This is a genomic window from Streptococcus sp. zg-86, from assembly GCF_017639855.1.
Taxonomy (GTDB): Bacteria; Bacillota; Bacilli; order Lactobacillales; family Streptococcaceae; genus Streptococcus; species Streptococcus zhangguiae.
In genome coordinates this window covers 1,742,501-1,857,843 of the sequence record NZ_CP072115.1, presented here as the reverse complement: position 1 = coordinate 1,857,843, position 115,343 = coordinate 1,742,501, and the positions used below count along the sequence as shown (strand labels likewise).

Sequence of the window (115,343 nt, the reverse complement as noted above, 5' to 3'; positions counted from 1 at the left end):
TGCTCTTGACAATATAAAAAATAGAAGTTCATTTTTAAATGGACTTCTATTTTTCGTTATTCTTCTGTTTAAATCCCGTATTGATAAGGCACGCCGAGATGCTCCCGTAAGGTGGAGCCTTCGTAGTCTTTATGGAAAAGGCCTCGTTCTTGAAGAATTGGTACGACTTGTTCGACAAAGGCACGCACGCCATCGTGGGCAAGGTCTGGCACAATGGAAAATCCGTCTGTTGCTCCTGCTTCAAACCATTCTTGCAAGAAATCAGCCACATCTTTGGCAGTTCCCACAACGACTGGGTGGTAGTTAATGACTCCGTGTGCCAGTGTATCGACTGGTGAATACCCCTCTTTTAGAACCTCCAAGGCATGTGGAGAACGAGGATCGTGTGGATTAGTCCGAGCGAGCTTTAACCAACTGTCAGGAAGAGGTTGATAGGGATCGATACCTTGAAAATTCAAGCCGACCATGGCTCCGAGATAGGATAGACGATGTGCTAATTCTTCCTTGTCAAACTCTAATACTGCTCTGCGACGAGCAAGTGCTTCTTCCTTACTGTCTGCAATGGTAAACATAAAGCCTGTAAAGACGTTGATGTCGTCTGCAGAACGCCCATGAGCGATGGCACTTTCTCTCAGTATATTCCGGTATTCACGAGCTTCTTCAATAGTGAAAGGATTGGCATAAACACCAGAAGCAAATCGTCCTGCTAGCCGAATGCCTTCTGGACTAGGTCCTGCTTGGAAAATGGGTGGCTGCCCCTGTTCAGATGGCGGAATAGGAAGGGGCCCCTTGGTCTGAATGTAGTCACCTTGGTAGTTAAGAGGTTTAATCTGGCTCATATCAGCAAATTGCCCAGCTTGTTTATCGTGGATGTAGGCTCCTTTTTCCCAAGAACCCCAAAGTCCTTGAACAGCTTCAATCATCTCGTGAGCTCTGCCATAACGCTCCTGTGTAGATTTTAGCTGTGTTCCAAAATTCGCAGCTGTTGCTGGTGTAGAAGTGGTGACCGCATTCCAACCAACTCGTCCATGACTGATTACATCTAATGCTTTGAGGTGACGGGCAAGGTTATAGGGTTCATTAAAGGTTGTTGAAAAGGTTCCAACTAGGCCAATATGCTTGGTTGCTCGAGCAACAGAGGTCATGGCAATTAGTGGATCCATGGAATGCATGGGCGTATCATGTGTCAAATCATTAACGAGAGCAGGAGTGTCTGCCATAAAGAGGGCATGGAGTTTGCCTTTTTCTGCTAACTGTGCCATTTCAACATAGAAATCCATGTCTGTATAGACGTCTTCTTTGGCTTTTGGCAGACGCCATGTCTTAAATTCCCCACCATAGCCAGATACCATTTGCAGGACAATTTTCATTTGTTTTTTCATATTTCTTATACCAACTCCTCAATTCCAGACATGAGCTTATCCATGATGACAGCAACAGGCTCAATCGTATCAATCATAGAAATTCCGAGTCCAAAGGAAGCAAATCCCTTGGTTAAATCCCCAAATAACATACCATCGCGCATCCCATTATAGGCACCTTGCATCTCAAAAATTTCTTCCTCACTAGCACCAGCTTGACTCATTTCAAGCAGTTTATTTGGAATAGTACCTGGTAAGGAACGGTAAAATGCTGGTACGGTACGATAGAGTAGGAGATCAGAAGCATTTGCAGCCAAGGCTTGTTCTTTGATGTTTTGTGCGAGAATAGATTCTTCAGACATCATAAAGGCGGTTCCGACAAAGAGTCCTTCTGCTCCTAAAGCAAAGGCCGCTTTGGCAGTTCGTGCATCCGCAATACCACCGGCTGCCATGACTGGAACACGCCCTTTTGCGGCATCCACAATCATAGGAACAATTGAAAATGTGCCAATTGCCTTTTCAGGTACGGTTCCACCTTCATCAAAACCGGTCGCAACGATAATATCTGCGCCACCTTGAATGGCTTCTTCCGTATTTTCAACTGTTGGAGTGGCCGCTCGAAAGATAACCTTAATCCCCTTGTCATGGAATCTCTTGGTCCATTCGGCTGAAAATTCTCCCACCATAACAGCTACCTTAACACCTTCTTCTGCCATTAAATCCAGCATGGGTTGTGTAAAGATATCTGTATTTGGATGACCTGGTGCAACATTCAAACCAAGGGGATTATTGGTAATTTGACGGGCAATGCGAATTTCGCGACGCATATTTTCAACAGTTTCTTCCACAGTTGTCGCAGCTACGGTTTGGCCTGCGCTAATCCCCAGAACACCTAGTCCTCCTGCTGCACTCACTGCGCCAGCATAGGCTCCATTTGTCAGCCACGCTAAGGGTCCTTGAATAATCGGTTTTTCAATTCCTAATATTTCAGTAACACGATTTGCCATTTGTTTTCTCGCTTTCTTTCTGTTATAGTTTATATAGTACACGTGTCATTTAAAAGAGTCAATTGACAATTTTTGCCAATTTGTCACTTAACAGACACAAAAGAAAGGACTGTCCTATTGAAACAAGATTTACGGTTCCAAAAAACGGAATTAGCTCTCCAAAAAGCCTTTTTAGACTTGCTCCAAACGAAAGACATCGCTAAAATCTCTGTGAAGGAAATCTGTACAGTAGCTCAGGTATCGCGTAATGCCTTTTATCAGCATTATGAAACCAAAGAACACCTCTATGATAGTATGCTAAAAGAGATTTTACTATCAATTGAGGAGGCATGTAAACCGCTTGCCAAAGATTTAGCCAGCATTTCAACAGCTGAGCGTCGCTTGTTTTTGGATAATATTCTTCGGGCAGTTGAAGATCATCGCTTTGTGATCTATCAATTGTTGACCAGTGAGCCAGCTGCTTTTTCTGCCGCCTTTCAAGAGATGCTCCTTTCTGCCAATCTCCAAGGCAGTAAAGAGGTTATTGCACCGCCTCATAATTCCTATATCCATGTGTTCTCAGGAGGGGTTTCTGCCTTTGTCAGCTATTGGCTCTTGGAAACGAGCTTTAGTTTGGAAGAAGCCCAAGAAAGATTATTCGCTATTTTAGGACAAATGATGCTTGTTTCAGATTAAATGGCTATCGTCTGAGTAGGAAAATGTTGTTCGCTAGTTTTAAAAATGCTGGAAGTATTTCAGCTTTATTTAAGTTTTCTGCACTATACTACAATCATCAAGTAAGATCCTCTTAACTTTATCTGATAAGAACTTACCTTTTTCATATTCATCTCCATATAGAAGTCATCGAATCCGGTGGCTTTTCTTTTATGGAATCTTTTGGTATAATGAGATATATTTGAAAAGGAGTGATACTATGGGTCAATTATTATTTCCACTATTGATGGTGGCTATGCTAGGATTCATGATTTTTTCTCAACGAAAACAACAAAAAAATCGCTTGGAAGCCTTGAGCCAAATTAAAAAAGGCGACGAGATTGTGACTATTGGTGGTTTGTATGGAATCGTAGATGAGATTAACGAGCAGAAAGTGGTGTTGGATGTGGATGGTGTCTATTTGACATTTGAACGTTCAGCTATTCGTGGTCGTGTCAGCCAAGCAGCTACTGTTGAAACAGTGGTTGAAGAAGCAGTTATAGAAGAAACAGCTGTGACAGAGGAATAATCGAACAAAAAGGCATCTGAGGATGCTTTTTCTGTTTTGTCAGGGGTAACTCTAGTGTCTAAACCCTAGCACTTTCGCATTTTTATTAAAATATGGTATAATGAAATGATTATACTGTGAGGATGAAATATGTTCCGCTTTCCATTTAAGAAAAAAGAAACGATTGAAACAGCTATTCAAGTCCCTAAGCATATTGCCATTATCATGGATGGAAATGGTCGCTGGGCGAAAAAGCGAATGCAGCCACGTGTCATGGGGCACAAGGCAGGGATGGATGCGCTGCAAAGAGTGACCAAATCAGCCTCTGATATGGGGGTCAAGGTCTTAACGGTCTATGCCTTTTCAACAGAGAATTGGACACGACCAGAAAAAGAAGTTAAGTTCATCATGAACTTGCCCGTTGAATTTTATGATAAATATGTGCCTGATTTGCATGCTAATAACGTAAAAATCCAGATGATTGGCGATCATGCACGCCTACCTGAAGCAACAAAATCAGCTCTTGAAAAAGCCATTCAAAAAACCAAGCACAATACGGGTTTGATTTTGAATTTTGCCTTAAACTATGGTGGTCGTGATGAATTGACCCATGCGGTAAAAGAAATTGCTCAAGCCGTGCTTGATACGAAATTTAACCCAGGAGATATTGATGAACGCTTGATTTCTGGTTACCTCTATACCAATACCCTACCCTATACCTTACGTGATCCAGATTTAGTCATTCGGACGAGTGGCGAGTTGCGTTTGAGTAATTTTTTACCCTGGCAAACAGCCTATAGTGAATTGTACTTTACAGATATAGCTTGGCCAGATTTTGATGAACAGGCGCTTCATGAAGCAATTAAAGAATACAACAGACGCCACAGACGTTTCGGTGGTATCTAAGAGGAGAAGATATGTCAAAGGATTTACAGAAACGAGTCATTTTTGGCGGAATTGCGTTAGCTATTTTTATTCCGTTTTTACTAAAAGGCGGAGTTCCTTTTCAACTTTTCACAGGCCTTTTAGCGATGATTGCAACCGCTGAGCTAATCAAGATGCATGGATTGTTGCCAAATTCAGTTGAAGGCATGCTGGCTATGTTGGGCAGTCTTGTCTTGACCTTGCCTTTAGAAAACTATGTTCCCTTTCTACCGACAGACGGGAACTATACAGCCTATGCTATTGTGGTCTTCTGCCTATTAGGATCAACGGTCTTGAATATTAATCACTATTCTTACGCAGAAGTTGCCTTTCCAATCGCATCTAGTTTTTATGTCGGAATTGGGTTTCATCATCTGATATTGGCTCGCATGGATAGTCTGGAAAAGGTCTTGTTTGCTTTATTCATCGTCTGGGCGACAGATATTGGAGCTTATCTGATTGGTAGTCAGATTGGGCGACGCAAGCTAATGCCAAAAGTCTCGCCAAATAAAACTGTGGAAGGCAGTCTTGGTGGTATTGTTTCTGCGGTGGTGGTAGCCATGATTTTCCTTTTGGTGAATAAGACAGTAACAGCGGGTTATTCATTTGTAGTGATGCTATTCTTAGTTGCTTTATTTTCTATCGCTGCCCAATTTGGAGATTTAGTAGAAAGTGCCATTAAACGTCGATTTGGTGTCAAAGACTCTGGCAAAGTCATTCCAGGTCATGGTGGCATTTTAGATCGGTTTGATAGTTTGATTTTTGTCTTTCCTATCATGCACTTTTTTGGTTTATTCTAAGGAGAAATGATGAAGGGAATTATAGCATTTATTTTTATCTTTGGTGTGATTGTCGTTGTCCATGAGTTTGGACACTTCTATTTTGCAAAGAAATCAGGGATTCTCGTACGGGAATTTGCAATTGGAATGGGACCGAAAATCTTTTCCCATATCGGAGCAGATGGAACGGCTTATACCATTCGTATCTTGCCTTTGGGTGGCTATGTTCGTATGGCCGGCTGGGGTGAAGATAAGACAGAAATAAAGACGGGAACACCTGTTTCGCTCACTGTCAACGCAGAAGGAGTGGTGACCCGTATTAACTTGTCTAACAAGCTCTTAGACGATACTAGTCTTCCCATGAACGTGACGTCCTACGATTTTGAAGAAAAACTAGACATCACAGGCTTAGTCCTAGAAGAAAGCAAGACATTTTCAGTAGACCATGATGCAACCATTATTGAGGAAGACGGTACAGAAGTGCGCATTGCACCAGTAGATGTTCAGTATCAAAATGCTTCGATCTGGGGGCGTTTAATCACTAATTTTGCAGGTCCGATGAATAATTTCATCTTAGGCTTTGTCGCCTTTGTCCTCTTTTTCTTCCTACAAGGGGGAGTGCCAGATAGTACGAGTAATCAGGTGACGGTGACAGAAGGTGGTGCCATTCAGCAGGCTGGTGTTGTTACAGGCGATCAGATTCTTGCTATCAATGGTGAAAAGGTCAGTGATTATGATGAAATTGCTCGTGCTATTGCTAAGGCTAGTGAAGATGCCAAATCAGCTCCAACTCTAACAGTAGAACTCAGTCATGAGGGAGAGAAAAAAACGCTTGATGTCACGACGAAAGAGCAAGATGGTCGGTATTATCTTGGTATTTCACCGATTTTAAAGACGGGCTTTGTTGATAAAGTAGTCGGTGGATTTAAGGAAACACTTTCAACTAGTTTATTGATTGTGAAGGCTCTGAAAAATATTATTGCTCAATTTGATTTAAATAAACTAGGTGGACCAGTTGCCATCTACCAAATCAGCTCACAAGCAGCAGCTAGTGGCTGGAGTGATGTTTTACGCTTGCTGGCCATGCTATCCATTAACTTAGGAATCTTTAACTTGATTCCGATTCCTGCCCTTGACGGTGGAAAAATTGTCATCAATATCATTGAAGCGATTCGTAGAAAGCCTCTCAAACAAGAAACAGAGTCCTATATTACTCTGGCTGGTGTTGCAGTGATGGTGATTCTCATGATTGCAGTGACTTGGAATGATATTTTACGTGTCTTTTTCTAAAAGATGAAATGTAAGGAGAGAAAAAATAGTATGAAACAATCAAAAATGATCATCCCAACCTTGAGGGAAATGCCTTCTGATGCGCAGGTGATTAGCCATGCTTTAATGGTACGTGCAGGCTATGTTCGTCAGATATCTGCAGGGATTTACAGCTATTTGCCACTGGCTAACCGTGTAATTGAAAAGGCTAAAAACATCATGCGTCAAGAGTTTGACAAGATTGGTGCGGTCGAATTTTTAGCCCCAGCACTTTTATCAGCTGACATCTGGCGTGAATCAGGCCGTTATGATACGTATGGTGATGACCTTTACAAGTTAAAAAATCGCGAGGGTTCAGATTTTATTCTGGGTCCTACTCATGAAGAAACGGTAACCTTGTTGGCCCGCGATGCGGTGCAATCTTATAAGCAGTTGCCTTTGAATATCTATCAAATTCAACCTAAGTACCGTGATGAAAAACGCCCACGTAATGGTCTGCTTCGTGGCCGTGAATTTATCATGAAAGATGGGTACAGCTTCCATGCGAGCTATGATAGTTTGGATCAGACTTATGATGATTATAAGTCTGCTTATGAAGCTATTTTTACTCGTGCAGGGTTAGAATTTAAGGCAATCATTGGTGATGGTGGTGCCATGGGTGGTAAGGATAGCCAAGAATTTATGGCTATTACTCCAGACCGTACAGATTTTGACCGCTGGGTGGTATTGGATAAGTCTGTGGCTTCTTTTGATGAGATTCCTGAAGAAGTTCTAGTAGCAATCAAGGAAGAATTGGCAGCTTGGTTGGTATCAGGAGAAGATACGATTGTCTATTCGAGCGACTCAAGCTATGCAGCCAATCTTGAAATGGCAACGAGTGAATATAAGCCGCGTAATGTGGTTGTAGCCGAAGAAGAATTGGTCAAGGTTGCAACACCTGACAGTAAAACCATTGATGAAGTGGCTACCTTCTTAAACATTCCAGAAGAACAAACCATTAAAACCATGCTCTTTATGGCAGATGGAGAACCTGTGGTCGCTTTACTTGTTGGAAATGACCAAGTCAATGATGTCAAATTAAAAAATCACTTGGGAGCGGATTTCTTTGATGTCGCAACGCCAGAACAAGCTGTTGAGGTCTTTGGAGCCTCATTTGGTTCATTGGGACCAGTAGGTCTTCCTGAAACGGTAAAAATTATTGCTGACCGTAAGGTCGAAGGCTTGAAAAATGCGGTGGTTGGTGCCAATGAAGATGGCTTCCATTATACAGGTGCCAATGCGGGTCGTGACTATCAAGTTAGTGAATATGTAGATATTCGTGAGGTGAAAGAAGGCGAGCCGTCACCAGATGGAAAAGGAACCTTACAATTTGCTCGTGGAATTGAAATTGGCCACATCTTTAAATTGGGGACACGCTATTCAGACAGCATGAACGCAACAATTTTAGATGAAAATGGTCGTGCCGTGCCAATCATTATGGGTTGCTATGGTATCGGAGTCAGTCGTCTATTGTCAGCTGTCTTAGAACAGCATGCTCGTTTGTTTGTCAATAAAACACCAAAAGGAGAATACCGCTTTGCTTGGGGCATTAACTTCCCGAAAGAATTAGCGCCGTTTGATGTACACTTGATTCCGGTAAATGTCAAAGATGAAGCAGCTATGAGCTTGACACAATCAATTGAGGACAGTTTGGTAGCAGCTGGTTATGAAGTTTTAACGGACGACCGCAATGAGCGTGTCGGTGTGAAATTCTCAGATAGTGACTTGATTGGTTTGCCAATTCGTGTAACAGTTGGTAAAAAAGCAGCAGAGGGCATTGTTGAAGTGAAAATCAAGGGAACAGGTGATACGGTCGAAGTTCATGTGAATCAATTACTGGAAACCCTCCAAATCTTAGCAAATAAATAAGAAGCTACTGAGATAGAAAGGCTAGGATCAAGTAGATTATTACATGTAGTATGTAAAAAGTGTTTGGGATAAAAAGATTTCGATTTTTGAAATTCTTTATCATTGATTCTTTAAATTGATATATTAGACATAAAAAGCGAACAAGATAGAATTCTGAGTGTCAGAAAACTATCTTGTTCGCTTTTTATATTTAGGGTTGAACCTCTTTTAAGATGTTTGGAGACTAGATATTTTTGAAAATCAAAATCTGATACGTTTTCGCAATGAGAATTGTGAAAGCTGGGATATTCGCTTAGCGAAGCTATCTCCTCTATACTGTAGAACCTTGTAATGGTTACAGATTATAAGCTCAATGAACGATATTAGAGTTTGATTGCTGTCGAGTGTTATTTGTTGATTTGTAGTTCTGCTAGCTGTTCCAGAATAGTGTCAAGGGGAGCGCCTGCTTGCAAGAGGGCTGCTGCGGTGTAGCTTCCTTCGACAATAGGAACAGACTGGATCCGGATATCTTTATCAGAGAAATCTGCAACCATTTCCATGTTCATGCGGGCACTGCCTAGGTCAAAGAAGGCAAGAATGGTGTCTGCTGGATTATTTGCGACAGTCTCTTCTACTCGGGAAAATTCCGTTCCGATACTGCCGTCTTCTAATCCACCACAATAGGTAAGAGGGACATCTTTTGCGACTTCGGAGATTAAATCAACAACTCCTTGGGCGAGATGACGAGAGTGAGAGACAAGGACGATACCAATTTGTGTCATACGAGTCCAGCCTCCACCAATGCTTCAAAAAGAAGACCAGAAGAGTAGGAACCAGGATCGATATGTCCCACAGAACGCTCCCCAACGTAAGAAGCCCGTCCCTTTGTAGCCTGTAAGTCCTTGGTGTTGTCAACGGCTGTGCGAATGGAATCAAGGCTGAGTGTCCCAGCTCTTATATCGGAAATGACTGAAGTCCATACATCAACCATGGTTTTTTCTCCGACTACTGCCTTGCCTCGCTTCTGAATCATATCAAGTCCAGCTTGAAGGCTATCCAGGAGAGAAGCATTCGCTTGTACGCTCTTGGTTAATCCCATGAAAGCTGAGCCATAGAGTGGTCCAGAAGCTCCACCGACTTTACTAAGCAGTTGCATGGACACGACTTTAAAGATTTGATCGGAACTAGCAAATTCCTTTCCCTCTAACTCTTCCATGACCGCTGCCATGCCTCGTGCCATATTACCACCGTGGTCACCATCTCCAATCGGTGTATCTAACTCGCTCAACAAGTCTTTATTTTCTTGGATTTTTTGAGCAAATAATTGCATCCATTTGAATACTGCTTGTGTCTCCATTCTTTCCTCCTTTACCAAGCTGGGGTTTCAACTGCTGCCTCTAAAGCCTCCAACCAGCTGCTATCTTCTAATTGAATGAGGGTGAGGGATAGTCCTGCCATATCGATTGATGTCATATAGTTTCCAATCTTATGGTAGACCACTTCAATTTGCTTACTCTCTAAGAGTTGTGCGACGTCGTTAGCAAAAACATACTGTTCCATGAGTGGTGTAGCCCCGAGACCGTTGATAAGAAGACCATATTTCTCGCCTGCTGTGGCTTCAAAATCTTGGAGTAATTTAGCAACTAACTCTTCAGCCAAGTCTTTAGACGGTTGGAGTTTTTCTTTCTTATAGCCCGGTTCACCGTGGATACCAACACCGTATTCAAATTCATCTTCTTCTAGGACAAAACCTGGTTTTCCAACTTCAGGGACAGTAGCTCCTGAAAGGGCTAGTCCAATAGTTTTAATCTGCGGAACAAGTTTATCTGCTAATTCTTTGATTTCAGCGAGGGATTTTCCTGTTTCAGCAGCATGGCCAAGAATCTTATGGACTAAAATCGTACCAGCAACACCGCGACGACCTTGTGTATAGAGGCTGTTTTCGACTGCAATATCATCATCCACGACGACACTTGCAACTTCAATGCCTTCCATTTCAGCCAATTCCTGTGCCATTTCGAAGTTCATAATGTCACCAGAATAGTTTTTGATGACCATAAAGACGCCTGCCCCTTCGTCAGCTGCCTTGATAGCTTCTAAGATCTGATCTGGTGTTGGCGAAGTAAAGACAGCTCCACAGACAGCAGCTGATAGCATACCACGTCCAACAAAACCTGCGTGAGACGGCTCGTGACCAGAACCTCCACCTGAGATGAGTCCAACTTTTCCACGTTTTTCAGCTTTCCGAACGATGACGTCATAGCCGTCTAAGCGCTCAACCAATTGCCCATGCATAAAGACAAGACCTTGGAGCATTTCATCGACAACGTGCTCTGGCTGATTGATAATTTTTTTCATGAGTATTCCTCCTAATGAATATGAGTCATAAGAAGAGATTTGCCCTAGGAAGGTGGATGTTCGAAAGAGGCAATCTATTTCTATGATGACAGTGATGATTACGCTTACAGTATACTGGATTTTAAGGAAAAAAGAAAGGGACAAAATAGGCTGTCTGTCCCTTTGGATTTTTGGAAAAATATGGTAAGGTAGAGATAGAATGACTGGAGGATGTTGATAGAGTATCAATCTGTTTTTCGGTTGAATGGAAGGGTAAGAAAAGAGTAAGGCATGGGAACATCTCTGATTACAAAAAAGCGGATTGCAAAGGCCTTTAAACAGCAACTGGCCCAAAAGAGCTTTGATAAACTATCGGTTGTGGATATTATGCAGGAAGCCAACATGCGGCGCCAGACATTTTATAATTATTTTTTGGATAAGTATGAACTGCTGGACTGGATTTTTGAAACGGAGTTACAGGAGCAGGTCACCGATAATCTCAACTATATCAGTGGTTTGACCCTGCTCGATGAATTGCTTTACTATATTGAACAAAATCAGTCCTTCTATGTTCAGCTGTTTGAAATCAAAGGCCAAAATGCTTTTGTTGCTTACTTGGACGGCTATTGTCAGATTTTACTAGAGAAGATTCTTCGAGAGGTGCAAAGTCAGGAGCGTGTGAACCTAGAGGACAACTATGTGCAATTCTTAGTCTCATATCATGCGGGGGCCCTGCTCTCCTTGATTGAGCAGGGAATTCGACAGTGTCCATGTAGACTTTGTGAGCACTATCCTTATTTGGTGCAAGTGGTCACAAGGTCAGTTAGAGAAGGAAAGGGGAAGTAAATGGTTGCCATTATCAATCAAGCTCATCACGTTATTTCTCAATATATAGATGGTTTCTTGCTAACTCATCCCGAACTTGAGCGGCTAGATCAAGAGCCTATTATTGCTTTGAGGGAGCAAGAAAAGACTTGTGTTCCTTTGATTTCGGGTGGTGGTGCTGGTCATGAACCCATGCATCTAGGCTTTGTAGGACAAGGGATGCTGACAGCGGCAGTTTATGGCGAAGTTTTTATTCCACCAACTGCTAATCAAATCTTACGTGCGATTCGGCATGTGAATAAAGGAAGCGGCGTTTTTGTTATCGTTAAAAATTTTGAAGCAGATCTACTAGCTTTTCAAACGGCTATTCATCAAGCTCGTCAAGAAGGTATTCCAATTAAGTATATTGTGTCCCATGATGACATTTCTGTTGACACCAAAAAGAATTTTCAAAAGCGACATAGAGGACTAGCAGGAACCATTTTACTGCATAAGATTGTAGGGGCAGCGGCCCAGTCAGGCCTGTCCTTGGATGATTTAGAACAGCTGGCTTTAGCCTTGTCAACAGAGATTGCGACGATTGGTTTTGCAAGGAAATCAGCACGTTTTCCTCAAGCAGCACACCCTTTATTTGAGCTAGAAGAAGGGCAAATTTCGTATGGTATCGGTATTCATGGTGAAGAAGGCTATCGGACGGTTCCCTTTGAATCATCAGAGCAATTAGCTAATGAAATTGTCAACAAGTTAAAACTGCGTTTCCGTTGGCAGGAGGGGGAAGAGTTTATCCTCTTGGTGAATAATTTAGGGACGATTTCCGAGTTAGAACAAGGTGTTTTTCTGAATGATATTTGCCAATTATTGGATTTGGAAGGTTTGCGACTTTCCTTTATCAAGGCAGGACGATTTGCGACCAGTTTAGACATGGCAGGGCTGTCTGTCACCCTTTGCCGTGTCAAAGACCCTGTCTGGCTTGCGTATTTACAGGAAAAAACCACCGCACCAGCTTGGTAGAGTGGTTAGAAAGGTTGAGTGTGAGGTGTAGCGTGGGATTTTAAGTAAAGGAATTGTGTCTGCAATAGGGAATCAGCTTCATGTTACAGTTGTAAAGTATGATAGTTTTGGTAGCTTCTCCCAAAAATGTATCGGTGACAGAGTTTCTGTCGTCCTTAATCCTGATAATAAGAATATTGTTTTCAGTTCATGCGACAAGTTCCAAGAAGCGCAAAAAATACGGAGCTTTACCATGCTGAACAGCATTTTAGAGGAGAAATTGATACAAATAACCGCAAAAGTATCCTAGAAGCTGAAATTGCAGCTCAGAAATACCTATTATCCGTTACAGATAAATATCACATTCCAAAATCCGAAGTGAGACAAACTCAAAAGGCTTTAAAGACCTATCTAAAAGAATTGGAGGAACTAGAAAATGAAAAATAAGGTCATTTCAACTTTTCCGCTGAAAGCAGTCGGCTTACTTTCTGTTACTGTGGAAAATCCAGATTTTAGTCAATCCAAACCGAATGAACCTGTCACAATTGGAGGAAAGAATTATATTTTCCACAACATTGTAATGGGGCGAGGTATTCAAAAGTTAGATACGTTTACTGTGGAATATACAGAAGATAATTTGTTAGAAAAGCAAGTTGTATTTTAAGAACTTTAAGCACTTAGTCGTCTAGGTGCTTTTCTTGTAGTCAAAAGGAGAAAACATGGAACAAGAGCAATATGGATTAACGCTGTTTTTATCGGATGGCAAAACGCTCCACTTTGAGCAGGTGGAGGACTTGGTGTTTTACACTGATTTAGAAATAATGACTTTTACCTACTTCGGTAAGTCATTCGGAAAACGTCGAGAAGCTCAATTTAGCTACGCTAAACTTCTTGGTTTTAGTATGGATGATGGAATGGATTATGGAAAAGTCGTTCTGAAATGAGAGGATTTAGATTATGAATAAACGTATGAAAAAGGAGTATCTATGCCAGCTCTTGAAAAGAGAGTGGCAGAACTAGAACGCAAAAACGCAGAGTTACTAGCTCGGCAGATCTTGCTTGAAGCGGTGCAGAAGCTGATTGTTAGTCGTGTCGATAGTCTATTTGTTGCATCGTTCTTGCCTATGTTCTAAGTCTTTCATTTTTGGTAAAAATTTCTTGCCTGTGTTTCCAGTTTTGCATTTTTTCGTCGAAAAATACTTCCCTCTGTTCCAAGTTTAGCTGTCTTTTATGAAAAATTGTTTTCTATGCTTCCAGTTTCGCTTTTTTTGTTGCAACCTTCTTGCCTGTGTTCTAAGTCTTTCATTTTTGATAAAAATTTCTTCCCTGTGTTTCCAGTTTTGCATTTTTTTGTCGAAAAATACTTCCCTCTGTTCCAAGTTTAGCTGTCTTTTATGAAAAATAGTTTTTTTATGCTTCCAGTTTCGCTTTTTTTGTTGTAACTTTCTTGCCTGTGTTCTAAGTCTTGCATTTTTTTGTTGTAACTTTCTTGCCTCTGCTCCCAGTTTAGCTGTCTTTTATAAAAAATTGTTTTCGGTCTTGGATTTTTTATCGAATTGAGTTGATTGACTGCTAATCCGTGTGATTATTGGTAAAAAAGCAGCGGAAGTCATTTCCGATGTTCACTTCAATTAATTGCTTGAAAATTTTGATGTAGATGAAATAACTGCTCAATTCCAAATACAAGAAATAGGAGTAGTTGTTCTTGAGATAGTAAATAATAAGAAAAGGCTGATAACTATGACAGAAAAAAAAGGTTATCAGCCTTTTTTGAATGCATACTTATAAAAAATGGCGAAACTTTTTAATAATAGATACCAAACCAAGAAATAAGGACAGATAGCGTCCACGAGGCCTGATATACTAAGCATATCAGGTATTGTATTATCATACAATACCTGATATACTAAGCATATCAGGTATTGTATTATCATACAATACCATAAACTAATAGAAAGGAGAGAGTCTCATGACAGAGTGGTATGTTGTAGATCAGTTTGGTAATACGATTGCAGGTCCATTTTTTGATAAGCAAGCTGCGGAAATGTATGCCAAAGGTCATCCACATTTTTCTGTAGTTGCAAAGTAGACTTCTGAAATAAATCGGCTTAGCACCAACTGTTCAGTATATTGCAAAAGCTGGAATAAGGCTATGTAAGGAGAAGTGATGGAAAAGGAAGTTATTATTTATTGCTACCGTATGACGCATGATTATGGTATCAACCCTTGTGTCTTTACGCAACATTATCAAGCTACCCCTGATTTGCTGACGGAAGGTGGCTGTATGAAAGCCATTCGTCTGAATGTCAATAAGCATTGGGTTCATAAGATTCGAAACGGCGAGGTAGATGCTTATATGATGGCAGTTGCTGGTTATTCAGATGATTGCGGAAGGAAGTGTGATGAGGAAGGAAAAGGTTTTATTACCCCTCATCGGAATCGTTTAGTATTTGTAGCTAAGATTTGTGATGTCATTTCCAGAGGAGAGTATCTGGCATCAGATTTATCTAAAAATAGACGAGATGCTTATACTTATCATTGGGAAATGGATCGATATGACCTATGGGATTCTAAGGTTTTACAGGAGCCGATGATACTTTCTAAACAGTTTCGCTATTTCGGTCGCTCTGCTGTTGAATTACCCCAAGAGATTGTTGAATTGTTTCCTTCAGGAAGCCGAGCAATGTTAAGTGGAAAACGTTTTCCAAGATGGAATGCTAAGAACGGATTTTACCATTCAACAGAACGTCCGCAAGAAACGGCAGAATTAGTGCAAGTGATTCAGCAGTTATTTAGTTCAATGGAAAGTGTTAAGGATTTACCTTATTATACTATAGAAATAAAGGAGAGTAGAGGATGAAAGTGATTTTATCAAGAAAAGGATTTGATAGCTCCAATGGTAAATTACCGAGTCCTATCTTACCAGATGGAACGCTCTTATCTTTTCCTATTCCAGCCAAAATGGATATCCTAACCTTTGATGATTTACAGTATGAAGGTGTGAGTTATGCAGATATTTTAAAACAGTTGAGTGGTGGGGATCGAAAAGAACATCATTTTAACTGTCACTTAGATCCAGATATTCGGGCAAATGTGCGGTGTAAGCCTGTTGCGAATTGGCAAGCTGGTTTTGGTCAGATAAATGCTGCTCAAGGCTTATTACGAAATCAAGGAGTGGGAGTAGGAGATTTATTTCTATTCTTTGGTTGGTTTAGACAGACTGAAGGGAATCTTTTTGCAGGTACTCTCCGCTATAAAACGGGTTCGCCTGATCTTAATATCATCTATGGCTATTTACAAGTAGGTGAGGTTGTTAATCAAAAAGAAAGAATTCAAGAGCAATATAGTTTTCATCCCCATGCTCTTGAGGAACGAGCTAGTCAGTCTACAAATGTTTTATATCTACCTAAAGAAAAACTTGATTTTCATACTGAACGCAAAGGATATGGGGTGTTTGATTATGCTGAAAATCGAGTTTTAACAAAAGATGGAGCAACTAGAAGTATTTGGAAAGAGATTCCAGCCTTATTTCCAGAGAATATGTGTGGAAATCATAAAAATTCCGCTAAGGATGGAGGGATTTCTTACACAGGTATATGGCAAGAAAAAGTATTAAAGGAAACTCTCTTATCCGAATCGTGGGCCAAATCTTTATTTCAATGATAGAGGAATAATGAGATGAATGATGTTGAACGACTTTTTGATATTTTTTTCCGTCTACAAGCTGGCGAGTATCTCAGCAAAAAGCAACTAGCTTTCGACTATCACGTTAGTGAAAAGACTGCTCAGAGAGATTTTTCGCTTTTGACGTATATTCTCGAATGTCATTCAAATCAGGGGATATCCTTAGCGTATCATCAAGCAACTCATCAGCGTTATTTACAAAAGGCCAATCGTTTTGGGAAACCAGATATATTGGTTTTAATCAAAATTCTTCTTGAGAGTCGCTCCTTAAATCGTAATGAAACGCAGAAACTGGTAGAGAGTCTACTCAATTTATTGGACAAAGAGGGGCAAAAAGAAGTAAGGCAAATTGTCAACAGTGAGTGGCTAAACTATAGTGGTCCATATTGTCAGGTAGATAAAATTGAAACAATTTGGTTGCTGTCAACAGCTATTCGTGAACAGAAAGTTCTTACGATTCGTTATCGATTGCCTGAGGCTACAAAAGTGAAAAACTATGACGTCTTGCCTATCTCTATCTTTTTTGACTTATTTTATTTCTATGTTGTTGTATATCATTCGAAGTATGAAGAATATATAACCTTGCGAGTTGACCGTATTCAACAACTGTCTTATTCTTCTGTAAAAGTTCCCAAGTTAGAGTATAGTAACCGTTATCGAGATGGGGATGTTCGTTCTTTTAAGGTAGATGCTTCTGAAGGGGAGATGATCCGTATGCGGCTAGAGTTTTCTTCTTACCTAGATGTGGTGTTTGATCAATTTCCTAAAGCAAAACTGATACAAAAAGAAGGGAATAGAGCAATTTTTGAGATTGAGTGCCAGTGGACCTGGGGACTGGAAAAATGGCTGAGGGGGCAGGGAGCTCATCTAAAAATTCTAGCTCCTCAAAAGTTACGAGATTCGTTTGCATGCGAATTGGAAAAAATGAGAAGTTATTATCAATAAGCAAATGAATGGACGCTATCTGTCCATTCATTTTTATATACTAGGATTAAGTTAAATGGTTAAAGGAGGATGCGATCAATGACTAATAGAACGATTTCATATAGGGATGAGGCTGGGAATCTTATTTCGGCTGCGGATATTTGGACGGTTGAAAAGTTAGAGGAGCTTTTTACTCAGCTTAATCCTAAGCGATTAGAACGAAGGAAGGACTTGACGAAGACAAAAGATGGCCAGGAACTTTTCGAAAAATCAGGGAACTTGTGGTAAAATAGAGGGAATAGAAAGACAAGGGATAAGAGAATGACAGATACCTTTCAATTGCTATTAAATCAAATTGGTCTACCGCTTGAGTTGAAAGAATCAAGCGCCTTTTCAGGTGCCAAGATTGAGCAGGTCTTGGTGCATAAAAAGAGCAAGGTCTGGGACTTTACCTTTCGATTTGCCCAACCCCTGCCCTTGCCTCATTATCAATTGTTTAAGGCCAAGCTTCTCAATGAGTTTCAAAAAACAGGCAATCAGGCTCGTTTTCGCTTGGTCACCGATCAAGAAAGTTTGGAACCAGCCTTAGTGCAGGATTACTACCAAGAAGCCTTTACTGAGGAGTTGTGTCAAAGTGCGGGATTTCGCTCGATTTTTCAATCCTTGCCTGTCGAGTTTCGTGACGGTGTTTTGTGGATAAAAGGTCCAGCTTCTGTAGATACCCCGCATTTCAGAAAGAATCATTTGCCGAATTTGGTAGAGCAATTCGCTCGATTTGGCTTTGGGAAAGTGGCGGTTGACATTCAAGTATGTGAGGAAATGACCAAGGCCCAAGTTGAGGAATTTCATGCTCAGAATGAAGAACTCCTTCAAAAAGCGAGTCAGGAAACCCTAGAAGCCATGGAGCAACTAGCTAAAATGGCACCTCCACCAGAAGCCAGTCCCCAACCGAGTTTTCAAGATTTTAAAAAGCAGGCACCGCGTAAGGTCAGTCTTGACAAATCAGAGATTACACCGATGATTGAGATTGATACGGAGGAAAACCGTATCGTCTTTGAAGGTCTAGTCTTTGATGTGGAACAGCGAACAACGCGGACAGGGCGTGTTATCATCAATTTCAAGATGACAGACTATACTTCTTCTTTTTCTATGCAAAAATGGGTCAAAAATGAAGAAGAAGCACAGAAATTTGATATGGTGAAAAAGGGTAATTGGCTTCGTGTACGAGGCAATATCGAAACCAATAATTTCACGCGTGACCTGACCATGAATGTCCAAGAAGTTCAGGAAGTCAAGCACGAAATTCGTAAGGATCTGATGCCAGATGATCAAAAGCGAATTGAGTTTCATGCCCATACCAATATGTCAACCATGGATGCCCTTCCTCCAGTTGAGGACTTGATTGCGCGTGCTGCTAAGTGGGGGCATAAGGCCATTGCGATTACCGATCATGGGAATGTTCAGTCCTTCCCTCATGGGTATCATGCAGCTCGTAAGGCGGGAATCAAGGCTCTCTTTGGTATGGAAGCCAATATTGTAGAAGATCGTGTTCCTATCGTCTACAATGAAGCAGAGCTGTCCTTGTCTGATGCAACCTACGTGGTCTTTGACGTGGAAACAACAGGTCTTTCTGCGGTCTACAATAGCCTGATTCAGATAGCGGCTTCTAAGATGCACAAGGGAAATGTCATCGCTGAATTTGATGAATTTATCAATCCCGGTCATCCACTGAGCCAGTTTACGACGGATCTAACAGGAATTACTGATGAACATGTCAGAAACAGTAAGCCGCTGGAACAGGTCTTGCAGGAATTTCAAGCCTTTTGTGAGGGTTCTGTACTGGTTGCCCACAATGCGACCTTTGACGTTGGCTTTATGGATGTCAATTACGAGCGATCAGGCTTGCCCACTATTAGCCAGCCTGTCATCGATACCTTGGAATTTGCCCGCAATCTCTATCCAGAATACAAACGGCATGGTCTAGGTCCCTTGACCAAGCGTTTTGGTGTGGCACTCGAACACCACCACATGGCCAATTACGATGCGGAAGCAACGGGTCGCCTGCTCTTTATCTTCTTAAAAGATGCTCTTGAAAAACATGGTATTAGCCAATTAAGTCAGTTAAATACGGAATTGATTGCGGAAGATTCCTATAAAAAAGCCCGTGTCAAACATGCGACAATTTATGTGACCAATCAAGTTGGCTTAAAAAACATCTTCAAGCTCGTATCCCTCTCCAACACCAAGTATTTTGAAGGTGTACCACGGATTCCGCGGACAGTCTTAAATGAACACCGTGAGGGATTGCTACTGGGAACTGCCTGTCAAGAGGGTGAGGTTTTTGATGAATTACTATCAAAAGGAATCGATGAAGCCGTTAAGGTAGCTAAGTATTATGATTTCATTGAGGTGATGCCCCCTGCCCTTTATGCCCCTATGATTGCCAAGGAGCAATTCAAGAATATGGCAGAAATAGAAGCTGTCATTCAAAAACTCATTGAAGTTGGTCGTAGGGCAAATCTGCCTGTTCTTGCAACAGGAAATGTTCACTATATTGACCCAGAAGAAGAGATTTACCGTGAGATTATCGTGCGCTCCTTGGGACAAGGAGCCATGATTAACCGGACCATTGGTCATGGAGAAAATGCCCAGCCAGCTCCTCTACCAAAAGCCCATTTCCGCACGACAAATGAAATGTTGGATGAATTTGCCTTTTTAGGTGAAGAATTGGCACGTGAAATCGTCATTACCAATCCCAATGCTATGTTAGAGCGTTTTGAAGAAGTTGAAGTGGTCAAAAAAGATCTCTATACTCCTTATTTGGAAAAGGCTGAGGAACGAGTAGCGGAATTGACCTATCAAAAAGCCTTTGAATTATACGGTAATCCCTTACCGGATATTATTGACTTGCGGATTGAAAAAGAATTAACGTCTATCTTGGGAAATGGTTTTGCCGTGATTTACCTAGCTTCTCAGATGTTGGTAAGACGGTCGAATGACCGAGGTTATTTGGTCGGTTCACGGGGGTCTGTTGGTTCTAGCTTTGTAGCAACCATGATTGGCATTACCGAGGTCAATCCTATGCCCCCTCACTATGTCTGTCCAAACTGTCAGCACAGCGAATTTATCACAGATGGTTCTTATGGTTCTGGTTTTGATATGCCAGACAAGGACTGTCCAGAGTGTGGTCACAAATACGCCAAAGACGGGCAGGATATTCCCTTTGAAACCTTCCTGGGCTTTGATGGGGATAAGGTACCTGATATTGACTTGAACTTCTCAGGAGACGATCAGCCAGATGCCCATTTGGATGTTCGAGATATTTTCGGTGACCAATACGCCTTTCGGGCTGGAACGGTTGGTACCGTTGCTGCTAAAACAGCCTACGGTTATGTGCGGGGGTATGAGCGAGACTATGGCAAATTCTACCGCGATGTAGAAGTGGAACGCTTGGCTGCGGGTGCTGCTGGGGTGAAACGAACGACAGGTCAGCACCCAGGAGGGATCGTTGTTATTCCAAATTATATGGATGTCTATGATTTTACGCCTGTCCAATATCCTGCGGATGACTTGACCGCAAGCTGGCAGACAACCCACTTTAACTTCCATGATATTGATGAAAACGTCTTGAAGCTCGATGTACTGGGACACGATGACCCAACCATGATTCGGAAACTTCAAGACCTGTCAGGAATTGATCCGCAAACTATTCCGGCAGATGATAAGGGAGTGATGGCCCTCTTTTCCGGCACCGAAGTGATAGGAGTAACACCAGAACAAATTGGCACGCCGACTGGTATGCTAGGGATTCCTGAATTTGGAACTAACTTTGTTCGTGGTATGGTGGAAGAAACGCATCCGACAACCTTTTCAGAACTCTTGCAATTATCTGGTCTATCACATGGAACAGACGTATGGCTAGGGAATGCTCAAGATTTGATTAAGTCTGGTATTGCAGATCTATCAACCGTTATCGGTTGTCGGGACGACATCATGGTCTACCTTATGCACGCAGGACTTCCTCCGAAAATGGCCTTTAACATTATGGAGCGGGTGCGTAAGGGAGCCTGGCTCAAAATTTCCGAGGAGGAGCGCAATGGCTATATCCAAGCCATGAAAGATAACAATGTTCCAGATTGGTACATTGAATCTTGTGGAAAAATCAAGTACATGTTCCCTAAAGCCCATGCGGCAGCCTATGTTATGATGGCGCTTCGTGTCGCCTACTTTAAGGTGCATCATCCGATTTATTATTACTGTGCTTATTTTTCGATTCGGGCCAAGGCCTTTGATCTTGCTACCATGTCTGGTGGTTTAGACCGTGTCAAGGCAAAAATGGACGAAATCGCAGCGAAGAAGAAAAACAATGAAGCAAGTAACGTAGAACAAGACCTCTTTACCACACTGGAAATTGTCAATGAAATGTTGGAGCGTGGCTTCAAATTTGGGAAATTAGACCTGTATCGATCGGATGCGGTCGAATTCCAAATCGAAGGCGATACTTTGATTCCGCCCTTTGTTGCCATGGATGGTCTCGGAGAAAGTGTTGCTCGCCAAGTCGTTAAGGCGCGTGAGGAGGGAGAATTTCTATCCAAGACTGAATTACGCAAACGTGGAGGACTGTCTGCGACCCTTGTTGACAAACTGGATGAAATGGGAATCTTAGGCAATATGCCAGAAGATAACCAGTTGAGTTTATTTGATGAATTATTTTAAGTAGTGAAAAACCATTTTGGGAAAGGCCCAAAATGGTTTTTGTATGCTTGTTTTGTAATGGAAAATGCTGAATAGTTGGGGTAGCTGTTGTTTGACAAGCATTAGTTTCCAATCAGTTGATGTTCTTTGAGATAATCCTTTGCGACCTGGCTAGGGGATTTGCCTTCGACATTGACTTGGTAGTTCATGTCTTGCATTTCTTCTTCTGTGATGGTACCAGCCAGCTGATTGAGAATTCCTTCTAGTTGTGGATATTTTTTTAGTGTTTCTTGGCGGATGAGAGGCGCTCCCTGATAAGGAGGGAAGAGCTGCTGGTCATCCTTGAGCGTCTTGAGATGATATTCTTGCAGTTCACTATCTGTCGAATAGGCATCAATCAGTTGAACATTGCCGTTGTCAATGGCCTTATAGCGCAGGGCGGGTTCGAGTGTCTTCACTTGGAGATGGAGCTTGTAACGGTCTTTCAAGCCATTTCCTCCGTCTTCACGATCGTTAAATTCCAAGCTAAAGCCGGCAGTAGCAGTCGATTGAACTTTTGCGAGGTCGGAAATCGTTTCAAGTCCATGTTCTTTAGCATATTCTTCTTTGACGGCAAGAGCATAGGTGTTTTGATAGCGCATAGGCTTGAGATAGACTAGCTTGTCTTGTTCAAAAATACCTTTTCGTGCTGCTTGGTAGACTTCTTCTGGATTGTTGGAGATGCTCGGTGGCTGTTTCAGTAAGGTGGAAGTAACAGTTCCTGTAAATTCTGGATAAAGATCAATCTGTCCAGTCTTCAAGGCTTCATAGACAAAGGTAGTTTTACCAAAATTGGGTTTCACTTCGACGGTAATATCTGTCTGGTCTTCAATCAATTCCTTGTACATATTGAGCAAAATTTCAGGTTCAGATCCTAATTTCCCAGCAATGACAATCTTATCCTGCATCATCATAGACATCGGAAGAAGAGAAAGGGAGCTAATGCCTAGTAGGGCTACAAAGGAGATGAAAATGGTCTTGAGACTGCGTTTTTCAACTAAGCCAATCAAGAAATGAAAGAGGAGAGCAAGCAGGGCTGAGCTAATGGCTCCGATGAGAATGAGGGAACTATTGTTGCGATCAATCCCCAATAAGATGAAAGAGCCTAATCCCCCTGCTCCAATCAGAGCAGCCAGAGTCGCTGTTCCGATAATGAGAACGGTCGCTGTTCGAATACCAGATAGAATGACAGGAGCTGCTAAGGCGATTTCGAATTTTTTTAATTTTTCCCAACGATTCATCCCAAAGGCTGTAGCAGCTTCTTGGAGAGATGGATCAATCTCATGGAGTCCTGTGATGGTATTTTGCAGAATAGGAAAAATAGCATAGACAATCAGGGTCAAAATGGCAGGAACTTTGCCAATCCCAAAGATGGGGATGAGTAGGCCTAAAATGGCTAGTGAGGGAATGGTCTGCAAGACGCCTGTAAATTGTAGGAGAAGATTGGCCATATGTTCACGTTTTGAAACGAGAATAGCCAGTGGAATAGCGATTAAAATTGCAGATGCTACTGCCACAAAGGAGATTTGCAAATGCTCCCCAAGAGCCAACAACCAGTCTTCTTTTCGGTCTAAAAATGTTTGAATCAAATCGTTCATCATCGTCTCCTATACCTGAAAGAAATCAGCCACAAACTGAGTAGCAGGAGCTGCTTGAATTCGCTCCGGTGTGTCGAGCTGTAGAATGCTTCCCTGATCCATAATGGCAATTCGATCGCCTAATTTAATCGCTTCTGTCATATCATGGGTCACAAAAATCATGGTCATTTGAAATTCATGCTGAATTTTTTTGACTAAGTCTTGCAATTGCTCCCGTGAAATCGGATCAAGGGCGCTAAATGGCTCATCGAGAAGCAAAACTTTAGGGCGAGCAATAATGGCTCGTAAAATACCAATTCGCTGCTGTTCTCCACCAGAGAGTTCGCTGGGCATACGGTGGAGATACTCTGCAGGAGGAAGTCCGACTAAGTCGAGTAATTCCTTGGTTCGAATGTCAATGTCTTTTTTAGACCATTTTTTCATCTCAGGGATAAGGGCAATGTTTTCAGCCACTGAAAGATTGGGGAAAAGAGCGATTTGCTGTAAGACATAGCCAGTTGATAGGCGTAATTCTCGTAAATCATACTCTTTGAGGCGCTTGCCGTCCAAGTAAATATCGCCTTCGTCTGGCTCAATCAAGCGGTTGAGCATTTTCAGTGTTGTTGTTTTTCCACTACCACTTGCGCCGACCAAGACAAAGAATTCTCCATCGAAAATGGTGAAGGCCTGGTCTTTTAAGACATACTTGCCCTTAAATTGTTTGCTGACCTGTCTAAATTCAATCATGAGATACCTGACTTTCTTGCTAGAATAGGAATGCTGTTCACATAAATGGTTGCTATTATCACAGAATCTTAGTAGAGGTAGAGTAAGATGAAATGCCTGCCTATAATAGCTAAGTTTTTCTTAACTAGTATAGCGCAGGGCGGAAAGATATTCAAAAATCCTGTTTGAAACATAGAAAAAACATAGATGGTAGTCGAAAATATCGCCAGATAATAAAATATGATACAATAGAAAGTAGCTTATTAAAAGGAGAATCGTATGGTATTACCAAATTTTAAAGAAAACTTGGCCAAATATGCTAAGTTACTTGTTTCAACTGGAATCAACGTGCAACCTGGTCATACAGTTGCCTTGACTATTAGTGTCGATCAAGCTGAATTAGCGCGGTTGATTGTCAAAGAAGCCTATGCCAAAGGAGCTGTTGAAGTCCTTGTCAATTGGCAAGATGATGTGATTTTGCGTGAGCGCTATGTGAATGTACCAATTGAGCGCTTAGAAACAATTTCTGAGCAACGGATTGCGGAGATGAACTACATTTTGGATCATAAGGCTAGCCGTTTGGTCGTCTTATCTGACGATCCAGGTGCTTTAGATGGTGTTGATCCAGAGAAGCTATCTCGTGCGACACGCGCAGCAAGTATTGCCTTAAATCCAATGCGTCAAGCAACTCAGGCTAACAAAATTAGCTGGACCTTGGGGGCGGCAGCAGGTCTAGAATGGGCGAAAAAAGTCTTTCCAGATGCTACAAGTGATGAGGAAGCTGTGGACTTGTTGTGGGATCAAATCTTTAAAACCTGTCGTGTTTATGCCGATGATCCGGTAGCTGCATGGAAAGAGCATGAAGAACGTCTTGTTGCCAAAGCAGCGATTTTGAACAAAGAACAATTTGTCAAACTCCACTATACTGCACCAGGAACAGATTTGACACTTGGTATGCCAAAAAATCATTTGTGGGAAGCGGCAGGCTCTATCAATGCTCAGGGCGAACACTTTATTGCCAATATGCCGACAGAAGAAGTCTTTACAGCTCCTGACTACCGTGTAGCAGATGGCTATGTGACCTCAACCAAACCACTCAGCTATAATGGAAATATCATTGAAGGCATCAAAGTAACCTTTAAAGATGGTGAAATTGTCGATATTACAGCTGAAAAAGGTGACGAAGTCATGAAGAAATTAGTCTTTGACAATGCGGGTGCTCGTGGTCTCGGTGAAGTGGCCCTTGTACCAGATCAAAGTCCAATCTCTCAATCAGGTGTAACCTTCTTTAATACCCTCTTTGATGAAAATGCTTCAAACCATTTGGCCATTGGGTCAGCCTATGCTTTTAGTATCGAAGGTGGTGTGGATATGACCAATGATGAATTAAAAGCCGCAGGTCTTAACCGTTCAGATGTCCATGTGGACTTCATGATTGGTTCAAACAAGATGAACATTGACGGGATTCGTGAAGATGGTACAGTTGTTCCAATCTTCCGTGATGGTGAATGGGCGATTTAATTCTCCTTGAAAATCAATATAGGAATAGGGGGTGAACAGACATGATTGGCAGTTTATTCGTTGGCTTTATCGTAGCGATGATTGCTGCAGCGATTACCAACCGTGGTGAAAAAATGGGCTGTATTGGAAAGATTCTTTTGGGGCTTGCCGGTGCCTGGGTTGGTCAACTCCTCTTTGGAGATTGGGGGCCTCAAATCGCAGATACAGCTATCATTCCCTCCGTTTTAGGAGCCGTTATTCTCCTAGCTATTTTTTGGGAGCGAGGAAGTTAAGCAAAAGAAGCTGGGCAAAAACTAGCTGCTCATATACAAAAAACGAGCAATTCCAATTAGGAGTTGCTCGTTTTCCATTTCATGCTTTATAATTATAATAACCACAAAACAACTAGAAAGGCATGAAAATGTATAAACAGTATAACACAAATCAGCTTAGTTTGGAATTAAATATTGCTTGGGACTTACCTGCTACACATGAGGCACGTCTGATTAGTCAGTTTGTGGATACTATTCCTCAATCCGTTCTCCTAGAAGAAACTTCCCACACAGGTCGTCCTGCCTTTCATCCAGCTATGTTGCTCAAAATGACCCTGTTCGCCTATGCTCGCCAAGTTTTCTCTGGTAGAAAAATCGTCCAAATGAATGAGGAAGTCATTCCTATGAAATGGCTGAGTCAGGATACCTACGTCTGTTATCGAACCATAAATAGTTTTCGGGCCTCTACACACGCCAACCAGCTTATCAAAACTGCTTTCATCTACTTCACTCTCCTCCTCAGAGAGAATGGATTGATTGAAGATAAAGCTCTCTTCATTGACGGGACTAAGGTAGAAGCTGATGCCAACAAGTATTCCTTCACGTGGAAAAAGGCCGTTGAGCGCTATGAAGATGCCTTGAATGGAAACATTTCTGCTCTCTATGACAAGCTAGTCCAAGAAGGGGTGAATACTGCCTTGTCCAAGGAAGAATGTCTCACTAGCGAAGGACTAAACCAACTCCTACAAGAGACCGAACAAGTACTAGATGAGTTGGAAAATGCTATCTCACAAGAGCCTAAAGTCATTAAAGGTGGATCGGCCAACAGACAGAAACGAAGAAGAATTAAGAAACTCAAGAGAAAATTGAAAGAGGATTTTCTTGTTCGGAAACAAAAGTACGAACGAGATAAACAGATTTTACAAGAGCGAAATTCCTATTCTAAAACAGATCCTGATGCGACGTTTATGAGGATGAAAGAGGATCATATGAGGAATGGTCAGCTCAAACCTGCTTACAACCTTCAACTTGGTACAAATAGCCAGTTTGCCTTAGCTTACGGATTGTATCCGAATCCAACTGACACTCGTACACTCAAACCTTTTCTTCAATCCATCCAAACCTTAGAACTCTTTCAACACATTGTCGCGGATGCAGGTTATGGTAGTGAAGAAAATTACAGCTTTATCGTTGATAATCTGGAGAAAACGCCCCTAATTCCCTACGGAACATATCAGAAAGAGCAGAAGAAAAGCTACAAGAAGAGTGATGCCAATCCTGAAAACTGGACTTACCTAGAAGATTCTGACCAGTGGATAAAACCAGATGGAGTTGTCTACTCGTTTAAGAATTATTCACGAAGAACGGAAAAGTATGGATTTGAGAAAGATAGTAAGATTTACGAAGCTGATCCTGTACAAGCTAGTGAAGAGTTAGACCAATTAGCACGGACAGAGAAAGGAAACCTCAAACAAATTCAGTATAATCCTACGTGGAACTATTTCAAGAACTTAGTCAAAGAGGAATTGACAAGTAAAGAGGGAGCCCGCATTTATGCCAAACGCAAGGTGGATGTCGAACCTGTATTTGGTAGGATGAAGGGTGTTTTTGGCGTACGCAGAGTGCATGTCAGAGGTCAAAAAGTGGTTGAAACTGAGATAGGATTCCTCCTAATGAGCATGAATCTCACGAAATTGGCTAAGAAATTAGTCCAATATAATAGAGACAAAAATAAAAACACAAATAGTTCGACTGGATTTCATCAAAATCAACTTGAATCTATCTGTGTTTTTTATTTACTGGCTAGTTTTTGCCCAGCCTCTTTCTTATCTTCTTATTGCTTGGTCAAGACAATTTTATCATTAAAGTCATCTTCACTGATGTCTTCAATGGTTAATTGATTTCCTTCTAAGAAGTAGCGTTCTGTATCATCACCAATGATAATGCGTTGGTTGGTTGGGTCGATCGTAACGTTTTTGATTTCTTGTTCTCCATCAGGTTCTACCTGTGTCCAAGTTCCAGTCGTTCCTGTGATGACAAGAGTTACTTGATCTTCTTCGTCATTTCCCTTGTAGGTACCGTCCAAATTGCTTGTTTGAGCAGGAGTAGTTGGGGCAGCAGGAGTAGTAGGAGAAGCATTGGTAGAACTGCTATCTGTTGCAGATGATGGAGAAGTCATGACTTCTGAGCTAGGAGTCGTTGAACTAGCTGGAGTAGCTTGATTGGTTGGAGTTGAGCAAGCTACAAGGACAAGTCCAAGAGCTGTCACAGTTGCAAATGAAAATAATTTTGTAAATTTCATGGGTATCTTCCTTTCAATTTATCGTTCTATTATACTGATTCTTCCTATAATCGGCAAGATTTTTGCTTATAAGAAATCAGATACACAATGAGTTGAGCATAGAAAAAAGACAGATTTTCCGCCTTTTTTCAGATTACTCGATGACCAACATGCCTTCTTTGATGGCAAACGGATGTTCTGGATTAATCCGATCATAGAACATGATACCGTTGATATGGTCAATTTCATGTTGGACAACAATGGCGTTAAAGCCTTTGAGTTTAATACGGTGTTTTTCGCCATTTTTATCCATATATTCTACAGTCACTCGTGCATGACGGACGACATAGCCAGGGACCTCGCGGTCAACAGACAGACAGCCTTCACCACCTTCCATAGCAGCTTCCTGAATCGAATGCGAAACGATTTTAGGATTATACATGATTTCTGCTAGGGCATAGGCCTCAGCTGGTGGATTTCCTTCTTCATCTTCTGGATTTGGGACAAGGACTGCAATGATTCGTTTTGAAATATCAATCTGTGGTGCTGCGAGTCCAACTCCGCCACGGAGTTTCAATTTTTCTGCCATAACAGGATCCTGTGAATGCTTGAGGAATTGGAGCATTTTTTCACCCAAAATCACTTCTTGATCAGACAAGGGGAATTGGACTTCTTCAGCAACTTTGCGTAAGGTTGGGTGCCCCTCGCGGATAATATCATCCATATCAATTAAATGGCTAGCCTTCGTTAATCGTTCAAGTACAGACATAGATTTCTCCTTCTAGTTTCTAAAGACTAGTATAGCATGAATTGAAAGAGAAATAAAGACGGTGCAGGATGGACAAGAATTTGCTATACTGGTTGAAAGAGAAAATGAGGAAAAATAGTGAAAGTATTTCTTGAAAAAATCAGTGTTCTAGCCTTATCATCCATGCTCGTTTCCGCCTTTTCGGTCTCGTCTGCTTTGCCCTCCATGCTTGACTATTTTCACAGCTATCCAGCTGAACAAGTCGAGTTGCTCATTTCAACGCCGTCCTTTTTTGTTTTGCTGGTATTGGTCTTGAATCGGCAACTTAATTGGTTGTTAAATGAAAGACAGATGATTGTCACTGGACTTCTTATGATGAGTATGGCTGGCATGTTGCCACAGGTGCTTCAAGGCTATGGTTTCGTGTTCCTATCGCGGATATTTTTGGGGATGGGAATCGGTCTCATCAATGCTAAGGCGATTTCGATGATTAGCGAGAGGTACGAAGGAACGGAGCGCATTCAAATGCTGGGGTTTCGCGGCTCATCAGAGGTGGTTGGCTCTGCCTTTTTAACTATGCTAGTGGGGCAGTTGATTAAGTTTAAGTGGACCTACGCCTTTACTATTTATAGTTTTGCCTTGTTGGTGCTCCTTTTCTATCTTTTCTTTGTGCCAAATCAGATAAAATCAAGGCAGGATCAAGTACAGTTAGGAGAAAGACTCCCCGTCAGATTTCGGTATGAATCGGCTCGTCTAGCTCTGTTTGCAGGTTGGAATGTTTGTATTAGTTCTTGTATCAGCTTACGCGTGCCCCTAATGGTCACTCAAGGCAGTCTAGGAACAGCTTCGGCTGCGAGTGTTATTTTAGGACTTTATCAAATAGTAGGAATCGTTTCAGGCTTGGTTTTTGCGCCACTTTTGAGGCGATTTGGCTCTCGTCTATTAGGTCTTTCCTATCTTGCCTTGGGCTTGTCCAGTTTGGGAATTGCCTTTTCTTCTGATTTATCTGTTCTTGCTATTGCTGTTTTAGGAGCTGGTTTTGTCAATAGTGTTCTTATGACTGCTATTTTTCATCAATTGGCAGAGGAAATGCCAGCACCATTATTAAACAGTGCAACAGCCGTTGTTTTGATTGGTTGCAATTTAGGTGGTGCCCTATCTCCTTATGTTTTAAAAGGAATTGGTTTGATAGGTGAGAGCTATAGCCTTATTTTCAGTTTGTTTGCCATTAGCTGTCTTGTTTTTGCAATTTTTGCTATTAGGATGAAGAATAGGAGAAAATTTGATGCGGTTGGATAAATTTTTAGTAGAATGTGGTCTTGGTTCGCGGACAGAGGTTAAAAAACTCCTCAAGTCAGGCAAGGTCATGGTCAATCAAGTCGTCGAAAAATCAGCGAAAACCCATATTGATGAAGTGCAGGATGAAATCAGCTATCAAGGACACGTGTTGACCTATGAAAAATTTGTTTACTATATCTTAAATAAGCCAAAAGGTGTTATTTCAGCAACCGAAGATCCGAAACACAGGACAGTTCTGGATTTGCTAGATGAGACTGCCCGGCAAAAAGAAGTCTTTCCAGTCGGAAGACTGGACATTGACACTCATGGTCTCCTGCTTTTGACCAATAATGGTGCTTTGGCGCATGAGATGTTGTCTCCGAAAAAACATGTGGACAAGGTCTATCGGGCTGAGGTCGCAGGAATTATGACAGAAGAAGATCGTCACCGTTTTGCCCAGGGGATAGAATTAAAAGAATTTATTTGCCAACCAGCTGACTTAGAAATAGTAGCGATTGATGAAAACAGGCAAACTTCACTGGTCCACATTCGTATCGCAGAAGGCAAGTTCCACCAAGTCAAACGGATGGTTGCAGCCTGTGGGAAAGAAGTGACAGACCTAGAGCGCATCAGCATGGGGCCTTTGGTTTTAGGAGATGAGCTAGATTTAGGAGCCCATCGCAGATTGACCGCCGCTGAAGAGGAAGCCTTGGCTGTATTTGGGGTGGAAGTATGACCTAGGGGATGTAAAAATCCTCTATTTTTTTGCAATTGCATTTTAACAGTATATAAATGTATGAATCAATATCTAGTTGTTAAATGAGATTAAAATACTTTCTACAACAGCATATATTGTAGGAATAGAAAAAATACAGAGCAATTTGTCAAAAACAGCTTTTCTGCTATAGCTTTTTAAAACTGGCAAGCTTTAAACTCCTTGGTTTAAAGGAGTTTAGCTCTTGTAAAAAATAAAATGTGTATGAAACAATGCAATAGAATCAGAAAATTTAGATTATTTTAAGAATATAAAAATATGCACAAAAATACTTGACAAAATCTTCGGGGGGGGGGGGTATTATATAAGGGTCTTCATATTTGATAAAAAGAAAAAGGAGATTTAACGTGAAGAAACAAAAACAACTTATCCATTTAGGTGTGTTGGCTGTGCTATTAGGTGGTGTTGTTGCCCCCTTGGCACAACCATTCTCACCTGTAACTTCAGTAGCAGCTGAAGGACCGATTACTACAAAAGAGATTCCTGCGACAACTAAGATTAATATCTACAAGTTGCGTGCGGATTCGTATAGCAAATTGATTGAAAATAGGGACGGCCAAAAATTATCAGCTGAGGCACTGAAAGAATTGGGGACAAATGTTACACCATTAAAAGGTGTTACATTTAAGTGGTACAAGATTACTGATGGTGCTACAGATGATATGCTTCGCAAGATGACGAAGGAAGAGTTGGATGTTAAATATACGAAAAATGGTTCAACTGGAGTAACTGACAGTGAAGGTCTTACCTCTTTCTCTGTTAGCAAAGAAGATAATGGTACCTATTGGGTAATTGAGGAATCGGCACCTGCTACAGTGTCAAGTGCTTATGCAGTACCGTTTAGAATTAGTTTTCCAATGGGGACTTCAGATGGTTCAGGTTATCTGAGTGAAGTGAACGTTTATCCAAAGAACGTTGAATCTAGTTTCCCAGTACCAGATAAGGATGTTGAGTCTGTTGGTCAAAATGAAGGAAGTTACAACATTGGAGATGCCATCAATTTCCACCTAAAAGGAACGATTCCTAAAAATATTCATAACTACTCTAAATATCAATTTGATGACACTCTTGATCCACAATTAGACTATGAAGGTATTGGAGATGTTAAAGTTGGAACAAAAATATTAACTGTAAATGAACATTACACAGTTGATTGGAGTGCAGATACACGTACAGTAAAAGTTTCTTTGACAGAAGCTGGTTTGAAGTGGGTATCTGATAATGTTCCAGTAGCTAATCGTGGACAACAGCAAGACAATGCCGCTTTAGACAAAGCAGAGAATACAGATGCAGCGCCATACATTGATGTAACCTTGAAGGCAAAAATCAACGACAAGGCTGTACTTGGTAAGCCAATTGCCAATAAGACACAAATTGAATTCAATAATAGGGGTGGTAATCATGGTGAGGAATTGACTCCACCACCAGGAGAAGATACTCCACCACCAGGAACTCCAGGAGTGCCGCCAACAACACCTCCAGCACCTCCGGGAGAAGATACTCCACCACCAACACCGCCAACTCCACCGGTTTATGTTTACACGGGTGGTAAGAAATTTGTCAAAGTCGGTGAAAAAGAGACTGATAAACTAGCAGGTGCTGAATTTAAGTTGTATGATAACAAAGAAGCAGTTGAAGCGATGAAGTGGACAGCTGGCTTACTTGCTGCTAATAAAGACGCTATTGCTACTGGTAAATTTGTTAATGCTACAGAAGGCAAAGAAATTATCTTGAAATCTGCAACAGATGGTAGCTTTGAAATCAAAGGATTAAAATATGATCCTATAGGAACAACTGGTGAACTTGCAACAGCAGGTAATGGTTCTAAGAAATACTACTTGCAAGAAATAAAAGCTCCTGCTGGTTACGTTGTCCTAGCAGATAGAATTGAATTTGAAGTCAACCAAACTTCATACAACAAAACACCAACGACAATTGAATCTAATACAGGTGATGCAGATCCTCAAAATGTTAAAAATAACAAACGTCCAAACATCCCACATACAGGTGGCATCGGTACGATTATCTTCGTAGTAAGCGGTCTTGCATTGATGGGTCTTGCGTTGTTCGGATTGAAAAAAGATAAAAAACATAGCTAATTTCTCGTAAAGAATGAAGATATGGAGATAAGAAGAGCAGGTGCTTGGCACCTGTTTTCTTAAGTAGGATTTATCCGAATCCTACTTGAAAAGACATGTTTGCTCTTAGGAAAGTAAAGGAGAATGAAAGAAATGAAAATCAGGAAGTTGCTCAGTCTGTTGGTGACGAGTCTGGCATTGGGGTTGGTCAGCTTTGTACAGCAGGTTCATGCTGGAGATCAGCAAGTAGCTGTAACGATTATCAGTCCCGATAGTCAGCAAGATGTTCATTATCAGTTATTTAAAGTAGAAGATAAAGAACAAGCAGAGACAATAAAAACTCTCTCGAAGGAGGCTTTGGAGAAGAATTATCCTTTTGTTGAGACACAGGCTTCGGGAGAATCTGGTAGGAATGTTGCGAAGCTAGGAATTGGGACTTACTATGTGGTTGCAGTCTCAACAAGTACAAAGCAATTGGTCACAACCATTGCGCCGTTTTTGTTAGAAGTAAATGATGTGAGAAAAGATTATGTCATTTATGCGAAACCATATCATACCACAGGAGATGTTCAGTTATTTAAGTACGAATGGAAGGATGGAACAAAATCCTCACTTGCTGGAGTAAGTTTTACCTTGTACGATGAAAAACATCAGCCTGTGCGGGTTAAGAATGGTCAAGCAACACTTGATGCTGATGGCACTTATGAATTAGAGACGGATCGAAATGGTCGTATTGCAATTTCAGGTTTAGCAGAAGGAAAGTATTATTTCAAGGAAGTCAAAGCCCTTCCTGGTTACCTATTGCCTAATCAAGAGTATGCCGTTACTGTAAAACAAGGAAGTATTGCTCGTATCGAGGTAGAAAATAGACCAACAGATAAGGGTGGTAAACGTTTTAGAAAAGTCGATGAAAGGAAAAAAGTCTTACCAGGAGCTGTCTTTACGGTTCTAGACAGTGAGAGAAATCCTCTTTTTCAGGTAATGTCAGATGAACAAGGCTATTTCGAGGTCACGAATCTGCCTTATGGCGATTACTTCTTAAAGGAAGAGAAAGCTCCAGTAGTAGATGGTGTAGAATATGCACGCTTATCGCAAGAAATTCGATTTACAATTACGAATACTTCTTATATGGACGGTACGATTCTAGAAATTGTTAACAGGCCGATTGTACCAACTCCACCAGTTCCTCATATTCCTAAAATTATTCAGCGAATCTTACCTCATACAGGTGAGGCGATGAGTGTCTTAGGGGTTCTTGGACTACTAGCTATTGGTTTGGTATGGATTTTGAAAAAGAAGAGTAAAGCGGATGGTCAGAACTAAAAAGCAACGAAAATGGTCGCTGCGACGAATCCTCTCACTATTCATCTTTTTAGTTGGATTTGGAGTGGTAGCATTCCCTTTGGTTAGTCAATATCTTTATTATCAAGCATCGATTGTTGAAGTAGCTAGTTTTGACGATGGTGTGAAAAAGATTGATAAATCAGAAATTGAGAGGCGTATTCATTTAGCAGAGGCCTATAATGACAGTGTTGCTTCTGGTAATGATATTGAGATTGCAGATCCTTATTCAGAAGAAGAACGCAAAGAAGGGTTAAAAGAATATGCCAAGATGTTAGAAGTTAATGAGCAGATAGGGCATATTCGTATTCCGAAAATTGTAGAAGATTTGCCAATTTATGCTGGGAGTTCAGAAATGGTCCTTCAACGTGGGGTGGGACACTTGGAAGGAACTTCCTTGCCAGTAGGTGGAAATAATACTCATGCTGTCTTGACTGCACATAGGGGGTTGCCGACAGCAAAGTTATTTACAAATTTAGATAAACTTGAAAAAGGAGATAAATTTTATATCCATTATCTTGGAGGGACCTTAGCTTATGAGGTGGATCAAATTACCGTCATTGAGCCGACAGATATTGAGCAGTTAGCGGTGGTGCAAGGTCATGATTATGTAACCCTCTTAACTTGTACTCCCTATATGGTCAATACTCATCGATTATTGGTCAGGGGGCACCGTATTGATTATGTTGAAGCCATTGAGGAGAAGGAAGTAAGTAGCTTTAAAGAAAATGAGGTCTATAAAGTTCTCTTTTATGTTACTTTAGCATTGTTCATTATTTTATTGATATTGTTCATCAGGATGTATCGTAAGCATAAGAAAGTGAAAGAGGATGCGTAAACGAAATCGGCAGAAAAAAAGCAGAAAGTTTCTGATTGCGATATTTTTACTTGGTTTTGGGATTATGCTTTTTCCAATTGTTAGTCAGATTATGTATTATCACGCTTCTCGAGTAACAGTTAGAGAGTTTAACAAACAGGCTTCTACTATTGATACATCTGAGATTGAGAGAAGAATGAGTTTGGCTCAAGCATATAATGAGACGCACTTAATACAAAATGGAATTCAGGATGTATTTACGCGACGCCAAAAAGAGGGTTTAAAAGAATACGCTCGCATGTTAGAAGTTAATGAGCAGATTGGTTATGTATCAATACCCAAAATTTCTCAGGAGCTTCCAATTTATGCTGGGACAACTGAAACGGTCTTACAAAAGGGCGTGGGACACTTGGAAGCAACATCGCTTCCAATCGGTGGCGCCAGCACCCATTCTGTCTTAACAGCTCATCGTGGCCTACCAACTGCCCGTCTCTTCACAGACCTTGATAAGGTGAAAAAAGGGGACCTCTTTTATGTACGCAATATCAAGGAAACCTTGGCATATCGAGTAATTTCTATCAAAGTGGTAGAACCGAGTGACTTGAAATCTATTGCGATTGAGGAAGGAAAAGATTATGTAACGCTCTTGACTTGCACACCCTATATGATTAACAGCCACCGTCTTTTAGTAACGGGAGAGCGAACCGAATATGTGATAGAAGAACAGTCCGAGCAAAAAAAAGCTAATCAAGTAGATTTCTACAAATATTTATTCTATTTCAATAGTACACTGGTCTTGATAGTAGTGATCATCATCATACGATATAGACAACAAGTTACGAAGAAGAGAAAAAGAATCTATCGTAAGTAGATAGAGGGAGATATGAATGTTCTATAGGAAAAAAATATTAATCATTAGTACAATTTTTATATTACTATTGTCCATTATTCCATATAACTTGGTAAAGGCAGTGGATGATATCACAGGAAAGAAAGTGGATGCTTTTTATACTTCCCTAAATAATAATCAAACGATTCGTTCGGGAGAAACAGCGATTTACCGTCTTGATTTCTATGCTAGTGGTATTGATGAAACAAGTAATGAGCCCATTGGTCTTGAAATTAAATTGCCAAGTAATGAAAATGGGAAGACAAGTCTTGCTTCTGATTTGGAAGACTTAAAGCTAGCTGATCAAGTACCGGTATATGATGAAACAACGAACAGTCTGAAATATACCTTTGATAATCTGACCACTGGTCAGGCTTATAATGTGACCTTGCGGGTGAACACGCAAAACGGAACTATTCCAAATGGGACTGCCCTAAAGACAGAAGCGATTTTTACCCAAGGTGCTCGTGAAATTACGCGAAAACCAGCTCAGGTAACTGTGACTTCGGATACGCAGGTAGCTTTATCTAAAACCTATGCCTATACCGTCGGACATGAGAATGAGTCCAACTATACCCCAAAAGTGGGAGATACGGTTGTTTGGAAAGGAAAAGTAGAAGTTCCAAAAAGTGAATTTGGTCAAGCTTTCATTAAAGAAGGAAGTCAGATCGTTGTCTCAGATATTATTCAAGGTGGACAAACGTATATAAGTGCAAATGCTAATGGGGCAACGATTAATCGTAATGGTTCAACGGTATCGTTGAGATTTAATGCACCGTCACTAATGGAGCAGCTTGCAGCACAAAACGACTCAAATCGGACGAATATTTTTGAAAGAGAGGTTGAAGTTCGGACAAGGGTCAATGATTTTAATGGTCAATTAACCAGTTTGAAAAATAAACTGTCTGCTAGCTTTACAAATATTTCAGATCAAACGATTCGCACAGAGTCTAATGAAGCCCAAGTGTCATCAGGAAAGCCAGATAATCCCTCAGCAGTTTCTCCAAATGGAACCGTGTTGGTAGGGACCAATCTTGGCCCTTTAGATGCTTCTGGACGTCTTGCAGGAACTACGATCAGTAATGGAAGGATTAGTGGCTATAATCCTAATCCGACTGTTCCTGATACAGCGACTCTTTCGTTCAAGATGATTTGGCGGCCAGGATATAGAAGTACCGATGACCGTATTAATGGTCGCAAACCATCAGATTATTATATTAAAACGGATCAAGATTTTTTTGGTAATCCTATTTTTACTAAATATCCTGATAATAATATAGGGTTTGAATTGCCGAGAAGAGTCTTTATTGACTATGAATGGATTGATATGTACCGCAAGGTTGATGACGCTTTAATTCTGCAAGAAATCTATATTTACGAACCAGTTCGAATGATGTATATAGACCAACCATCTCGTCCAATGGCTTCTCTGCCTAAAACGGTTGTTCGCATGACCGTGACAGATTTAAATGGTAACGTCCTTCGCACGCAAAATGTAGATGTGGATTGGAAGAAACTTCAAAGTAAGGATGTCCTTAATTCATTTACAGCACCTGATTATGACCAAGGTGGAGTAGTAGTGCTAAATCGTGATGATTTGAAATTGAACCCTGGGGAACGTGTTTCTCAGTATGATGTGCTGTTTCAAAATAATGGTAGTCGTCCAAGACTTCCGAGAGAATTTTGGACGAATGTCGCAGATAAATATACAATCAAACCTGGTACAAATAGAGTAGTCAAAAATGAAAGCTGGGCAACCTTTGATACAGAAGGTGCTTCCCTTTATTTACGAACAGGAAATAATCGATATACTGGAGTAGGTGGTTACTTTACACGTGATGCCGCAGGTGGAACAGGGGATACCACTTCTACATTTGGAGCAAGAACAGCAAATGTATATGCGACTACCCAACCAAATCCCATCATTGATGTAGCTGTTGGCTTGAAAACGGCGGATGGGAATGTGGTGACAGCTGGAATTCCTCAAGCTGATGGAAGTGTCAGTGAGAAAGGAAAAAATCGTCTATCATTGACCTTGACCAATCGTCATCCATCCTTGGTAGAAGCAACAGGCCCAATTTCTATGACGGCGTCTTTACCACCAGGAGTCACATTAGATAGAAGCAATCCTAATTGGAAAGTTACTCTTTATCAAAAAGGTGGTAAGGAAAAGAAAGTCATCAACATAGATGGAACGAACGCTCAATTTGCAACAGGAAAAAATGCCCAAGGAGGAGAGACTCTCATCTTCACTTGGAAGGATTCAAATGCTAAGCTCCAAGTAAATGATCGTATTGAAGTTGAAATCAATGCGAATGTTGCGAGTACTGTTGATCCAAATTTTACAATTGAAGGGTATGGAAATGTGGGGAATCCAGATTTTTCAGTTCCAACAGGAGCCTTGGATCCGATTATCGATACGATGGATATTGATGGTGATGGCAATACTTCTGAAAAACTAGCGATTGCCAAAGCGAATTATAAATTGGCAGATAGTCGTGATTTACAGATTAAAAAATTAGTCAAAGGTGAGCTTGATAAGGATTACTCTACTTTTGGTCATACACGTGTTGGTGGTATGATTGACTATCGTTTAAATATTACCAATACAACAGGTGATGTGATTCGCCGCATGGGCTTCATGGATGTCTTACCAAATATCAATGATACAGCTGTGACAAATACAAGACAGCGAGGTTCCAAGTTCCGTCCTAGTTTGACAGGTCCAATTACTGTGCCTGCTGAATGGCAGGATAAGGTGACGGTTTACTACACGACGGTAGCAACACCAAGTCGCGGGGATTTATATGCCAAGGTTGACTATCCAGAAGGTGCGAGCCAACCAGACGCGGTTAATGCTGAGGAACCAAACTGGCAAACAGGTGATGCGATTACCGATTGGTCGGCAGTAACAGCCTTTAAAGTTGAGCTGAACGACGGAGTTGCTTGGATCCCAGGTCAAGGTATCCACATGGATTTCAAGATGAAAGCACCAGAAAATCCAGATGCAAGTGTTACGGATCCTTCTATTAATGAAAAAGAACGTGCAGCTTGGAATTCTTTCTCTGTGACAACGAATGGTCTGTTTGCAGTTGAACCGGAAAAAGTTGGGGTGGCGCTTGAGCCTGTCGTTCAAAAACATCGATTGAAAATTATCAAAGTTAACGAGCAAGGTGAGAAGATTCCCGATTCTAAAACTCGTTTTAGCATCAAAAAGAGTAAGGATTCAGATGCACCTGTTTATAATGGTCAGGAAGCGAGATTAGGACAAAATGATGGTGGAGAATTCTTATTTGATAATAAGAAAAATAAGTTTGAGGCAGGAACCTACTACATCGTCGAAGAAATTGCTCCAGTTGGTTATGTCAAATTAAAAGAGCCAATTGAGCTAACGATTTCAGAAAGAGGCGAAGTGACCGTTCAAAAAGAGTATCAGGATATGGTGACAATTCAAAGGGATGGCAATTCTGATATTATTGAACTTAGAGTCAAAAATGAAAGGCGCAAGCTCACACTTAAAAAAGTTTCTGAAGCAGATAATAATCAAGTATTAAGCGGAGCTGCCTATACTTTATATGAAAGAAATGGCAGAACAGAAATCGCGACTCAAACAACAGGTGAAGATGGGCTGTTAGTTTTCGAGGGACTAGAGCTTGGTAAAATATATAAGTTAAAAGAAAAGATAGCCCCAGCAGGTTACTTATTGAATGAGACTGTATATGAGATTAAAGTAGCGCAAGATGGAACGATAACAGTAACGAATCCAGATGACTTACTTTCCACAGAGTCTTCATTAGAGGGACATTTAAAAATAGTCGCTAAAGATAAACCTGTTCCAAAATATAATCTAAAAATCGTGAAAGTAGATGAGAGAGATGAAAAAATCAAAGATTCTACGACACGCTTTGCCATTCGCCAGACGAAAGATCCAAAAGGTCCAGTTTACAATGGTCAGCAAGGGAACCTAAGACAAAATGGTGGTGGAGAAGGCTTATTTGATAATAAAGGTCAAAAATTTGAGCCTGGAGTCTATTATATCCATGAAGATAATGCTCCAAGTGGGTATATGCCTCTGCCAGAGCCAATTGAGTTTACTATTTCTGAAACAGGAGAATTTTCTGTTCAGAAAGCTTATAAGGATATTGTTCGATTGACAAAAGAAGAAGGAACAGATGTTATAGAAGTTCGAGTGAAGAACTTTAAGCCTGGAGAATTTCCACATACAGGAGGGATTGGTATGTCTTTCTTTATCGGAACAGGCTTAACTTTGATGTTGTTATCTAGTTTATTCTTGATGAAATGGAAACCTCGCGGACGCCGTTATGCACGTTAATTTTTAGATTACGTAATGACTCTGGTGAGGCGAAAAAAGAACTAAAAGATCTTAAAATCAATGGGTTGCGAAACATGGTTTTAAGGTCTTTTGCAATGTTAGAAATGTATTTCTATCATAGAAATAAAAACGTTAATCTGAGATGAAAACTAGCCAAATCAATCATTTTGTGGTAAACTGATACAAGCATAGGTTTTTAAACTCATCCTGTGAGGTGAGAAAGACACATACGGATTTCCCAAAGGCCTATGACTATTAGATGAGTTAGTGGGCCTTTTTTGTGTGCCCAGAAGGAGGATTATGAAAGATTCTGTTCGTTTATTGCTTGATGTGGATGAAAAGCCGTCGTTTGGGCAAGGTATTTTACTGAGTTTCCAACATGTATTTGCCATGTTTGGTGCAACCATTTTGGTGCCTTTGATTTTGGGGATGCCGGTGTCTGTGGCTCTCTTTGCCTCTGGTGTGGGAACCTTGATTTATCAGTTGGCTACTCAATGCAAGGTACCTGTCTATCTTGGCTCATCCTTTGCCTACATTTCTGCGATGGCACTTGCGATTAAGGAATTAAATGGGGATGTGTCTGCTGCTCAGACAGGAGTTCTCTTTGTCGGGTTGATCTATGTATTGATTGCAGCTTTGGTCAAGGTTATTGGAACCAAGTGGATTGATAGTCTTTTGCCACCGATTGTGATCGGTCCAATGATTATCGTCATCGGTCTTGGTTTAGCAAACTCTGCGGTTACCAATGCAGGATTTGTCGCAGACGGTGACTGGCGCAAGGTTCTGGCATCCATTGCGACCTTCTTGATTGCAGCTTTTGTTAATACTAAAGGAAAAGGCTTTATGAAGATTGTGCCATTTCTGATTGCGATTATCGGAGGGTACGTAGTGGCCTTGGCGCTTGGCTTGGTTGACTTTACACCTGTTCTTGAAGCTCCTTGGCTTGAATTGCCACGTTTCTACTTGCCCTTTAAGACAGGAGTCTTTGAGCAATATAAACTCTACTTCGGCCCAGAAATGCTTGCGATTTTACCGATTGCAGTGGTGACGGTAGCAGAGCATATTGGTGACCATACGGTTTTAAGTCAGATTTGTGGTCGTCCATTTTTGAAAAATCCAGGGCTTAGTCGGACCTTGATTGGAGACGGGGTAGCGACTGCGGTATCTGCCTTTATCGGAGGTCCTGCCAATACGACCTACGGAGAAAATACAGGAGTTATCGGCATGACGCGTATCGCTTCTGTATCGGTGATTCGCAACGCCGCCCTCATCGCCATTGCCTTTAGTTTTCTTGGGAAATTCACGGCGCTAATCTCGACCATTCCAAGTGCAGTTCTAGGTGGGATGTCTATCCTACTCTACGGTGTTATTGCAAGTAACGGCTTGAAAGTCTTGATTGAAAGCCGAGTCGATTTTGGACAAGTTCGCAACCTCATCATCGCAAGTTCAATGCTCGTCTTGGGACTTGGTGGTGCTGTCTTAAATATCGGAGCAATCACCCTTTCAGGAACAGCATTGAGTGCGATTGTGGGAATCATCCTCAACTTGATTTTGCCACGTGAAGCGCAGAAATAGTTGACAAAGACAGAAAAGATTGATAGAATAATGAGGTCCTAAGGACAAGAATTAGCCTTTCTTGGTCACGGGTTGCCAACCTGTTACTCGGATGTGGCTCAAAACAAAGGAGAAAATACTCATGGCAATCTCAAAAGAGAAAAAAAATGAAATCATGGCGCAATATGCTCGTCATGAAGGTGATACTGGTTCAGTTGAAGTACAAGTAGCAGTGCTTACTTGGGAAATCAACCACTTGAACGACCACATCAAACAACACAAAAAAGACCACGCAACTTACCGTGGATTGATGAAAAAAATCGGTCGCCGTCGTAACTTGTTGGCTTACTTGCGTAAGACAGACGTTAACCGTTACCGCGAATTGATTCATTCATTAGGTCTTCGTCGTTAATTTGATGAAAGCAAGCTCTCCCAGTCAGGGAGGGCTTTTTCTGTATTTCTCTCAAGTATAGTCTAGTAAATTTATAATACTTGAGTATAAAATAAGGAAAAAAGGTTCTTAATAAAATGTCCTACTGAATTTTTCACGACTTTTAGAATCTGTATTCATAAGCAAAGTAATTCTAATCGGTCGCTTATTTTACGATAATCTAGGCGTTTTTTTGAAGGAATACTGACTGTATTTCGAAAAAAAGCAATGATGAATAGCGAAAAATGATCCCTGAATAGAGTTGCTGAGCTGTGAATACAGGTTCTTAGCATGTATTCCGTAGAAATTCGCTTTTCCTTCGTTTGTTTTTCGGCTAAAATATGATAAAATAAACAAGATACGTGGTTTTGTGCAAAGTTGAGTCTGGGAGCTTCCTGGGTTGACCTTTGTAGAAAACACGTCATCCTCTTTGGAATGAAGAACGGGTATGTTTTGCCGACAGTTGGTGTTCTAAAGAAAATTGGAATAATTAGATAATCAGGAGATACCAAATGGTTAAACAAACATTTGAAATGACCTTTGCAGGCCGTCCGCTCGTTGTTGAGGTCGGTCAGGTTGCAAAACAAGCAAACGGTAGCGTCGTTGTCCGCTACGGAGAAAGTACAGTGCTGACTGCGGCTGTCATGTCGAAAAAAATGGCAACAGGAGACTTTTTCCCTCTTCAAGTCAACTATGAGGAAAAAATGTATGCGGCTGGGAAATTCCCAGGCGGCTTTAACAAGCGTGAGGGTCGTCCGTCAACGGATGCAACCTTGACCGCTCGTTTGATTGACCGTCCGATTCGTCCCATGTTCGCTGAAGGCTTCCGCAACGAAGTGCAGGTCATTAACACCGTCTTGTCTTATGATGAAAATGCAAGTGCCCCAATGGCAGCGATGTTCGGTAGCTCTCTTGCCTTGTCTATTTCAGATATTCCCTTTAACGGCCCAATCGCTGGTGTTCAAGTCGGCTATGTGGATGGGGAGTTGGTCATCAACCCAAGTCAAGAACAGGCAGAACGTTCCCTACTTGAATTGACCGTGGCTGGAACCAAAGATGCTATTAACATGGTCGAGTCTGGTGCGAAAGAACTTTCAGAAGACATTATGCTTGAAGCCCTTCTCAAGGGTCACGAAGCGGTGAAAGAATTGATTGCTTTCCAAGAAGAAATCGTAGCCCAAGTCGGCAAAGAAAAAGCAGAAGTTGAGCTTCTTCATGTAGATGAAGAATTACAAGCAGAGATTGTCGCAGCCTACAATAGCGATTTGCAAAAAGCGGTTCAAGTAGAAGAAAAATTAGCTCGTGAAGCTGCTACCAATGCGGTAAAAGAGCAAGTGACTGCAGCTTACGAAGAAAGATACGCAGACCATGAAGAACATGACCGCATTATGCGAGATGTGGCAGAGATTCTAGAACAAATGGAACATGCAGAAGTGCGCCGTTTGATTACAGAAGACAAGGTTCGACCGGATGGTCGTCGTGTTGATGAAATTCGTCCGCTTGAAGCTGCGGTAGACTTCTTGCCACGTGTGCATGGTTCAGGTCTCTTCACTCGTGGACAAACCCAAGCCTTGTCTGTCTTGACCTTGGCACCGATGGGAGAAACACAAATTGTGGATGGCTTGGACCCTGAGTATAAAAAACGTTTCTTACACCATTACAATTTCCCTCAATATTCCGTAGGGGAAACTGGACGTTACGGTGCGCCAGGTCGTCGTGAAATTGGTCACGGTGCTCTTGGGGAACGTGCTCTTGAGCAAGTATTGCCAAGTCTTGAAGAATTCCCATATGCCATTCGTCTAGTGGCAGAAGTGCTTGAATCGAACGGTTCGTCTTCACAAGCCTCTATCTGTGCAGGAACGCTTGCCCTTATGGCTGGTGGTGTGCCCATTAAGGCTCCTGTCGCAGGGATTGCCATGGGCTTGATTTCAGATGGGACCAACTATACTGTTTTGACGGATATCCAAGGTCTTGAAGACCACTTTGGCGACATGGACTTTAAGGTGGCTGGTACACGTGACGGAATTACTGCTCTTCAAATGGATATCAAAATTGAAGGAATTACAGCTGAAATTTTACAAGAAGCCCTTGCACAAGCTAAGAAAGCTCGTTTTGAAATTTTGGATGTGATTGAAGAAGCTATTCCAGCTGTGCGTCCAGATTTAGCACCAACTGCACCGAAGATTGATACCATTAAGATTGATGTGGATAAAATCAAGATTGTTATCGGTAAGGGTGGCGAAACAATTGATAAGATTATTGCAGAAACAGGTGTTAAGATTGACATTGATGAGGATGGAAATGTTGCCATTTACTCAAGTGATCGCGATGCAATTAACCGTGCCAAAGAAATCATCGCAGGCCTGGTGCGTGAAGCTAAAGTTGATGAAGTCTACCGTGCTAAGGTTGTTCGCATTGAAAAATTCGGTGCCTTTGTCAATCTCTTTGACAAGACAGATGCCCTTGTCCATGTATCTGAAATGGCTTGGACTCGTGTGAACAGAGTTGAAGACCTGGTTCAAATTGGCGATGAAGTGGATGTCAAAGTCATCAAGATTGACGAAAAAGGCCGCGTGGATGCGTCCATGAAAGTTCTCCTTCCTCGACCAGAGAAGGTTGAGCAAGAAGAACCAAGAGAAAAAACAGACCGCCCACGTCGTCCAAGAGAAAAGAAAGAAAATAGCAACTTTGGGGAATTCAAGTTCCACAAGGTTGAAAAGTAGAAAGTAGAGTAAGACAAGTTCTAAAGAACTTGTCTTATCCACAATAAAGGAGAAAAAATGGGTTGGTGGAAAGACACCATTGAGATTGTAAAAGAAAAAGATCCAGCAGCACGTACGACTTTAGAAGTGCTACTAACCTATCCAGGAGTCAAAGCTCTTGCTGCCCACCGTGTATCGCATTTTCTATGGCGGCACAATTTGAAGTTGCTGGCACGGATGCACAGCCAATTTTGGCGTTTTTGGACGCAGATAGAGATTCATCCAGGCGCGCAAATTGCAAGTGGGGTCTTTATTGACCATGGGGCAGGATTGGTCATTGGGGAAACAGCTGAGATTGAATCAGGTGTTATGCTCTACCACGGAGTGACTCTTGGAGGGACTGGAAAAGATTGTGGAAAGCGGCATCCGACTGTGCGCAGAGGTGCCCTTATCTCAGCCCATTCTCAAGTGATTGGCCCCATTGAAATTGGTGAAAATGCCAAGGTCGGAGCAGCAGCGGTGGTTCTGTCAGATGTACCAGCAGATGTGACGGTTGTCGGCATGCCGGCAAAAATTGTTCGGATTCATGGCAAAAAAGATGAAGAAGCAATCCGTCCCTTACAGGAAGCACGAGAAGCAAGTTATTATTCTGCCAAGTTGTAAGGATGAAGAGCAGAGCACGCCATGCTCTTAGAAGAATTTGAACCGGTCAAAGCTGTCATTGAGCCAGAAATGGCGCACCATGAAGAACGAAACCTCAATACTCTAATCTTTTTTGATAACCAAGGAGTTACATGATGAAGAATAAAGATTTTTTCAAGCGTTATTGGCATTATTTCGTTACGATGATTGGTGCTATCATCTTGATGATTGTTCGTCTCTTACAGGACCAGATAGATTCTGCTCTTATTTGGGGAGCTCTTGCGCTCTTTTGGCTCGTTCGGCTTTACAGAGCTTATAAGAGACGCTAAAGTTCTTGTTTTACCCTCTTATTTATAGAGATGGTTCGCAGAGATGCGGACAGATGATTTCCGATAGAAAGGAAAGAGCGGGGAAGAATTCCAACGCTCAAGAATAAAACGATGATTACGATTTATGATACCATGACACGAAGTCTCCGAGAGTTCGTGCCTTTAGAGGCAGGCAAGGTCAAGATGTATGTCTGTGGACCAACTGTATATAACTATATTCATGTTGGGAATGCCCGTTCGACCGTTGCTTTTGATACCATTCGGCGTTATTTTGAGTACCGTGGTTTTGAGGTGACCTATATTTCGAATTTTACCGATGTCGATGATAAGATTATTAATCGTGCCAAGGAAGAAGGAATTACGCCACAAGAAATCGCTGAAAAATACATTGCAGCCTTTTCCGCAGATGTGGAAAAATTAGGGGTTAAACCTGCTACGAAACACCCTCGCGTTATGCACTTTATGGGTGAAATTGTAGCCTTTATCGAGGAATTGATTGCAAAAGGCTATGCCTATGAGGCTGCAGGTGATGTCTATTTCCGTGTTGAAAAGTCAAAAAACTATGCTGCTTTGGCCAATAAAACGCTGGAAGATTTAGTGTTAGGAGCTAGTGGTCGGACAGATGAAGAAACGGCTCGTAAGGAAAATCCAGTAGACTTTGCCCTCTGGAAATCGGCTAAATCAGGTGAGATTTCATGGGATAGCCCTTGGGGAGCAGGCCGTCCGGGTTGGCATATTGAATGTTCTGTTATGGCGACAGAAATTTTGGGAGACACGATTGATATTCATGGTGGAGGTGCAGATTTGGAATTCCCTCACCATACCAATGAAATCGCCCAGTCAGAAGCCAAAACAGGGCAGACCTTTGCCAATTATTGGATGCACAATGGCTTTGTCAATATTGATAATGTCAAAATGTCCAAATCTTTGGGTAACTTTATTACCGTTCACGATGCTCTTGAAACGGTTGACGGACAGGTCTTGCGCTTCTTTTTTGCTACTCAACATTACAGAAAACCCATTAATTTTATCGAAAAAGGGGTGCTAGACGCAGAAATCAATCTCAAGTATTTGAAAAATACTTATGAGCAATCCTTTACTGACAATGTGGATATGGAACGCTTAGCGACATTTGAAAGTAAATTTTGCCAAGCGATGGATGAAGACTTTAACACGGCAAATGGGATTACCGTCGTCTTTGAAATGGCCAAGTGGATCAATTCTGGAAATTATAATGCAGACATAAAAACGGCATTTGAGAAAATGGTAGCAGTCTTTGGGATTGTTTTTGAGGAAGAGGTGTTAGATAGTGCGATTGAAGCCTTGATTGAACAACGTCAAGCAGCACGGGCAGTCAAGGACTTTGCAAAGGCAGATGAGATTCGTGACCAACTAGCTGCACAAGGAATCAAGCTTCTTGATACCAAGGACGGAGTGAGGTGGACACGTGATTGATGTGACACTCATCAATGGGATTGCTCTTGCGTTTGAGGGTGATGCTGTCTATTCCATGTATATTCGTAGGCACTTGATTTTTAAAGGTTTAACCAAGCCTAATCACTTGCACAGAGAAGCGAACCGCTATGTTTCTGCCAAGGCGCAAGCTGCGCTCATCTCTAAAATGTTGGACGAGGAATTTCTCAGCGAAAGGGAAGTTGACATCTACAAACGTGGTCGCAATACTAACAGTCATACCAAGGCTAAAAATGCGGATGTCGTAACCTATCGCATGTCTACTGGTTTTGAAGCGGTGCTTGGTTACCTCCATATGACGAATCAAATGGAACGACTTGAGGAAGTGATTGACTGGTGCATTGAAAATGGATAGGAGGTCCCCTGACAATGGAACGATTCTCTAAAAGGAATGGGAATGAAAGAAATAAAGGGCAACATACTCCGTTACGAGATAGCCAATCTGCCTTGGAGCTCTTTCCTACAGCAAAAGTCACAGATACAGCTACTCATCTATCAGGCCAGCTTGTCCTTCCTTTGGCAAATGGGCAATGGCTACAGATTGCTACAGACGAGTTAACAGAGCGGGAGCGCTATTTACTGTCCTTGTCTGTTGAGAATGAGGCAAGTTATGTGGCTCAACCATGGTATCGATTTTTGGTCAATGGTGTAGGAGCAATGCCTCAGCAGATGAGTTCCGTGCAATGGATTCATGTGCGTCATTCCCTATCTGCCGATGAAGAAAAAGAGGCAGTTGAATCATGGTGTGAGGTCATGCGTTCCCTATTGCCAAACCGTGTTGCTGATTTTCACATAACAGCCCATGATACGGTTTTTATCTTAGATCAAAGCACCTTCATTCCAATTCAGGAAGTGTTGGCTGATACCCTGTCTGCCATGGAATTTGATTTTGGTTTGAAGTTGACTGTTCTAGTCGGGCAAATGTGGTCGCAGGTAGCAGATGAGGACTGGACAAGGATTTTTCAAGCAGAACACCAGCTCTTTATCGCTTGGCAGGAGCGTTTTCAATCCTCACGTGTCCTAACTTTTGGACAGGCCTTTCTGTGGGGACAGGGACAGGAATTTTCGCTTGCTTCCTTGCGGCATCAACTATCTCACATGATTAGCCAACAAGACCAGTTGGCAGACAGTATTCTTGCCTTGTGGGAAGAAGCAGCGGTGGTCACAAAAGCGGCGCAGCGCCTCTATGTGCACCGCAATACGCTCCAATACCGTCTTGAAAAATGGCTTGATGTCAGTGGTCTACAACTCCGCAATTTGACGGATTTAGCAGTCTGTTACCAAATTGTATTAGAAGAAAGGTAGTCTAGTGGCGGAATACGAAAAGGCTTTTGTGCAACTTGTACAAAAGCTATTTTTCTTTTTGTTCACATTGACAGGGAAAAATAAAGCGTTTTCATATATACTAAAAGAGTAAGAACATGTATTCACGGTTCAGCAACTTTCTTCGGGAGCTTATGAATACAGGTTCTAAAAGAAAGCGAGGTTTGAACATGGTTCAATTAAATCTAAAAAATATCTACAAAAAATATCCAAACAGCGAACACTATTCTGTTGAGGATTTCAACCTAGACATTAAGGACAAGGAATTTATCGTATTTGTAGGTCCTTCAGGATGTGGGAAATCAACAACTCTTCGTATGATTGCAGGTCTGGAAGATATTACAGAAGGTGAAGCATACATTGATGATGTCTTGATGAATGATGTGGCACCAAAAGATCGTGATATTGCCATGGTATTCCAAAACTATGCCCTCTACCCACACATGACTGTATTTGACAACATGGCCTTTGGTTTGAAATTGCGCAAATACAGCAAAGATGAAATCAAAAAACGGGTAGAAGAAGCTGCTGCAATCCTTGGTTTGACTGAATTCTTGCAACGGAAACCAGCAGACCTTTCAGGTGGACAACGTCAACGTGTTGCCATGGGTCGTGCAATTGTCCGTGATGCAAAAGTGTTCTTGATGGATGAGCCATTATCAAACTTGGATGCAAAACTTCGTGTATCCATGCGTACAGAAATTGCGAAAATCCACCGTCGTATCGGTGCGACAACCATCTACGTAACGCATGACCAAACAGAAGCGATGACACTTGCTGACCGTATCGTTATCATGAGTGCAACCAAGAATGAAGCTGGTACAGGTACAATCGGACGTATCGAACAAATCGGTACACCGGAAGAATTGTACAACTCTCCTGTTAACAAATTTGTCGCAAGCTTTATCGGAAGCCCAGCGATGAACTTCTTCAATGTAACCTTGAAAGATGGTGTTCTAACAGATGGAGATAATTTGTCAGTCCGCTTGCCAGAAGGGCGCAGAAAACATTTGGAAGAAAAAGGATATGAAGGAAAATCTTTGACACTTGGTATTCGTCCAGAAGACATTAAAGCTTCACAATTGGAACTAGAAGCTTATCCAGATAGCATTGTCACATCAGAAGTAGTGGTATCTGAATTGCTCGGTGCAGAGTCCATGCTCTATAGCCGTGTAGGTGCAACTGAGTTTGTATCTCGTGTGGATGCCCGTGATTTCCACAAACCAGGTGAAAAAGTGCGTCTTGCCTTCAACCTCAATAAAGCACACTTCTTCGACAACACTACAAATAAAGCAATCGTCTAACATTTGTACATATAACAAAGCACAAACTCCCTACCATTGGTGGGGAGTTTGTGCCTTATTTACTTGCGTTTTCTTCTGGATACTGCTCGTAAAAATCTACCTTCAACTGAATAAAGGCTTCCATATCATGGAGGAGTTGGAAGAGAGTGGCCCGTGCTTCAAATTCTTCCCGTGTTTGTGGAAGTGGGCGCTCACGGAAGGTCTGATGAAAGAGTTCAATGTCTTCTAACAGTTCGTGACCAGGATTTTGTCTACTTAATTGGGAGGCTGTTCGTTCAAAAAGACTGGCTAGAATAACAGCCTCTCGACTTTCAAGAGAGAATGTATTGATGTTATTGGCCATGGTCCGTAAAATTTTATTTTGTGCCAATCGCATTTCAAAATAATGGACTTGATAGTTTGTTTGGTAAAAAACTTGGTTGTGACGATCGAGGTAAACAACATCAAGTACCTCTTGTAAGGTTTGATCAAGCTGGGTAATCAGCTGGGCTTCGTTTCGGCCGTCACCAGTTAATAAAAAATCTTGAAAGCGAAGGAGAATGGCCTTGAGTTCTTGCTCGACCTGGTCATGATAGAGTTGAATTTTTTTATCTTGCGAAGGCATGTAGAGATTGGCAAGAAGAGCAATGCCGGCACCGATGAGAAAGAGCGCAAGTTCGTTTCCTAAGAGAGCGAGTGATGTGGACTGTTCTAAGAAAAGGTGGGTTACAAGGACTGTACAAGGGGCAATGCCAGCTGTCAGATTCGCCTTATAAGCAAGCGGCACATATAAACAGAGGTAGAGTCCCAGCGTTAAGAGGTGAAAGCCAAAAAGGGAGAAGGCAAGAGCAGCAATTGCCAGAGCTAAAACCGTTGACCAAAGCCTAGCCCAAGCAGTTTTTAGGGAGGCACGTCTTGTATCTAAAACGCTTAAAATAGCGATGATTCCTGCTGAAGTAGCATAAGATAGGTGTAAAAAATCGGCTAAGATAATGGCCATACAAGTTGCGAGAACCAGCTTAATCGTCCGATGAAGTAAGGGCATGAGAATCTCCTTATCAAGTGTGAGAATGAAAACAAGATAGCATTATTATAGCACAAATTGAATAGATATTCAGAGAATGAGTGCCAGGAAGGCAGATATACTCATTTACCCGTAGAAATTTCGCGTGTGGTTGTCGTTTTATCAGAATGTTCTAAGTAGAATGTTTCCTAAAAAACAGACGAAAAGCAGATGAAGCATAGGGAAGTATGAGATGGATTTGATATGATAGGATAAATAAAAATCATAAAAGGAGGAATCCAGACATGAAACGAAAACTAATTGCCTTAGTCAGCCTATGTGCTCTTGCCTTGGTTGGTTGCCATGCAGCCCCAAAGACGGAGATGAAAAAAGAAACCACACCTAGTTACCGCTACCACAATCTTGTCAGCTCCAAAAACACAGAAGAGCTTCAAAAAGATTTACAAGAACAAGGCGTTGCAAAGGAAAATTTGCAAGCTCTATCTGCCTTTATAGACAGTTATCATCAGGATAACAAATCTTATGAAAAGGAGGCCGAGGACTGGACCAGCATGGAGCTTGGGCAAGATGCGAATCAGTTTACTACGATGTTGGATGAAGCAGAATACAAAGAAAAAATCAGCCATTTTCCAAAAGATTTGAACTGCCGTCAAACAGCTTTTCTGCTTCTACGCTCTCTCTTGCGCTATGATACAGAGAAGGTGAAACATCTTGCAGAACATCCAGAGTTTCAGACCTTGAAGCAATACCATCCTGAATTGACAGATGCAGACAGCCAGCTGTATAGCCTCTTGTTTCTTGACAATCCAGCTTACAAGTCTGCAACTGATTTGACCAAGGCTTGGAAAGATGCAGGTGTTACCTTTTCTAACAAACTACGACTCTTGTCAGCGGTGCAAAATGTAGAAGGTTCTGTGATTAGTATGCATGTTGGCTTAGTGTATGAAAAAGATGGGAAAGTCTATTTCCTTGAAAAGATGGATCCATCCCTTCCATACCGACTCAGCGAATTCCAATCTTGGAAAGATTTCCAAGAGCATATGTTATCAGGTCGTTTCCAATTCTTTAGAGATAAAATTGCGTTATTGGTGAATGATCAAGACTTGTCTGAGCTAGCAAACATGAAGAAATGAGTTATCTCGTTTAAAGCCAAAAATCCACAAAAGCTGTGATAGGATTATCCTGCTTTTGTGGATTTTTTGATGTGTAGAGTGAATTGAATAAAGGTTAGGACATCGTTCAGTCGCCTTGATGAACGCCCGTTCTATCTGCAGCTTCTTGCCTTTCTCAATCCACTATAGTTGGCACTCAATGAATGGCAAAACAGAAGTTGCTCAGTCGTAACTGTTGCTCGATTCAAACATAAGCCACCTTTCAGGCACAATTTTTCATGGAAGAACTGCAGCCTAGAAGCATAGTGTACATTTTTTCAAGAAAACACAGCAGCCTAGAAATGTAGAGTGCATTTTTTTAATTGAGAATTGCAGACTAGAATCCTAGTGAGCATTTTTTCAAATGAGAGCTGCAGACTAGAAGTATAGATTGCGATTTTTTCAAGAAAGTTCCGCAGCCTAGAGTTGTAGTGCACCATTTTCATCAAAGAATGCTGGGCTGATACGCATTAAACTGCAAAATGAGCAAGATTATCAACTATTGTTGCCTTCCTTTAGAAAGGATTGAAAACATGAACCAATGCTTCTAGTGGACTCAAATCCGTAAAAGAAGGTGAAATTGAGCGAATCGAGTATCCATTGACTAGCAAATGCTAGTTGAAACTGTTATAATAAAGCTATGAAACAAGTAGAAGAAAATGATATTGTATATGGCGTACATGCAGTGGTAGAAAGTTTGGAAGCCAATCTTGGCAATAAACTCTATATGCAGGATGATTTGCGGGGAAAAAATGTTGAAAAAATCAAGGCTCTAGCTGCTGAAAAAAAAGTCTCGATTTCTTGGACTTCTAAGAAGAGTTTGACAGATATGACTTCAGGGGCTGTTCATCAAGGATTTGTTTTGCGAGTGTCCGCATTTGCCTACGCAGAGTTAGGAGATATTTTAGCCAAAGCAGAGCAGGAAGCTAATCCCCTAATTCTGATTTTGGATGGTCTGACAGATCCGCATAATTTTGGGTCTATCTTACGGACGGCAGATGCAACGCAGGTGGCTGGAATTATCATTCCCAAACACCGTGCGGTTGGTGTGACCCCAGCAGTTGCAAAAACCTCGACAGGTGCGGTCGCCCATGTTCCAATTGCCCGTGTGACCAATCTAAGCCAGACCTTGGATGCATTAAAAGAAGCTGGGTTTTGGATTTTTGGAACAGATATGAATGGGACTCCTAGTCACAAATGGAATACACAAGGAAAGCTCGCTCTCATTATTGGCAATGAAGGCAAGGGGATTTCTGCCAATATTAAAAAGCAGGTCGATGAGATGATTACTATTCCAATGAAAGGGCATGTCCAAAGTTTAAATGCCAGCGTGGCAGCAGCTGTCTTGATGTATGAAGTATTTCGCAACAAAGTATAAGGCTGTAAGAGAAAGCAGAAAAGGGGATTTATGGTCGCATTTAAAATTATGACGGATTCGACGGCAGATGTGCCGCTAGAGTGGATAGAACAATATGGGCTCACCATTATGGGATTGACAGTTGAGCTAGACGGTGTCGTTTATGAAACAGTTGGTGAGAATCGCTTAACGAGTGATGTGTTATTGGAAAAAATGCTAGCAGGTGGCCAACCGACAACTAGTCAGGTCAATGTGGGGCAGTTTGAAGCGGTTTTTGCAGAAGCAGCTAAGGCAGGCGAAGCAGTATTGTACCTCGCATTTTCAGCTGCTTTATCAGGAACTTACCAAAGTGCAGTCATGGCGCGTGACATGGTTCTAGAAGCGTATCCAACAGCTGTCATTGAAATCATCAATACCAAGGCAGCAACCATTGGAGAAGGCTACTTGGTCCTCAAAGCAGCACAAGCACGGGAAGCAGGTAGCTCACTTGCTGAGACAGTAGCGCTGATTGAAGACTTAGCACCACGCTTACGGACCTATCTGTTGGTAGATGACTTGCAGCATTTGGTACGTGGTGGTAGGCTCTCTAAAGCAGCGGCTTTGATTGGCGGATTGGTCAACATTAAACCCTTGCTTTCGATTGATGCAGAAGGTAGCTTGGTTCCCATTGCCAAATTAAGAGGCAAGAAGAAGGGGATTAAGGAAATGCTCTCTCTAACCTTGCAACAGTTAGATGATCCTTGTGTCATGGTAGCTTATACTGGCGATGTCGAAACAGCCGAGCAATTGAAAACTACCTTACTAGCAGAATCACAGGTAGAGCAGGTTATCTTAGAGCCATTAGGACCGATTATTGCCAGCCATACAGGAACTGGTGCAATTGCGATTTTATCTATTAGCAAAGACAAGCGGTAATCCGCTTTTCTTTGGAATAAAAAAGAAAACGCTTATACTCTATAAAAATCAAAATCTGACTAGCTTCCACAATTGAGAATTGTGGAAGGCTGGAAATAGAATGAGCTAAGCTCGTCCCTTGCAATTGAGAATTGTGGAAGGCTGGAAATAGAACGAGCTAAGCTCGTCTCCACTGAACAACTAGTTAATGTTAGCTGAGGGAGTGGGACAAAAATCGTGATTTCGAAGAAATCGATTTTGTCGTCCCACCCCCGTAAGGTTGACTAGGTTTGTAGAATGTTGATTTGTCAACGTTTTACAAACCAGGCAACTACTGCGTCAAACTGCTCAAACTATAAAAATAAGAAGGCCAGGGACTTTTTATACGTAATCTTCCTAGATTACATTCTTTTGTGGGTGAGGACGAAGTCATTATGGATGTCTGTCCCAGCCTATTATTTCCAACCTTCAACAGTCCCCCGGACTGTTGAAGCAAGGTGAGTTAACAACGCCAGAATTTGATTTTTGACGAGTATTACTAAGGAGAAAGAAATGAAACGACTATTATCTGCCTATGCAAGTGACGTCATGGCCATGACTAAGTCGGATTTAAAACAAAGTATCAAGGCCAGCGAAGGTCGCATTTTACTAGGGGAAACAGTGGTGACAGCAGCCCCCTTAATTGCGGGTGTGTCAAATGCAGAAATGATGTCTGCTTTTGGTTGCGATTTGCTCGTACTCAATGAGTTTGATGTTTTCACGTGTTTTATTCAGGATTTTTACGCCTGTGATAATCCTATTGCAGAGCTGAAGCGGCTAACAGGTCGCCCTATCGGGATCAATTTAGAGCCGGTTGATGACACAAAAGAGGTCTTGGATGAACAAGTCCACCTTTCTCTAGGACGCAAGATCAGTCCTGCTAGTTTACAAAGGGCTAACGAACTTGGGATTGACTTCATTATGCTGACAGGAAATCCGTCAACAGGTGTGTCTTTAGCAGCCATTGAGTCTGCTATTCGTCTTGCAGTAGAGCATTTTGATGGACTAATCTTTGCAGGAAAGATGCACGGAGCAGGATTAGGTGAAGCGGTGGTCAATGAAGCGGCTTTGTTGGCTTTTGTTGCAGCAGGAGCAGATGGCGTCTTGATTCCAGCAGTAGGAACAGTTCCAGGTGTACGAGAAGACATAGTAGCACCAATCATTGAGCGCATTAAACAAGCTGGGGCTTTGGTGATGTCGACGATCGGAACCAGTCAAGAAAGTGCAGATAGTCAGACAGTACGGGAGTTTGGTCTTAGCAATAAGCGTGTGGGTACAGACATTCATCATATTGGAGATGGCGGATATGGTCGTATGCCAGACCCTGAAAACATTATGGCATTGAGCCTAGCTGTCAGAGGGAAACGCCACACCTATTTCCGAATGGGGCAGTCTATTCTTCGGTAACAATAGCTGTTATGAAAATAATCATTAAAGAAAAAGATGAGCTAACATGGCTTATTGGAAGATAGTGACTTCGTTTTGAACGGCCAATTCCTTGCAGAAAAAAATCAAGAAAAAGAGAGTAGTAAGGCTTGACTTTCTCTCTTTTCTTTTGATATAATGGTAGACGGTATTGTTTACCCCATTTGAAAGGCCCCGGAACCCTTCAAATAACTTGCGGACCGGAACATCCGCCCTGTAAACAAAAACGACATTCATATAGGAGAAATCATGAACAAAACAACATACATGGCTAAGCCAGGTGAAGTTGAACGCAAATGGTATGTAGTAGACGCTACTGATGTGCCTCTTGGACGCCTTTCAGCAGTTGTAGCAAGCGTTCTTCGTGGAAAAAATAAACCAACATTTACACCACATACTGATACAGGTGACTTCGTAATCGTTATCAATGCTGAAAAAGTAAAATTAACTGGTAAAAAAGCAACTGATAAAGTTTACTACACTCACTCAATGTACCCAGGTGGATTGAAATCAATTACTGCTGGCGAACTTCGTTCAAAAAATGCAGTTCGTTTGATTGAAAAATCAGTTAAAGGAATGCTTCCACACAACACTCTTGGTCGCGCTCAAGGGATGAAATTGAAAGTATTCGTTGGTTCTGAGCACAACCACGCTGCACAACAACCAGAAGTTCTTGATATTTCAGGACTTATCTAAGGAAAGGAACAAATAAAGTATGTCACAAGCACAATATGCAGGTACTGGACGTCGTAAAAACGCTGTTGCACGCGTTCGCCTTGTTCCAGGAACTGGTAAAATCACTGTTAACAAAAAAGATGTAGAAGAGTACATCCCACATGCTGACCTTCGTTTGGTTATCAACCAACCATTTGCTGTTACATCAACAGTAGGAAGCTACGATGTTTTCGTAAACGTTGTAGGTGGTGGTTATGCAGGTCAATCAGGAGCTATCCGTCATGGTATCGCTCGTGCCCTTCTTCAAGTAGACCCAGACTTCCGCGACTCTCTTAAACGCGCTGGCCTTCTCACACGTGACGCTCGTATGGTAGAACGTAAGAAACCAGGTCTTAAGAAAGCACGTAAGGCAAGTCAGTTCTCAAAACGTTAAGAAACGGCTTTATATCAGCTTTTATCAACACTTCATGGTTCACACCATGGGGTGTTTTTTGGTGCATTTCTGAGAAAATTGCCACCAAAATTGCCACCAAATTCCCACCATTTAATATTTAAGGTTTCGATAGGCAATCTCACCAACAGCCATTGGTACAACGTTTGAAGTATTGATGTAAGTTTTTGTTGTGATAGTATCGCTATGTGTTAGAGCTTCTGAAATGGCTTCTAGTGATGTTCCTGCTTGCTTAGCAAGAGTTGCTCCAGTATGGCGTAATTTATGAGGTGTGGCATGTTTAAGTTCTGGGTGACGACGCTTAACGGATTTCATCTTGTTATTAAGATAATCAGCGTGTAAGGGACTGTTGACATTTCCTTTCGTATCAACATAAGTAAAGACGTATTGTTCATCAGATTGGATAATGCCAAATTTTGCCAGTTCAATTTTTTGTTGTTTTTTCCAAGATTGGAGCAACTCGGCTAGTTCATTGGGGATTTGAAAAGTAGTTTTCTTATTCCCTTTTGTAGATTTTGGATTTTTGTATTTATCCAAGGCTTGAACTAATTGAATTTCCTGTCTCTTGATGTTGATGTGTTTCCATTGCAAAGCGTAGCTTTCAGATTTTCTATCTCCTAAGAAAAAGGTTGTATAGAATAAAACATAATCCTTGAACAAGAGTTTATCGTTCGCTAAATCTTCTTCAAAAGCTGTGAACCATGCTTGAAGCTCTACTTGTGATAGATATAAATCTTCGTCATTTTTAGCCTCTTGTAGCTTGATTTTCTTAGTTGCTTTGATTCGCTTGATTGTTTTTGAAATACGATTTGTTTCGATGTATTCCAATTCCTCCGCCCAATCAAAGATAGAATTGACATAGCTTCTGATGACTTTGAAATTTGCATACTTTTCAGCCTTTTGTGTCAATAGATTCAAAACAACTTGTTTATTTTCGTTGAGAAAGTCGATAGAATAATTTCCAAGCAATGGAAGGATGTGTTTTCTGAAGACAATTTCTGTTCCGTCAATAGTAGTTTGTGTGGGTGGTTTAGTAGTAGATGTTGTTTGACCTGCTTTGTAGGATTCCCACCAAATATCATGATAAAAATCAGAGAAAAGAATATCTCCATTGATTTCAAATGGCTTCTTGACCTCTCCTCTTAGAATATTATCAATCATTGTTAATATTTCTAATTCAGCTTGTTTAGCCTCCTTTCTTGTCTTAAATGTCTTTTCATACATCTTACTTGAGATACCAAGTGCCGACTTGGTTTCGTCAGGAATATATAATCTTAGACGGAAAGTATTGTTTTTAGTTTTTGTAATTGTCATAGTATTCTCCTTGTCAGAAATCAATGGACTTGAAAATTACTATGAAAAAAGTATGTGCTTCTATTCAACTTACTTTCTTCTTTTAAAAGCCTTTAATATCTTAATTCATCTTTTTCCAGTTGTTATCCTTTCATTTTTTGTCATAAAAAACAGTAGGAACTTTCACCTACTGAGAATTAGTTATTGATTAAATTACTATATTACTTTTATAACAAATCTAATTGATATTCTTTTATTTTTTGCTTTATTACTTTCGGATAGAATTTTTCGCTATTTTCCTTATTTGACACCTGTCCGCTGTTGGCAGAAGAATAGTGAGGAAATTCATGTGGGCAATAATTAAATTTTAAATTTTTATTTTCTACTAGTAATTTATTTGCCCAATTAAAAACATCTTTACCTATACATATTAGACGGATTTCTTTTTCATTAGGTAATAAACAATTCATCTCTTCATCAAATTCTTTTATTAAATTATCTACTAATGTTTTATTTTTTTTATCGTTTATAAATTTTTTAATATGATCACTTTTACTTCCAACTATAGGAAACAAATCAGTCATATAAGAACCTTTTAATTTTGTTTCCATAATAGCTCTTCCCAATAAAAAGTCACGACTTCTACCTATGTTATGAAAATTAGACCATTTTCTATTATCTGTCCTAATTTTTCTAGTAGAATTTAATGCTATTTCCTCATTATATGCTCCACCTGGGTTCATTGCTAAAATAACATAATTTGACTGTTGAAGAGTACCTACATACTTATTAAAATCCATGTCTTCTATTAAATCTTTTTCTTTTTCTAATAAACCATTTGGATTACTACTCTCCCATATTGCCCAAGAACTAAGCCCAGAATAAGGCTCCATTTTTTCTAGAATATTCATTTTATCCCTTTTCCATATTTTATTTTTATAATTATACCATTTTAAAAAACTTTTTTCTATTCTAGATCCCACAACCCATATCATTTAACAGAAGCGGAAAGCCATGAAGCAGGGAGTGGTTTAAGGAGGTTGCATCGGCGGAAGCTCAAAAAATCGATATAAAGCAAATGCTGAAGATGTGAAGAGGATATTTGACATTCCAACGATCGCTAAAGTACAATCAACAGAGTTATCACTGTTTACAGCTGATTTGATTGACCAAGCTCGTCAGTAAATTGGGATTGTTCTTGTAAAGGTCAGCAAAAGAGGCATAGCCACAAGCACAATGTTATGCGGATAGTGAGGTAACAATGTGGACATTCAGACATAATACTGGATCTTCCTTCATTAAGTTCTTTTATCATATCTACATACCTACACCTCACAAACTCTGCTATAATGGTATAAAGTAGTATAAGAAGTGCGTGACTAGCTAGTGAGGTAATGAGATGAAAATAGTGAGTGCAATCGATTCGTTTAAGGGTTCAGCGACTTCTGTGGAGTTAAACCAGGCGGTTAAGGAAGTGGTGGAGGAAGATCTTCCGGAAACGGAGGTGGCGACTTTTGCAATCGGAGACGGTGGCGAGGGGACATTAGAGGCATTGGCTGGAGCTCTTGACGGAAAGTGGATTAGGGTTGCGACAGTTGATTTGTTGGAACGTCCGATTGAGGCTTGTTATTTCTTATCTGGACAGACAGCCTTTATCGAAGCAGCATCAGTCGTGGGAGTTGATAAGGTAAAGCCGACTTCTACGACTGTGGAGGTAGCAACTAGCTTTGGTTTGGGGGCTGTAATCCGGGATGCTTTGAATCGTGTTTGTAAGGAAATTGTTCTCACATTAGGTGGAACAGGAACATCAGATGGTGGCAGAGGTTTACTTGCTAGTCTGACGGAAGAAGAGAGAGAACAGTTGCAGTCTGTCAACCTTATTGGCCTAACAGATGTGAGGAATGTTTATGCTGGACCAGAAGGCTATGCACACATTTTTGGTCCACAAAAAGGAGCAAATCAAACGCAGGTAGAATCGATGGATAAGGCTGCTCTTGCTTTTGTGCAGAGGATGAAAGAAGAGTTGGGAATTGATTTGCAGGCTATTTCAGGAACAGGTGCAGCTGGTGGTTTAGGTGGTGCACTGGTTGTTTTGGGTGGAGAGCTGAAGGCAGGATTTCCATTTGTTGCAGAAAAAATTGGCCTCAATGAGGCTATCCTAGATGCGGATTTAATCATTACGGGAGAGGGACGCTTGGATAGTCAAAGTCTCAATGGCAAAGTACCTGTAGGTGTAGCTGATTTAGCTCGTTCTGCTGGTGTGCCGACAATTGCCATTTGCGGTAGCGTAGCCACAGATGTGTCGGAATTTGACGATTGTTTTTTAGCGATCTTTTCGATTCAGACAGGAGTTTATTCTCTGGACAAGGCGATGAGAAAAGAAGTCACTTTAGAAAATGTCCGCTTTGTGGTGAAAAACATCCTTCGAAGTCGGTTTCTGTAAACGAAGGTCGAAAATGGTATCATCGGTTAATTATTGAAAAGTAGAGATTAAAAAAAGGCTTCAGACCAGTCTTTTTATGAGAATGGTTTTGAGACTTTTTAATTTTATCGAGTATTTCTAATACTCGATAAAAATCAACATCTGACTAGCTTCCACAATTGAGAATTGTGGAAGGCAGGAAATAGAACGAGTGCAGCTCGCCCCTTGCAATTGAGAATTGTGGAAGGCAGGAAATAGAACGAGTGCAGCTCGCCCCTTGCAATTGAGAATTGTAGAAGGTGAGAAATAGAGCGAGCATAGCTCGTCTCCACTGAACCACTAGTTCGGACTAATGTTAGCTGAGGATTATGACATAATCCTTATTTCCAACCTTCAACAGTCCACTGGACTGTTGAAGCAAGGTGAGTTACGACGTCAGACTTTGATTTTTGACGAGTATAACTTCTGGCTATTATTCCTCTACCCGATAGAAGACTTCCTGAGCGAGAATGTCTGCGGGCATGAGGTATTGGGTGGAGAAGAGCCTGTCTTTGGTTTGGTCTGTCGGGTCACTTGCGTTTTCTGCGATTGGTGTGATAGCAACCCCTTTAGGAATAAAGACAGTTGGAACAATTGCAGATGCCATGGCATCTGGATTTCGGATACCAGCTGTAAGTTGACCGTTCTCAATGTTAGCGTAGTTCAAATTGATGTGATAATTTCTATCTGGCACGTCTTGGTAGTTGACGGTTCCGTCTGTTTGAATGGTAAGAACTCTTCCTTTGCCATTTTTCCAAGTGCCTGCAAGACTTGAGAAATCACCAGCTGATACGGCATTGATGTCCATGTTTTTTGCGGTAGTATCTATAGCAGAAGCAGGTTTTTGTGGTGTTTCAAAAGATGCCCAGTTGAGAGCTGTTAGGTCAAGCTCTTCTGCTTTTGATTTGCCAAATAGCTGATCTAGTTTATCCTGGCCAAGCTGAAATTCAGTTTGGTTGCCTTGTTTTGGTTGGGGGCTATTTGTTGAGAATTGGTAAAGCGTTGCGGTACCTGCTCCGGTTCCAGAGCTCCAACTCGCGGTGACCACATCACCATTTTGATAAATCGTAAAAGCATTTCTAGCTCCGCCATGCCCTGCGACAAAACCTTCTGCTAGGAGATTAGGTGTCTTATTTTCTAAATAATAAAGCGCAACTGGAAAAATTTGTTGGTTTTCTCCGCTAGAGCCAACTAATAATTCATTCTGTCCATCTTGATTGACATCAAGAAAAGTGTAGCGCAATCGATCTGGAGAGTATAGGGCACTCTCGATTACCCAAGAATTGAGTTCGATATTTAGGCTACCTAGTAATTCTTGGATATGCGCGAGGTTGGTGTGATAGGTAGCATTGTATTCGAGTATTTTTTGATAGTCCTCAAAGATACTTGCATAAGACTTCTTATCGTTTTTTGGAGTTGATTTTTTGACTTCTCCAGAAGTAGCTGTTGATTGGCTTGTTTGCTCTGATGTGCTAGTCTGACTTACTTTGTTCGTCGTACAAGCAGTTAGTAGTGCACTGGTCAATAAGCTGATTAGAGCAAGGTGTGATAATTTGGCAATCTGTTTCATAGGCTCTCCTTTTGCATGAATAGGTAAATAACTAGCTTTATTATAGCATAAAGAATGCAGATAATCTGCTCAGTTTCCTATATTAAAATTTACAGATAATTTAAAGCGTGTTATAATAGTCACAAACGATGCCTGTTTGATATTAGATAGAATTTGTTCTTTTTGGTAGGGTGCTATCTGTTGAAGATATGTATCAAAGGCAATAATGAAGAGGATTTGCTAGGAATTCTCAATGGTGACGGAGAAGATGATGAAACAATTAAAGGTGAAAGATATTATGGTGACAGGAGCTTTTGCAGCTCTGTATTTCTTATGTGTCGGGCTTGGAACATTAATCGCAGCCGTATTTGACCGTTCAGGGAATATGATGTATGCACCAGCTTTTTCAGCTGTGATAGGCGGTCCAGTCTATATGGTACTGCTCTCTAAAGTGGGAAAATTTGGCTCGATTAGTCTGGTGAGTGGTGTTATGGCTTGTTTCTTTTTTTTGTCAGGCTACATGACCTCAGCCTTTCTACCTAGTTTAGTCTTTGGGATTGCAGGAGATTTTGTAGCTAAGCAAGGTCAATACCAACAAAAATGGCTTAATATTGTGAGTTTTACCATTTTTTCTTTTGGAAATTTAGGGCCGATCATTCTCATGTGGTTGATGAAGGATGCCTATGAGGCAAATCTTTTAGCGCGTGGAAAGTCTGCAGAATACATTGCTCGAGTCATGGTTGATTTCACGGTTGGAAATGTTTTGTGGCTTTCTGCCACTATTATCATTGGAGCTGTGATTGGAGCTGTTATAGGACAAAAAATGGTCGATAAATCCTTCAAAAAATCGGGGTTGTTGCAATGAGATTTGATGCCAGAAGCAAGGTCCTGCTAAGTATTTTTGCAGGAGTTACCTATGGTCTGCATGTGACGGATTGGGAGCGTGCTTATCTACTAGTAGGAATTGCAGTTTGTTGTCTGCTTGTCGGTCGCTTCAAAATGGCACTTGTGACGATACTAGGTTATCTTTTGGTCTATCAGATGAGTCAAGTGGCTATTCTTCCCATGTGGCTCTTTCGCTTTACCTTTATGCTTAGCCATATCTGGGTTCCCTTAATGGCTGGGCATTTTCTTCTGTTGACGACCTCGGCCTATGAATTGATCCATGGTCTGAGAAAATGGCATGTGCCAGAGAGTTTTTTGCTGACCTTGGGTGTCATGTTTCGCTTCTTACCGCTGATAAAAAAAGAGGTGCGAGTGGTGCATGTTTCCTTGAAGACAAGGGGGATTTTTCTGAGAAAGCGAGATGTTCTCTTACAGCCACATCGCTATTTGGAATGTGTCCTAGTTCCCTTGATGATGTCACTATTGCGCTCGGCTCAGGATTTGACCATTGCAACCTTGACCAAGGGGATTGCGATGACCAATAGACCAAGTGAATTTGTCCAGTCCCGTTGGACCTGGCTAGATTGGAGTATCTGTGTATGGTGTCTCAGCTTTCTTATCCTAAAATTCAACTAGAAGCTCGTAATGTACAGCTTCGATATGCGTCTAGTCAGACCATAGCTTGTCAGGTCGGGGCCTTACAAGTGAAGAAGGGTGAGTGTCTTGTCTTATGTGGTCCGAGTGGTTCGGGAAAATCTTCCTTTCTTCATCTCATCAATGGCTTGGTTCCTGAGTATTATCAAGGAGAGATTGAGGGAAGTTTGCGAATTGGTCCCCTATCCTATCAAGAAAGTAGCGTGGAAGAATCAGCTTATCAAGTGGCGTCTGTTTTTCAAAATCCAGCGACACAATTTTTTCATCAAGAAGTGTTACAAGAATTAGTTTTCCCCTGTGAAAATCAAGGGATGCCACGAGAGGCTATTTCAAACCGATTGGCAGAGGTAGTAGAACAATGTCAACTAACTTCCTTATTGCATGAAGACATGGAAAAGTTGTCTGGTGGGCAAAAGCAGGTCGTAGCGATTAGCACAGCAGCCATGCAGGGAACAGACATTATGGTTTTTGATGAACCGACTGCCAATCTTGATGCACGAGGTGTCGAGCGAGTACAGGAATTATTGAGGGTATTAAAAAAACAGGGTAAGACCCTGATTATTGCAGAACATCGTCTGGCCTATTTGAAAGAGATAGCAGATTCCTACGCCTATTTCCGTGAAGGGACATTGATAGAGGCAACCTCAGCAAGTGGCTTTCTTGCCTATTCTGAGGAAAAAAGACAGGAATTAGGTTTACGAACATCTGATACAGCTCCTTTTCAAGCACAGGTCAAGGAAATGGCACGAGCCTTTACCAATGACCCGACAGGTCTTATCTTACGACAGTTTCGTGTCCATCATCAAGCTAAGTATCTTTATCAAGTGAATGAGCTAGTGCTTGCTGCTGGTCAGGTTGTAGGCTTGATTGGGGCAAATGGCTCTGGTAAGACGAGTTTTGCTCGTTCTCTTGTCGGCTTAGAAGGGGATAAGACAGGTGTTGTCAGCTGGCAGGGAGAATCCTTACCTGCACGAAAACGCCTCGCAAGAATCGCCTATGTTATGCAAGATGTCCGCCAGCAATTGATTACAGAGCGAGTAGAGAAAGAATTGCGCTTGGGGTTGGGCATAGATCAGTTGGATGAGGACGTATTACGTGCTTTTCGGCTTTCACATCTCTTAGATCGTCATCCGATGAGTTTATCCATGGGAGAGCAACAGCGCTTGATAATAGCAGCTAGCCTATTTAGCAACAAAGAAATTTTTATCTTTGATGAGCCTTCCAGTGGTCTTGATAGAGAGCAAATGGAGCAACTAGCAGCTCAACTTGAGCTTTTAAAATCAAAAGGAAAACTTGTCCTCCTCATCTCTCACGATGATGAATTGCTCGCTAGGATTTGTGATAAAGTGGTTGATGTTGAGAAATTAGCAATGGGAAAAGAAGCTGAGGGCTAGTCAGTCTATAAATGATTGAAATGCATTGATGTGAGCCTTTTGTATCACTAGTTGAATGATGATAGCCTGATCAATGCTTGTTTGATAATACCTGAACAAAGTTATACTCGTCAAAAATTACATTCTAATCTTGTTAACTTGCCTGGATGAGTGACAGTTCAATCGGTGGTCTCGTTACCTAGTCAGATGAGAGCATAAGATAGGAATGATGGCAGATACTCTAAATGCTTGATGTTTTGCTTCTTGGAAATGATAAAGAGAAAAACGCTGATGTTCAGCGTTTTTTGAGTGGTTTTTCCATATTGGGGAGGTTGAGGTGGTATTTGATAACGAGCAAGCGGATGAGTAGGAAGATGAAAAAGAGGCTGATAAAAGTAGGGATTCGTGCTAATTTCCAGTCAAGGACAAGGATATGGTAGCTAATCCCTGTAAAAAGAGCCAGCACAGCATAGACATCTTCTTTCAAGACAAGGGGAGTCTCATTGACCAATAAATCTCGTACAATTCCTCCCCCAACCCCAGTCAAGGCCGCTAAAATCCCTGATGTCAAACCATTCAATCCTAATTCAACACCGGTGCTAGCTCCAATTAAGGCAAAGATAACCAGGCCAATTGCATCAAAGACAAGGTTGGTCTTACTAAGAAAATGATAGAGAGTCTTGTCGCGTGGGGATTCATTCTTCTTCATGATAACAAACAGGTACATGATAATGGATACAACGATTGAGAGATAGATAGAAGAAGGCTCAACAAGAGCAGCGGGAATCTGATTGACCATGGTATCCCGAATCACTCCACCACCAATAGCCGTAATCGTGGCTAGTAGTGTAATACCAAAAATATCGAGTTTCTTCTTGAAGCCCTTAATCGTTCCAGATACAGCAAAGGAAATAGTACCAATATAGTTGCAAATCAGTAGAAATAAATCGAAATCCATAGCGACCTCCACGGCTATCTTACCATAAAATGGTTGACGATTCAATGGGAAAAATAAGTTTGTGAAAAAAAGAACATATGATAAGAAATAATCCTGAAAAATTGTGAAAAAACGCACGAAGATAAGGTTTTTTCCAAATTGTGAGAAGAATGGGAAAACGGTTAAATTATTTGCAATTTGTGAATTTTTGCATTATGATAGAAGGGAAACAGAAATACTTTGGAGGAAATTATGGTATCTATTTCTAAAGAAAAACATTTAGATATGTTTTTGAAAATGCAACAAATCCGTGATGTGGATATGAAACTGAACAAATTGGTTCGTCGTGGATTTGTACAGGGGATGACTCACTTCTCAGTCGGAGAAGAGGCAGCTTCTGTTGGTGCAATTGCGGATTTGACAGATCAAGACATTATCTTCTCAAATCACCGTGGTCATGGTCAAACCATTGCCAAAGGAATTGACATCAATGCAATGATGGCGGAGCTTGCTGGAAAAGCAACAGGTTCTTCAAAAGGACGTGGTGGTTCTATGCACTTGGCCAACCTCGAAAAAGGAAATTATGGAACAAATGGTATCGTTGGTGGTGGTTATGCCCTTGCAGTCGGTGCAGCTTTAACTCAACAATATCTTGGAACAGATAACATTGTCATTGCTTTTTCAGGAGATTCAGCAACCAATGAAGGTAGCTTCCATGAGTCAATGAACTTGGCTGCTGTTTGGAATTTGCCAGTTATCTTCTTCATTATTAACAACCGTTATGGTATTTCAACAGATATTACGTATTCAACAAAAATCCCTCATCTCTACCTTCGTGCAGATGCCTATGGTATGCCAGGTCATTATGTGGAAGATGGAAATGATGTTGTAGCGGTCTACGAAAAAATGCACGAAGTCATTGAATACGTGCGTGCTGGAAATGGTCCTGCTCTTGTAGAGGTTGAATCGTATCGTTGGTTTGGACATTCAACAGCTGATGCTGGTGTCTACCGCACCAAAGAAGAAGTAGACGCTTGGAAGGCAAAAGATCCACTTAAAAAATACCGTGCTTACTTGACAGAAAACAAGATTGCAACAGACGAAGAATTGGATGCTATTGAAGCACAAGTTGCAGAAGAAGTAGAAGCGTCTGTGAAGTTTGCCCAAGAAAGTCCAGATCCAGACATTTCTATCGCTTATGAAGATGTTTTTGTGGACTAATAGATAGGTAAAGCATAAGCATAGTTATCGAAAACGATTGAAAGAGTTCCATTTAAAGGAACCAAGATTTGATATTTTCTAGGAGAAAAACATGACTGAAACAAAAGTAATGGCCTTGCGTGAAGCGATTAACTTAGCTCAAAGCGAGGAAATGCGTAAAGATGAGCGCGTATTCTTAATGGGAGAAGACGTAGGAATCTATGGTGGAGATTTTGGAACATCTGTGGGGATGTTGGAAGAATTTGGTGAAAAACGTGTTCGCGACACACCTATCTCAGAAGCAGCGATTGCTGGTTCAGCAGTAGGAGCGGCTCAGACAGGTCTTCGTCCAATTGTTGACTTGACCTTCATGGACTTTATTACCATTGCCCTTGATGCCATTGTCAACCAAGCAGCTAAAACCAACTATATGTTTGGTGGTGGTTTGAAAACCCCAGTCACTTTCCGTGTAGCTTCAGGATCAGGGATTGGATCAGCAGCTCAACACTCTCAATCACTTGAAGCATGGTTGACGCATATTCCAGGAATCAAGGTAGTGGCACCAGGTACAGCTAACGATGCCAAAGGGCTCTTGAAATCTTCTATTTTGGACAACAACCCAGTTATCTTCTTAGAGCCAAAAGCACTTTATGGTAAAAAGGAAGAAGTTAACCTTGATCCAGACTTCTATATCCCACTTGGAAAAGGGGAAATCAAACGTGAGGGAACAGACGTAACAATCGTGTCTTATGGTCGTATGTTGGAACGTGTGCTTCAAGCAGCTGATGAAGTAGCAGCAGAAGGAATTAGTGTAGAAGTGGTTGACCCACGTACGCTTATTCCACTTGATAAAGAATTGATTATCAATTCTGTGAAGAAAACTGGAAAAGTTATTTTAGTGAATGATGCTTACAAAACAGGTGGTTTCATCGGTGAAATTGCTTCTATTATTACAGAAAGCGAAGCATTTGACTACCTAGATGCGCCAGTTGTTCGTATCGCTTCTGATGACGTTCCTGTTCCTTACGCTAACATTCTTGAAAATGCAGTCTTACCAAGTGTTGAAAAAATTAAAGCTGCAATTTACAAACAAGTGAATAAAGGGTAAAAGAAAGGAAGACGGTTTTGTGATGATTCACAGCCGTCGCTCCCTTGTTTTCTAACTGAAAAGCAGGGAAAAACAGAAAGGAAGATTAGATGGCAATAGAAATTATCATGCCTAAACTCGGTGTAGACATGCAAGAAGGTGAAATCATCGAGTGGAAGAAGCAAGAAGGTGATGTTGTCAATGAAGGCGATGTCCTCTTGGAAATGATGTCTGATAAGACCAGCATGGAATTAGAAGCAGAAGATTCCGGTGTTCTTCTTAAAATTGTTCATGGGAATGGCGCAACTGTTCCTGTTACAGAAGTCATTGCCTATCTCGGAGCAGAAGGTGAAAGTGTGGATGTAGTTGCAAGTTCAGCGCCTGCACCAGAAGTAACAGAAACTGCTTCTGTTGAATCAGCTCCAGTTGCTGTAGTAGCTGCTCCGACACCAGCTGCCAAGCCACAAGGTGGTGGAAAAGTACGCGCAACCCCAGCGGCACGTAAATTAGCCCGTGACTTGGATATTGACCTTGGACTTGTTCCAGGAACAGGTGCGAATGGTCGTGTGCATAAGTCAGATGTGGAAGACTTCAAGGGTGCTGCTCCTAAAGCGACACCACTTGCTCGACGAATGGCAGCTGACAAAGGAATCAATCTTGAAGAGCTTGTTGGAACAGGTGTCAATGGTAAGATTGTCAAAGAAGATATTCTTGCAGCTCTAGCAGCGAAACAACCAGCAGCTGTAGAGCCAACTGCAGCAAAAGCAGCAGAAAAACCAGCCAAAGAATTGCCAGAAGGTGTTGAAATCATCAAGATGAGTCCAATGCGTAAGGCTATTTCAAAAGGAATGGTCAACTCTTACTTGACGGCACCAACCTTTACGCTCAACTATGATATTGACATGACCAACTTGATGGCACTTCGTAAGCAAGTCCTTGAGCCAATCATGAATAAGACAGGTTTGAAAGTTACCTTTACCGACTTGATTGGTTTAGCGGTTACTCGTACTCTTATGAAGGAAGAACACCGCTATATGAACGCATCTCTCATCAACGATGCCCAAGAAATTGAGTTGCATAAATTTGTTAACCTTGGAATTGCCGTTGGTTTGGATGATGGCTTGGTCGTGCCAGTAGTACATGGTGCAGATAAGATGAGCCTTTCGGACTTTGTTGTCGCATCAAAAGATGTCATCAAAAAAGCGCAATCAGGTAAGTTGAAAGGGGCAGAAATGTCTGGTTCAACCTTCTCTATTACCAACCTTGGTATGTTTGGTACCAAGACCTTTAACCCAATTATTAACCAACCAAACTCAGCAATTCTCGGAGTTGCTTCAACTGTTCAAACACCAGTCGTAATCGACGGCGAAATCAAAATCCGTCCAATTATGGCTCTCTGCTTGACCATTGACCACCGTATTATTGACGGTATGAATGGTGCTAAGTTTATGGTGGATCTCAAGAATTTACTTGAGAATCCATTGGAATTGTTGATTTGAGTACGAAATAACGGTATACGTTATCAGTAGAAGAGCTTTTAAACAAAATAAAGAAAGGATGTAGAACGAGTTCGTTTGATTTGAACACGAACTAAATGCTCGGAATTTAGATAGTCCTTCTTGGATGCAAACCATCCTGTGTTGGAGTGCTAAAATTCGGTCGCATTTTGACGTTCTTTGTATCATAATTATGGCAGTTGAAATTATTATGCCGAAACTTGGCGTTGACATGCAAGAAGGTGAAATCATTGAATGGAAAAAACAAGAAGGTGATGTCGTCAACGAAGGTGACGTTATCTTAGAAATGATGTCTGATAAGACTAGTATGGAATTGGAAGCAGAAGATTCAGGAATCTTGCTAAAAATCGTTCGTGGCAACGGTGAAACAGTACCTGTAACAGAAGTAATCGGCTATATCGGTGCAGAAGGAGAAGTCGTTGAAGTAGGCGCAGCTCCTAAAGCAGATGTTGCTCAAGCAACAGCAGATTTGAAAGCAGCAGGTCTTGAAGTACCAGCGGCTCCAGCTGTAGCTCCTGTAGCTCCTAAAGCAGAACTTGCAGCAGATGAATACGATGTGGTCGTTGTTGGTGGAGGTCCTGCAGGTTACTACGCTGCGATTCGTGGTGCACAATTAGGTGGAAAAATTGCTATTGTTGAGAAATCAGAATTTGGTGGAACATGCTTGAACAAAGGATGTATCCCAACCAAAACGTACCTCAAAAATGCTGAAATCCTTGACGGTTTGAAGATTGCAGCAGGTCGTGGTATCAACCTTGCTTCAACCAACTATACAATCGATATGGATAAGACAGTTGACTTTAAAAACTCAGTTGTTAAGACATTGACAGGTGGGGTACAAGGTCTCTTGAAAGCCAACAAAGTAACAATTTTCAATGGTCTTGGTCAAGTAAATCCTGATAAGACCGTGACAATTGGCGACCAAACCATCAAAGGACGTAGTGTTATTCTTGCGACAGGTTCAAAAGTATCCCGTATCAATATCCCAGGAATTGACTCTAAGCTCGTCTTGACTTCAGATGATATTCTTGATCTTCGTGAAATTCCAAAATCCCTCACTGTTATGGGGGGTGGAGTTGTCGGAGTGGAACTTGGACTTGTCTATGCTTCATACGGTACAGAAGTAACCGTTGTAGAAATGGCAGACCGCATCATCCCAGGTATGGACCGTGAAGTGTCTGTTGAATTACAAAAAGTGCTTTCTAAGAAAGGCATGAAATTCTTGACATCTGTTGGTGTATCAGAAATCATCGAGGCCAACAACCAATTGACCATCAAGTTGAACGATGGTTCAGAAATTGTTTCTGAAAAAGCCCTTCTTTCAATTGGACGTGTGCCACAATTGGCAGGTCTTGAAAATCTCAATCTTGAAATGGATCGTGGTCGCATTAAAGTGAATGCCTACCAAGAAACATCTATCCCAGGTATCTATGCACCAGGTGATGTAAATGGTACGAAGATGTTGGCGCATGCTGCCTACCGTATGGGTGAAGTAGCAGCTGAAAATGCGATTTTGGGTAACCACCACAAGGCGAAATTGGATTTCACACCAGCAGCCGTTTATACACATCCAGAAATTGCCATGGTTGGTTTGACAGAGGATCAAGCGCGTGAGCAATACGGAGATGATATCTTAATCGGTAGATGTAGCTTTACTGGAAATGGCCGTGCCATTGCTTCAAATGAAGCACACGGATTTGTCAAAGTCATTGCAGATAAGAAATACCATGAAATCCTCGGTGTTCACATTATTGGTCCGGTAGCAGCTGAAATGATTAACGAAGCAGCAACCATCATGGAAGCAGAATTGACAGTGGACGATGTAGCAGCATCTATCCACGGACACCCAACCTTCTCAGAAGTGATGTACGAAGCCTTCTTAGATGTCTTGGGAGTAGCGATTCACAACCCACCAAAACGGAAATAAGAATGGAAAGAAGTTGAGTAAGGCTCAGCTTCTTTTTCAACTACTATCAGACATTGGATGTAGATTTGACAAAAAGAATGAATAGGAGTACGCTATATCTAATAGTCGAAAATATGGAGGATTTCTTTATGAAAAAATATTTAGCTAAAGTCCTTATATTCATTTCCTTATTGTCCTTTGTAGCTGTTCCCATGAATGCTCTAGTAGCTGGTGAGGAGGCTGTTTATGTTAGTCAAGGTGGGTCAGAGTTCGAAACGGGAACATTTCGGCTAGAATTACAAGTTGGTGACAAAGGACAGATTCGTCGTCCAAATGATTCTCCTTTCAAAGATACAGTCTACTCCTTTAGTGCTATTGTAGAGGATCCTTCTATTCTCTCTTTTGATGAGCAAGGAAATTGGGTTGCCTTAAAACCAGGTAAGACACGGGTATTATTGACCTTTCCTACTTCTGATAGTGAGCAAGGAAAGAAATTTGAAGAAGAGCTGAAAGGCTCTACTGTTCCATATCAGGTTCAAGAAGTTGCTGTGTACTATGAGGTAACAGTTTCGGCAACTAATATTGCTGTAGATCAGGTGGTGTATCGTCTATATAATCCGAATAATCGCGAGCATTTCTATACGGTTAGCCAAAATGAGCGGGATACGCTAGTTCGCATTGGTTGGGGACAATATGAGGGGATAGCTTTCACATCTCCTGCAACAGGTACAGAAATTTATAGACTATACAATCCAATTTTAAAAGACCACCACTATACTAGTGACCTCAATGAAATCAAGATTTTAATCAGCCAGTACAACTGGATTAACGAAGGCATTCAGTGGCATTCTGGAGGAGAAAAAGCAGTACATCGCCTTTTTCATTCAGGACTGGTAACTGGCTCGCACCATTATACAGCAGATGAGAATGAGGTGGATACTTTACAATCGCGTGGTTGGAAGTATGAAGGTATCGCTTGGTACAGTCGGAAATAGTTTAGGTTAGTTGTATGCCATTGTTAGAGGTAATAATTGTTTCTTTTGCATGTATTTTCAAGCTGTTTTTTTAGGTAAGTTATCTAGAAGGAAAGTGTCAATCACTTGTATTTTGACAGCGTTTGCCTTATACTAGATTGAGAGCATACTCAGTAAAAATGAAAAACTGATTAGGTAACGAACCGTAGGTAGAATGAGAGTTCGGCAAGGTCAGAATTCCATTTTTAACGAGTATAAAAAAGAGGAGTACGCTATGAAATACATTGTCAATAACAGTAATGACCCTGCTTACAATATTGCCTTAGAAGCTTATGCTTTCAAGGAATTAACCGATGTTGATGAGATTTTTATTTTATGGATTAACGAGCCTGCCATTATCATCGGAAAACACCAAAATGCCATTCAGGAAATCAACAAGGAATATACAGATGCTAATGGCATCCATGTTGTCCGTCGTTTGTCAGGTGGTGGTGCGGTTTACCATGATTTGAACAACTTGAACTACACGATTATTTCGAACAAGGCAGACGAAGGAGCCTTTGATTTTAAAACCTTCTCAAAACCAGTTATTGATACGCTGGCAACTCTTGGGGTTAAGGCTGATTTTACGGGTCGTAATGACCTTGAAATTGACGGGAAAAAGATTTGTGGCAATGCTCAAGCCTATGCCAAGGGACGTATGATGCACCATGGCTGTCTCTTATTTGATGTCGATATGACGGTCTTGGGGGATGCTTTAAAAGTCAGCAAGGATAAGATTGAGTCCAAAGGTGTGAAATCCGTTCGTGCGCGTGTGACCAATATCAACAACGAATTGCCAGAAAAAATGACCGTTTTGGAATTTAAAGATGCCATTTTAAATCAGATGAAGCAAGAATACCCAGATATGGATGAATATGTGTTATCTGAAGATGAATTGGCACGTATCCAAGAAATTCGTGATACCCAATTTGGAACATGGGATTGGACATTTGGTCAGACACCCGAGTATACTGTTGAGCGTAGCGTTCGTTATCCAGCTGGAAAAATCACTACCTACGTTAAGGCAGAAAAATCCCTTATCGAATCAATTAAAATTTATGGAGATTTCTTTGGAATTGGAGATGTCTCGGATATTGAAGAATTGCTAGTCGGAACACGCTATGAGTATGCTGATGTACTAGCCAAACTCCAAACTATTGATACAACTCATTACTTCTCACGCATGACAACAGAAGAAGTCGCAAAAGCGATTGTCGCTTAATAAAAAAGGGAGCAGGACTCTGATTTCAAAGAAATCAACTGTCCTTACTCCTTTTTTTTCCTTGATTTTTTGGTGTCGCAACCTTCGATAATCTCTTTGTTAGACTAGAATTCCGAACGGGCTTATTTTCCATTTCTTCCTTTCTAACTTAGAGTTCTGTAAACACTTTTGTTATACCATTTTTTATTAGGTTCGTCTAGTTTTTTTGTGTTTTCGTCATTTGCAAGTCTTTTTGGAAAAGTTATCCTTATGACGGTAGAGATAGAGAAGGAAAGGTTCAAGTCTAAGATTGATTGCCATAGTTACTGCCTATGGCGGTTCATAAGGGTTTGGTATTAGTCAAGTAGGGGAGTTTTTGGTATGATAGAAGAGTAATTTTACCGATAGGAGAAACTATGTCAAATAATTTACTTGTTTTACAATCCGACTTTGGATTGGTCGATGGTGCAGTATCTGCTATGATTGGAGTTGCACTACAAGAATCACGGGATTTGGTTGTTCATAACTTAACACATGATATTACACCCTACAATATTTTTGAAGGGTCTTACCGACTCTTTCAAACAGTAGAATATTGGCCAGAAGGGACGACTTTTGTATCGGTGGTTGATCCAGGTGTGGGTTCTAAACGCAAGAGCGTGGTTGCTCTTACAGAGCAAAACCACTATATTGTCACCCCAGATAATGGCACTCTGTCATTCATCAAACAACACGTAGGCATTAAGGCGGTACGTGAGATTTCAGAAGTGGCGAATCGCCGTGCCAATACAGAACATTCCTATACCTTCCATGGTCGAGATGTCTATGCTTATACAGGAGCAAAATTGGCTTCAGGTCATATTACCTTTGAAGAAGTAGGACCAGAATTAAGTGTTGCAGACATCGTTGAAATCCCAACCGTTCCAACAGAAGTGGGTTCAGACTTTGTCAAAGGTGCGATTGACATCTTAGATGTGCGTTTTGGTTCTCTATGGACATCGATTACACGTGAAGAGTTTTATAGTTTAAATCCTGCCTTCGATGACCGCTTTGAGGTAACGATTTACAACAATGACATGCTGGTCTACCAAAACCAAGTAACCTATGGGAAATCTTTTGCGGATGTCCGTATCGGTCAGCCCTTGCTTTATATCAATTCCCTCTATCGTGTGGGACTTGCTATCAATCAAGGCTCATTTGCTAAGGCCTATAATGTCGGTGTTGGACAAAACTGGCATATTGAAATCAAGAAAATGAGTGTTTAGGAAAAAAGGGGAACGTTTATGAAAAATAATTCGATTAAAACAGTTGTAGCAACGGGTATTGGGGCAGCATTGTTTGTGGTGATTAGTTTAGTCATCAATATCCCTACTTTTGTACCCAATACGAGTATCCAGCTCCAGTATGCAGTACAGTCTCTTTTATCAGTCATTTTTGGTCCATTAGTTGGCTTTTTAGTTGGTTTTATCGGCCATGCACTGAAAGATTCCCTCACCTATGGTCCATGGTGGTCATGGATTCTTGCATCAGGCATTTTCGGCTTGATTGTTGGAACCGTGAAAAATCGCTTGCGTATCAGTGAAGGTGTCTTTACGACCAAGGATATTGTCTTGTTCAACGGAGTGCAAATCGTGGCGAACCTTCTTGTTTGGGGTGTCATCGCACCTGTTTTGGACATCTTAGTCTACCATGAACCAGCTAATAAAGTCTTTGTTCAAGGGTTGGTTGCTGGTGCTGCTAATGCCGTTACAGTTGCGATTGCAGGGACGATTTTGCTAGTAGTCTATGCTAAGACACAAGTGCAAAGCAATAGTTTATCAAAAGATTAGAACTTACTTGTTCATAACCTGTTCAGTGATTGCTGGGCAGGTTTTTTGTGGACATTTTCAGGCAAATAAATTGCCTTGTATCCCTCTGGCAAAGTATAATAGAAGAGTTGAATGATAAAATTCAGACAATTTTTAGAAAGAAAAGAGAGAAGAAATCTTATGGCAAAAGATATTCGTGTCTTACTGTATTACAAATACGTTCCGATTGAAAATGCGCAAGAATTTGTGGCGGAACACTTAGCATTTTGTAAATCAATCGGCTTAAAGGGTCGTATCCTTGTAGCGGACGAAGGAATCAATGGAACCGTTTCGGGTGATTATGAAACAACTCAAAAATATATGGACTATGTCCACTCGCTTCCTGGTATGGAAGACCTTTGGTTCAAGATTGATGAAGAAGAAGAGCAAGCCTTCAAGAAAATGTTTGTTCGCTACAAGAAAGAAATCGTTCACTTGGGCTTAGAAGACAATGATTTTGATAACGACATCAACCCGCTTGAAACAACAGGTGCCTACCTATCACCAAAAGAGTTTAAAGAAGCCCTCTTAGATGAAAATACAGTGGTTCTTGATACACGTAACGACTACGAATATGACCTCGGTCACTTCCGTGGTGCCATTCGCCCAGACATTCGTAATTTCCGCGAGTTGCCGCAATGGGTTCGTGATAACAAGGAAAAATTCATGGACAAACGAGTGGTGGTTTACTGTACAGGTGGTGTCCGCTGTGAGAAATTCTCTGGTTGGATGGTGCGTGAAGGCTACAAAGATGTTGGTCAGTTGCATGGTGGAATTGCAACCTATGGAAAAGATCCAGAAGTTCGTGGGGAGCTTTGGGATGGTAAAATGTATGTCTTTGACGAGCGCATCGCTGTTGATGTCAACCATGTAGATCCTGTTGTTGTCGGTAAAGATTGGTTTGATGGAACACCATGTGAGCGCTATGTCAACTGTGGCAATCCATTCTGTAACCTTCGTCTCTTAGCATCAGAAGAAAATGAGCATAAATACCTCCGTGGTTGCTCACACGAATGCCGTGTTCACCCACGCAATCGCTATGTAGCAGAACATCAGTTGACACAGGCAGAAGTAGCCGAACGCTTGGCTGCTATTGGTGAGACGCTTGATGAAGTAGTAGCACAATAAAATAGAATCATTCAGTTTTAACATCTACCAGGTCGTTAACTTATCCTGTGCTTCGTATGAAATTAAAATGAAAAGATTCTATCAGATGTGGAAAAGAGGAGGCTGGGACAAAAGTGTCCAGCCTTGCTTCTTTTGTAGCTTTAACAGTTTGACTTATATCAATCGTCAGGGGAGTGATGATTGATATCTGAGCTTGGAAATCAAAAAGCGAGAATTGTCTGGTTTGTAAAACGTTGATAAAGAGGCTAGCGAACTATTCTTCGCTAGCCTTATTTCCAACCTTTCACAATTCTCAATTGTGAAAGCTAATCAACCTTGCGGATGGGGGTAAACTAATCCAGAGGATTATTTCAGAATGTAGACAAACCTCACAATTCAGAAAAACAGTACAATGATATTTCATTTTCTGTGGTTTTAAGGTTAGAAAATTTGCGAGCGTAGCGAGCACAATACCGCCACCTCTGCCGTGCTAAAAGTAACAGAAAACGTTCATTTAATAACGTTTTCTGTCACTCGGCATCTTCGAGACCTTAGACTCGAAGATGAATCATGGAATTCCGAAGGAAGTCGCTGATGTCCGAAAGCACATGAGGATGGTGGCAATAAAAAGACTTTTTCTTCAAGCTGAACTAATCCAGAGGATTATTTTAGCCCGAACCTAGAAATAAAGGAGTGAGGATAATCGATTTCTACGAAATCACGATTGAGTCCCACTCCCTGTTTCCTTTTGTAAAATCTATAACTCTTTATATCCAAAAACTATGCGGAAATAACTAGAATCTATGGTAAAATAAAAGGATAGGAAACGGTTTACACGAATGAGTAAAATCAGCTGTGCAGAAGAAATGAGATAAAAGTAGTTATGAAGAAAGCGATCATTGAGTTTGAAAAATTTAGTTTTAAATATCATGCGCAACAAGAGGCGACCTTGCATGATATCGATTTGACCATTTACCAGGGCGAAAAGGTCTTAATAGTGGGACCGTCAGGGTCTGGAAAATCAACGCTCGGTCAATGTTTGAATGGGATTATTCCGAATATCTATAAGGGGACAAAAACAGGAGCACTCCGCATTTATGGCAAGGATGCCTTTGACTTGTCTATTTATGATAAATCATTACTGGTTAGTACGGTCTTGCAAGATACAGATGGCCAATTTATTGGCCTTAGTGTGGCTGAGGATTTGGCATTTGCACTTGAAAATGATGTGACTCCAATCAATACCATGCGCGACCGCATTCAACTATGGGCTAGCCGTTTGGAGTTGCATAAGCTCCTCAGTCATCGGCCACAGGATTTGTCGGGCGGGCAGAAACAACGAGTGAGTATAGCCGGTGTCTTGATTGACGAAAGTCCGATTTTACTTTTTGATGAACCTTTGGCTAACCTTGATCCAAAATCTGGTCAAGATACGGTGGATTTGATTGATCGTCTGCATCAAGAACAAGGCACGACAACCATTATCATTGAACATCGTTTGGAAGATGTCTTGTATCGTTCGGTGGATCGAATTATTTTGGTGAATGACGGCCGTATTGTCTACAACGGAGATCCAGACACTCTTCTTCGGACTTCTTTATTGTTTGAAAATGGTATCCGTGAGCCGCTTTATCTTACAACCCTTCGTCAGTTAGGCTATGATGTGACAAGAGAAGATTCGCTTACATCTGTAGATAACTTGAGTTTAACGGATGTAGCTGTCGGAAATCTACCTGAAATGGTCCTTTCTCAGGCTCAACCAGCTCCACTTCTTGAAGCCAAACATCTCAGAGTTGCCTATGGCAAAAAAGAGATTTTAAAAGATCTAACTCTTACGATTCGTCAGGGAGAACGGCTTGCAATTATTGGAAAAAATGGGGCAGGAAAATCGACTCTTGCCAAAGCCTTATGTCAATTTGTGGCGGTTTCTGGTGAAGTTCTCTGGAGGGGTCAGTCTATTCAGGGAGATTCGATTAAGGAGCGTGCAGAACGTATTGGTTATGTCTTGCAAAATCCCAATCAAATGATTAGTCAGACCATGATTTTTGATGAGGTGGCTCTAGGGCTTCGCTTGCGCGGGGTTGCCGAAGAAGAAATTACACAGCGAGTAGGGAAGGTACTACAGACATGCGGTTTATATGCCTTTCGTAAATGGCCAATCTCAGCCCTCTCATTTGGGCAGAAAAAGCGGGTTACCATTGCGTCAATCTTGGTGCTCAATCCAGAGATTATTTTACTAGATGAGCCAACTGCTGGGCAAGATGAACGCCATTATACAGAAATGATGGACTTCTTAGACGAATTGAATCAACAGGGTCATACGATTATCATGATTACACATGATATGCAGCTCATGTTGGACTATTCGGATCGTGCGGTAGTCTTGGTAGATGGTCAGATTGTGGCAGATGCCCCCCCAGCTTCTATTTTGAGCAACCCAGAACTGATTCAGCTTGCAAATTTAAAAGAAACCAGTATTTTCCACTTAGCGAAACGTTTAGGGGTGGATGCGCTTGCTTTGACCCAATTTTATATGGAAAGAGAAAGGGGATAGTAGATGAAAGGAACAAATATTATCGGCTATCGAGCTGGTGAAGGGGTCATTTATGAGATCTCAGCCGTTAGTAAACTGGTCTTTTTCCTTATCGTATCAGTAGCAGCAATGGTAACCTATGATACTCGGTTGATACTTGCTATTGCCGTCTTTTCGCTCTCTCTCTTTAAATGGTCAGGAATCCGTATAAAAGATGTTTCCTTCGTTTTTATTGTGACTACTATTTTTGCAATTATGAACGCCCTAATGGTCTATCTATTTGCACCACAGTATGGGGTTGAACTGTATGGGGCGGAGACAATCTTGTGGTCAGGAATTGGGGCTTATACGTTGACCAGTCAAGAATTATTTTATCTCTTAAATCTTCTCTTGAAGTATTTTTGTACCATTCCGTTAGCGGTTATCTTTTTAATGACAACTCATCCTAGTCAATTTGCTTCGAGCCTAAATCAACTCGGTATTTCCTATAAGGTAGCTTATTCAGTCAGTTTGACCATGCGCTATATTCCAGATATTCAAGAGGAATTTTATACCATTCGAATGTCCCAAGAAGCACGAGGTGTTGAGTTATCTCAGAAAGGAAAACTTCTGGACCGAATTAAGGGAAATCTGTCCTTGGTGATTCCGTTAATCTTCAGTTCCTTGCAGCGGATTGATACCATTTCAACTGCTATGGAACTCCGCAGGTTCGGTAAAAATAAAAAAAGAACGTGGTATACCTACCAAGCTCTTGGAAAAAGAGATTATATCGTCTTATTGATTGCGGTGAGCATTTTACTCTTGACAGTAGCATTATTTGTTATCAATGGCGGACGTTTTTACAATCCGTGGAAGTTATAAATCGGTATAGACTAAGCTTTTAATTAGCTTATAGTTGATTTGGTGTTTGTCATACTCGCCAAAAATCATATTAGACTAGCATGAAAAAGAGTGAAGGGCATCAATATGATGTTTCTTCACTCTTTTGGTTTTATAATGGTCGTTTGTTGGGTATTCCTGCTTTTCGTGGGTATTTATTTGGGGTTTCTTTTTTCTTTTCTACAATAGTTAGAGTCCGTGAATCGCCATTTGGCAATGCATAATCTACGTTTTCAATGACCTTAGCAAAGAGAAGATTCAAGGCATTTTTTGCTTCAAGCAATTCGTCTTCTGCATGTGAAGCCTTTAGAGCAAGCAATTTACCATTTATCTTGAGAAAAGGAATCGTTAGTTCTGCCAAAATTTGCATACGGGCAACTGCTCGAGCCGTAACGATGTCGTATTGCGCACGGAAATTCTTGTCTTGAGCAAAGTCCTCAGCCCGCCCATGGTAGAAATGAACTCCTGTTAATCCTAGTTCTTGAGCAAGGGTGGTTAGGAATTGAATCCGTTTATTAAGAGAGTCAATAATGGTGACCTCTAGGTTTGGAAATAAAATTTTCATCGGAAGGCTTGGGAACCCTGCACCAGCTCCTATATCTAAGAGACGAAGCGGTTCATTTGGAAGATGACCTTGTAGGATAGGGGCCAGCGAATCATAGAAATGCTTGAGATAGACTCCTTCTTGATCGACGATGGCCGTTAAGTTAATCTTTTCATTCCATTCCACAAGGCGGCTAAAATAAAGGGCAAATTGCTCTTTTTGCTGGTCAGTTAAGGCAAATCCTTGTGCCTCTAAAGTTGTGTAAAATTCTTCTGGTTTCATTGTTTTATCTGTTTCTAACTAAGTGGGATAGGTGTTGGGTAGGATAAAGAAAGGAGTGAGGAAAGTCGCTCTTCAGGAAATTACGACCTTGTCCTACTCCAATTGTTTTACATGTGATTATTGAGATGAACTTTGCTCAGCTGTAGGAGTTGTTGTTCCTGGTTGCACCTGTTCGGAACTTTGGCTAGGTGTTATCTCTGTTGAACTACTGGTCGTTGTACTAGTTGTCTCGGTAGTACTGGAACTAGTTGAGCTAGCAGGGGTATAGGTGTATTGCGGATAGTTTCCTTCTAAGTATAGATAAGCACCATACTGATAAAGACCATTAGGCATTTCCCAATCTTCAGCTGTATCAAGAGGATTTAGATAGGCCATCATGCTGCGGTAAACATTGGCAGCAATAGGGATACTATCATCAAGAACAGGCGTTTGTCGATTTGTATAGCCTGTCCAAACAGCCATGGCGTATTTTGTTGTATAGCCGACAAAGTTTTCGTCTGGAACGACTAATGAACTGTAGTTGGCTGCTTCATTAGTCGCTAAAATTGTTTCCATTTCGGCATTCGGATAGTTAGATGTTCCTGTCTTTCCTGCTTGGGGCAGACCCGGAATTGCAGCGTTTAAGCCGGCTCCATAATTTAAGACACTCTTCATCATATCCGTCATCATATAAGCTGTTTCAGCTGTCATGACACGTTTGCCTTCTGCAGCAAAATCCTTAGTAGTACCATCGCTAAAGACAACTTTATTCACATATTGAGGTTTATAGTAAGTACCACCATTTGCAAATGCAGCATAGGCTGCAGCCATCTTTTCGCTACTTGCTCCGTATTTGGAACTAGCATCAGTTGTGTTACTTGAGATAGCATTGGAGTACAACATTTGTGGGTAGGAGATTCCTAGACTATTTAAAAATTTATGGGATTCTTCTAGTCCGACCAATTCCAATGTTTTCACAGCAGGGACATTTCGTGAGTATTGAATAGCAGCTTTTAAGGTCATTGAACCAAAGTAGCTACGGTCCCAGTTATAAACAGGAGTGGTAGAAGCAGGGTAATTATAAGGGGCATCCACTAGTATCTCAGCGGTCGATTTAAAAATACCATTTTCTAAAGCAGGAGCATAATCTGTGATTGGTTTCATAGTTGAGCCAAAGTCACGATTTGTTTCAACGGCTTGGTTGGTCCCAAAGGATACGTTGGCTGCTTGATTTCGAGAGCCAAGTTGGGCAATGACGTGTCCGTTTGTGACATCAACTACCGTAGAAGCTACTTGAAATTCATCATCTGGATACTGGACGTAGGCATTGGAATTATAAATGTCCCAGAGCTGTCTTTGAGCATCAACATCCACATTTGTGTAGACATCCATTCCTGTTGTCAGGAGATTATAGCCAGTAGTTGCTTCAACTTCTTCAATAACTTGCTTGAGGTAATTATCCATGTAGGGAGGATAAGCAGCTGTATTGGTTAGTTCTTGAAGTCCGTCTGTGATAGGTGTTAGAATAGCAGCTTCGTACTGTTCTTCTGAGATGTATTTTTGTTCCAACATTTGGTGTAAGACTAAATCACGACGGTATTTAGCCGCATCAGGTTGCGTATAGGGATCATATTGGTTGGGCGCTTGTGGCATTCCTGCCAAAAGAGCTAGTTGCGGAAGAGAAAGATCCTTTAATTCTTTTCCGTAGTAGGCTTTCGCAGCCGTCTTCATGCCATAATTTCCGTTCGCCATAAAGACCTTGTTGATATAATAGGTCAAAATTTCTTGTTTGGTATTTCGCCGTTCCAATTGAAGGGAAAGCCAAGCTTCCTGAATTTTACGCTTAATGGTTTGGTCGTGGGTAGAGGTTGAAAAGTAGGTTAATTTAATAAACTGTTGATCTAGGGTAGACCCTCCTTGGAGACGTCCACCTTTTAAGTTATTGACAAATGACCCTGCAATTCGAATCACATCAATTCCACGATGATTGAAAAAGCGTTGGTCTTCAATCGCAACAATGGCATTAACCAATTCTTGGGGAATTTCAGAGGTTTTTGCATTGGAACGCTTCTCTGAACCAAGATCTGCAATGAGATGATTGTCTTTATCGTAGATTTTGCTTGAAACAGTAGCTGTCAAAGCTTCTTCTGATAATGTTGGGGCAGATTTCACGTAGTAGAGTACTAAAGCTGCAACTGCCAAAAATACACAAATGAAACTAGCGAGAGCAATATTGGCCAGTATGACCGATATTCTTTTAAGGTTTGGTTTTTTCACGATTTTCACCACCTAATAAATTTTTTTCAACGATTTCTAAATAGGGGAGGCTTGGATAACCGCCCATTTCTATCTTATAGCCATGTTGTCGAATATAGGTAATCGGCATGGATTTTTTTCCATTTTCCACCCTGTAAAAATCAATGAGGGCAGCAGCAGGAAGAAGATAGGTTTCTTTTAGAGTTGAAAAGTGAAGGAGTACAAAACAAATTCCTTTTTGCTGAAGGACTTGAGTCATATGCTCAATCTGATGCGAATGGAAATTTTTCATTGGCATCGCAGTTTTTTGTCGTGTTTCTTTGGCCTCAAAGTCGATATAGTGACCTTGGTACACTCCTGAATAGTCAGTCGTAGATGCTTGTCTAAAATAAGCCTCGACGATTTTAGCCCGACTTCGTTTTGGATAATCCACTTTCACGATTTGGACAGGGGTAGGCTTTTTATGAATGACGGCATGACCATGGGCAAGATAGTATTGATTGCTATCGTTGATGGCAGCTTCAAAGGACATACCACGATTGGCAAAATCTACTTGTTGATGCAAAGAAAGGGAATTGGTTCTACTGACCTTTTTTCTAACCTGATGAGGATAATTGACCATAGAACTCCTTCTTGATAAAATAAAATCATTATATTATACCATAACATAGGAAAAGAGTTCAAGTAATGCACATTAACAGTATCTTGGTTATTGGCTATCGCCATACAGATTTAGGAATCTTTTCAGATAAGGATCCAAAACTAGCAATTATCAAAAAGGCTATCCGAGAAGATTTGATTCGCTTGTTAGAAGAAGGGGTAACATGGTTTATCTTTACGGGGAATCTAGGTTTTGAATACTGGTGTTTAGAGGTGCTGAGGGACTTGCAAGAAGAAGGCTATGAGTGCCAATTAGCGACCCTGTTTTTGTTTGAAAATCATGGAGAAACATGGAATGAAGCCAATCAGATCAAACTGGCTCAATTTAAGTCCGTTGATTTTATCAAAATGATTTATCCACGCTATGAAAATCCGAGTCAATTTCGGCAATACAATCAATTTTTAGTGGATAATACAGACGGAGTGTATCTCTTTTATGATACTGAAAATGAAACCAACTTGAAGCATCTCTATCAGGAAATCTTGCGAAAAGAGGGGTATAGTCGAAAAACGCTTACTTTTGAACGCTTGAATGAAGTGGCTGAAAATTTTGAAGAATTTGAGTGATATGACTTGATTTTTCCCTATATTTTTTCATATAATAGTCTTAATGACGTTTTAGAAGATAGAGGTGTGGCAAATGGCAAGTATTAAATTTACGACGAAAGATATTTTTGAGCAAGATTTTAAGATTGGGTTTCGTGGGTATGAACCAGATGAAGTAAATGATTTTCTAGATGATATCATGAAAGATTATGATGCTTACGAGGCGATTATCAAGGAGTTAAAAGGAGAAATTGCGCGTCTGAAAGCGCAGTTGGCAAACGCCCCGAAAGCTACTACATTGCCAGTAGAAGATTCTGAAACGTTACGGACAGAACGAACAACTTCTGCGACGAATTTTGATATTTTACGTCGTTTGAATCGTCTTGAGAAAGAAGTGTTTGGCAAGCAAATTGCTCAGGAAGATTAAGGTAGTGTATTTTTGCAATTTTTGGATAATCGCATGGTAGTTGGCTATCATGAGGAAAGTCCATGCTAGCACCGGCTGTGATGCCGGTAGTGATTGTGCTAGGCGAATCCATAAGCCTAGGGACGTAGTGATACGTTACGGCGACTCAAACAGCTAAGTCGTAAGATATGCTCGAGTAGGTCTGAAAGTGCCACAGTGACGGAGTTTTTATGGAAACATAGAAAGTGGAACGCGGTAAACCCCTCAAGCTAGCAACCCAAATTTTGGTCGGGGCATGGGAAAGTCGGAAACAGAACGAACTTTCCTGACTGTGCAAACAGTAGACAGATGATTATCGAAGGTGGTAGTGCCTAGTACCACTGGAACAAAACATGGCTTATAGAAAATTGCATATATAGGTAGGCTAGCTTTGCTAGCTTTTATTATCGGAGAATCATGAAAAAAAGTTTTACATTTATTGCAACAGCTGCTGCGGGACTAGAAGCTGTAGTTGGAAAAGAAGTCCGTGAATTGGGCTATGATTGTCAGGTTGAAAATGGTCGCGTTCGCTTTGAAGCGGATATTGAGGCTATGATTAAAACCAATCTATGGCTCAGATCGGCAGATCGAATTAAAATTGTAGTCGGTAGTTTCAAAGCCAAGACATTTGAAGAACTCTTTCAAGGAGTATTTGCCCTTGATTGGGAAGAGTATTTGCCTTTGGGATGTAAATTTCCTATTTCAAAAGCCAAGTGTGTCAAATCAACCTTACACAATGAGCCAAGTGTTCAGGCGATTTCTAAAAAAGCAGTTGTCAAGAAGTTACAAAAGCATTTCTCACGACCAGAGGGTGTTCCATTACAGGAAGTAGGAGCAGAGTTTAAGATTGAGGTATCGATTTTAAAAGATGTTGCGACTATTTTAATTGATACGACAGGTTCTAGTTTGTTCAAGCGTGGTTACCGTGCGGACAAAGGTGGTGCGCCAATTAAGGAAAATATGGCGGCTGCGATTTTACAATTGTCTAACTGGTATCCAGATAAACCCTTGGTCGATCCAACTTGCGGTTCAGGAACTTTCTGTATCGAGGCAGCGATGATAGCACGAAATATTGCGCCAGGTCTATACCGTTCTTTTGCCTTTGAAGAATGGAATTGGGTAGATGCTTCTTTGGTAGAACAAGAAAGAAAAGCAGCACGTGAGGCTATTCGTTCGGATGTAGAATTGGATATTTCAGGTTTTGACATTGATGGCAGAATGGTTGAAATTGCTCAGAAGAATGCCCTAGCTGCGGGTGTTGAAGGCGATATTATCTTTAAGCAAATGCGTTTGCAGGATTTTCGTACCGATAAGATAAATGGTGTCATTGTCTCAAACCCGCCCTATGGAGAGCGGCTGTTAAATGACGATGCGATTCGTACACTCTATCGTGAAATGGGCGAAACATTTGCACCTCTAGCAACCTGGTCTAAATTCATTTTGACCAGTGATGAACAATTTGAACAGCGTTATGGTAATCAAGCAGACAAAAAACGCAAATTATACAATGGAACATTGAAGGTTGACCTTTATCAATTCTTTGGTCAGCGTGTTAAGCGAGCGGTGAAAGAGTAGGAAGAAACATGGCAGAAAAGATGGAAAAGCATACGGAACACCCAGATGATGAAGAAAAAATCTTGGAATTTGAAAAAGCAAAACAGTTGACGGTTGGCCAAGCCCTTCGGAAACAAGAAGAAATTAAGGCGGGTGTTACCGAAGAAGATAGTCTGTTAGATCGGTACATCAAGCAGCATCGTGAAGAAATTGAATCGAAAAAGTTTGAGACCCAGCAGTATCTTCCGCTTGATGCAGATGAGAATTTTCAAGTAGAAGAAAATCTTGAGGAGACCTTTGAATTTCAACCAAATCAATCGATTGAAGGAGCTGTAGATGCCTTGGCTTTTCATAAGGTAGTTTCAGAGGAAGAACCTGAAGTAGCTTCTCTTCCAGATCCCGAGACAGCTGAGTTTAATCAGTTTGAGGAGGAAAAAACTTCTCGTAAACCAATTATCGTTTGGAGTGCCTTAGGTGTACTGTTTGTTGGAGCATTAACAATGGCCTTTCTTTGGGCGAAACATGCTGAGCAAACGAACTCTGAATCTTCTACTTCTTCTACTTCAGCGAGTCAAAGTAGTAGCTCTCCTGCAAAAGATACAAATCTGGTGGCATTTGATGCCCTATATGCGAGCTTTTTTGCAGATAAGGGACAGACAAAGTTAAAAAATAGCGAATTTGGAAAGTTAGCAGAACTTAAAAAAGTCTTGGATAAACTGGATACCAAGTCTTCTGCTTACCAAGCAGCTAAGAAAAAGTATGACCAGTTGGAAGCGGCTATCAAGGCTGTTCAAGGGATCAATGGCCAATTTGATAAGCCAGTGCTTGTAGATGGGGAACTGGATACTAGTGCAACAGTGAAAGAAGGAGAGAGCCTGTCACCTATCGCTACGGGACTAGATGCTGTAGATGCCAAATTGACAGCAGCTATCAATCTAGGGCGGTCACAACAAACGGCAACCTCTGTGTCTGGATCCCCAGTGGCTCCAGTAGCCCCTGCTCCTTCAGCTGAGACAAGCAATGAGAGTCCAGTAGAGACTTCAGCTGCCATTAGTGGGACAGTTGGTCAGGTTGTTGTGGGAAGTCATCCTCTTTATGGGATGGCGATTCCGGCAGGAGTGACTCTTCAACGCAATCTAAGTCGTGTACCCTATGATCAAGTGAAGATTGCAGATGCAACTAATTCTGCTTGGAGCTTTAATCCTGGCATTCTTGAACACATTATTGCGGTATCGCAAGAACGGGGATACATTTCAGGATACAACTATATTTTAGAGCCGGTCAATATTATCAATGGTAATGGATATTATAATCTATTCCGACCAGATGGAACCTATCTCTTCTCAATGAATGCGAAGACAGGATATTTTGTTGGAAATGGTGCCGGTTATGCGGATGATTTGGATTATTAAAAAGCGGAATAACTTTCAAGTTTGCTATGAAAATCTTGATTGTTCTTGCCATTATAGTGAATTGAATAAAGCTTAAGACATCGTTCAGTCGCTTTGATGAACGTCAGTTCTATCTGCAGCTCCTTGTCTTGTTCTATTCCTTTCTCAATCCACTATACAATCCTATTCGTGTTATCTGTCAGGTATAAGAAAAAGAGATTGGAGCGAACTACTCCTCTGTCGTTAGATGTTCTGTCTAACGACAGAGGAGTGGCATATTGCCCAATCTCTTTGATTTAGAAATATTAAACCGGATTTCGTTCGAAGGGGTCATCGGAAATGCCTTGTGATAGGATTAATTTGGCCCATTCTTTGGCGGAAAAGAGGCTGTGGTCCTTATAGTTACCACAGGATTCGATGGTTGTACCAGGAACATCTTCCCATTTTGTTACTTCTGCAATTTCTTCCAAGCAAGATTTGATGACCTGTGCAATCTCAGTAGTAGAATGAGTCCCCCACATAATCATGTGAAAACCTGTTCGGCAGCCAAATGGTGAGCAATCAATCAGGCCGTCCATTCGTTTTCTGATGAGAAGAGCCAGTAAATGCTCAATGGTATGGAGTCCAGCAGTAGGAATAGCGTCTTCATTTGGTTGGACAAGACGGATATCATAATTTGAAATGACATCACCCTTAGGCCCTTTTTCTTCTGAAATCATGCGGATATAAGGTGCTTTAACGATGGTATGGTCCAATTCAAAGCTTTCAACTAGAACTTCTTTTGTCATAATATTCCTCCTTTTGTTTCAAAATGATTATAACATATTTTTGATTTGGAGATTGTGAAATGGATGAAAATATGATAAAATGAAAGAAGATTTTTAATCTAAAAAATAAATAAAAAAAGAGGTGGAAAAATGACTGCACTATCTATTGGTGTTGCTCTTGTTTCCGCTCTCATTGGTTTAGTTATTGGTTATCTAGCGATTTCTTTAAAAATGAAAACTGCAAAAGAAGCTGCAGAATTAACACTTTTAAACGCTGAACAAGAAGCAAGTAATATTCGAGGCAAAGCTGAGCAAGAGGCAGATCAGTTGATGATTGTTGCGGAACGTGACCGTCAAACCTTGAAAAAAGAATTGCTTTTAGAGGCGAAAGAAGACGCTCGAAAATATCGTGAAGAAATTGCGGCAGAATTTAAGTCAGAGCGACAAGAATTGAAACAAACGGAAGCGCGCTTGACAGAACGTGCAAGCAGCTTAGACCGTAAAGACGATAATTTAACAAATAAAGAAAAAGCTTTGGAGCAAAAGGAGCAATCCCTTACAGATAAGTCTAAACACATTGAAGAGCGCGAAGAAGAGGTCGCAAAATTAGAAGAGCAAAAGGCTCTCGAATTAGAACGGGTAGCATCGCTCACTCAGGAAGAAGCACGTGATTTAATTCTAACGGATACACGTGATAAGATGACCCATGAAATTGCCACTCGCATAAAAGAAGCAGAGCGAGAAGTCAAAGAACGGGCTGATAAGACAGCCAAAGACTTGTTGGCTCAAGCAATGCAACGGATTTCTGGTGAATATGTGGCAGAGCAAACGATTACCTCCGTTCATTTACCAGATGATACCATGAAAGGTCGGATTATCGGACGTGAGGGTCGAAATATTCGGACTTTTGAAAGTCTGACAGGGATTGATGTGATTATTGATGATACGCCAGAAGTGGTTGTCTTATCTGGATTTGATCCAATTCGCCGTGAAATTGCCCGCATGACCATGGAAGCTCTATTGCAAGATGGTCGGATTCATCCAGCTCGTATCGAAGAATTGGTTGAGAAACACCGTGTTGAGATGGACAATCGCATCCGGGAATATGGTGAGGCAGCAGCTTATGAAATTGGTGCACCAAATCTTCACCCAGATTTGATTAAGACTATGGGACGCTTGCATTTCCGCACATCTTATGGTCAGAATGTACTGCGTCATTCGATTGAAGTAGCAAAATTAGCTGGTGTGCTTGCGGCAGAACTCGGTGAGAATGTCAATATGGCTCGCCGCGCAGGTTTCTTGCATGATATCGGGAAAGCTATTGACCGTGAGGTGGATGGAAGCCATGTTGAGATTGGAACAGAATTAGCTCGTAAATATAAGGAGCATCCAATAGTGGTCAATGCAATTGCGAGTCACCACGGTGATGTTGAAGCGACAAGTACAATTGCGGTGATTGTTGCAGCAGCAGATGCCCTCAGTGCAGCTCGTCCAGGCTCACGTCGTGAATCGATGGAAGCCTATGTGAAACGTCTCCAAGATTTAGAAGAAATTGCCAATAGTTTTGATGGCATCAAGCAAGCCTATGCGATTCAGGCTGGTCGTGAGGTACGTATTATTGTTCATCCAAATATTGTCAATGATGATAAGATTACCATTTTGGCCCATGATATTCGTGAGAAGATTGAAAACAATCTCGATTACCCGGGTAATATCAAGGTAACAGTTATCCGTGAAACACGTGCAACGGAAGTTGCTAAATAAGAATTAGAAAGATTAGTTTTTAGGAGCTAGTCTTTTTATTTTCACTAAAACATCCAAAATAGGATTTTATACTCCCCAATTTGTAAAATTAAGTTAGACAAAAACATACTAAGATTAGTAGTGAGGAAATCTCCGACGGGAGAGAGTACTCACTACTTTTTCGTTATGTTTATGTTAAAGTAGAGGTGTCTTGTTAAGTCGTAGGGCTTTTTGACGCTAGACGTCGAGTATTGAAATAAAACAAGGAATCAAACAAGATAAAGAGGTAGTATCATGCGTACAGTGTGAGTAAAACAAGTTCAGAAGTGGTAATTCTAGTCAACGGTGAGAAGGTTCATGGCTATACCATGCCTAGTGATGCCATCGACTTCACTAGGTTGTTGGACGATTTGAAAACTGTCCACACCCCTGAGATTGTCTTTGAAGCGACAGGCGTCTATTTTCGTCGTCTTCAGGCTTTTCTTGAGGAAAATGGCTACGCCTATACGCGTCTCAATCCGCTGGAAGCTAAAAAGCAACTGGACAGCCTACGTGTCCGTAAAACCGACAAAATTGACGCTGAAAAGTTAGCACAGTCTCAATTTGTACTGAATCGAAAACCAACTTACATCCAAGAGGAAACCTATCAAGAGTTGCGTTCCCTAAGTCGCTTTTACAAGAATCTGACAGAAGATATTGTCCGTACAAAGAACCGTCTCCACAAGGTCTTGCAGGTCACTTTTCCAGAGTTAGAAAGCCTCTTATCAACACCAACTGGCGAACAGTACTGGAACTTGGTCATGGCTTTTCCGTGTAAAGAATTTGTGTTAAGTTTAACTCAAAGTCAGTTAATCGATAGCATTCGTCAATCTACGACTAAACGTATTTCCGAAAAGCGTGTCGCTTCCCTTGGCAAACTAACTGACTGAACTTGCCAAACAGTCCTATTGTGCTGTCAAGAAAACCTCTCCAATGATGGAAGAGGTCCGTTACTATGCACAAGAATTGCTCAGGCTATCTAATCGGAGACAAACTGTTTTGGATGAAATGGTCACATTCGCTCGGCCATTACCAGAATATGAGATCCTTCTCTCTATTCATGGAATAGCGGAAACCACAACAACATCTATCATTGGCGAGCTTGGGGACATTCGTCGTTTTAGGTCTGCCAATCAAATCAACGCTTTTAGCGGTGTGTTCAAGAAAGAAAATCTTCCATGGAAGGGGAAACGAAAACCGAATAGGAATAAGGAAATGTGGGGAAAACAAGCATTTCGTAGAGGAATTCGGGAACGGGCTGAACTTTATCTAACATTTGATAGGGAATTTGGCCACAGCAAAATGATTGCTAAGAAGGGGATTTTTGAGACCGTGGGCTCAGAATGAATGGTGAACCTTTAGTGAAATTTGCTTGTGTTTGAATTACTTGAGAAACGATTAAAAATAGTAACTATGTCATGCAGATCAAGTATAGCAACTTTTATTGAATAAGATAATGAAAAGCAGTTGAAAAAGAAGCGTTTTTTTGATACACTAAAGAGAAAGATTATGAAGGAGATATGATGGCAGATCGTGGCTTGTTAATCGTTTTCTCAGGACCTTCTGGGGTTGGGAAGGGAACGGTTCGACGTGAGATTTTTGAAAGCTCAGAAAACAAATTTCAGTATTCTGTTTCAATGACAACTCGTCCTCAGCGTCCAGGTGAGGTAGACGGAGTGGATTATTTCTTTAGAACACGTGAAGAGTTTGAAGATTTGATTCGTCAAGGACAAATGCTAGAATATGCAGAATATGTGGGAAATTACTACGGTACGCCATTGACCTATGTCAATGAAACGCTTGACAAGGGGATTGATGTCTTTCTTGAAATTGAAGTCCAAGGGGCTTTGCAGGTGAAAAAGAAGGTGCCTGATGCAGTCTTTATCTTCTTGACTCCACCTGATTTGGATGAATTGCAAGATCGTCTAGTTGGTCGTGGTACAGATAGTGCAGAGGTCATTGCCCAGCGGATTGAAAAAGCTAAAGAAGAAATTGCTCTAATGCGTGAATACGACTATGCGATTGTCAATGATGAAGTGCCACTAGCAGCAGAGCGTGTCAAACGTGTGATTGAGGCAGAGCATTTTCGCGTAGATCGTGTGATTGGCCACTACCAAGACATGCTTAAAGAGATAAAAAATTAGAAATTAGGTAAGAGATATGATGTTAAAACCGTCAATTGATACATTGTTGGACAAGGTGCCGTCAAAGTATTCATTGGTCATCTTAGAGGCAAAACGTGCTCATGAATTAGAAGCAGGTGCAAAAGCAACACAAGAATTTACTTCTGTCAAATCAACGCTTCGTGCCCTAGAAGAAATTGAATCTGGGAATGTGGTCATTCATCCAGATCCGGAAGCAAAACGAGAAGCAGTTCGCCGTCGTGCAGAAGAAGAACGCCTTCGCCAAGAGGAAGAAGAACGTAAGATTAAAGCGCAAATCGCCAAAGAAAAAGAAGACGGCGATAAGATTTAAGAAGCAAGGCTCAGTTGGCAATCCAACTGAGTTTATTTATGTGGCTTTAAGCCCGTCTCGCTCCGATAGGTGCGAGACAAATAAACCACCCGTTATGCGGGTGCGCAACGACTGTTATACAAAAAAATCTCCAAACGCGATACAATAAAGGTGTTCAATCCTACTGTAAAGCGAAAGGAGATAATGCTATGGCACTCAGGCACATAGTTTATCACACACAAAATGGATGTGTAAATATCACATTGTGTTTACCCCTAAGTATAGACGAAAAGTCATTTATAATCAATATAGAAGCAGTTTAGGCGAGATATTTCGCCGATTATGCAGTTACAAAGGGGTAGAAATTATAGAAGGACATCTGATGCCAGACCATGTTCATATGTTGGTTAGTATCCCTCCACGAATTAGTGTATCTAGTTTCATGGGATATTTGAAAGGCAAAAGTGCTCTCATGATGTTTGACAAACACGCCAATCTCAAATATAAGTTTGGGAATCGTCATTTTTGGGCAGAGGGATATTACGTTAGCACAGTCGGTCTTAATGAAGCCACAATAAAGAAATATATTCAAGAGTAAACAAATAATCTGGGAGATTATTTGTTCCATGACATTGCACTTGATAAACTGAGTGTGAAAGAATATGAAGATCCCTTTAGGGATAATGGTAAGTAGTACAACTGCCTCTTTGAGAGGCCAGTGACGAGTCAAGAGCAGTGAGGCTTGAACAACGTGAAAGAGAGCAGCATAGGCGCTGGCTGGTGATGTGGGCTTATAGCCCTTGTTCAAACCACCCGTTTGACGGGTGGTCATGATTTGATGCTTAAATCGTTGAATACAAGAGTAGTAGAAAGGAGTAAGGATGTTTGCAGAGATTATTGTCGATGTGCCCTTGATGCAGACAGATCGTCCCTATACTTATCGTATTCCAGAAGAATTTGAAACGATGCTACAGGTAGGAATGCGGGTTCATGTCCCTTTTGGAAAAGGAGATCGCCTGATTCAAGGCATTGTAATTGGTTTTTCAGAAAGCGCAGGTATTGAAACTAAGGATATTGTAGAAGTGCTGGATTTTTCGCCGGTACTACATACGGAGCAATTGTGGCTAGCAGATGAGTTGCGAAAAACAGTTTTTTCCTATAAAATTTCTCTCCTAAAGGCCATGCTACCCAATCTGCTCAATTCTTCCTACGACAAGATTATCTCACAAGGAGTGGGACTTTCTGATACAGATAGGCAAGCGATTTTTGGAACCAAGACGAGTGTGCATTTCTCGGATTTGGATATAAAGAAACAAGCCCGAGTTATGCGTTTAGTCCAGTCTGGAAAAATTCAAGTAGACTATCTAGCTAGAGATAAAAAGCAGATTAAGACAGAAAAATGGTATCGAGTGTTTCAGGACAAGTTGCGGGAGGTTGGGATTAGCAATCGTGCTAAAAAACGTCAGGCGTTAAAAGAATACTTACTGCAACAAGACAAGCCCGCTAGACTTTCTACCTTGCGTCAGGATTTTTCAGCAGAAAATATCCGATATTTTCAAGAACAAGGTGTAATGGAAGTGTGGGAAGAAGAAGTCAGTCGTACCCAAGCTTATTTTGAGGGGGTAAAATCTGTCTCAGCTTTGCAGTTAAATAGTGAGCAGGCGATTGCTGTACGAGAAATTATTTCAGAAATTGGCCAAGCGAGTAGGACCTATCTGTTAGAAGGAGTGACTGGAAGTGGGAAGACCGAGGTCTATCTACAGGTGATTGACCATGTCCTCAAGCAAGGAAAAACAGCCATTATGCTAGTGCCTGAGATTTCCCTAACACCACAGGTGACCAATCGTTTTATTGCTCGATTTGGTCAAAAAGTTGCCATTCTCCATTCAGGCTTATCAGATGGTGAAAAATATGATGAGTGGCGAAAGATTGAGCGTGGTGAAGCACAAGTCGTTGTAGGGGCACGGTCAGCTATTTTTGCTCCGTTGAAAAATATTGGTGCTATTATCATTGATGAAGAGCATGAGGCAACCTATAAGCAAGATTCCAATCCTCGCTACCATGCACGTGATGTTGCCAAATTGCGAGCGGATTATCATCGTGCAGTCTTGGTGCTTGGTTCTGCTACGCCTAGCTTGGAGAGTCGGGCACGGGCTAGTAAGGGGGTCTATGGCCTGTTAAGGCTGACCAAACGTGCCAATCCGCAAGCGCACATTCCGCCTGTAGAAATTGTTGATTTTAGGGAATATATTGGTCAGCAAGAAGCTAGCAATGTAACGCCAGTCTTGCTAGAGAAAATCAAGGAAAAATTGGTCAAAAAAGAGCAGGTTGTACTCATGCTTAATCGCCGTGGTTATTCGTCTTTTGTGATGTGCCGAGACTGTGGTACGGTAGATGAATGTCCGAACTGTGATATTTCTCTGACGCTTCATATGGATACCAAAACGATGAATTGTCATTATTGTGGCTATCAAAAAGAGATTCCACGTCTTTGTCCAAATTGCCAAAGTCGTTCCATTCGCTATTATGGAACAGGCACCCAAAAGGCTTACGATGAATTAGCAGAGCTTCTGCCGGAAGCAAGAATCTTGCGAATGGATGTCGATACGACACGAAAAAAAGGGAGTCACGAGAAAATTTTAACCGCATTTGGTCGTGGAGAGGCAGATATTTTGTTAGGGACACAGATGATTGCCAAGGGGTTGGATTTTCCAAATGTGACCTTAGTGGGCGTTTTGAATGCCGATACAGCCTTGAACTTACCAGACTTTCGTTCGTCTGAGCGAACCTTTCAGCTGCTCACTCAGGTAGCAGGACGGGCTGGTCGGGCTGACAAGGCAGGCGAGGTTGTCATTCAGACTTACAATCCGCAGCATTATGCGATTGCTTTTGCGAAAGAGCAGGATTATGAAGGCTTTTATCGGTATGAAATGGGGGTTCGCAGATCTTTGGGCTACCCGCCTTATTACTATACGGTTGGCTTGACCCTCTCGCATCGTTCGGAAGAATTGGTTGTCAAAAAATCTTTTGAAGTCCTAAAATTACTGAAGGAAAATTTGACCGATCAGATTCAGTTGCTTGGTCCGACTCCTAAGCCTATTGCACGAACCCATAACTTGTATCACTATCAGATGATTGTAAAATATCGCCAAGAGCCACAGCTATCACAAGTTTTAAATCGTGTACTAGACTGGAGTCAGGAAAAGGAGAACCAAGAACTTCGTGTAATGATTGATCATGAGCCGCAAAATATGATGTGAAGCTGGGCAGAAAGTCTAGCTTCTATTTTAAAGTTAGTAAACATATAGTGAATTGAATAAAGGTTAGGACATCGTTAAGTCGCTTTGATGAACGCCAGCTCTATCTGCAGCTCCTTGCTTTGTCCTATTCCTTTCTCGATCCACTATAGATTGACGCAGTGGTCTGTTGATACCCGAGCTTGAAAATATAAAATAGAGGTTTCTTTTTAATAGTTTTGAGTTCTTTCTCATTCTTTTCATTGGTGCGTTTTTCCAAGTATATCAAGGAGTACTAGTCAAGGGCTTTCTGCTACTTTACAAGGTATTCGAAGGCTTTAACACAGAGAATTGGATTAAAAAATGGTATAATAAAATGGATTCTATCGATGGTTAAGAAAATTCTTCAAAGAAAGGAAGTATGTAATGACAAAATTGATTTTTATGGGGACACCTGAATTTTCATCAATAGTGTTAAAAGGCCTGTTAGCAGATAGTCAGTATGAGATTCTAGCGGTGGTGACCCAGCCAGATCGTGCGGTCGGCAGAAAAAAAGAAATTCGAGTGACACCTGTCAAAGAAGTAGCTTTAGCACATAACCTACCAGTTTACCAACCAGAAAAATTATCTGGTAGTCCAGAATTAGACGCATTGATGTCGCTAGGTGCAGATGGCATTGTTACCGCTGCATTTGGGCAATTTTTACCGACTAAACTACTAAATAGTGTCCATTTTGCAGTCAATGTCCACGCTTCTCTACTTCCAAAATACCGTGGTGGAGCACCGATTCATTATGCCCTTATCAATGGAGATAGCGAGGCAGGTGTGACCCTTATTGAGATGGTCAAGGAAATGGACGCTGGGGATATGATTGCTAAGCATGCCATTCCGATTACAGACGAAGATAATGTAGGAACCTTGTTTGAGAAGTTGGCAGTTGTGGGTCGCGATTTATTACTAGAAAATCTTCCTGCTTATGTGGCTGGAGAGTTAAAACCAAAAGCACAGGACCCCAGCCAAGTGACATTTTCGCCCAATATTAGTCCAGAAGAAGAGCGACTCGATTGGACCAAGACCAATCGGCAAGTCTTTAATCACATTCGTGGAATGTACCCATGGCCGGTGACCCATACCTTATTAAAGGGTGAACGGTTCAAGATTTATGAGGCTACTCTTGCAGAAGGTTCTGGGAAACCGGGTGAAATCATTGCACTTAGTAAAAAGGAATTATTAGTGGCAACAGGCCAGGGAGCCATTGCTCTAAAAACAGTTCAGCCAGCAGGCAAGCCTAGAATGGGAATTGCAGATTTTCTAAATGGATTTGGCCGTCAATTAGCAGTAGGAGATCGATTTGGTGAATAAAAAAGATACAGCGCGAGCGCTTGCTTTAAAGGTTTTAGGACAGATTTTTGATGAAGGGGCCTATTCCAATCTTGCTCTCCAACATGCCCTATCCTCATCGAACTTATCAGAAAAAGATAAGGGACTTGTGACAGAGTTGGTTTATGGGACGGTGATGCGGAAAATCACCTTGGAATGGTATCTGGCACATGTGATTGAGGATCGGGATAAACTTGATTCTTGGGTCTATTATCTGCTTATGCTGAGTCTGTATCAGATGCTCTACTTGGACAAAATTCCCAACCACGCTATTGTTAATGAAGCGGTCGAGCTGGCCAAAAAAAGTCGTGGGACTGATCGATTTGTTAATGCCATTTTAAGGAAAATAATCGATACTGAATTACCAGACCCTGCGACCATCAAACGGAAAAATAAACGCTTGTCCATTCAATATTCCTTGCCTATTTGGCTCGTGAAAAAGCTGATAGAAGAATACGGCGAAGAACGGGCTGTCAAGATTTTCGAGAGTTTATTAGTGCGAAATAAAGCAAGTGTTCGTGTCACAAATCCGGATGATTTAGAAGTCCTAAAACAAGAAACAGGAGCAGAAACATCTCTCTTATCAGCGGTTGGTTTGGTCAAATCAAGTGGTCATTTTGCAGGGGCAGTTGCCTTTCAAGAAGGACGGATTACGATTCAAGATGAAAGTAGTCAACTCGTTGCGCCTACTCTTGCTCTTCAAGGAGAAGAAGAGGTGCTAGATGCCTGTGCAGCTCCTGGTGGTAAGACAGCACATATTGCTAGCTATTTGACAACGGGCAAAGTGACAGCTCTTGATTTATATGACCATAAATTAGCCTTGATTAAGCAAAATGCCAAGCGACTTGGTGTGGCAAGTAAAGTCATGACGAAAAAGCTAGATGCCAGGCACGTCTTTGAAGAATTTGGCGCAGATGCCTTTGATAAAATTTTAGTGGATGCTCCGTGCTCTGGTATTGGACTTCTGCGTCGCAAGCCAGACATCAAATATAATAAGGCAACAGCGGATTTTGCGGCGCTGCAAAGCATACAACTAGAGATACTAGACAATGTTTGTCAAAGTCTTAGAAAAGGTGGTATAATAACCTATAGCACCTGCACGATTGTGGCAGAGGAAAATAGGGAAGTGGTGGAAGCCTTCTTAGCGGCACATCCTAACTTTAAACAAGTAACATTAGAACATAAAAGAGGGGATATTATACAGGATGGTTGTATTCTCATCACTCCAGAGTTATACGGTAGTGATGGATTCTTTATCAGCCAATTCCAGCGAATATCTTAAGAGGAGGAAATGGACCGTATGGAAATTTCATTATTAACGGATGTAGGTCAGAAACGGACCAATAATCAAGACTATGTTAATCGCTATAAAAACCGAGCAGGAATTGATTTGATTGTCTTAGCTGATGGGATGGGTGGTCACCGAGCTGGTCATATCGCTAGCGAAATGGCGGCAACGGATTTAGGAATTTCATGGGTAGACACTCAAATTCATACTCTAAATGATGTTAGAGAGTGGTTTGCGACGATTTTAGAAGCAGAAAATCAAAAGATTCATGAACTGGGAAAAACGGAAGAATATCGTGGTATGGGGACAACCTTAGAAGCGGTTGTTATCATTGAACATCAGATGATTTATGCCCACATTGGAGATTCGAGAATTGGCTTAGTCCGAGATGGTGAGTACCAACAATTGACGAATGACCATTCCTTAGTCGGTGCCTTGGTGCGAGCAGGGCAATTGACGGAGGAAGAAGCAAAACATCATCCTCAGAAGAATTTTATCACTCAGTCCATTGGACAACAAAATCCTATTGAAGCAGATATCGCCTTGAAAACACTTGAAATTGGCGACTATATTCTCATCAATAGTGATGGTCTGACCAACATGGTTTCCAATGAGGATATTCGCGATATTGTTTTAAGTGAAGTTGCTTTAGACAGTAAAACAGAAAGTCTCATTCGCTTTGCCAATAATGCTGGAGGGACGGATAACATTACCGTGGCTCTCATCCATATTACGGAGGAGGCTAGGCAATGATTCAGATTGGAAAAATCTTTGCGGATCGCTACCGAATCGTCCGACAAATAGGACGTGGGGGAATGGCGGATGTTTATCTAGCAAAAGATTTGATTTTAGATGGAGAAGAAGTAGCGGTTAAGGTACTTCGGACCAACTATCAAACAGACCAGATTGCAGTCCAACGTTTTCAGCGAGAAGCAAGAGCGATGGCAGAACTAGACCACCCCAATATTGTACGTATTTCAGATATTGGTGAAGAAGATGGTCAGCAATATCTAGCCATGGAATACGTTGATGGACTAGATTTAAAGCGGTATATCAAAGAGAATGCCCCTTTGTCAAATGATGAAGCGGTGCGGATTATGGGTCAAATTTTGTTAGCGATGAGAATGGCCCATACAAAGGGAATTGTTCACCGCGACTTGAAACCCCAAAACGTTTTGTTGACAAGAAATGGAACTGCAAAAGTGACAGACTTTGGGATTGCTGTGGCCTTTGCAGAAACGAGTCTAACCCAGACGAATTCTATGTTAGGATCGGTACATTATTTGTCACCAGAACAGGCCCGTGGTTCAAAGGCGACAGTACAAAGTGACATCTATGCAATGGGAATTGTACTCTTTGAAATGTTGACAGGGCGGATTCCCTATGACGGAGATAGTGCGGTGACGATTGCTCTCCAGCATTTTCAAAAAGCCTTGCCTTCTGTCAGAGAATCCAATCCTCAAGTACCACAAGCCCTTGAAAATGTTGTCTTAAAAGCAACGGCAAAAAAATTGGCAGAACGCTACAAGACAGTAGCTGAGATGTATGCAGATATTGCTTCTTCTCTTTCCAGCAATCGCTTGTACGAAAAGAAAGTCTTGCTAGAGGATGGGAAAGTAGATACAAAAACTCTGCCAAAACTAGCGAGTATTGCTACTGACCAACGAATTCCTTCTGGGAAGTCTACCCCATCAGAAACAGCGACAAGAGGAGGTGAGCGTGTAGCAAGCCTTCCTGTTAAAACTAAAAAAAGGGTACGTACTCGATATAAGGTTCTTTTTGCAACAATTTTTCTGATTATTGCAGCGATTGTAGCTCTTCTTTACAATACACCTGCAGCGATAAGAGTACCAGATGTTAGTGGGCAGACCTTAGAGGTTGCAAGAGAAACGATTGAAACAGCTGGATTGAAAGTTGGAAAGATTACAGAAGAACCCTCTTCAGAAGTAGAAGAAGGAAAGGTTATCCGAACAAATCCAGCAGCAGACACATCGAAGAAAGAAGGAAGCAGCATTGATATTGTTGTTGCAACGACAGATGCAGTGACCGTTCCGGATGTGGTTGGAAAGAGTTTTGATGATGCCAAAATTGAACTAGAGGCGGCTGGTTTTGTTGTAAAAGAAACACAAGAATATAGTGCAAGTGTTGAAGAAAATAAAGTTATCTCAACAGATCCTAAGGCAAATTCGTCAAAGGCGAAAGGCAGTGCAGTGACAGTAACCGTTTCAAAGGGAGCTGAGCGACATCAGATTCCTAATATCCGTGGAAAGAGTTTGGAAGCTGCTACTCAAGAATTAAAAGCAATCGGCTTAATAATTGGAACAACGACTGAAGAATATAGCGATACGGTTCAAAAAGGTTTGATTGCAAAAGTAAATCCAGAAATTGGTGTAGAAGTTCCAAAAGGAACGGCAGTAAATGTAGTCATTTCCAAAGGTCCGGTGCCAGTTATGCCTGATTTTGGTGCTTTGAGAGTGAGTTATACAGAAGCGAAGCGACAATTGCAAGCCTTGGGAGTAGCAGATGATGAGATTGTAAAAGAAATTGAATCAAATTATATTGCTTCCTCAGGTGATTTGGTCGTTGGTCAATTTCCAGCACCGGGTGCTGCTATCAATGGGCGCGTGACTCTATATGTGTCAGTAGCAGGAACAATCTCTTCTAGCGCAACGAATACAGCAGACACTGGTACTTCTTCAGGAACCACGACAAACAATAATGGTTCAGGAAACTAATAGAGCTTGATTTTCGATTTCAAAAGAGAATGGGCAAAAAGTCCCCAAACTACTCATTTTTATAGTTTGATTAGCTTGACGCCTATCCGTAGTCAAGGGAGTGATTATGGATACCTGAATTTGGAAATCAAAAAGAGAGAACTATCGGGTTTGTAAAACGTTGATAAACCAATATTCCATTAAAAAGGCTAGCCAACTATTTTTCGCTAGCCTTTTTTCCTACCCTAGAAGGAGGTTTTTCTAGTAAATTTTGGTACAATAGTAGGGAAAGGAATCCGTCTATGAGAAAAGTCCAGTTTTTTTTACTAGTTGAAAGTGTTCTTTTTGTCTTGGCCTGCTTTGATGTCATTACAAGTGAGATGGCAAGGGCCATGTTGCTTTTTGCAGGGATTTTGCTAGTGATTTGGTATGTATTAAGTCGTCAAATGACTAGTATCTTCCTCAGTAGTGCTATTTTATTAATTTTTCTAGTTTTTGCCTTTAATCCCTATTTTTTATTAGGCGTTCTCTTTATGATTGTCTATATGTTTATTAACTTCTTTTCGCGCTATGAAAAGCGAAATCAGTACACGCATATTATTTTGGATGATCAGACTTTGGAAGCTAAAAAAGAAAAAACGCAATGGTTTGGAAGTCAGAATCATTCTCAAGATTCCTATGGTTTTGAGGATGTCAATATTATCCGTTTATTTGGTAATGATGTAGTGGACCTAGATGAGACCGTTCTAGTTGGACGAGATAATATTGTTGTCGTTCGCAAAACCTTTGGGAAAACTAAGATTATTGTGCCGATTGATGTAGAAGTTTCACTATCTGTTTCTAGTATTTACGGCCGTGTCCATTTTCTAGGCTTGTCTTACTGGGATTTGCGCAATGAAAGTTTTGCGATAGCTAGTCCCTATTACAAGGATTCCCATAAGCGGGTAAAACTGGTTGTCAATTGCCTCTTTGGTGATGTGGAGGTGGTTCGCGTATGATTAAAAAAGGAACCATTCTTCTTTTGGCTTGGTATGCAACTTTAATCGTTCTTGTTGTTTTATCGGCTGTGTTTCCCATACTCCATCAATCCCTTCTAGACCTTTCGTTATGGACATCGACAGAGCAGTTTATCTTCACCGTAATACTCTTGATTATTGTCTTGACATTTTTCCTGATTTTATTGGTTCAATCGGTTGCTATTGTTACAACGCAAAGTATGCGGCAGAAAATCCGTGCGATTATCCAAAATAAAAATATTCGCACATCATCTGAAGACGATCAACTCCTGCTTCAACTATCGGAAAAAGTTCGTGGGTTGACGCGTCAGGTTCAACTGATTGATAATCAAGACCTGGTAAAAAAAGAAGAAATTGTTGAGGGCGAACGTCGGAGAATTGCCCGTGATTTGCATGATACAGTCAGCCAAGAATTATTTGCTAGCAGTATGATTTTATCAGGTTTGTCGAGCAGCTTAGAGACTTTACCAGCAGAGACCTTGCAACAGCAGCTTGGCATTGTTAAAGAAACAATTGAAACAGCCCAGAGGGATTTGCGAATCTTGCTCTTACATTTACGTCCCAGTGAGCTTGATGGGAAAGACTTGGTCGAAGGGTTTGAGCTGATTCTGCGAGAAGTCAGTGATAAGAGTAGCATTGCAGTCCATTTTCATCATGAAGTAGAAACATTACCAACGGCGATTGAAGAACATTTCTTCCGGATTGGTCAGGAGATTATTAGTAATACCTTGCGTCACTCCAAAGCAAAACATCTGGATGTTTACCTTGTCCAATCAGAGCATGAAGTCCAATTGAAAATGACGGATGACGGTGTGGGCTTTGTGAAAAGTGATGAACAAGAAGTTAGTTACGGTTTACAAAATATTCAAGAACGGGTAGAAGATATGGCAGGAACAGTGAAAATTCGGACAGCTCCTGACAAAGGAGTTGCAATTGATATCCGTGTGCCATTGTTGAAAGGAAAAGAACATGAGCAAGATACGAGTCTTATTGGTGGATGACCATGAAATGGTTCGTCTAGGATTGAAAAGTTTTTTAAATTTACAAGCAGACATTGAAGTCGTTGCAGAAGCTAGCGATGGTCAAGAAGGAATTGCAAAGGCCTTAGAACTAAGACCGGATATCATTGTAATGGACTTGGTGATGCCTCAGTTATCAGGAGTTGATGCGACCTTGGAAATTCTGAAAGAATGGAGAGAAGCAGCGGTCTTGATATTGACTTCTTACTTAGACAACGAAAAAATTTATCCTGTTTTAAAAGCAGGAGCTAAAGGCTACATGTTAAAAACATCTAGCGCTGATGAAATTGTCCGTGCCATTCGTAAGGTCTATCAGGGAGAATTGGCGATTGAAACAGAAGTGGAAAAGAAGATGGAGCACCAAAAACGCCACCCTGCCTTACATGATGATTTGACAGCGCGTGAAAAGGAAATTTTGACCTTGTTGGCAAAGGGCTACGACAACCAACGGATTGCCGATGAATCCTTTATCTCCTTAAAAACGGTTAAAACTCATGTTTCCAACATTTTATCCAAGCTAGCTGTTAGCGATCGGACACAAGCAGTAGTTTATGCCTTCCAGCATGGACTGGTAGCACAAGATCAGGAATCGTGATATAATAATACTCGTCAAAAATCAAAGTCTGACGTCGTTAACTCACCTTGTTTCAACAGTCCAGTAGACTGTTGAAGGTTGGAAATAAGGATTATGTCATAATCCTCAGCTACCATTAGTCCGAACTAGTGGTTCAGTGGAGACGAACTATGCTCGCTCTATTTCTCACCTTCCACAATTCTCAATTGCAAGGGGCGAGCTGCACTCGTTCTATTTCCAACCTTCCACAATTTTCAATTGTGGAAGCTAGTCAGATTTTGATTTTTATAGAGTATAAACAGACGATAGAAGGAGAATTATGGACGCGAAATTAAAGTACAAAGCTAAGAAAATTAAAATCATTTTTTTTGATATTGATGATACCTTGCGTGTCAAGCAGACGGGTTATGTTCCGGCATCTTTGTCTCACGTGTTCCAAGCTTTGAAAGAAAAAGGCATTTTAATTGGAATTGCATCTGGACGTGCTATTTACGGAGTTGTTCCTGAACTAAAAGCCTTAAAACCTGACTACTATGCAATGATCAATGGGAGTTTTGTAGAGGATGCAAAAGGGAGAGTTATCCGCCAAAAATCAATTCCTGAGGAGCTTGTCAAGCGCTTTATTGAGTGGACAAAAGAAGAGGGTATTGAGTATGGACTGATGGGAAGTGACAAGTCTACCCTGTCGCATCGAGATGAGCGAATCAGCAAGACTATTGATATCATTTATGAAAATCTAGAAACAGATCCGGATTTTTATAAAAATCATCCTATTTATCAAATGTGGACTTTTGAGCAAGAAGGTAGGCAAGTAAAACTTCCTATAGACCTTCAGGAAAATCTGCGGAGTGTTCGCTGGGATACAATGTCGTCTGATATTATTCTGAAAGATGCGTCAAAAGCGGCGGGTATTGCAGCTGTGGTAGAACATCTTGGTCTGAAGCCAGAAAATGTCATGGTTTTTGGGGATGAATTGAATGATCTAGAAGCCTTTGACTATGCAGGTATTAGTGTTGCAATGGGAGTTTCTCATCCAGAATTGCAAGAAAAAGCAGATTATATTACAAAAACAGTAGAAGAAGATGGTATTTTACATGCCTTGGAGGAATTTGGTTTGGTAGAAAAAGAAAAGTATTACCCTCAATTAGATTTAGAAAATGTAAGTGGAGCACGTGCTACAATTAAGACGAATCATGGTGATTTGCAGCTTCAGTTATTCCCGGAAATTGCACCAAAAACAGTTGCTAATTTTGTAGCTCTTGCAAAAGACGGTTACTATGATGGTGTCATTTTCCACCGCATTATTAAAGATTTTATGATTCAAGGTGGCGATCCTACTGGCACTGGTATGGGGGGAGAGTCGATTTATGGAGCAGCATTTGAAGATGAATTTTCAATGGAAGTCTTCAATATTCGAGGAGCTCTTTCAATGGCAAATGCAGGACCAAATACCAACGGTAGTCAATTTTTCATCGTTCAAAATACCAAGTTACCTTATGCTAAAAAAGAATTAGAACGTGGTGGCTGGCCAGCTCCGATTGCAGAAATCTATGCAACACAAGGTGGAACTCCACATTTGGATCAACGTCATACAGTCTTTGGTCAACTACGTGATGAAGCGTCCTATGTTGTTTTGGATACTATTGCGGCTGTAGAAACAGGTGCGATGGATAAACCTGTAGAAGACGTCATCATCGAAACAATCGAGATTGAGGATTAAGATGAGAATAGGAGAAAAATTGCGAGGAACCGTAACAGGAATTCAACCATACGGCGCTTTTGTAGAACTGGAAAATGGGACAACAGGTTTGATTCATATTTCAGAAATCAAGACAGGTTATATCGATAATATTCGAGATTATTTAACTATTGGGCAGCAACTGCTGGTTCAAGTTGTTGACGTTGATGAATATAGCAAAAAAGCTAGTCTATCTTTACGAACGTTGGAAGAGGAAAAACAGAAAGTGCAACGACCTCACCGCTTCACAAGTGATCGCTATAAAATTGGTTTTGAACCCTTGGCGAAACAACTCCCGCATTGGATGAAAGAAGCAAAAAGTTTTTTGGACAAACAAACAGAAAATTAAAAAGAAGAAGGCTTCGTCGCAATGGCAATGCCCCTTCTTTTTTCTTGTATGGACCTCTATAATCGTGAAATTGTAGCTTGCTCTCAGGATATGGACTTCGTGCTAGGCACTTTGTATCAACTGATACTCTATTCATATTAATATTCTATTAGAAGAGACTAGCGAACAATTCTTTGCTAGCCCTATTTCCAACCGTTCACAATTAAGAATTGTGAAAGCTAGTCGACATGCAGAGGTGAGAGTAACATAATCCAGTAGATTCGTTTAGCCCGAATCTAGAAATACAGGAGTAAGGATAATCGATTTCTACGAAATCACGATTGAGTCCTACTCCCAATTGGGATGCATAAAAAGTGTTTTTTTATCTCATTATTGGAAGCGATGTCTAGTCCAAAATGGATTTTTTCTTCAATCTGGTATAGAGATTGGGGAAAGTCTAATTTTTATTCCCAAAGTTAGTAATAACACATTGATATAGTGGTTGATTGACTGCTGATAGCGGAGACTGAAAGTGAAATGCGAGGATACTTCAGTAGAATATTTTAGTTTAAGCTTGGAAACTAGAAGGCAAAATCTTTGCTTTACTCATTCGTGTTCTTTCCAACTCCCAAAAAGAGACTGAACTTTTGGTTCAATCTCTTCCAGTCCAGTATTATAAATCGTTTAACCCTCATAAAGAGCAGTTGATAGGTATCGTTCACCGTTGTCTGCAAGAATGGCAAGTACTTTTTTTCCTGCACCAAGCTCTTTTGCAACTTCAATAGCAGCGTAGATAGCCGCTCCAGATGAAATACCGACAAGAAATCCTTCTTGTCCCCCAACCGCACGACCAGTTGCTAGCGCATCGTCTGATTTCACACGGATAATATGGTCATAAGAGTCTGTATCTAAGGTATCTGGAATAAACCCTGCTGAAATACCTTGGATTTTATGTGGGCCAGGAGCTTCACCTGATAGAACAGCGGATTCGTCTGCTTCGACAGCATAAACGGCAATAGTAGGATTTGCCTGTTTGAGAGTATGTGATACACCCGTAATCGTTCCACCTGTTCCAATTCCAGAAACGAAGGCATCGAGTCCTGTTGTACCAAATGCTTCTAGAATTTCTTGACCAGTGGTCTCCTCGTGGACTTTCGGATTAGCAGGATTGGCAAATTGCAACGGTACCCAGCCATTTTGCTCCTCAGCTATTTCATGAGCCTTAGCAATAGCTCCCTTCATTCCTTCGCTACCTGGAGTAAGAACAAGTTCTGCTCCATAAGCCTGAATGATTTTTCGGCGTTCAATACTCATAGTTTCAGGCATGACAATGATCACTTTATAACCTTTTGCAGCACCAACCCAGGCAAGGCCGATTCCAGTATTTCCACTAGTTGGCTCTACAATCGTATTGCCAGGTTTGATGATTCCGTCTTTTTCAGCTTGTTCAATCATCGCTAGGGCAATCCGATCTTTGACAGATGAACCAGGGTTGAAGGCTTCTAATTTCACATACACATCCGCAGCCCCTTCTGGTACGAGATTGTTTAATTTTACGATAGGAGTCTTTCCAACTAATTCAGTAATGTTTTGATAAATCGCCATAAGGCACCTCCACTTTTTGTTGTTCTTAGTATACTCCTGTATCTAGCCTTTGTAAAATATAAAAAACCTATCGCAACGATAGGTGTTATCAATGAACTGGAACTTCCACAACTCGAAATTCCGTAGTTTCGACTTGAACTTTTCCGTGGTAAAACTCGATTAAGCTATCAATTATTTTCTGAGTATCTTCTTTATCAACAAAAATCATAGTACGAATATCTGCTAAAAATGCCGTATCGTATTCTTCTAAATCATGAGTTGCACGCCAGTTGGCAAATTCTTGATACTGAGAATAGCTCATCGTAATAGCAATCCCTTGCTGCTCCTTGACTACGACCATACCAATTTCGGCTAGACAATGTGCAACAGCCCCTGCATAAGCACGAATTAATCCGCCAGCCCCCAGCTTAACACCTCCAAAATAGCGTGTTACAACGGCTGCTACATTAGTCAAGTGATTATTTTCCAAAACGGTTAGCATAGGAACACCAGCAGTTCCAGAGGGTTCACCGTCATCAGATGAGCGTTTGATTTCCATCTGTTCTCCCAAGATAAAAGCAGAGCAGTTATGGGTGGCGCGGTAATGTTCTTTTTTGATGTAGTTAATAAAATCACGAGCTTCATCTTCTGTTTTTACTCTTTTCAAATGGCAAATAAACCGTGATTTTTTGATTTCTTCTTCTGTCAGACCGTCAGCAGTAATAGTACGATATTCTTTCATAACATGATTGTACTAAGTTTTTTTAAAGATGACAAGTTTTCACATTCAAATTACGAATAAATAAGTATGGCAGATATGGCAAATTACTATGGCAGATTGTTTACCCAGTATCAATTGACCGAAACAGAACGACTGCAAGCTAAAACGATACCAAGTCAAACACCGCAACAGACTTGTTTTCGCTGTTCAACCTTATTTGAAGAAAAGCACTGCTTACCAAATGGAGCTCTGTACTGTCGAGAATGTATACTATTGGGACGTGTACGGACAGATGAAGAGTTGTACTATTTTCCTCAGCAACCATTTCCTTCTCAGCACTCTCTCAAGTGGAAGGGGAAATTAACCGCTTGGCAACAAGAAATTTCAAATGGTCTGCAGGAGCAGTTTAAAGCAAGAAAAGCCACAATGGTACATGCTGTGACGGGAGCTGGTAAAACAGAAATGATTTACCAAGTGGTTGCTGATGTGATTGATGGAGGGGGAGCTGTTTGCCTAGCTAGTCCTCGGATTGATGTCTGCATCGAATTGTATAAAAGGTTGAAAGAGGATTTTACTTGTCCAATCAGTCTTTTGCATGGAAAATCGGATTCGTATTTTCGAACGCCTCTAGTTATTTCGACCACGCATCAATTGCTCAAATTTTATCGGGCTTTTGATTTGATTTTGATTGACGAAGTGGATGCTTTTCCTTATGTGGACAATCCTATGTTGTATTGTGCAGTAGAAAATGCTGTGAAAGATGATGGTGTTACTATGTTTCTAACGGCTACTTCTACAGATGAGTTGGAAGAAAAGGTTCGTAGAGGAGCCCTGCATCGTCTGCAATTACCTCGCCGTTTCCATGGAAATCCACTAGTTGTTCCACAAAAAGTGTGGTTATCAAGTTTTGAAACACATTTAAATAAGAAAAAGATTAGTCCAAAACTGACTGGTATGATAGCAGAACAGCGGAAAACTAGGTTCCCCTTACTCATATTTTTGCCTGAAATTCGAACAGGACAACTATTTTCACAGGTGTTAGCAGAGTATTTTCCCAATCAATGTATTGGGTTTGTATCCAGTCAGACTGAAAATCGTTTAGAAATCGTCGAACAATTTCGTAAAAGAGAGATTGATATTCTTGTTACAACAACGATTCTAGAAAGAGGAGTAACCTTTCCTTGTGTAGATGTTTTTGTTGTACAAGCTAATCATGCTCTTTACACATCTTCTTCTCTTATTCAGATTGCTGGGAGGGTGGGGCGAAGTCTGGAGAGACCGACAGGGACGTTACTCTTTTTTCATGATGGAAGTAATCGTGCGATTGAAAAAGCTATTCGGGAAATTCGACTAATGAACAAGGAGGCAGGATATGACAATGTGTCTACTGTGTCAGCAACTTCTTAAACCGAGAATCTTATTTTCAGACATCTTCCTATTAAAAAAGGAAGAAGGAGGAATTTGTTCTGTTTGCCGAAAAAAATTTAATCTGATTTCAGATATTCATTGTCCAAATTGCTTTAAAGAAGGAGAAAAAACAATCTGTTCGGATTGTCGCTATTGGCAGGAAAAAGGCCTAGATGTTTCACACGAAAGCCTATATAGCTATAATGACCAAATGGCAGACTACATCAGTCGATATAAATTTATCGGAGACTATCTCCTTAGAATCATTTTCGCAGACAAGTTGAAGCAATATTTTAAAAATAAAGTTGGCTATTGCCCAGTTCCCATTCCGATCAGTAACCAGCGTATGAAAGAACGAGGTTTTAATCAAGTAACAGAATTACTAAGTGCTGCAGGAGTCAGATTTACTGCTCTTCTTCAAAAAGAAGATACTAAGAAACAGTCCGAAAAGACTCGGAAAGAGCGATTGGCCCTACAACAACCATTTTCAGTTATAGATAAGATGGCTATTCCTGACAAAATAATATTGATAGATGATGTCTATACAACAGGTGCCACTATTCAACTAGCAAAGAAAGTGTTGATGAAAAATGGAGCGAAAACCGTCATAAGTTTTTCACTAGCTCGTTAGTAAACGCTTGCAAAAAAATACTAATATGGTATAATAGTAGTGAACAAAAGCGAAAGCTTAGAAAGAGGTATTTACTATGATTAAATTTAGCATTCGTGGAGAGAACATTGAAGTAACAGAAGCTCTTCGTAGTTATGTCGAAGATAAAGTAGCCAAAATTGAAAAATACTTCCATGCGGATCAAGAGTTAAATGCAAAAGTAAATCTCAAAGTGTACCGTGATAAACGCTCAAAAGTAGAGGTAACTATCCCTCTAGGCTCAATTACACTTCGTGCGGAAGATATTTCTCAAGATATGTACGGGTCAATTGATTTGGTAGTGGACAAGATTGAGCGCCAAATCCGTCGCAATAAAACAAAGATTGAAAAGAAAAATCGTCAAAAAGTTTCTACTAGCCAATTGTTTACAGAAGAACTAGTGGAACAGGTTGAAGAAGAAGTAAAAGTCGTGCGTACAAAACAAGTCGATTTGAAACCAATGGATTTGGAAGAAGCCATTTTACAACTAGAATTGTTAGGGCACGATTTCTTCATTTACACAGATGCCAAAGATAGTACAACGAATGTTATTTATAAACGAGAAGATGGCGATTTAGGTTTATTGGAAGTTAAATCTTAACAATTTATTTTCTAATAAGTGAGGCACCTCCGAAGTCTACGCAACAGTCAGGCCTTGGAGGTGCTAATTGCTTAGGATAATGAAAAAAAGTGCATTATTTTCTTGACAATAAGGTATAGAATATAGTATATTAGATTAGCTGAAAAGAACAGCGATAGGTATATAGTGCTCTTGCCGAAAAGAAAAAATTGAAAAAAAGATAAAAAAGTTTCAAAAAGGTGTTGACAAGAGGAACAAGAAGTGATATACTGATATAGTTGTCGCTTGAGAGAGCGGCAAACAAGACCTTTGAAAATTAAAGAAGACGAACCAAACGTGCAGGGTGGTTTATGGAGACATAAACCGTCAATGAACAAAAAGAACATAAATCTGTCAGATGAACAGAATGAGTGAAGACTCAAACTTTTGATGAGAGTTTGATCCTGGCTCAGGACGAACGCTGGCGGCGTGCCTAATACATGCAAGTAGAACGCTGAAGCTTGGTGCTTGCACCGAGCGGAGGAGTTGCGAACGGGTGAGTAACGCGTAGGTAACCTGCCTGGTAGCGGGGGATAACTATTGGAAACGATAGCTAATACCGCATAATAGTACTTACTGCATGGTAAGTATTTGAAAGGTGCAAGTGCACCACTACTAGATGGACCTGCGTTGTATTAGCTAGTTGGTGAGGTAACGGCTCACCAAGGCGACGATACATAGCCGACCTGAGAGGGTGATCGGCCACACTGGGACTGAGACACGGCCCAGACTCCTACGGGAGGCAGCAGTAGGGAATCTTCGGCAATGGGGGGAACCCTGACCGAGCAACGCCGCGTGAGTGAAGAAGGTTTTCGGATCGTAAAGCTCTGTTGTAAGAGAAGAACGTTAGCGGGAGTGGAAAATCCGCTAAGTGACGGTAACTTACCAGAAAGGGACGGCTAACTACGTGCCAGCAGCCGCGGTAATACGTAGGTCCCGAGCGTTGTCCGGATTTATTGGGCGTAAAGCGAGAGCAGGCGGTTTGATAAGTCAGAAGTAAAAGGCTGTGGCTTAACCATAGTATGCTTTTGAAACTGTCGAACTTGAGTGCAGAAGGGGGGAGTGGAATTCCATGTGTAGCGGTGAAATGCGTAGATATATGGAGGAACACCGGTGGCGAAAGCGGCTCTCTGGTCTGTAACTGACGCTGAGTCTCGAAAGCGTGGGGAGCGAACAGGATTAGATACCCTGGTAGTCCACGCCGTAAACGATGAGTGCTAGGTGTTGGGTCCTTTCCGGGACTCAGTGCCGTAGCTAACGCATTAAGCACTCCGCCTGGGGAGTACGACCGCAAGGTTGAAACTCAAAGGAATTGACGGGGGCCCGCACAAGCGGTGGAGCATGTGGTTTAATTCGAAGCAACGCGAAGAACCTTACCAGGTCTTGACATCCCAGTGACCGTCCTAGAGATAGGATTTTTCTTCGGAACACTGGTGACAGGTGGTGCATGGTTGTCGTCAGCTCGTGTCGTGAGATGTTGGGTTAAGTCCCGCAACGAGCGCAACCCCTATTGTTAGTTGCCATCATTAAGTTGGGCACTCTAGCGAGACTGCCGGTAATAAACCGGAGGAAGGTGGGGATGACGTCAAATCATCATGCCCCTTATGACCTGGGCTACACACGTGCTACAATGGCTGGTACAACGAGTCGCAAGTCGGTGACGACAAGCTAATCTCTTAAAGCCAGTCTCAGTTCGGATTGTAGGCTGCAACTCGCCTACATGAAGTCGGAATCGCTAGTAATCGCGGATCAGCACGCCGCGGTGAATACGTTCCCGGGCCTTGTACACACCGCCCGTCACACCACGAGAGTTTGTAACACCCGAAGTCGGTGAGGTAACCGAAAGGAGCCAGCCGCCTAAGGTGGGATAGATGATTGGGGTGAAGTCGTAACAAGGTAGCCGTATCGGAAGGTGCGGCTGGATCACCTCCTTTCTAAGGAAACGGAACTCTGTACGTAGTCTTCTTTAATTTTGAGAGGTCTTGTGGGGCCTTAGCTCAGCTGGGAGAGCGCCTGCTTTGCACGCAGGAGGTCAGCGGTTCGATCCCGCTAGGCTCCATACAGTCACTGGATGTGATTGTAGGAATTGTCCATTGAAAATTGAATATCTATATCAAATAGTAACAAGAAAATAAACCGAAAACGCTGTGAATTAATGAGTTTTCTAATTTGAAAGAATTAGGTTAAATAAGGTTAAGTTAATAAGGGCGCACGGTGGATGCCTTGGCACTAGGAGCCGAAGAAGGACGTGACTAACGACGAAATGCCTTGGGGAGCTGTAAGTAAGCATTGATCCAGGGATGTCCGAATGGGGGAACCCAACATGTAATGCATGTTATCCATGACTGTTAAGGTCATGCGAAGGAAGACGCAGTGAACTGAAACATCTAAGTAGCTGCAGGAAGAGAAAGCAAAAGCGATTGCCTTAGTAGCGGCGAGCGAAACGGCAGGAGGGCAAACCGAAGAGTTTACTCTTCGGGGTTGTAGGACTGCAATGTGGACTCAGAATTTGTAGAAGAATCCTCTGGGAAGGGGAGCCAAAGAGAGTAAGAGCCTCGTATTCGAAACAGAATCTGTACCTAGCAGAATCCTGAGTACGGCGGGACACGCGAAATCCCGTCGGAATCTGGGAGGACCATCTCCCAACCCTAAATACTCCCTAGTGACCGATAGTGAACCAGTACCGTGAGGGAAAGGTGAAAAGCACCCCGGGAGGGGAGTGAAATAGAACCTGAAACCGTGTGCCTACAACAAGTTCGAGCCCGTTAATGGGTGAGAGCGTGCCTTTTGTAGAATGAACCGGCGAGTTATGATATGATGCGAGGTTAAGTTGAAGAGACGGAGCCGCAGGGAAACCGAGTCTGAATAGGGCGAATTAGTATCATGTTATAGACCCGAAACCATGTGACCTACCCATGAGCAGGTTGAAGGTGCGGTAAAACGCACTGGAGGACCGAACCAGGGCACGTTGAAAAGTGCTTGGATGACTTGTGGGTAGCGGAGAAATTCCAAACGAACTTGGAGATAGCTGGTTCTCTCCGAAATAGCTTTAGGGCTAGCGTCGATGTTAAGTCTCTTGGAGGTAGAGCACTGTTTGGGTGAGGGGTCCATCTCGGATTACCAATCTCAGATAAACTCCGAATGCCAACGAGATATAATCGGCAGTCAGACTGCGAGTGCTAAGATCCGTAGTCGAAAGGGAAACAGCCCAGACCACCAGCTAAGGTCCCAAAATAATTGTTAAGTGGAAAAGGATGTGGGGTTGCACAGACAACTAGGATGTTAGCTTAGAAGCAGCTATTCATTCAAAGAGTGCGTAATAGCTCACTAGTCGAGTGACCCTGCGCCGAAAATGTACCGGGGCTAAAACAATTTACCGAAGCTGTGGATACCTATTTATAGGTATGGTAGGAGAGCGTTCTATGTGTGGAGAAGGTGTACCGTGAGGAGCGCTGGAACGCATAGAAGTGAGAATGCCGGTATGAGTAGCGAAAGATGGGTGAGAATCCCATCCACCGTAAGACTAAGGTTTCCAGGGGAAGGCTCGTCCGCCCTGGGTTAGTCGGGACCTAAGGAGAGACCGAAAGGTGTATCCGATGGCCAACAGGTTGATATTCCTGTACTAGAGTATGAAGTGATGGAGGGACGCAGTAGGCTAACTCAACCGGACGATTGG

General features: G+C 41.3%; 97 protein-coding genes, 1 tRNA gene, 2 rRNA genes, 1 other RNA gene and 3 pseudogenes (1 of these 104 cut by a window edge). 84 read left to right on the top strand and 20 right to left on the bottom strand.

The window, feature by feature from the left end; genetic code table 11:
• Positions 1–68 precede the first annotated feature (68 nt).
• Together J5M87_RS08680 and J5M87_RS08675 are read right to left on the bottom strand one after the other, a co-directional pair.
• Positions 69–1,382: an NtaA/DmoA family FMN-dependent monooxygenase gene (locus J5M87_RS08680; RefSeq protein ID WP_154607474.1), complete on the bottom strand. Its 1,314-nt coding sequence runs from the start codon at positions 1,380–1,382 to the stop codon at positions 69–71.
• Between the two features lie 5 nt (positions 1,383–1,387).
• Complete coding sequence (locus J5M87_RS08675; RefSeq protein WP_154607473.1) at positions 1,388–2,368, bottom strand: NAD(P)H-dependent flavin oxidoreductase; 981 nt, start codon at positions 2,366–2,368, stop codon at positions 1,388–1,390.
• Positions 2,369–2,485: 117 nt separating this feature from the next.
• On the opposite strand from J5M87_RS08675, the gene J5M87_RS08670 reads away from it, so the two are divergent.
• The 6 genes from J5M87_RS08670 (at position 2,486) to J5M87_RS08645 (ending at position 8,449) form a co-directional block, all read left to right on the top strand.
• Entirely contained in the window at positions 2,486–3,043 is a 558-nt protein-coding gene (locus J5M87_RS08670) for a TetR/AcrR family transcriptional regulator (protein WP_160463111.1), read from the top strand.
• A gap of 238 nt (positions 3,044–3,281) precedes the next feature.
• Positions 3,282–3,590, top strand: a complete 309-nt coding sequence (gene yajC, locus J5M87_RS08665; protein WP_154607471.1) for a preprotein translocase subunit YajC — start codon at positions 3,282–3,284, stop codon at positions 3,588–3,590.
• Between the two features lie 129 nt (positions 3,591–3,719).
• Entirely contained in the window at positions 3,720–4,475 is a 756-nt protein-coding gene (locus J5M87_RS08660; protein WP_154607470.1) for an isoprenyl transferase, read from the top strand.
• An 11-nt stretch (positions 4,476–4,486) separates the two neighbouring features.
• The gene (locus J5M87_RS08655) at positions 4,487–5,293 is read left to right on the top strand and encodes a phosphatidate cytidylyltransferase (RefSeq protein WP_154607469.1); all 807 of its coding nucleotides are present in this window, start codon (positions 4,487–4,489) and stop codon (positions 5,291–5,293) included.
• Between the two features lie 9 nt (positions 5,294–5,302).
• Positions 5,303–6,562: an RIP metalloprotease RseP gene (rseP, locus tag J5M87_RS08650; protein WP_154607672.1), complete on the top strand. Its 1,260-nt coding sequence runs from the start codon at positions 5,303–5,305 to the stop codon at positions 6,560–6,562.
• 30 nt (positions 6,563–6,592) lie between these two features.
• Entirely contained in the window at positions 6,593–8,449 is a 1,857-nt protein-coding gene (locus tag J5M87_RS08645; RefSeq protein WP_154607468.1) for a proline--tRNA ligase, read from the top strand.
• Between the two features lie 386 nt (positions 8,450–8,835).
• Here J5M87_RS08645 and dhaM read toward each other — a convergent pair whose 3' ends face one another.
• Genes dhaM through dhaK form a run of 3 tightly spaced genes read right to left on the bottom strand, consistent with a single transcriptional unit; the run spans position 8,836 to position 10,786 of the window.
• Positions 8,836–9,210 (bottom strand): dihydroxyacetone kinase phosphoryl donor subunit DhaM, encoded by a 375-nt coding sequence (dhaM, locus tag J5M87_RS08640; protein WP_154607467.1) that lies wholly within the window; start codon positions 9,208–9,210, stop codon positions 8,836–8,838.
• The gene (gene dhaL, locus J5M87_RS08635) at positions 9,207–9,785 is read right to left on the bottom strand and encodes a dihydroxyacetone kinase subunit DhaL (RefSeq protein ID WP_154607466.1); all 579 of its coding nucleotides are present in this window, start codon (positions 9,783–9,785) and stop codon (positions 9,207–9,209) included. The genes dhaM and dhaL overlap by 4 nt, the downstream gene beginning before the upstream one ends.
• An 11-nt stretch (positions 9,786–9,796) precedes the next feature.
• Positions 9,797–10,786, bottom strand: a complete 990-nt coding sequence (gene dhaK / locus J5M87_RS08630; protein ID WP_154607465.1) for a dihydroxyacetone kinase subunit DhaK — start codon at positions 10,784–10,786, stop codon at positions 9,797–9,799.
• Between the two features lie 270 nt (positions 10,787–11,056).
• Between dhaK and dhaS the strand changes: the two genes are divergently transcribed.
• The 11 genes from dhaS to J5M87_RS08575 all read left to right on the top strand — a co-directional run bounded on the left by dhaS (position 11,057) and on the right by J5M87_RS08575 (position 21,904).
• Positions 11,057–11,611, top strand: coding sequence for a dihydroxyacetone kinase transcriptional activator DhaS (dhaS, locus tag J5M87_RS08625; protein ID WP_154607464.1), 555 nt, complete (start codon positions 11,057–11,059; stop codon positions 11,609–11,611).
• Positions 11,612–12,601, top strand: a complete 990-nt coding sequence (dhaQ, locus tag J5M87_RS08620) for a DhaKLM operon coactivator DhaQ (protein ID WP_154607463.1) — start codon at positions 11,612–11,614, stop codon at positions 12,599–12,601.
• A gap of 189 nt (positions 12,602–12,790) precedes the next feature.
• Positions 12,791–13,027, top strand: coding sequence for a hypothetical protein (locus tag J5M87_RS08615; RefSeq protein ID WP_154607462.1), 237 nt, complete (start codon positions 12,791–12,793; stop codon positions 13,025–13,027).
• Positions 13,017–13,244, top strand: a complete 228-nt coding sequence (locus J5M87_RS08610) for a hypothetical protein (protein WP_154607461.1) — start codon at positions 13,017–13,019, stop codon at positions 13,242–13,244. Before J5M87_RS08615 ends, J5M87_RS08610 begins: the two co-directional genes overlap by 11 nt.
• Positions 13,245–13,299: 55 nt before the next feature.
• Positions 13,300–13,524, top strand: a complete 225-nt coding sequence (locus J5M87_RS08605) for a hypothetical protein (RefSeq protein WP_154607460.1) — start codon at positions 13,300–13,302, stop codon at positions 13,522–13,524.
• 42 nt (positions 13,525–13,566) lie between these two features.
• Complete coding sequence (locus J5M87_RS08600; RefSeq protein WP_154607459.1) at positions 13,567–13,713, top strand: hypothetical protein; 147 nt, start codon at positions 13,567–13,569, stop codon at positions 13,711–13,713.
• Positions 13,714–14,747: 1,034 nt separating this feature from the next.
• On the top strand, positions 14,748–15,440 hold the full coding sequence (locus J5M87_RS08595; RefSeq protein ID WP_181351432.1) for a hypothetical protein: 693 nt from the start codon (positions 14,748–14,750) through the stop codon (positions 15,438–15,440).
• Entirely contained in the window at positions 15,437–16,243 is an 807-nt protein-coding gene (locus J5M87_RS08590) for an Nmad3 family putative nucleotide modification protein (protein ID WP_154607458.1), read from the top strand. Before J5M87_RS08595 ends, J5M87_RS08590 begins: the two co-directional genes overlap by 4 nt.
• A 15-nt stretch (positions 16,244–16,258) precedes the next feature.
• A complete protein-coding gene (locus J5M87_RS08585) occupies positions 16,259–17,209 on the top strand; it encodes a helix-turn-helix transcriptional regulator (RefSeq protein ID WP_154607457.1) in 951 nt (316 codons plus the stop codon).
• 78 nt (positions 17,210–17,287) lie between these two features.
• Entirely contained in the window at positions 17,288–17,476 is a 189-nt protein-coding gene (locus J5M87_RS08580; RefSeq protein WP_154607456.1) for a hypothetical protein, read from the top strand.
• Between the two features lie 33 nt (positions 17,477–17,509).
• Positions 17,510–21,904: a PolC-type DNA polymerase III gene (locus J5M87_RS08575; RefSeq protein ID WP_154607455.1), complete on the top strand. Its 4,395-nt coding sequence runs from the start codon at positions 17,510–17,512 to the stop codon at positions 21,902–21,904.
• A 101-nt stretch (positions 21,905–22,005) separates the two neighbouring features.
• Here the strand turns inward: J5M87_RS08575 and J5M87_RS08570 are convergent, their stop codons facing one another.
• A complete protein-coding gene (locus J5M87_RS08570; RefSeq protein WP_154607454.1) occupies positions 22,006–23,520 on the bottom strand; it encodes an ABC transporter permease/substrate-binding protein in 1,515 nt (504 codons plus the stop codon).
• Between the two features lie 9 nt (positions 23,521–23,529).
• Positions 23,530–24,246, bottom strand: coding sequence for an ABC transporter ATP-binding protein (locus J5M87_RS08565; protein ID WP_154607453.1), 717 nt, complete (start codon positions 24,244–24,246; stop codon positions 23,530–23,532).
• Positions 24,247–24,504: 258 nt separating this feature from the next.
• Between J5M87_RS08565 and J5M87_RS08560 the strand changes: the two genes are divergently transcribed.
• The 3 genes from J5M87_RS08560 (at position 24,505) to J5M87_RS08550 (ending at position 27,898) form a co-directional block, all read left to right on the top strand.
• A complete protein-coding gene (locus J5M87_RS08560; RefSeq protein ID WP_154607452.1) occupies positions 24,505–25,746 on the top strand; it encodes an aminopeptidase in 1,242 nt (413 codons plus the stop codon).
• Between the two features lie 41 nt (positions 25,747–25,787).
• A complete protein-coding gene (locus tag J5M87_RS08555; protein WP_154607451.1) occupies positions 25,788–26,018 on the top strand; it encodes a GlsB/YeaQ/YmgE family stress response membrane protein in 231 nt (76 codons plus the stop codon).
• Positions 26,019–26,146: 128 nt separating this feature from the next.
• On the top strand, positions 26,147–27,898 hold the full coding sequence (locus J5M87_RS08550) for an IS1182 family transposase (protein WP_208769389.1): 1,752 nt from the start codon (positions 26,147–26,149) through the stop codon (positions 27,896–27,898).
• Here the strand turns inward: J5M87_RS08550 and J5M87_RS08545 are convergent.
• Together J5M87_RS08545 and def are read right to left on the bottom strand one after the other, a co-directional pair.
• Positions 27,832–28,299, bottom strand: a complete 468-nt coding sequence (locus tag J5M87_RS08545) for an SP_0198 family lipoprotein (RefSeq protein ID WP_154608865.1) — start codon at positions 28,297–28,299, stop codon at positions 27,832–27,834. The genes J5M87_RS08550 and J5M87_RS08545 overlap by 67 nt on opposite strands.
• Before the next feature lie 133 nt (positions 28,300–28,432).
• A complete protein-coding gene (def, locus tag J5M87_RS08540) occupies positions 28,433–29,047 on the bottom strand; it encodes a peptide deformylase (RefSeq protein WP_154608866.1) in 615 nt (204 codons plus the stop codon).
• Between the two features lie 117 nt (positions 29,048–29,164).
• Between def and J5M87_RS08535 the strand changes: the two genes are divergently transcribed.
• The 16 genes from J5M87_RS08535 (at position 29,165) to J5M87_RS08460 (ending at position 50,294) form a co-directional block, all read left to right on the top strand.
• Positions 29,165–30,325, top strand: coding sequence for an MFS transporter (locus tag J5M87_RS08535; RefSeq protein WP_154608867.1), 1,161 nt, complete (start codon positions 29,165–29,167; stop codon positions 30,323–30,325).
• Entirely contained in the window at positions 30,312–31,040 is a 729-nt protein-coding gene (locus J5M87_RS08530) for a pseudouridine synthase (protein WP_154608868.1), read from the top strand. Before J5M87_RS08535 ends, J5M87_RS08530 begins: the two co-directional genes overlap by 14 nt.
• 386 nt (positions 31,041–31,426) lie before the next feature.
• Complete coding sequence (locus J5M87_RS08525; protein ID WP_160463296.1) at positions 31,427–33,178, top strand: SpaH/EbpB family LPXTG-anchored major pilin; 1,752 nt, start codon at positions 31,427–31,429, stop codon at positions 33,176–33,178.
• 132 nt (positions 33,179–33,310) lie between these two features.
• Entirely contained in the window at positions 33,311–34,480 is a 1,170-nt protein-coding gene (locus J5M87_RS08520; RefSeq protein ID WP_160463297.1) for an MSCRAMM family protein, read from the top strand.
• Entirely contained in the window at positions 34,467–35,336 is an 870-nt protein-coding gene (locus J5M87_RS08515; RefSeq protein ID WP_154608871.1) for a class C sortase, read from the top strand. Before J5M87_RS08520 ends, J5M87_RS08515 begins: the two co-directional genes overlap by 14 nt.
• On the top strand, positions 35,329–36,186 hold the full coding sequence (locus tag J5M87_RS08510) for a class C sortase (protein WP_154608872.1): 858 nt from the start codon (positions 35,329–35,331) through the stop codon (positions 36,184–36,186). The genes J5M87_RS08515 and J5M87_RS08510 overlap by 8 nt, the downstream gene beginning before the upstream one ends.
• A 16-nt stretch (positions 36,187–36,202) precedes the next feature.
• Positions 36,203–40,537: an MSCRAMM family protein gene (locus J5M87_RS08505; RefSeq protein WP_154608873.1), complete on the top strand. Its 4,335-nt coding sequence runs from the start codon at positions 36,203–36,205 to the stop codon at positions 40,535–40,537.
• Between the two features lie 300 nt (positions 40,538–40,837).
• Complete coding sequence (locus J5M87_RS08500) at positions 40,838–42,112, top strand: uracil-xanthine permease family protein (RefSeq protein WP_154608874.1); 1,275 nt, start codon at positions 40,838–40,840, stop codon at positions 42,110–42,112.
• Positions 42,113–42,233: 121 nt separating this feature from the next.
• Positions 42,234–42,503, top strand: a complete 270-nt coding sequence (gene rpsO / locus J5M87_RS08495) for a 30S ribosomal protein S15 (RefSeq protein ID WP_067086848.1) — start codon at positions 42,234–42,236, stop codon at positions 42,501–42,503.
• A 530-nt stretch (positions 42,504–43,033) separates the two neighbouring features.
• The gene (pnp, locus tag J5M87_RS08490; RefSeq protein ID WP_154608875.1) at positions 43,034–45,244 is read left to right on the top strand and encodes a polyribonucleotide nucleotidyltransferase; all 2,211 of its coding nucleotides are present in this window, start codon (positions 43,034–43,036) and stop codon (positions 45,242–45,244) included.
• A 57-nt stretch (positions 45,245–45,301) separates the two neighbouring features.
• A complete protein-coding gene (gene cysE, locus J5M87_RS08485; RefSeq protein WP_119875767.1) occupies positions 45,302–45,886 on the top strand; it encodes a serine O-acetyltransferase in 585 nt (194 codons plus the stop codon).
• A 131-nt stretch (positions 45,887–46,017) separates the two neighbouring features.
• On the top strand, positions 46,018–46,194 hold the full coding sequence (locus tag J5M87_RS08480) for a hypothetical protein (protein ID WP_154608876.1): 177 nt from the start codon (positions 46,018–46,020) through the stop codon (positions 46,192–46,194).
• A 111-nt stretch (positions 46,195–46,305) separates the two neighbouring features.
• The gene (cysS, locus tag J5M87_RS08475; protein WP_154608877.1) at positions 46,306–47,649 is read left to right on the top strand and encodes a cysteine--tRNA ligase; all 1,344 of its coding nucleotides are present in this window, start codon (positions 46,306–46,308) and stop codon (positions 47,647–47,649) included.
• Positions 47,642–48,022 (top strand): Mini-ribonuclease 3, encoded by a 381-nt coding sequence (locus J5M87_RS08470; RefSeq protein ID WP_160463298.1) that lies wholly within the window; start codon positions 47,642–47,644, stop codon positions 48,020–48,022. Before cysS ends, J5M87_RS08470 begins: the two co-directional genes overlap by 8 nt.
• 14 nt (positions 48,023–48,036) lie before the next feature.
• Positions 48,037–48,972, top strand: coding sequence for a helix-turn-helix domain-containing protein (locus J5M87_RS08465; protein WP_154608878.1), 936 nt, complete (start codon positions 48,037–48,039; stop codon positions 48,970–48,972).
• A 188-nt stretch (positions 48,973–49,160) separates the two neighbouring features.
• The gene (locus J5M87_RS08460) at positions 49,161–50,294 is read left to right on the top strand and encodes an ABC transporter ATP-binding protein (protein ID WP_154608879.1); all 1,134 of its coding nucleotides are present in this window, start codon (positions 49,161–49,163) and stop codon (positions 50,292–50,294) included.
• Positions 50,295–50,349: 55 nt separating this feature from the next.
• Here J5M87_RS08460 and J5M87_RS08455 read toward each other — a convergent pair whose 3' ends face one another.
• A complete protein-coding gene (locus J5M87_RS08455; protein ID WP_154608880.1) occupies positions 50,350–51,318 on the bottom strand; it encodes an aromatic acid exporter family protein in 969 nt (322 codons plus the stop codon).
• Positions 51,319–51,581: 263 nt separating this feature from the next.
• Here J5M87_RS08455 and J5M87_RS08450 point away from each other — a divergent pair, with 263 nt between their 5' ends.
• The 6 genes from J5M87_RS08450 (at position 51,582) to rpsI (ending at position 57,271) form a co-directional block, all read left to right on the top strand.
• A complete protein-coding gene (locus J5M87_RS08450) occupies positions 51,582–52,430 on the top strand; it encodes a DUF4300 family protein (protein WP_154608881.1) in 849 nt (282 codons plus the stop codon).
• A gap of 658 nt (positions 52,431–53,088) precedes the next feature.
• Positions 53,089–53,826, top strand: a complete 738-nt coding sequence (gene rlmB, locus J5M87_RS08445; protein ID WP_154608882.1) for a 23S rRNA (guanosine(2251)-2'-O)-methyltransferase RlmB — start codon at positions 53,089–53,091, stop codon at positions 53,824–53,826.
• Between the two features lie 30 nt (positions 53,827–53,856).
• Entirely contained in the window at positions 53,857–54,720 is an 864-nt protein-coding gene (locus J5M87_RS08440) for a DegV family protein (protein ID WP_154608883.1), read from the top strand.
• A gap of 531 nt (positions 54,721–55,251) precedes the next feature.
• A complete protein-coding gene (locus J5M87_RS08435) occupies positions 55,252–56,145 on the top strand; it encodes a DUF7916 family protein (RefSeq protein ID WP_154608884.1) in 894 nt (297 codons plus the stop codon).
• A 267-nt stretch (positions 56,146–56,412) separates the two neighbouring features.
• Positions 56,413–56,859, top strand: coding sequence for a 50S ribosomal protein L13 (gene rplM / locus J5M87_RS08430; protein WP_067086679.1), 447 nt, complete (start codon positions 56,413–56,415; stop codon positions 56,857–56,859).
• 19 nt (positions 56,860–56,878) lie between these two features.
• Positions 56,879–57,271: a 30S ribosomal protein S9 gene (gene rpsI, locus J5M87_RS08425; protein WP_067086676.1), complete on the top strand. Its 393-nt coding sequence runs from the start codon at positions 56,879–56,881 to the stop codon at positions 57,269–57,271.
• A 111-nt stretch (positions 57,272–57,382) separates the two neighbouring features.
• On the opposite strand, the gene J5M87_RS08420 is transcribed toward rpsI, so the two are convergent.
• A complete protein-coding gene (locus J5M87_RS08420) occupies positions 57,383–58,603 on the bottom strand; it encodes a site-specific integrase (RefSeq protein WP_154608885.1) in 1,221 nt (406 codons plus the stop codon).
• Positions 58,604–58,809: 206 nt separating this feature from the next.
• Complete coding sequence (locus J5M87_RS08415) at positions 58,810–59,493, bottom strand: hypothetical protein (RefSeq protein ID WP_154608886.1); 684 nt, start codon at positions 59,491–59,493, stop codon at positions 58,810–58,812.
• A gap of 488 nt (positions 59,494–59,981) precedes the next feature.
• On the opposite strand from J5M87_RS08415, the gene J5M87_RS08410 reads away from it, so the two are divergent.
• Positions 59,982–61,025, top strand: coding sequence for a glycerate kinase family protein (locus tag J5M87_RS08410; RefSeq protein ID WP_154608887.1), 1,044 nt, complete (start codon positions 59,982–59,984; stop codon positions 61,023–61,025).
• 451 nt (positions 61,026–61,476) lie between these two features.
• Here the strand turns inward: J5M87_RS08410 and J5M87_RS08405 are convergent, their stop codons facing one another.
• Positions 61,477–62,613 (bottom strand): DUF6287 domain-containing protein, encoded by a 1,137-nt coding sequence (locus J5M87_RS08405; protein ID WP_154608888.1) that lies wholly within the window; start codon positions 62,611–62,613, stop codon positions 61,477–61,479.
• A 250-nt stretch (positions 62,614–62,863) separates the two neighbouring features.
• Between J5M87_RS08405 and J5M87_RS08400 the strand changes: the two genes are divergently transcribed.
• The 3 genes from J5M87_RS08400 to J5M87_RS08390 are packed head-to-tail and all read left to right on the top strand — an operon-like array spanning position 62,864 to position 65,525.
• Complete coding sequence (locus J5M87_RS08400) at positions 62,864–63,457, top strand: MptD family putative ECF transporter S component (RefSeq protein ID WP_154608925.1); 594 nt, start codon at positions 62,864–62,866, stop codon at positions 63,455–63,457.
• Positions 63,454–64,113, top strand: a complete 660-nt coding sequence (locus tag J5M87_RS08395; RefSeq protein ID WP_154608889.1) for an energy-coupling factor transporter transmembrane component T — start codon at positions 63,454–63,456, stop codon at positions 64,111–64,113. The genes J5M87_RS08400 and J5M87_RS08395 overlap by 4 nt, the downstream gene beginning before the upstream one ends.
• A complete protein-coding gene (locus J5M87_RS08390) occupies positions 64,077–65,525 on the top strand; it encodes an ABC transporter ATP-binding protein (RefSeq protein ID WP_154608890.1) in 1,449 nt (482 codons plus the stop codon). Before J5M87_RS08395 ends, J5M87_RS08390 begins: the two co-directional genes overlap by 37 nt.
• A gap of 274 nt (positions 65,526–65,799) precedes the next feature.
• On the opposite strand, the gene J5M87_RS08385 is transcribed toward J5M87_RS08390, so the two are convergent.
• The gene (locus J5M87_RS08385) at positions 65,800–66,462 is read right to left on the bottom strand and encodes a trimeric intracellular cation channel family protein (protein WP_154608891.1); all 663 of its coding nucleotides are present in this window, start codon (positions 66,460–66,462) and stop codon (positions 65,800–65,802) included.
• Positions 66,463–66,693: 231 nt separating this feature from the next.
• On the opposite strand from J5M87_RS08385, the gene J5M87_RS08380 reads away from it, so the two are divergent.
• The 11 genes from J5M87_RS08380 (at position 66,694) to J5M87_RS08330 (ending at position 80,716) form a co-directional block, all read left to right on the top strand.
• On the top strand, positions 66,694–67,662 hold the full coding sequence (locus tag J5M87_RS08380; protein WP_154608892.1) for a thiamine pyrophosphate-dependent dehydrogenase E1 component subunit alpha: 969 nt from the start codon (positions 66,694–66,696) through the stop codon (positions 67,660–67,662).
• A gap of 91 nt (positions 67,663–67,753) precedes the next feature.
• Complete coding sequence (locus J5M87_RS08375; protein WP_067086971.1) at positions 67,754–68,749, top strand: alpha-ketoacid dehydrogenase subunit beta; 996 nt, start codon at positions 67,754–67,756, stop codon at positions 68,747–68,749.
• An 89-nt stretch (positions 68,750–68,838) separates the two neighbouring features.
• On the top strand, positions 68,839–70,227 hold the full coding sequence (locus tag J5M87_RS08370; RefSeq protein ID WP_154608893.1) for a dihydrolipoamide acetyltransferase: 1,389 nt from the start codon (positions 68,839–68,841) through the stop codon (positions 70,225–70,227).
• Between the two features lie 190 nt (positions 70,228–70,417).
• On the top strand, positions 70,418–72,172 hold the full coding sequence (lpdA, locus tag J5M87_RS08365) for a dihydrolipoyl dehydrogenase (RefSeq protein ID WP_154608894.1): 1,755 nt from the start codon (positions 70,418–70,420) through the stop codon (positions 72,170–72,172).
• Positions 72,173–72,300: 128 nt separating this feature from the next.
• Positions 72,301–73,146, top strand: a complete 846-nt coding sequence (locus J5M87_RS08360; RefSeq protein ID WP_154608895.1) for a hypothetical protein — start codon at positions 72,301–72,303, stop codon at positions 73,144–73,146.
• Positions 73,147–73,399: 253 nt separating this feature from the next.
• Positions 73,400–74,389 (top strand): lipoate--protein ligase, encoded by a 990-nt coding sequence (locus J5M87_RS08355; RefSeq protein WP_154608896.1) that lies wholly within the window; start codon positions 73,400–73,402, stop codon positions 74,387–74,389.
• 395 nt (positions 74,390–74,784) lie between these two features.
• Positions 74,785–75,633 (top strand): SAM hydrolase/SAM-dependent halogenase family protein, encoded by an 849-nt coding sequence (locus J5M87_RS08350; protein WP_154608897.1) that lies wholly within the window; start codon positions 74,785–74,787, stop codon positions 75,631–75,633.
• Between the two features lie 18 nt (positions 75,634–75,651).
• Positions 75,652–76,197 carry an ECF-type riboflavin transporter substrate-binding protein gene (locus J5M87_RS08345; protein ID WP_154608898.1) on the top strand — a complete coding sequence of 182 codons (546 nt, stop codon included), beginning with the start codon at positions 75,652–75,654 and terminating at the stop codon, positions 76,195–76,197.
• A 159-nt stretch (positions 76,198–76,356) separates the two neighbouring features.
• Positions 76,357–77,343, top strand: a complete 987-nt coding sequence (gene trhO / locus J5M87_RS08340; protein ID WP_154608899.1) for an oxygen-dependent tRNA uridine(34) hydroxylase TrhO — start codon at positions 76,357–76,359, stop codon at positions 77,341–77,343.
• Positions 77,344–78,205: 862 nt separating this feature from the next.
• Positions 78,206–79,876, top strand: a complete 1,671-nt coding sequence (locus tag J5M87_RS08335; RefSeq protein WP_154608900.1) for an ABC transporter ATP-binding protein — start codon at positions 78,206–78,208, stop codon at positions 79,874–79,876.
• 3 nt (positions 79,877–79,879) lie between these two features.
• Positions 79,880–80,716 carry an energy-coupling factor transporter transmembrane component T family protein gene (locus J5M87_RS08330; RefSeq protein WP_154608901.1) on the top strand — a complete coding sequence of 279 codons (837 nt, stop codon included), beginning with the start codon at positions 79,880–79,882 and terminating at the stop codon, positions 80,714–80,716.
• A 130-nt stretch (positions 80,717–80,846) separates the two neighbouring features.
• On the opposite strand, the gene rsmG is transcribed toward J5M87_RS08330, so the two are convergent.
• From rsmG to recU, 3 genes are all read right to left on the bottom strand, one after another.
• A complete protein-coding gene (gene rsmG / locus J5M87_RS08325; RefSeq protein ID WP_154608902.1) occupies positions 80,847–81,560 on the bottom strand; it encodes a 16S rRNA (guanine(527)-N(7))-methyltransferase RsmG in 714 nt (237 codons plus the stop codon).
• A gap of 117 nt (positions 81,561–81,677) precedes the next feature.
• Positions 81,678–83,816: a penicillin-binding protein PBP1A gene (pbp1a, locus tag J5M87_RS08320; RefSeq protein ID WP_160463300.1), complete on the bottom strand. Its 2,139-nt coding sequence runs from the start codon at positions 83,814–83,816 to the stop codon at positions 81,678–81,680.
• Positions 83,797–84,417, bottom strand: a complete 621-nt coding sequence (gene recU, locus J5M87_RS08315; RefSeq protein WP_154608903.1) for a Holliday junction resolvase RecU — start codon at positions 84,415–84,417, stop codon at positions 83,797–83,799. Before recU ends, pbp1a begins: the two co-directional genes overlap by 20 nt.
• Before the next feature lie 71 nt (positions 84,418–84,488).
• Between recU and J5M87_RS08310 the strand changes: the two genes are divergently transcribed.
• From J5M87_RS08310 to J5M87_RS08290, 5 genes are all read left to right on the top strand, one after another.
• Positions 84,489–85,022 carry a DUF1273 domain-containing protein gene (locus J5M87_RS08310; protein ID WP_160463301.1) on the top strand — a complete coding sequence of 178 codons (534 nt, stop codon included), beginning with the start codon at positions 84,489–84,491 and terminating at the stop codon, positions 85,020–85,022.
• Between the two features lie 73 nt (positions 85,023–85,095).
• Positions 85,096–85,428 carry a cell division regulator GpsB gene (gene gpsB / locus J5M87_RS08305; protein ID WP_154608905.1) on the top strand — a complete coding sequence of 111 codons (333 nt, stop codon included), beginning with the start codon at positions 85,096–85,098 and terminating at the stop codon, positions 85,426–85,428.
• Between the two features lie 17 nt (positions 85,429–85,445).
• Positions 85,446–85,812, top strand: an RNA gene (gene rnpB, locus J5M87_RS08300) — RNase P RNA component class B.
• 51 nt (positions 85,813–85,863) lie between these two features.
• Complete coding sequence (locus J5M87_RS08295) at positions 85,864–87,021, top strand: THUMP domain-containing class I SAM-dependent RNA methyltransferase (RefSeq protein WP_154608906.1); 1,158 nt, start codon at positions 85,864–85,866, stop codon at positions 87,019–87,021.
• An 8-nt stretch (positions 87,022–87,029) separates the two neighbouring features.
• Positions 87,030–88,412, top strand: a complete 1,383-nt coding sequence (locus tag J5M87_RS08290; protein WP_230082381.1) for a cell division site-positioning protein MapZ family protein — start codon at positions 87,030–87,032, stop codon at positions 88,410–88,412.
• A 284-nt stretch (positions 88,413–88,696) separates the two neighbouring features.
• On the opposite strand, the gene J5M87_RS08285 is transcribed toward J5M87_RS08290, so the two are convergent.
• A complete protein-coding gene (locus J5M87_RS08285; RefSeq protein WP_154608907.1) occupies positions 88,697–89,179 on the bottom strand; it encodes an S-ribosylhomocysteine lyase in 483 nt (160 codons plus the stop codon).
• Between the two features lie 129 nt (positions 89,180–89,308).
• On the opposite strand from J5M87_RS08285, the gene J5M87_RS08280 reads away from it, so the two are divergent.
• The 16 genes and pseudogenes from J5M87_RS08280 to J5M87_RS08205 all read left to right on the top strand — a co-directional run bounded on the left by J5M87_RS08280 (position 89,309) and on the right by J5M87_RS08205 (position 106,708).
• Positions 89,309–90,922 (top strand): ribonuclease Y, encoded by a 1,614-nt coding sequence (locus tag J5M87_RS08280; RefSeq protein WP_154608908.1) that lies wholly within the window; start codon positions 89,309–89,311, stop codon positions 90,920–90,922.
• Between the two features lie 284 nt (positions 90,923–91,206).
• Positions 91,207–92,098, top strand: a pseudogene (locus J5M87_RS08275) (IS110 family RNA-guided transposase); the annotation flags it as partial.
• Positions 92,093–92,236: pseudogene (locus J5M87_RS09910) on the top strand (IS30 family transposase); the annotation flags it as partial. The pseudogenes J5M87_RS08275 and J5M87_RS09910, both read left to right, overlap by 6 nt.
• Before the next feature lie 224 nt (positions 92,237–92,460).
• Complete coding sequence (gene gmk, locus J5M87_RS08265) at positions 92,461–93,084, top strand: guanylate kinase (RefSeq protein ID WP_309109427.1); 624 nt, start codon at positions 92,461–92,463, stop codon at positions 93,082–93,084.
• Positions 93,085–93,100: 16 nt separating this feature from the next.
• Complete coding sequence (gene rpoZ, locus J5M87_RS08260) at positions 93,101–93,415, top strand: DNA-directed RNA polymerase subunit omega (protein WP_075098715.1); 315 nt, start codon at positions 93,101–93,103, stop codon at positions 93,413–93,415.
• 226 nt (positions 93,416–93,641) lie between these two features.
• Positions 93,642–94,088: pseudogene (gene tnpA / locus J5M87_RS08255) on the top strand (IS200/IS605 family transposase).
• Positions 94,089–94,275: 187 nt separating this feature from the next.
• Positions 94,276–96,654: a primosomal protein N' gene (locus J5M87_RS08250; RefSeq protein WP_154608909.1), complete on the top strand. Its 2,379-nt coding sequence runs from the start codon at positions 94,276–94,278 to the stop codon at positions 96,652–96,654.
• Between the two features lie 402 nt (positions 96,655–97,056).
• The gene (gene fmt, locus J5M87_RS08245) at positions 97,057–97,992 is read left to right on the top strand and encodes a methionyl-tRNA formyltransferase (RefSeq protein WP_154608910.1); all 936 of its coding nucleotides are present in this window, start codon (positions 97,057–97,059) and stop codon (positions 97,990–97,992) included.
• Positions 97,982–99,292, top strand: coding sequence for a 16S rRNA (cytosine(967)-C(5))-methyltransferase RsmB (gene rsmB, locus J5M87_RS08240; protein WP_154608911.1), 1,311 nt, complete (start codon positions 97,982–97,984; stop codon positions 99,290–99,292). Before fmt ends, rsmB begins: the two co-directional genes overlap by 11 nt.
• Positions 99,293–99,310: 18 nt before the next feature.
• Positions 99,311–100,051: a Stp1/IreP family PP2C-type Ser/Thr phosphatase gene (locus J5M87_RS08235; protein ID WP_154608912.1), complete on the top strand. Its 741-nt coding sequence runs from the start codon at positions 99,311–99,313 to the stop codon at positions 100,049–100,051.
• Positions 100,048–102,033, top strand: a complete 1,986-nt coding sequence (pknB, locus tag J5M87_RS08230) for a Stk1 family PASTA domain-containing Ser/Thr kinase (protein ID WP_154608913.1) — start codon at positions 100,048–100,050, stop codon at positions 102,031–102,033. Before J5M87_RS08235 ends, pknB begins: the two co-directional genes overlap by 4 nt.
• 281 nt (positions 102,034–102,314) lie before the next feature.
• Positions 102,315–103,010, top strand: coding sequence for a cell wall-active antibiotics response protein LiaF (gene liaF / locus J5M87_RS08225; protein WP_154608914.1), 696 nt, complete (start codon positions 102,315–102,317; stop codon positions 103,008–103,010).
• Positions 103,010–104,029, top strand: coding sequence for a sensor histidine kinase (locus tag J5M87_RS08220; protein WP_160463302.1), 1,020 nt, complete (start codon positions 103,010–103,012; stop codon positions 104,027–104,029). Before liaF ends, J5M87_RS08220 begins: the two co-directional genes overlap by 1 nt.
• Positions 103,998–104,642 carry a response regulator transcription factor gene (locus J5M87_RS08215; RefSeq protein ID WP_154608916.1) on the top strand — a complete coding sequence of 215 codons (645 nt, stop codon included), beginning with the start codon at positions 103,998–104,000 and terminating at the stop codon, positions 104,640–104,642. The genes J5M87_RS08220 and J5M87_RS08215 overlap by 32 nt, the downstream gene beginning before the upstream one ends.
• A gap of 298 nt (positions 104,643–104,940) precedes the next feature.
• Entirely contained in the window at positions 104,941–106,341 is a 1,401-nt protein-coding gene (locus J5M87_RS08210) for a bifunctional Cof-type HAD-IIB family hydrolase/peptidylprolyl isomerase (RefSeq protein WP_154608917.1), read from the top strand.
• 1 nt (position 106,342) lies between these two features.
• Entirely contained in the window at positions 106,343–106,708 is a 366-nt protein-coding gene (locus J5M87_RS08205; protein WP_154608918.1) for a S1 RNA-binding domain-containing protein, read from the top strand.
• 663 nt (positions 106,709–107,371) lie between these two features.
• Here J5M87_RS08205 and cysK read toward each other — a convergent pair.
• Both cysK and J5M87_RS08195 read right to left on the bottom strand, forming a co-directional pair.
• On the bottom strand, positions 107,372–108,292 hold the full coding sequence (cysK, locus tag J5M87_RS08200; RefSeq protein WP_154608919.1) for a cysteine synthase A: 921 nt from the start codon (positions 108,290–108,292) through the stop codon (positions 107,372–107,374).
• A gap of 88 nt (positions 108,293–108,380) precedes the next feature.
• Positions 108,381–109,013 carry a YigZ family protein gene (locus J5M87_RS08195; RefSeq protein ID WP_154608920.1) on the bottom strand — a complete coding sequence of 211 codons (633 nt, stop codon included), beginning with the start codon at positions 109,011–109,013 and terminating at the stop codon, positions 108,381–108,383.
• A 66-nt stretch (positions 109,014–109,079) separates the two neighbouring features.
• On the opposite strand from J5M87_RS08195, the gene J5M87_RS08190 reads away from it, so the two are divergent.
• The 6 genes from J5M87_RS08190 to J5M87_RS08165 form a co-directional block, all read left to right on the top strand.
• Positions 109,080–110,399, top strand: a complete 1,320-nt coding sequence (locus J5M87_RS08190; RefSeq protein ID WP_154608921.1) for a DEAD/DEAH box helicase — start codon at positions 109,080–109,082, stop codon at positions 110,397–110,399.
• Positions 110,365–111,030, top strand: a complete 666-nt coding sequence (locus J5M87_RS08185) for a ComF family protein (protein ID WP_154608922.1) — start codon at positions 110,365–110,367, stop codon at positions 111,028–111,030. Before J5M87_RS08190 ends, J5M87_RS08185 begins: the two co-directional genes overlap by 35 nt.
• A gap of 76 nt (positions 111,031–111,106) precedes the next feature.
• Positions 111,107–111,649, top strand: a complete 543-nt coding sequence (gene hpf, locus J5M87_RS08180; RefSeq protein ID WP_154608923.1) for a ribosome hibernation-promoting factor, HPF/YfiA family — start codon at positions 111,107–111,109, stop codon at positions 111,647–111,649.
• Positions 111,650–112,053: 404 nt separating this feature from the next.
• Positions 112,054–113,601 (top strand): 16S ribosomal RNA (locus tag J5M87_RS08175).
• 52 nt (positions 113,602–113,653) lie between these two features.
• Positions 113,654–113,726: transfer RNA gene (locus J5M87_RS08170), tRNA-Ala, on the top strand.
• Between the two features lie 132 nt (positions 113,727–113,858).
• Positions 113,859–115,343 (top strand): 23S ribosomal RNA (locus J5M87_RS08165); it runs 1,420 nt beyond the window's last position.
• The 16S and 23S rRNA genes sit together here with 1 tRNA gene alongside, the layout of an rRNA operon.

Bases quoted from the DNA above. Each gene is read 5' to 3' on its own strand.
- J5M87_RS08375 (WP_067086971.1), top strand. From the start codon at position 67,754: ATGACTGAAACAAAAGTAATGGCCTTGCGTGAAGCGATTAACTTAGCT.
- rsmG (WP_154608902.1), bottom strand. From the start codon at position 81,560: ATGAAACCAGAAGAATTTTACACAACTTTAGAGGCACAAGGATTTGCC.
- J5M87_RS08410 (WP_154608887.1), top strand. From the start codon at position 59,982: ATGAAAATAGTGAGTGCAATCGATTCGTTTAAGGGTTCAGCGACTTCT.
- J5M87_RS08390 (WP_154608890.1), top strand. From the start codon at position 64,077: ATGGTGTCTCAGCTTTCTTATCCTAAAATTCAACTAGAAGCTCGTAAT.
- rseP (WP_154607672.1), top strand. From the start codon at position 5,303: ATGAAGGGAATTATAGCATTTATTTTTATCTTTGGTGTGATTGTCGTT.
- J5M87_RS08380 (WP_154608892.1), top strand. From the start codon at position 66,694: ATGGTATCTATTTCTAAAGAAAAACATTTAGATATGTTTTTGAAAATG.
- J5M87_RS08290 (WP_230082381.1), top strand. From the start codon at position 87,030: ATGGCAGAAAAGATGGAAAAGCATACGGAACACCCAGATGATGAAGAA.
- J5M87_RS08215 (WP_154608916.1), top strand. From the start codon at position 103,998: ATGAGCAAGATACGAGTCTTATTGGTGGATGACCATGAAATGGTTCGT.
- J5M87_RS08235 (WP_154608912.1), top strand. From the start codon at position 99,311: ATGGAAATTTCATTATTAACGGATGTAGGTCAGAAACGGACCAATAAT.
- J5M87_RS08655 (WP_154607469.1), top strand. From the start codon at position 4,487: ATGTCAAAGGATTTACAGAAACGAGTCATTTTTGGCGGAATTGCGTTA.
- cysK (WP_154608919.1), bottom strand. From the start codon at position 108,292: ATGGCGATTTATCAAAACATTACTGAATTAGTTGGAAAGACTCCTATC.
- J5M87_RS08280 (WP_154608908.1), top strand. From the start codon at position 89,309: ATGACTGCACTATCTATTGGTGTTGCTCTTGTTTCCGCTCTCATTGGT.
- def (WP_154608866.1), bottom strand. From the start codon at position 29,047: ATGTCTGTACTTGAACGATTAACGAAGGCTAGCCATTTAATTGATATG.
- J5M87_RS08585 (WP_154607457.1), top strand. From the start codon at position 16,259: ATGAATGATGTTGAACGACTTTTTGATATTTTTTTCCGTCTACAAGCT.
- J5M87_RS08190 (WP_154608921.1), top strand. From the start codon at position 109,080: ATGGCAGATATGGCAAATTACTATGGCAGATTGTTTACCCAGTATCAA.
- J5M87_RS08675 (WP_154607473.1), bottom strand. From the start codon at position 2,368: ATGGCAAATCGTGTTACTGAAATATTAGGAATTGAAAAACCGATTATT.
- J5M87_RS08450 (WP_154608881.1), top strand. From the start codon at position 51,582: ATGAAACGAAAACTAATTGCCTTAGTCAGCCTATGTGCTCTTGCCTTG.
- J5M87_RS08360 (WP_154608895.1), top strand. From the start codon at position 72,301: ATGAAAAAATATTTAGCTAAAGTCCTTATATTCATTTCCTTATTGTCC.
- cysS (WP_154608877.1), top strand. From the start codon at position 46,306: ATGATTACGATTTATGATACCATGACACGAAGTCTCCGAGAGTTCGTG.
- J5M87_RS08370 (WP_154608893.1), top strand. From the start codon at position 68,839: ATGGCAATAGAAATTATCATGCCTAAACTCGGTGTAGACATGCAAGAA.
- J5M87_RS08465 (WP_154608878.1), top strand. From the start codon at position 48,037: ATGGAACGATTCTCTAAAAGGAATGGGAATGAAAGAAATAAAGGGCAA.
- J5M87_RS08395 (WP_154608889.1), top strand. From the start codon at position 63,454: ATGAGATTTGATGCCAGAAGCAAGGTCCTGCTAAGTATTTTTGCAGGA.
- J5M87_RS08615 (WP_154607462.1), top strand. From the start codon at position 12,791: ATGCGACAAGTTCCAAGAAGCGCAAAAAATACGGAGCTTTACCATGCT.
- J5M87_RS08250 (WP_154608909.1), top strand. From the start codon at position 94,276: ATGTTTGCAGAGATTATTGTCGATGTGCCCTTGATGCAGACAGATCGT.
- J5M87_RS08575 (WP_154607455.1), top strand. From the start codon at position 17,510: ATGACAGATACCTTTCAATTGCTATTAAATCAAATTGGTCTACCGCTT.
- J5M87_RS08605 (WP_154607460.1), top strand. From the start codon at position 13,300: ATGGAACAAGAGCAATATGGATTAACGCTGTTTTTATCGGATGGCAAA.
- J5M87_RS08530 (WP_154608868.1), top strand. From the start codon at position 30,312: ATGCGGTTGGATAAATTTTTAGTAGAATGTGGTCTTGGTTCGCGGACA.
- J5M87_RS08660 (WP_154607470.1), top strand. From the start codon at position 3,720: ATGTTCCGCTTTCCATTTAAGAAAAAAGAAACGATTGAAACAGCTATT.
- gmk (WP_309109427.1), top strand. From the start codon at position 92,461: ATGATGGCAGATCGTGGCTTGTTAATCGTTTTCTCAGGACCTTCTGGG.
- J5M87_RS08505 (WP_154608873.1), top strand. From the start codon at position 36,203: ATGTTCTATAGGAAAAAAATATTAATCATTAGTACAATTTTTATATTA.
- gpsB (WP_154608905.1), top strand. From the start codon at position 85,096: ATGGCAAGTATTAAATTTACGACGAAAGATATTTTTGAGCAAGATTTT.
- rpsO (WP_067086848.1), top strand. From the start codon at position 42,234: ATGGCAATCTCAAAAGAGAAAAAAAATGAAATCATGGCGCAATATGCT.
- dhaL (WP_154607466.1), bottom strand. From the start codon at position 9,785: ATGGAGACACAAGCAGTATTCAAATGGATGCAATTATTTGCTCAAAAA.
- J5M87_RS08345 (WP_154608898.1), top strand. From the start codon at position 75,652: ATGAAAAATAATTCGATTAAAACAGTTGTAGCAACGGGTATTGGGGCA.
- J5M87_RS08350 (WP_154608897.1), top strand. From the start codon at position 74,785: ATGTCAAATAATTTACTTGTTTTACAATCCGACTTTGGATTGGTCGAT.
- pnp (WP_154608875.1), top strand. From the start codon at position 43,034: ATGGTTAAACAAACATTTGAAATGACCTTTGCAGGCCGTCCGCTCGTT.
- J5M87_RS08645 (WP_154607468.1), top strand. From the start codon at position 6,593: ATGAAACAATCAAAAATGATCATCCCAACCTTGAGGGAAATGCCTTCT.
- J5M87_RS08195 (WP_154608920.1), bottom strand. From the start codon at position 109,013: ATGAAAGAATATCGTACTATTACTGCTGACGGTCTGACAGAAGAAGAA.
- J5M87_RS08330 (WP_154608901.1), top strand. From the start codon at position 79,880: ATGAAAGGAACAAATATTATCGGCTATCGAGCTGGTGAAGGGGTCATT.
- liaF (WP_154608914.1), top strand. From the start codon at position 102,315: ATGAGAAAAGTCCAGTTTTTTTTACTAGTTGAAAGTGTTCTTTTTGTC.
- J5M87_RS08560 (WP_154607452.1), top strand. From the start codon at position 24,505: ATGGTATTACCAAATTTTAAAGAAAACTTGGCCAAATATGCTAAGTTA.
- J5M87_RS08205 (WP_154608918.1), top strand. From the start codon at position 106,343: ATGAGAATAGGAGAAAAATTGCGAGGAACCGTAACAGGAATTCAACCA.
- J5M87_RS08415 (WP_154608886.1), bottom strand. From the start codon at position 59,493: ATGAATATTCTAGAAAAAATGGAGCCTTATTCTGGGCTTAGTTCTTGG.
- J5M87_RS08460 (WP_154608879.1), top strand. From the start codon at position 49,161: ATGGTTCAATTAAATCTAAAAAATATCTACAAAAAATATCCAAACAGC.
- J5M87_RS08595 (WP_181351432.1), top strand. From the start codon at position 14,748: ATGGAAAAGGAAGTTATTATTTATTGCTACCGTATGACGCATGATTAT.
- J5M87_RS08335 (WP_154608900.1), top strand. From the start codon at position 78,206: ATGAAGAAAGCGATCATTGAGTTTGAAAAATTTAGTTTTAAATATCAT.
- J5M87_RS08680 (WP_154607474.1), bottom strand. From the start codon at position 1,382: ATGAAAAAACAAATGAAAATTGTCCTGCAAATGGTATCTGGCTATGGT.
- dhaM (WP_154607467.1), bottom strand. From the start codon at position 9,210: ATGACACAAATTGGTATCGTCCTTGTCTCTCACTCTCGTCATCTCGCC.
- J5M87_RS08420 (WP_154608885.1), bottom strand. From the start codon at position 58,603: ATGACAATTACAAAAACTAAAAACAATACTTTCCGTCTAAGATTATAT.
- J5M87_RS08400 (WP_154608925.1), top strand. From the start codon at position 62,864: ATGAAACAATTAAAGGTGAAAGATATTATGGTGACAGGAGCTTTTGCA.
- J5M87_RS08480 (WP_154608876.1), top strand. From the start codon at position 46,018: ATGATGAAGAATAAAGATTTTTTCAAGCGTTATTGGCATTATTTCGTT.
- J5M87_RS08210 (WP_154608917.1), top strand. From the start codon at position 104,941: ATGGACGCGAAATTAAAGTACAAAGCTAAGAAAATTAAAATCATTTTT.
- pknB (WP_154608913.1), top strand. From the start codon at position 100,048: ATGATTCAGATTGGAAAAATCTTTGCGGATCGCTACCGAATCGTCCGA.
- rplM (WP_067086679.1), top strand. From the start codon at position 56,413: ATGAACAAAACAACATACATGGCTAAGCCAGGTGAAGTTGAACGCAAA.
- yajC (WP_154607471.1), top strand. From the start codon at position 3,282: ATGGGTCAATTATTATTTCCACTATTGATGGTGGCTATGCTAGGATTC.
- J5M87_RS08285 (WP_154608907.1), bottom strand. From the start codon at position 89,179: ATGACAAAAGAAGTTCTAGTTGAAAGCTTTGAATTGGACCATACCATC.
- J5M87_RS08590 (WP_154607458.1), top strand. From the start codon at position 15,437: ATGAAAGTGATTTTATCAAGAAAAGGATTTGATAGCTCCAATGGTAAA.
- J5M87_RS08555 (WP_154607451.1), top strand. From the start codon at position 25,788: ATGATTGGCAGTTTATTCGTTGGCTTTATCGTAGCGATGATTGCTGCA.
- J5M87_RS08520 (WP_160463297.1), top strand. From the start codon at position 33,311: ATGAAAATCAGGAAGTTGCTCAGTCTGTTGGTGACGAGTCTGGCATTG.
- hpf (WP_154608923.1), top strand. From the start codon at position 111,107: ATGATTAAATTTAGCATTCGTGGAGAGAACATTGAAGTAACAGAAGCT.
- J5M87_RS08440 (WP_154608883.1), top strand. From the start codon at position 53,857: ATGGTCGCATTTAAAATTATGACGGATTCGACGGCAGATGTGCCGCTA.
- J5M87_RS08185 (WP_154608922.1), top strand. From the start codon at position 110,365: ATGACAATGTGTCTACTGTGTCAGCAACTTCTTAAACCGAGAATCTTA.
- J5M87_RS08515 (WP_154608871.1), top strand. From the start codon at position 34,467: ATGGTCAGAACTAAAAAGCAACGAAAATGGTCGCTGCGACGAATCCTC.
- J5M87_RS08510 (WP_154608872.1), top strand. From the start codon at position 35,329: ATGCGTAAACGAAATCGGCAGAAAAAAAGCAGAAAGTTTCTGATTGCG.
- J5M87_RS08355 (WP_154608896.1), top strand. From the start codon at position 73,400: ATGAAATACATTGTCAATAACAGTAATGACCCTGCTTACAATATTGCC.
- J5M87_RS08405 (WP_154608888.1), bottom strand. From the start codon at position 62,613: ATGAAACAGATTGCCAAATTATCACACCTTGCTCTAATCAGCTTATTG.
- J5M87_RS08600 (WP_154607459.1), top strand. From the start codon at position 13,567: ATGCCAGCTCTTGAAAAGAGAGTGGCAGAACTAGAACGCAAAAACGCA.
- J5M87_RS08565 (WP_154607453.1), bottom strand. From the start codon at position 24,246: ATGATTGAATTTAGACAGGTCAGCAAACAATTTAAGGGCAAGTATGTC.
- cysE (WP_119875767.1), top strand. From the start codon at position 45,302: ATGGGTTGGTGGAAAGACACCATTGAGATTGTAAAAGAAAAAGATCCA.
- J5M87_RS08550 (WP_208769389.1), top strand. From the start codon at position 26,147: ATGTATAAACAGTATAACACAAATCAGCTTAGTTTGGAATTAAATATT.
- J5M87_RS08295 (WP_154608906.1), top strand. From the start codon at position 85,864: ATGAAAAAAAGTTTTACATTTATTGCAACAGCTGCTGCGGGACTAGAA.
- J5M87_RS08435 (WP_154608884.1), top strand. From the start codon at position 55,252: ATGAAACGACTATTATCTGCCTATGCAAGTGACGTCATGGCCATGACT.
- rpsI (WP_067086676.1), top strand. From the start codon at position 56,879: ATGTCACAAGCACAATATGCAGGTACTGGACGTCGTAAAAACGCTGTT.
- rpoZ (WP_075098715.1), top strand. From the start codon at position 93,101: ATGATGTTAAAACCGTCAATTGATACATTGTTGGACAAGGTGCCGTCA.
- dhaK (WP_154607465.1), bottom strand. From the start codon at position 10,786: ATGAAAAAAATTATCAATCAGCCAGAGCACGTTGTCGATGAAATGCTC.
- J5M87_RS08385 (WP_154608891.1), bottom strand. From the start codon at position 66,462: ATGGATTTCGATTTATTTCTACTGATTTGCAACTATATTGGTACTATT.
- J5M87_RS08580 (WP_154607456.1), top strand. From the start codon at position 17,288: ATGACTAATAGAACGATTTCATATAGGGATGAGGCTGGGAATCTTATT.
- recU (WP_154608903.1), bottom strand. From the start codon at position 84,417: ATGGTCAATTATCCTCATCAGGTTAGAAAAAAGGTCAGTAGAACCAAT.
- lpdA (WP_154608894.1), top strand. From the start codon at position 70,418: ATGGCAGTTGAAATTATTATGCCGAAACTTGGCGTTGACATGCAAGAA.
- dhaS (WP_154607464.1), top strand. From the start codon at position 11,057: ATGGGAACATCTCTGATTACAAAAAAGCGGATTGCAAAGGCCTTTAAA.
- J5M87_RS08500 (WP_154608874.1), top strand. From the start codon at position 40,838: ATGAAAGATTCTGTTCGTTTATTGCTTGATGTGGATGAAAAGCCGTCG.
- fmt (WP_154608910.1), top strand. From the start codon at position 97,057: ATGACAAAATTGATTTTTATGGGGACACCTGAATTTTCATCAATAGTG.
- J5M87_RS08545 (WP_154608865.1), bottom strand. From the start codon at position 28,299: ATGAAATTTACAAAATTATTTTCATTTGCAACTGTGACAGCTCTTGGA.
- dhaQ (WP_154607463.1), top strand. From the start codon at position 11,612: ATGGTTGCCATTATCAATCAAGCTCATCACGTTATTTCTCAATATATA.
- rlmB (WP_154608882.1), top strand. From the start codon at position 53,089: ATGAAACAAGTAGAAGAAAATGATATTGTATATGGCGTACATGCAGTG.
- J5M87_RS08455 (WP_154608880.1), bottom strand. From the start codon at position 51,318: ATGCCCTTACTTCATCGGACGATTAAGCTGGTTCTCGCAACTTGTATG.
- J5M87_RS08570 (WP_154607454.1), bottom strand. From the start codon at position 23,520: ATGAACGATTTGATTCAAACATTTTTAGACCGAAAAGAAGACTGGTTG.
- J5M87_RS08610 (WP_154607461.1), top strand. From the start codon at position 13,017: ATGAAAAATAAGGTCATTTCAACTTTTCCGCTGAAAGCAGTCGGCTTA.
- trhO (WP_154608899.1), top strand. From the start codon at position 76,357: ATGGCAAAAGATATTCGTGTCTTACTGTATTACAAATACGTTCCGATT.